The 91,788-nt window shown below is 63.9% G+C and carries 84 protein-coding genes and 1 tRNA gene (1 of these 85 running past the window's edge); 53 read left to right on the forward strand and 32 right to left on the reverse strand.

The features are described from left to right. From flgH to FJ417_RS13765, 21 genes are all read left to right on the forward strand, one after another. A protein-coding gene (gene flgH, locus FJ417_RS13665; RefSeq protein ID WP_140642128.1) for a flagellar basal body L-ring protein FlgH crosses the window boundary here: on the forward strand, nucleotides 1–275 show its final stretch. 430 nt of this gene lie to the left of the window's left edge; 275 of the gene's 705 nt are visible here — the last part of the coding sequence; the start codon falls outside the window, past its left edge; the stop codon is at nucleotides 273–275. 17 nt (nucleotides 276–292) lie between these two features. After that, nucleotides 293–787, forward strand: coding sequence for a flagellar basal body-associated FliL family protein (locus FJ417_RS13670; RefSeq protein ID WP_140783821.1), 495 nt, complete (start codon nucleotides 293–295; stop codon nucleotides 785–787). Further along, nucleotides 784–1,515, forward strand: a complete 732-nt coding sequence (gene fliP, locus FJ417_RS13675; RefSeq protein ID WP_140642132.1) for a flagellar type III secretion system pore protein FliP — start codon at nucleotides 784–786, stop codon at nucleotides 1,513–1,515. Before FJ417_RS13670 ends, fliP begins: the two co-directional genes overlap by 4 nt. A gap of 245 nt (nucleotides 1,516–1,760) precedes the next feature. Continuing rightward, on the forward strand, nucleotides 1,761–2,747 hold the full coding sequence (locus FJ417_RS13680; RefSeq protein ID WP_140642134.1) for a flagellin: 987 nt from the start codon (nucleotides 1,761–1,763) through the stop codon (nucleotides 2,745–2,747). Between the two features lie 263 nt (nucleotides 2,748–3,010). Continuing rightward, nucleotides 3,011–4,081, forward strand: a complete 1,071-nt coding sequence (locus tag FJ417_RS13685; protein WP_140783822.1) for a flagellin — start codon at nucleotides 3,011–3,013, stop codon at nucleotides 4,079–4,081. Between the two features lie 174 nt (nucleotides 4,082–4,255). Beyond that, nucleotides 4,256–5,914 carry a flagellar basal-body MS-ring/collar protein FliF gene (fliF, locus tag FJ417_RS13690; RefSeq protein ID WP_140783823.1) on the forward strand — a complete coding sequence of 553 codons (1,659 nt, stop codon included), beginning with the start codon at nucleotides 4,256–4,258 and terminating at the stop codon, nucleotides 5,912–5,914. Nucleotides 5,915–5,917: 3 nt separating this feature from the next. Beyond that, complete coding sequence (locus FJ417_RS13695) at nucleotides 5,918–6,544, forward strand: hypothetical protein (protein ID WP_140783824.1); 627 nt, start codon at nucleotides 5,918–5,920, stop codon at nucleotides 6,542–6,544. Further along, complete coding sequence (locus tag FJ417_RS13700; protein ID WP_140783825.1) at nucleotides 6,541–7,947, forward strand: MotB family protein; 1,407 nt, start codon at nucleotides 6,541–6,543, stop codon at nucleotides 7,945–7,947. The genes FJ417_RS13695 and FJ417_RS13700 overlap by 4 nt, the downstream gene beginning before the upstream one ends. After that, complete coding sequence (locus FJ417_RS13705) at nucleotides 7,944–9,374, forward strand: chemotaxis protein MotC (protein ID WP_140783826.1); 1,431 nt, start codon at nucleotides 7,944–7,946, stop codon at nucleotides 9,372–9,374. The genes FJ417_RS13700 and FJ417_RS13705 overlap by 4 nt, the downstream gene beginning before the upstream one ends. Continuing rightward, entirely contained in the window at nucleotides 9,371–10,735 is a 1,365-nt protein-coding gene (locus FJ417_RS13710; protein WP_140783827.1) for a flagellar hook-length control protein FliK, read from the forward strand. Before FJ417_RS13705 ends, FJ417_RS13710 begins: the two co-directional genes overlap by 4 nt. Further along, on the forward strand, nucleotides 10,665–11,255 hold the full coding sequence (locus tag FJ417_RS13715) for a lytic transglycosylase domain-containing protein (RefSeq protein WP_140783828.1): 591 nt from the start codon (nucleotides 10,665–10,667) through the stop codon (nucleotides 11,253–11,255). The genes FJ417_RS13710 and FJ417_RS13715 overlap by 71 nt, the downstream gene beginning before the upstream one ends. A 221-nt stretch (nucleotides 11,256–11,476) precedes the next feature. Then, a complete protein-coding gene (locus FJ417_RS13720) occupies nucleotides 11,477–12,145 on the forward strand; it encodes a response regulator transcription factor (protein ID WP_140642148.1) in 669 nt (222 codons plus the stop codon). Between the two features lie 214 nt (nucleotides 12,146–12,359). Beyond that, nucleotides 12,360–13,613, forward strand: a complete 1,254-nt coding sequence (locus tag FJ417_RS13725; protein ID WP_140642151.1) for a flagellar hook protein FlgE — start codon at nucleotides 12,360–12,362, stop codon at nucleotides 13,611–13,613. Between the two features lie 29 nt (nucleotides 13,614–13,642). Then, complete coding sequence (gene flgK / locus FJ417_RS13730; RefSeq protein ID WP_140783829.1) at nucleotides 13,643–15,094, forward strand: flagellar hook-associated protein FlgK; 1,452 nt, start codon at nucleotides 13,643–13,645, stop codon at nucleotides 15,092–15,094. Nucleotides 15,095–15,097: 3 nt separating this feature from the next. Further along, nucleotides 15,098–16,147 carry a flagellar hook-associated family protein gene (locus FJ417_RS13735; protein ID WP_140783830.1) on the forward strand — a complete coding sequence of 350 codons (1,050 nt, stop codon included), beginning with the start codon at nucleotides 15,098–15,100 and terminating at the stop codon, nucleotides 16,145–16,147. A gap of 31 nt (nucleotides 16,148–16,178) precedes the next feature. Continuing rightward, nucleotides 16,179–16,526, forward strand: a complete 348-nt coding sequence (flaF, locus tag FJ417_RS13740) for a flagellar biosynthesis regulator FlaF (RefSeq protein ID WP_140642159.1) — start codon at nucleotides 16,179–16,181, stop codon at nucleotides 16,524–16,526. Next, a complete protein-coding gene (flbT, locus tag FJ417_RS13745) occupies nucleotides 16,523–16,960 on the forward strand; it encodes a flagellar biosynthesis repressor FlbT (protein ID WP_140642161.1) in 438 nt (145 codons plus the stop codon). The genes flaF and flbT overlap by 4 nt, the downstream gene beginning before the upstream one ends. A gap of 1 nt (nucleotide 16,961) precedes the next feature. Then, entirely contained in the window at nucleotides 16,962–17,369 is a 408-nt protein-coding gene (gene flgD / locus FJ417_RS13750; protein WP_027165132.1) for a flagellar hook assembly protein FlgD, read from the forward strand. Between the two features lie 126 nt (nucleotides 17,370–17,495). After that, complete coding sequence (gene fliQ / locus FJ417_RS13755; protein ID WP_095766361.1) at nucleotides 17,496–17,762, forward strand: flagellar biosynthesis protein FliQ; 267 nt, start codon at nucleotides 17,496–17,498, stop codon at nucleotides 17,760–17,762. A gap of 154 nt (nucleotides 17,763–17,916) precedes the next feature. Further along, entirely contained in the window at nucleotides 17,917–19,782 is a 1,866-nt protein-coding gene (gene asnB / locus FJ417_RS13760; protein WP_140783831.1) for an asparagine synthase (glutamine-hydrolyzing), read from the forward strand. A gap of 150 nt (nucleotides 19,783–19,932) precedes the next feature. Continuing rightward, entirely contained in the window at nucleotides 19,933–21,576 is a 1,644-nt protein-coding gene (locus FJ417_RS13765; RefSeq protein WP_140783832.1) for an MFS transporter, read from the forward strand. A 56-nt stretch (nucleotides 21,577–21,632) separates the two neighbouring features. On the opposite strand, the gene FJ417_RS13770 is transcribed toward FJ417_RS13765, so the two are convergent. The 11 genes from FJ417_RS13770 to FJ417_RS13820 form a co-directional block, all read right to left on the reverse strand. Continuing rightward, entirely contained in the window at nucleotides 21,633–22,001 is a 369-nt protein-coding gene (locus FJ417_RS13770; protein ID WP_140706994.1) for a cupin domain-containing protein, read from the reverse strand. A 67-nt stretch (nucleotides 22,002–22,068) separates the two neighbouring features. Continuing rightward, a complete protein-coding gene (locus tag FJ417_RS13775) occupies nucleotides 22,069–23,454 on the reverse strand; it encodes an FAD-binding oxidoreductase (protein ID WP_140783833.1) in 1,386 nt (461 codons plus the stop codon). Nucleotides 23,455–23,536: 82 nt separating this feature from the next. Then, complete coding sequence (locus tag FJ417_RS13780) at nucleotides 23,537–24,649, reverse strand: ABC transporter ATP-binding protein (protein WP_140651578.1); 1,113 nt, start codon at nucleotides 24,647–24,649, stop codon at nucleotides 23,537–23,539. Further along, nucleotides 24,646–25,443: an ABC transporter permease gene (locus tag FJ417_RS13785; protein ID WP_140783834.1), complete on the reverse strand. Its 798-nt coding sequence runs from the start codon at nucleotides 25,441–25,443 to the stop codon at nucleotides 24,646–24,648. Before FJ417_RS13785 ends, FJ417_RS13780 begins: the two co-directional genes overlap by 4 nt. Further along, nucleotides 25,443–26,312 (reverse strand): ABC transporter permease, encoded by an 870-nt coding sequence (locus tag FJ417_RS13790; protein ID WP_140783835.1) that lies wholly within the window; start codon nucleotides 26,310–26,312, stop codon nucleotides 25,443–25,445. Before FJ417_RS13790 ends, FJ417_RS13785 begins: the two co-directional genes overlap by 1 nt. A gap of 19 nt (nucleotides 26,313–26,331) precedes the next feature. Next, entirely contained in the window at nucleotides 26,332–27,405 is a 1,074-nt protein-coding gene (locus tag FJ417_RS13795; RefSeq protein WP_140651575.1) for a PotD/PotF family extracellular solute-binding protein, read from the reverse strand. Nucleotides 27,406–27,442: 37 nt separating this feature from the next. Further along, nucleotides 27,443–28,111, reverse strand: a complete 669-nt coding sequence (locus tag FJ417_RS13800) for an XRE family transcriptional regulator (protein WP_140783836.1) — start codon at nucleotides 28,109–28,111, stop codon at nucleotides 27,443–27,445. 223 nt (nucleotides 28,112–28,334) lie between these two features. Then, nucleotides 28,335–29,132, reverse strand: a complete 798-nt coding sequence (locus FJ417_RS13805; RefSeq protein WP_140783837.1) for a hypothetical protein — start codon at nucleotides 29,130–29,132, stop codon at nucleotides 28,335–28,337. A 105-nt stretch (nucleotides 29,133–29,237) separates the two neighbouring features. After that, nucleotides 29,238–31,019: a chloride channel protein gene (locus FJ417_RS13810; RefSeq protein WP_140783838.1), complete on the reverse strand. Its 1,782-nt coding sequence runs from the start codon at nucleotides 31,017–31,019 to the stop codon at nucleotides 29,238–29,240. 158 nt (nucleotides 31,020–31,177) lie between these two features. Beyond that, complete coding sequence (locus FJ417_RS13815; protein ID WP_140783839.1) at nucleotides 31,178–31,681, reverse strand: cupin domain-containing protein; 504 nt, start codon at nucleotides 31,679–31,681, stop codon at nucleotides 31,178–31,180. 17 nt (nucleotides 31,682–31,698) lie between these two features. After that, nucleotides 31,699–32,427 (reverse strand): NAD(P)-dependent oxidoreductase, encoded by a 729-nt coding sequence (locus FJ417_RS13820; protein WP_140783840.1) that lies wholly within the window; start codon nucleotides 32,425–32,427, stop codon nucleotides 31,699–31,701. Between the two features lie 62 nt (nucleotides 32,428–32,489). On the opposite strand from FJ417_RS13820, the gene FJ417_RS13825 reads away from it, so the two are divergent. Next, nucleotides 32,490–32,963 carry a MarR family transcriptional regulator gene (locus tag FJ417_RS13825; protein WP_140651566.1) on the forward strand — a complete coding sequence of 158 codons (474 nt, stop codon included), beginning with the start codon at nucleotides 32,490–32,492 and terminating at the stop codon, nucleotides 32,961–32,963. 13 nt (nucleotides 32,964–32,976) lie between these two features. On the opposite strand, the gene FJ417_RS13830 is transcribed toward FJ417_RS13825, so the two are convergent. After that, on the reverse strand, nucleotides 32,977–33,276 hold the full coding sequence (locus FJ417_RS13830) for a putative quinol monooxygenase (protein ID WP_140783841.1): 300 nt from the start codon (nucleotides 33,274–33,276) through the stop codon (nucleotides 32,977–32,979). A 121-nt stretch (nucleotides 33,277–33,397) separates the two neighbouring features. Here FJ417_RS13830 and flhA point away from each other — a divergent pair, with 121 nt between their 5' ends. Genes flhA through FJ417_RS13845 form a run of 3 tightly spaced genes read left to right on the forward strand, consistent with a single transcriptional unit; the run spans nucleotide 33,398 to nucleotide 36,620 of the window. Further along, nucleotides 33,398–35,485, forward strand: coding sequence for a flagellar biosynthesis protein FlhA (flhA, locus tag FJ417_RS13835; protein WP_140642193.1), 2,088 nt, complete (start codon nucleotides 33,398–33,400; stop codon nucleotides 35,483–35,485). Continuing rightward, the gene (gene fliR / locus FJ417_RS13840; protein ID WP_140783842.1) at nucleotides 35,482–36,234 is read left to right on the forward strand and encodes a flagellar biosynthetic protein FliR; all 753 of its coding nucleotides are present in this window, start codon (nucleotides 35,482–35,484) and stop codon (nucleotides 36,232–36,234) included. The genes flhA and fliR overlap by 4 nt, the downstream gene beginning before the upstream one ends. Before the next feature lie 2 nt (nucleotides 36,235–36,236). After that, complete coding sequence (locus FJ417_RS13845; protein ID WP_140783843.1) at nucleotides 36,237–36,620, forward strand: hypothetical protein; 384 nt, start codon at nucleotides 36,237–36,239, stop codon at nucleotides 36,618–36,620. Between the two features lie 267 nt (nucleotides 36,621–36,887). Here the strand turns inward: FJ417_RS13845 and FJ417_RS13850 are convergent, their stop codons facing one another. Both FJ417_RS13850 and FJ417_RS13855 read right to left on the reverse strand, forming a co-directional pair. Further along, nucleotides 36,888–38,630 (reverse strand): retron Ec67 family RNA-directed DNA polymerase/endonuclease, encoded by a 1,743-nt coding sequence (locus FJ417_RS13850; RefSeq protein ID WP_140783844.1) that lies wholly within the window; start codon nucleotides 38,628–38,630, stop codon nucleotides 36,888–36,890. Nucleotides 38,631–38,847: 217 nt separating this feature from the next. Then, complete coding sequence (locus FJ417_RS13855; protein ID WP_140783845.1) at nucleotides 38,848–39,066, reverse strand: hypothetical protein; 219 nt, start codon at nucleotides 39,064–39,066, stop codon at nucleotides 38,848–38,850. Nucleotides 39,067–39,102: 36 nt separating this feature from the next. On the opposite strand from FJ417_RS13855, the gene FJ417_RS13860 reads away from it, so the two are divergent. From FJ417_RS13860 to FJ417_RS13880, 5 genes are all read left to right on the forward strand, one after another. Beyond that, nucleotides 39,103–39,828 carry a DUF4145 domain-containing protein gene (locus FJ417_RS13860; protein WP_140783846.1) on the forward strand — a complete coding sequence of 242 codons (726 nt, stop codon included), beginning with the start codon at nucleotides 39,103–39,105 and terminating at the stop codon, nucleotides 39,826–39,828. Between the two features lie 454 nt (nucleotides 39,829–40,282). Then, nucleotides 40,283–40,852, forward strand: a complete 570-nt coding sequence (locus FJ417_RS13865; protein WP_246687453.1) for a rod-binding protein — start codon at nucleotides 40,283–40,285, stop codon at nucleotides 40,850–40,852. Between the two features lie 8 nt (nucleotides 40,853–40,860). Next, nucleotides 40,861–41,280, forward strand: a complete 420-nt coding sequence (locus FJ417_RS13870) for a hypothetical protein (RefSeq protein ID WP_140651557.1) — start codon at nucleotides 40,861–40,863, stop codon at nucleotides 41,278–41,280. 31 nt (nucleotides 41,281–41,311) lie between these two features. Continuing rightward, the gene (locus FJ417_RS13875; protein WP_140651555.1) at nucleotides 41,312–41,842 is read left to right on the forward strand and encodes a hypothetical protein; all 531 of its coding nucleotides are present in this window, start codon (nucleotides 41,312–41,314) and stop codon (nucleotides 41,840–41,842) included. A 192-nt stretch (nucleotides 41,843–42,034) separates the two neighbouring features. Beyond that, the gene (locus tag FJ417_RS13880) at nucleotides 42,035–42,319 is read left to right on the forward strand and encodes an SCP2 sterol-binding domain-containing protein (protein WP_112096391.1); all 285 of its coding nucleotides are present in this window, start codon (nucleotides 42,035–42,037) and stop codon (nucleotides 42,317–42,319) included. A 93-nt stretch (nucleotides 42,320–42,412) separates the two neighbouring features. On the opposite strand, the gene FJ417_RS13885 is transcribed toward FJ417_RS13880, so the two are convergent. Both FJ417_RS13885 and odc2 read right to left on the reverse strand, forming a co-directional pair. Continuing rightward, complete coding sequence (locus FJ417_RS13885) at nucleotides 42,413–42,937, reverse strand: N-acetyltransferase (protein ID WP_246687456.1); 525 nt, start codon at nucleotides 42,935–42,937, stop codon at nucleotides 42,413–42,415. 340 nt (nucleotides 42,938–43,277) lie between these two features. Then, on the reverse strand, nucleotides 43,278–44,411 hold the full coding sequence (odc2, locus tag FJ417_RS13890) for an ornithine/lysine decarboxylase (protein WP_095817118.1): 1,134 nt from the start codon (nucleotides 44,409–44,411) through the stop codon (nucleotides 43,278–43,280). A gap of 539 nt (nucleotides 44,412–44,950) precedes the next feature. Between odc2 and FJ417_RS13895 the strand changes: the two genes are divergently transcribed. The 4 genes from FJ417_RS13895 to FJ417_RS13910 all read left to right on the forward strand — a co-directional run bounded on the left by FJ417_RS13895 (nucleotide 44,951) and on the right by FJ417_RS13910 (nucleotide 49,137). Then, on the forward strand, nucleotides 44,951–46,147 hold the full coding sequence (locus FJ417_RS13895) for an amidase (RefSeq protein ID WP_140783847.1): 1,197 nt from the start codon (nucleotides 44,951–44,953) through the stop codon (nucleotides 46,145–46,147). A 2-nt stretch (nucleotides 46,148–46,149) separates the two neighbouring features. After that, complete coding sequence (locus FJ417_RS13900) at nucleotides 46,150–47,049, forward strand: LysR family transcriptional regulator (protein ID WP_140783848.1); 900 nt, start codon at nucleotides 46,150–46,152, stop codon at nucleotides 47,047–47,049. Between the two features lie 122 nt (nucleotides 47,050–47,171). Then, nucleotides 47,172–47,840 carry a DUF1007 family protein gene (locus FJ417_RS13905; RefSeq protein WP_140783849.1) on the forward strand — a complete coding sequence of 223 codons (669 nt, stop codon included), beginning with the start codon at nucleotides 47,172–47,174 and terminating at the stop codon, nucleotides 47,838–47,840. A 103-nt stretch (nucleotides 47,841–47,943) separates the two neighbouring features. Continuing rightward, nucleotides 47,944–49,137, forward strand: a complete 1,194-nt coding sequence (locus FJ417_RS13910) for a nickel/cobalt transporter (RefSeq protein ID WP_246687454.1) — start codon at nucleotides 47,944–47,946, stop codon at nucleotides 49,135–49,137. Between the two features lie 67 nt (nucleotides 49,138–49,204). On the opposite strand, the gene denD is transcribed toward FJ417_RS13910, so the two are convergent. Genes denD through FJ417_RS13930 form a run of 4 tightly spaced genes read right to left on the reverse strand, consistent with a single transcriptional unit; the run spans nucleotide 49,205 to nucleotide 52,156 of the window. Next, on the reverse strand, nucleotides 49,205–50,179 hold the full coding sequence (gene denD, locus FJ417_RS13915) for a D-erythronate dehydrogenase (protein WP_140783851.1): 975 nt from the start codon (nucleotides 50,177–50,179) through the stop codon (nucleotides 49,205–49,207). Nucleotides 50,180–50,181: 2 nt separating this feature from the next. Further along, a complete protein-coding gene (locus FJ417_RS13920) occupies nucleotides 50,182–50,388 on the reverse strand; it encodes a hypothetical protein (protein WP_140783852.1) in 207 nt (68 codons plus the stop codon). Nucleotides 50,389–50,439: 51 nt separating this feature from the next. Next, nucleotides 50,440–51,441, reverse strand: coding sequence for a cation diffusion facilitator family transporter (locus tag FJ417_RS13925; protein WP_181183212.1), 1,002 nt, complete (start codon nucleotides 51,439–51,441; stop codon nucleotides 50,440–50,442). Nucleotides 51,442–51,469: 28 nt separating this feature from the next. Continuing rightward, the gene (locus tag FJ417_RS13930) at nucleotides 51,470–52,156 is read right to left on the reverse strand and encodes a GNAT family protein (protein WP_140642218.1); all 687 of its coding nucleotides are present in this window, start codon (nucleotides 52,154–52,156) and stop codon (nucleotides 51,470–51,472) included. 82 nt (nucleotides 52,157–52,238) lie between these two features. Here FJ417_RS13930 and FJ417_RS13935 point away from each other — a divergent pair, with 82 nt between their 5' ends. Beyond that, complete coding sequence (locus FJ417_RS13935; RefSeq protein WP_140783854.1) at nucleotides 52,239–53,423, forward strand: pyridoxal phosphate-dependent aminotransferase; 1,185 nt, start codon at nucleotides 52,239–52,241, stop codon at nucleotides 53,421–53,423. 12 nt (nucleotides 53,424–53,435) lie between these two features. On the opposite strand, the gene FJ417_RS13940 is transcribed toward FJ417_RS13935, so the two are convergent. From FJ417_RS13940 to FJ417_RS13950, 3 genes are all read right to left on the reverse strand, one after another. After that, the gene (locus FJ417_RS13940) at nucleotides 53,436–54,197 is read right to left on the reverse strand and encodes an SDR family oxidoreductase (protein WP_140783855.1); all 762 of its coding nucleotides are present in this window, start codon (nucleotides 54,195–54,197) and stop codon (nucleotides 53,436–53,438) included. Between the two features lie 240 nt (nucleotides 54,198–54,437). Then, nucleotides 54,438–55,169, reverse strand: coding sequence for a tellurite resistance TerB family protein (locus FJ417_RS13945; protein WP_140651538.1), 732 nt, complete (start codon nucleotides 55,167–55,169; stop codon nucleotides 54,438–54,440). Between the two features lie 123 nt (nucleotides 55,170–55,292). Beyond that, nucleotides 55,293–56,219, reverse strand: coding sequence for a rhodanese-related sulfurtransferase (locus FJ417_RS13950; protein ID WP_140706953.1), 927 nt, complete (start codon nucleotides 56,217–56,219; stop codon nucleotides 55,293–55,295). 245 nt (nucleotides 56,220–56,464) lie between these two features. Between FJ417_RS13950 and FJ417_RS13955 the strand changes: the two genes are divergently transcribed. Beyond that, the gene (locus FJ417_RS13955) at nucleotides 56,465–57,103 is read left to right on the forward strand and encodes a 2-dehydro-3-deoxy-phosphogluconate aldolase (RefSeq protein WP_140706951.1); all 639 of its coding nucleotides are present in this window, start codon (nucleotides 56,465–56,467) and stop codon (nucleotides 57,101–57,103) included. A 10-nt stretch (nucleotides 57,104–57,113) separates the two neighbouring features. On the opposite strand, the gene FJ417_RS13960 is transcribed toward FJ417_RS13955, so the two are convergent. After that, the gene (locus FJ417_RS13960) at nucleotides 57,114–57,863 is read right to left on the reverse strand and encodes an SDR family oxidoreductase (RefSeq protein ID WP_140706948.1); all 750 of its coding nucleotides are present in this window, start codon (nucleotides 57,861–57,863) and stop codon (nucleotides 57,114–57,116) included. 173 nt (nucleotides 57,864–58,036) lie between these two features. Here FJ417_RS13960 and FJ417_RS13965 point away from each other — a divergent pair, with 173 nt between their 5' ends. Next, a complete protein-coding gene (locus FJ417_RS13965) occupies nucleotides 58,037–58,909 on the forward strand; it encodes an AraC family transcriptional regulator (protein WP_226892127.1) in 873 nt (290 codons plus the stop codon). A 52-nt stretch (nucleotides 58,910–58,961) separates the two neighbouring features. Here FJ417_RS13965 and FJ417_RS33105 read toward each other — a convergent pair whose 3' ends face one another. From FJ417_RS33105 to FJ417_RS13980, 4 genes are all read right to left on the reverse strand, one after another. Beyond that, a complete protein-coding gene (locus FJ417_RS33105; RefSeq protein WP_181167050.1) occupies nucleotides 58,962–59,138 on the reverse strand; it encodes a hypothetical protein in 177 nt (58 codons plus the stop codon). A gap of 125 nt (nucleotides 59,139–59,263) precedes the next feature. Beyond that, nucleotides 59,264–59,337, reverse strand: a tRNA-Gln gene (locus FJ417_RS13970). Between the two features lie 97 nt (nucleotides 59,338–59,434). Then, nucleotides 59,435–61,291, reverse strand: a complete 1,857-nt coding sequence (locus tag FJ417_RS13975; RefSeq protein ID WP_140706944.1) for a DUF882 domain-containing protein — start codon at nucleotides 61,289–61,291, stop codon at nucleotides 59,435–59,437. 378 nt (nucleotides 61,292–61,669) lie between these two features. Next, a complete protein-coding gene (locus tag FJ417_RS13980; protein ID WP_140783856.1) occupies nucleotides 61,670–63,217 on the reverse strand; it encodes a sigma-54 dependent transcriptional regulator in 1,548 nt (515 codons plus the stop codon). A 159-nt stretch (nucleotides 63,218–63,376) separates the two neighbouring features. Here FJ417_RS13980 and FJ417_RS13985 point away from each other — a divergent pair, with 159 nt between their 5' ends. The 11 genes from FJ417_RS13985 to FJ417_RS14035 all read left to right on the forward strand — a co-directional run bounded on the left by FJ417_RS13985 (nucleotide 63,377) and on the right by FJ417_RS14035 (nucleotide 76,404). Then, entirely contained in the window at nucleotides 63,377–65,215 is a 1,839-nt protein-coding gene (locus tag FJ417_RS13985; RefSeq protein WP_181183213.1) for a M3 family oligoendopeptidase, read from the forward strand. 355 nt (nucleotides 65,216–65,570) lie between these two features. Continuing rightward, nucleotides 65,571–66,275 carry a proton-conducting membrane transporter gene (locus FJ417_RS13990; protein WP_140783857.1) on the forward strand — a complete coding sequence of 235 codons (705 nt, stop codon included), beginning with the start codon at nucleotides 65,571–65,573 and terminating at the stop codon, nucleotides 66,273–66,275. A gap of 158 nt (nucleotides 66,276–66,433) precedes the next feature. Next, nucleotides 66,434–67,579 carry an aminodeoxychorismate synthase component I gene (locus FJ417_RS13995; RefSeq protein ID WP_140783858.1) on the forward strand — a complete coding sequence of 382 codons (1,146 nt, stop codon included), beginning with the start codon at nucleotides 66,434–66,436 and terminating at the stop codon, nucleotides 67,577–67,579. Next, nucleotides 67,528–68,190 carry an aminotransferase class IV family protein gene (locus FJ417_RS14000; protein ID WP_140642244.1) on the forward strand — a complete coding sequence of 221 codons (663 nt, stop codon included), beginning with the start codon at nucleotides 67,528–67,530 and terminating at the stop codon, nucleotides 68,188–68,190. The genes FJ417_RS13995 and FJ417_RS14000 overlap by 52 nt, the downstream gene beginning before the upstream one ends. Before the next feature lie 40 nt (nucleotides 68,191–68,230). Then, a complete protein-coding gene (locus tag FJ417_RS14005; RefSeq protein ID WP_140783859.1) occupies nucleotides 68,231–69,166 on the forward strand; it encodes a DUF3445 domain-containing protein in 936 nt (311 codons plus the stop codon). A gap of 131 nt (nucleotides 69,167–69,297) precedes the next feature. Next, nucleotides 69,298–70,743, forward strand: a complete 1,446-nt coding sequence (locus tag FJ417_RS14010; RefSeq protein WP_140783860.1) for a homospermidine synthase — start codon at nucleotides 69,298–69,300, stop codon at nucleotides 70,741–70,743. An 86-nt stretch (nucleotides 70,744–70,829) separates the two neighbouring features. After that, nucleotides 70,830–71,207, forward strand: a complete 378-nt coding sequence (locus FJ417_RS14015) for a hypothetical protein (protein ID WP_140642250.1) — start codon at nucleotides 70,830–70,832, stop codon at nucleotides 71,205–71,207. Nucleotides 71,208–71,397: 190 nt separating this feature from the next. Next, on the forward strand, nucleotides 71,398–73,521 hold the full coding sequence (locus tag FJ417_RS14020) for a 5'-nucleotidase C-terminal domain-containing protein (RefSeq protein WP_140783861.1): 2,124 nt from the start codon (nucleotides 71,398–71,400) through the stop codon (nucleotides 73,519–73,521). 143 nt (nucleotides 73,522–73,664) lie between these two features. Then, on the forward strand, nucleotides 73,665–74,729 hold the full coding sequence (gene hemH, locus FJ417_RS14025; RefSeq protein WP_140783862.1) for a ferrochelatase: 1,065 nt from the start codon (nucleotides 73,665–73,667) through the stop codon (nucleotides 74,727–74,729). A 239-nt stretch (nucleotides 74,730–74,968) separates the two neighbouring features. Then, on the forward strand, nucleotides 74,969–75,919 hold the full coding sequence (locus FJ417_RS14030; protein ID WP_140642256.1) for an SPFH domain-containing protein: 951 nt from the start codon (nucleotides 74,969–74,971) through the stop codon (nucleotides 75,917–75,919). A gap of 20 nt (nucleotides 75,920–75,939) precedes the next feature. Continuing rightward, nucleotides 75,940–76,404, forward strand: a complete 465-nt coding sequence (locus tag FJ417_RS14035) for an NfeD family protein (RefSeq protein ID WP_140651510.1) — start codon at nucleotides 75,940–75,942, stop codon at nucleotides 76,402–76,404. 56 nt (nucleotides 76,405–76,460) lie between these two features. Here the strand turns inward: FJ417_RS14035 and FJ417_RS14040 are convergent, their stop codons facing one another. Beyond that, nucleotides 76,461–77,462, reverse strand: a complete 1,002-nt coding sequence (locus FJ417_RS14040) for a KpsF/GutQ family sugar-phosphate isomerase (protein ID WP_140783863.1) — start codon at nucleotides 77,460–77,462, stop codon at nucleotides 76,461–76,463. Nucleotides 77,463–77,622: 160 nt separating this feature from the next. On the opposite strand from FJ417_RS14040, the gene FJ417_RS14045 reads away from it, so the two are divergent. Next, complete coding sequence (locus FJ417_RS14045) at nucleotides 77,623–79,425, forward strand: outer membrane beta-barrel protein (RefSeq protein ID WP_140783874.1); 1,803 nt, start codon at nucleotides 77,623–77,625, stop codon at nucleotides 79,423–79,425. Between the two features lie 55 nt (nucleotides 79,426–79,480). Here the strand turns inward: FJ417_RS14045 and galU are convergent, their stop codons facing one another. Beyond that, nucleotides 79,481–80,386, reverse strand: a complete 906-nt coding sequence (gene galU, locus FJ417_RS14050; RefSeq protein WP_140783864.1) for a UTP--glucose-1-phosphate uridylyltransferase GalU — start codon at nucleotides 80,384–80,386, stop codon at nucleotides 79,481–79,483. A 240-nt stretch (nucleotides 80,387–80,626) separates the two neighbouring features. On the opposite strand from galU, the gene FJ417_RS14055 reads away from it, so the two are divergent. From FJ417_RS14055 to FJ417_RS14065, 3 genes are all read left to right on the forward strand, one after another. Beyond that, nucleotides 80,627–81,847 carry a lytic murein transglycosylase gene (locus FJ417_RS14055; RefSeq protein WP_140783865.1) on the forward strand — a complete coding sequence of 407 codons (1,221 nt, stop codon included), beginning with the start codon at nucleotides 80,627–80,629 and terminating at the stop codon, nucleotides 81,845–81,847. A gap of 112 nt (nucleotides 81,848–81,959) precedes the next feature. After that, nucleotides 81,960–83,177 (forward strand): DUF459 domain-containing protein, encoded by a 1,218-nt coding sequence (locus tag FJ417_RS14060; protein ID WP_140783866.1) that lies wholly within the window; start codon nucleotides 81,960–81,962, stop codon nucleotides 83,175–83,177. An 87-nt stretch (nucleotides 83,178–83,264) separates the two neighbouring features. Next, a complete protein-coding gene (locus tag FJ417_RS14065) occupies nucleotides 83,265–83,672 on the forward strand; it encodes an MAPEG family protein (RefSeq protein ID WP_140783867.1) in 408 nt (135 codons plus the stop codon). 38 nt (nucleotides 83,673–83,710) lie between these two features. Here FJ417_RS14065 and FJ417_RS14070 read toward each other — a convergent pair whose 3' ends face one another. Both FJ417_RS14070 and gltB read right to left on the reverse strand, forming a co-directional pair. Continuing rightward, the gene (locus tag FJ417_RS14070) at nucleotides 83,711–85,165 is read right to left on the reverse strand and encodes a glutamate synthase subunit beta (protein WP_140642272.1); all 1,455 of its coding nucleotides are present in this window, start codon (nucleotides 85,163–85,165) and stop codon (nucleotides 83,711–83,713) included. 199 nt (nucleotides 85,166–85,364) lie between these two features. Next, the gene (gene gltB / locus FJ417_RS14075) at nucleotides 85,365–90,101 is read right to left on the reverse strand and encodes a glutamate synthase large subunit (protein WP_140783868.1); all 4,737 of its coding nucleotides are present in this window, start codon (nucleotides 90,099–90,101) and stop codon (nucleotides 85,365–85,367) included. 491 nt (nucleotides 90,102–90,592) lie between these two features. Between gltB and FJ417_RS14080 the strand changes: the two genes are divergently transcribed. Further along, nucleotides 90,593–91,642: a low specificity L-threonine aldolase gene (locus tag FJ417_RS14080; protein WP_140783869.1), complete on the forward strand. Its 1,050-nt coding sequence runs from the start codon at nucleotides 90,593–90,595 to the stop codon at nucleotides 91,640–91,642. Nucleotides 91,643–91,788: the final 146 nt, after the last annotated feature.

Consider the following 91,788-nt stretch of genomic DNA (forward strand, 5'->3'; position numbering starts at 1 on the left):
AGGACATCGCCCTCAACGTCGCCGCCGTCGTTACCGAGGTGCTGCCGAACGGCAATCTGATGATCAGGGGCTCGCAGGAGGTCCGCGTCAACTACGAGCTTCGGGTGCTGACCATCGCCGGCATGGTTCGTCCGTCCGACATCGGCGCGGAGAACACCATCCCCTACGAGCGCATCGCCGAGGCGCGCATTTCCTATGGCGGCCGAGGCCGTGTGAGCGAGGTCCAGCAGCCGGCCTATGGCCAGCAGGTCCTCGACCAGGTTCTTCCCTTCTAGGACCGGAGAGCGCTGCCGTGGCCAATGTCGAGCAGGTCCAGCCCAAGAAGGGACCTTCCCTGGTGATCCAGCTCGCCATGCTGTTGGTCATAACGGGCGCGGCGGTCGGCATGGGCTGGCTTTCCGGCGGCTATCTCAAGCAAGGCGAAACGCCGGCACCGGTGCCCGCGGCACCGGAGAACGCCGGCACCGCGGAAAAACCCGCCGAAGCCGGCAAGGCGGCCGCCGGGCCGGCGCTGGTTCAGCTGGCGCCGATCACCACCAATCTCGCCTCGCCGTCGGACGTCTGGATCCGGCTGGAGGCGTCGCTGCTCTACGATGCTCCCCAGCCGCCGGAAATGGCCGAGCAGATCCACCAGGACCTGCTCGCCTATGTGCGCACGCTCAAGCTGCACCAGATCGAAGGCGCCAGCGGCTACCAGCATCTCAAGGCCGATCTCGAAGAGCGCGCGGCGCTGCGCAGCGGCGGTCACGTCAAACAGGTTCTCGTCAGGACGATGCTGCTCGAATGAGAAAGTTCCTCATAGCCACGGCGCTCATCGTCGTCACCACTTCCGTCGCCGCGGCCCAGCAGCTCGATCTTGGCGGCATCGGCAAGGCCGACGGTACGACGGTCGGCTATCTGATCCAGATGTTCGGCCTGCTCACGGTGCTTTCGGTGGCGCCGGGCCTCCTGATTATGGTGACGAGCTTCACCCGCTTCGTCATCGCCTTCTCGATCCTGCGCGCCGGCATCGGCCTGCAATCGACGCCGGCCAACCTGATCCTGATCTCGCTCTCGCTGTTCATGACCTTCTATGTCATGGCGCCGACCTTCGACCAGGCCTGGAACACCGGCGTCAAGCCGCTGATGGACAACCAGATCACGCAGGCCGAGGCGTTCGAGAAGATTTCCGGCCCGTTCCGCGACTTCATGCTGCACAATGTGCGCGACAAGGACTTCGACCTCTTTGCCGACCTCGCCCGAGAGCGCGGCCAGACCGTCTCGCGCGAGAGCGTCGACCTGCGCATCCTGGTGCCGGCCTTCATGATCTCGGAGATCCGCCGCGGCTTCGAGATCGGTTTCCTCATCGTCCTGCCCTTCCTCGTCATCGACCTCATCGTCGCCACCGTCACCATGGCCATGGGCATGATGATGCTGCCGCCGACGGTGGTATCGCTGCCGTTCAAGATCCTGTTCTTCGTGCTGATCGACGGCTGGAACCTTCTGGTCGGCAGCCTGGTGCGATCCTTCACCTGATCGTTCCCGCCGGACCGCGCAAGTGTGCCGCGCCAAGCCTCGACGGCTTGAGGAAAGTGCGCGCAAGCCTTCCAACATTATTTTCGATTAACCGTCCGATTTAGGTCTTTGGTAGCAACTTGCCGCCATAGTCGCCTGCAGATGGCGGGTGATCGGGTTCACAGATCATTGGCATGATGCCGCACCGTCATACCGGACATGCCGGTATGTCAAAAAAATCCGTGTAAAAACAAGGTACGTGTACCATGGCCAGTATCATGACCAACGCCTCGGCGTTGACCGCTCTGCAGAGCTTGAACGCCACCCAGAAGAACCTCGACACCACCCAGGCCCGCATCTCGACGGGCTATCGCGTTTCCCAGGCTTCCGACAACGCCGCTTACTGGTCGATCGCCACCACGATGCGCTCCGACAACCAGGCCATGTCCACTGTTTCGGACGCTCTCGGCCTCGGCGCCTCGAAGGTCGACACCGCCTACACCGGCATGGACAGCGCGATCTCGACCATCAACCAGATCCAGCAGAAGCTCACCGCTTCGTATGGCCAGACCGATGCTTCCAAGGAAAAGACCCAGGTCGAAATCGCCGCTCTTCAGAAGCAGTTGAAGGCCTATGCCGATGGCGCCACCTTCTCCGGCACCAACATGCTGTCGGTATCGACGGCTTCGGGCACGGCGGCGGACGTCAAGATCGTATCGGCCTTCAACCGCGGCGCCACCGGCTCGGTTTCGATCTCGACGATCGACGTCAACGTGGAAAGCATCAAGCTCTATGACGCAGGCGCTGCCCCGACCGCGAAGGGCATCCTCGACACAGAGCGTCTCGGCACCACCGGCGCCGCTGTCGCCGCGGCCTCGGCCCCGACCCTGGGCGCTGCTGCCGCTGCCACCGACACTTATTCGGTCGCCGGCCTGAAGATCTTCTCCGGTACCACCGCTGCAAGCGACACTCAGATCCAGGCGATGATGAACGTCGTCGACGCCGCGCTGAAGGACATGACGAACGCCGCCACCAAGCTCGGCGCCGCCAAGAGCTCGATCGACCTGCAGAAGACCTTCACCTCGAGCCTGATGGACTCCATCGACCGCGGCGTCGGCCAGCTTGTCGATGCCGACATGAACAAGGAATCGACCCGCCTCCAGGCGCTGCAGGTCCAGCAGCAGCTCGGCGTCCAGGCGCTGTCGATCGCCAACGGTTCGTCGCAGTCGATCCTGTCGCTCTTCCGCGGCTGATCGCTCTATACTGACCAGGCTAAAGCATCGGGCCGCGCCAAAAGCGCGGCCCGATTTTCGTTTGCTCAAGGCCCGCGCAACCCTCGTTTCTTAACTTCTCGAAAGCCTACTTTTAACAGGCCATTAACCATATCGCGCTAGATATGGTTAACCAACGACTTACGACAGGTTGTCGAGTCGGCCCGACCGGCACGACCGCAACCGGTGGGCAGGTCGAGACCCGGCCTGTGTGGCATGCCGGCTTTTGAGAAGGAGCGAGTTTCTTGGCGAGCATCATGACGAACGCTGCGGCGTTGACTGCACTTCAAAGCCTCAACGCTACCAACAAATCGCTCGAGCAGACGCAGGCCCGGATCTCGACCGGCTACCGGGTCTCCGAGGCCTCCGATAACGCTGCCTACTGGTCGATCGCCACCACCATGCGCTCCGACAACTCGGCGCTGTCGACCGTGCAGGACGCGCTCGGCCTTGGCGCCTCGAAGGTCGACACCGCCTATACCGGCATGAACAACGTCCTTTCGACGATCGGCCAAATCAAGACCAAGCTTTTGTCGGCCGTCGGCCAGTCGGATGCCAATAAGGCCAAGACGCAGACCGAAATCACCACGCTGCAGGCGCAGATGAAATCCTTCGCCGACGCCGCCACCTTCTCGGGCTCGAATTATCTTTCGGTGACGTCGACGCAGGTCGCGGCCGCCAATGACGGCGTCCAGCCGGACGCCAAGATCGTCTCTTCGTTCAATCGCTCCTCGTCCGGCGCCATCTCTCTCGGCACCATCGACATCGATGTCGAGAGCACCAAGCTGTTCGATTCCGGCCTCGCGACGGCGGTCAAGAACCAGGGCATTCTTGATCGCAAGACTTCGATCTATTCCACCGCCGCGGACCAGTCGGCGTATGACGCCGCCTATGCGGCCTCGATCGCCGGCGGCGCCACCGACATCGCCGCTAACACCGCCGGTCAGGCCGCTGTGACGGGCACGCCCGTCAAGATCGACAACGTCTCCGCCTTCAATCTCGACATCACGGCAACGGGCGTGACCGACGACATCATCACGCAGATGGTCACCAAGATCGACAACGTCATGAGTCAGCTTACTGACGCCGCTACCGTGCTCGGCGCCGCCAAGAGCTCGATCGACCTGCAGAAGACCTTCACCCAGAGCCTGATGGACTCCATCGACCGCGGCGTCGGCCAGCTCGTCGATGCCGACATGAACAAGGAATCGACCCGCCTCCAGGCGCTGCAGGTTCAGCAGCAGCTCGGCATCCAATCCCTGTCGATCGCCAACAGTTCCTCGCAGTCGATCCTGCAGTTGTTCAAGAACGGCTAAGCCGCGGGATTATTCCCACCAGAAAAAGGCCGCGCCCGAGGCGCGGCCTTTTTCGTTGCTCGATAAGACGCCGGTTCGACGCTTTGCGGGCTCTTCGGCGGCACGCCTATCATCCTCGCACAAGCTTCGCGGTCTAGTCTTCCGGCGGACAGTCATGCTGGGAGCGGTTGAATCGTGCCGGAACAGATCCAGAGCGTCATCGCGAATTTGAAGAGCTTCGGCGTCAGGCGTCTGGCGCTTATGGGTGGCATCGCGGCCCTGGTCATGGCCGTTATCGGCATCGCTTCCGTCTATCTCAACCGACCGGCCTATGAGACGCTCTATGTCGGCCTCGAGCGTTCCGACGTCAACCAGATCGGCCTGGTGCTGGCCGACGCCGGCATCGGCTTCGATGTCGGCTCCGACGGCACCTCCGTGCTGGTGCCGGCCGGCACCACCGCGCAGGCGCGCATGCTGCTTGCCGAGAAAGGACTGCCGACCAGCGCCAATGCCGGCTACGAGCTGTTCGACAATGTCGGCTCGCTCGGCCTCACCTCCTTCATGCAGCAGATCACCCGCGTGCGCGCGCTGGAAGGCGAGATCGCGCGCACCATCCAGTCGATTTCCGGCGTCAAGGCGGCGCGCGTCCACATCGTCATGTCCGAGCGCGCCAATTTCCGCCGCGACGAGCAGCAGCCCTCCGCCTCGGTGGTCATCCGCTATGCCGGCAACGATGCCGAGAAGAGCGCCATGTCGATCCGCCACCTCGTCGCCGCGGCTGTTCCCGGCCTCTCGGCCGACAAGGTCACCGTGCTCGATTCCAACGGCAACCTTCTGGCCGCCGGCGACGACCCGTCCAACACGAGCGCCGCGCGTACGCTCGGCGTCGAGCAGACGGTCGAGGCGCAGATCGGCGACAACATCCGCCGCGCGCTCACTCCTTATCTCGGCCCAGATAATTTCCGCGCCAGCGTCAAGGCCGACGTCAACACCGACACGCGCCAAACCGAGGAGACGATCTTCGATCCGAACTCGCGCGTCGAGCGTTCGGTGCAGTCGGTGAAGACCAACGAGGCCAGCAACCAGAAACAGGCCTCGACCCCGACCAGCGTCGAGCAGAACCTGCCCGAGACGCAAACCACCAGCACCGAAGGACCGCAATCCACCTCGCAGAACGACCGCAAGGAGGAGATCACCAACTACGAGATCAACTCCAAGAAGATCGCCACCGTCTCCAACGGCTACACGGTCAACAAGATGTCGATCGCGGTCGTCGTCAACCAGGATCGCCTGAAGACCATCCTCGGCAAGGATGCCACGCCCGACCAGATCGCCAAGCGCGTCGCCGATATCCAGAAGATGGTCGCCTCGGCGACCGGCTTCGACGACAAGCGCGGCGATGTCATCGACGTGTCGGCAGTCGAGTTCATCAACGGCCTCGACGGCGAGCCGATCGATCAGCCCGGCATCCTCGCCTCGATCGGCACCTATACCGGCACGCTGATCAATGCCGGCGCCTTCATCGTTGTCGTTTTCCTGGTGGCCTTCTTCGGCCTGAAGCCGATGGCCGCCGCGCTGACGGCGTCGGCGAAGCCTGCGGCCATTGCCGGCCCGAGCTTCGACGACGTGCAGCGTTCCTTGCCGACACCGGACGCGCCCGTCGCCGCAATCACCGCCGAGATCCCTGCCGGCGCCCTGCCCGGCGCGCGCGCCGGCGCAACCCCGCTCGACGACCTGCGTCAGAAAATCCGGCCGGCGCCGCAGGAGCGGCTGGCCCGCATGGTCGACCTCAACGAGGAGCGGACCGCGCAGATCCTGCGCAAATGGGCTGCCGCCCCGGAAGCCGTGGGTTAGGCCATGGCCTCGGCGCTCTTCGATCTCCTGCCCGATTTTGGTTCGCGGACCCCGCGTGCCAGCCAGCCGCCGTCCGCGCGCGCCGCCGAGCATATGCCCGCCGCAGCGCCGCCGCCGCAGGCCGATATCGGCGCGCTGATCGCCGAGGCGGTTGCCGATGCGGAGGCGTCGCTCGAGGCACGCCTTGCGCTTGCCCATCGGGCCGCGCTTGACGCCGAGCGTCAGGCCAGCGACGATGCGGCGAAAGCTTTCCTTGAGAGCTTCGGCGGCGATCTCGGCGCTGTCGTCGCCACGCGCATCGAGGCCATGGAGCAGCGCGTTGCCGAGCTTGCCGGCGCGACCGTCGCGCGTATCCTCGGCGGCCTTCTCAGCGACGACCTGCAGCAGCGTTCGCTCCTGGCCCTTTCGCGCGTGATCGGCGCCGCGGTCGCCGACGGCGAGGGCGTGCGTATCGGCGTCCGGGGGCCGCTCTCGCTGTTCGAGCCGCTGAAGGCGACGCTTGGATCCCGCGCCGCCAATCTCGACTTCACCGAGGCGTCCGGCTTCGACCTGACCGTCACCATCGACGAAATGGTGTTCGAAACGCGCATCGCCGAGTGGTCGGCGTCCTTGTCGGAGGTCCTGTCATGAGCGCCGTCGACCATGCCGACCCCCGGCACGAGATCATCATCGTCAAGCGCAATCACGACGGTCATGACGACGCTCACCATGGTGGCGTGTGGAAGATCGCCTTCGCCGACTTCATGACGGCGATGATGTGCTTCTTCCTCGTCATGTGGCTGATCAACGCCGCCAACGAGCAGACCAAGGCAGCCGTCGCCAGCTATTTCAATCCGGTCGAGCTGATCGACCGCAATTCCAGCCGCAAGGGCCTTGAAGACCTCGGCGATGGCCCAAGCAAGGTCGGGCTGACCGCGGACAACCCGCAGCAGGGCGCGACCAAGGCGGGCGATAACGGCAAGGGCGGCGCCGGTTCCTCCGAGCGCCGGCAGACCAAGGACGGGGCGCAGGATGCCCAGCTCTCCGATGAGAAGCTGTTCGCCGATCCCTATGCGGTGCTGGCGGAGATCGCCGCCGATACGGGCGTGATGCAGAACGTCAGCGCCAAGGGTGAAGGGGGCGCCCAGACGGCCGGCCCGGCAACCGGTGCCTCCGGCGGCGAATCCTATCGCGATCCGTTCGCGCCGGATTTCTGGTCGCAGCAGGTGGCGGCGCCTGACGCCGAGGCAACCGCCGAGCGCGCCAAGATCGATGGCGATCCGGTCGTCAAGCCTGGCGACAAGGTCGCCACCGTCGCAGTGCCGAAGGTGAAGGCCGTTCCGGCCGCCCCTCCGCTGACGGCCGCGCCGCTGGAACCGCTGGCCGCTCCGGAAGGCACCGACACCAAGGGCGAGCAGAAAGCCGCGCAAAGCAAGGCCGGAAAGCTGTCGAGCGAAGGGAAGAAGAGCGAGAAAGCCGACGCCGGCAAGCGCGAGATTGCGGACACCGACACGAAGGCTGAAGCGGCCAAGGCGGAAAAGACCGAATCCGAGCAGGCCGCCGACAAAGGTGACAAGGCGCCGAGCAAAGCCGCCCTTCAGCAAGCGGCGGATATCAAGAAGGAACTCGCCAAGGCATTCCTGCCGGGCGAAAAGCTCGCCGGCGGCGTCTCGGTCGAGGCCACCGACAAGGGTGTCGTCATTTCGATCACCGACCAGCTCGATTTCGGCATGTTCGAGATCGGCTCGGCCATGCCGCGCCGCGAGCTGGTGCTGGCGATGGAAAAGATCGGCCGCATCATCAACGAGAAGAAGGGCACCATCACCATCAGCGGCCACACCGATGCGCGGCCGTTCCGCAGCGACACTTACGACAACTGGCGGCTGTCCACCGCGCGCGCCCATTCGGCCTACTATATGCTGGTGCGCGGCGGCGTCGACGAAAGCCGCATCACCGAGGTCGCGGGCTTCGCCGACCGGCAACCCAAGATCGCCTCCGATCCGATGGCTGCCGCGAACCGGCGCATCGAAATCCTGATGGCGGCCGGCGGATGAGGGCCAGGACCGTCATCGGCGGCGCGATAGCGCTGCTGCTGTTAGGCGCGGGGTCGTCACCGGCGGCTTTCGCGCAGGATGCGCTGCAGCCCTATCAACTGGTGCGTTCGCTGCAGCTGGTCCAGGATCGCATTGCCGGCGGCGATCACGCCGCGCTGCCGATGCAGGCAAAACTCCTCGAAATGATCGACGCCCGGATGCGCGACGCGAACGCCGAGGATTTCAAGGAGCCGAAGAACTTCCGCGCCTTGCTCGTCTATGGCATGAGCGGCGGCAATCCGGTGACGGTCGCGGCGGCGGCCTCGCGCGCGGTAACCGACCCGCAAAGCCTGGCCATCGCCAAAGGCGTCGTCGCCTATCTGAGCGGGCAGCCGGCCCAGGCGATCGAAATGCTGAAGCCGATCGATCCGATGAGCGTGCCCGCCGATCTCGGCGCCTTCCTGGCGCTGGTCAAGGGCTCGCTGCTTGCAGCCGACGACCCGTCGGCAGCGCTTGCGCTGCTCGACGAAGCACGCCTGCTCAGCCCCGGCACACTGGTCGAGGAGGCTGCGCTTCGCCGCTCCGTGGGCATCGCGGCCGCGCAGGGCGACGCCGCCCGTTTCGCGCTGGCTTCGACCCAGTATGTCGCGTCCTTTCTTTATTCGCCCTACGCCAGCCAGTTCGCCGATGCCTTTGTTTCCGGCGTCATCACGCTGCACATGGCGATCAGCCAGGACAAGATCGCCGACATCACCTCGATGATGGATCCCGAGCGCGAGAAAGTGATCTACCTGCGCATCGCGCGCCGTGCCGCGATCGACGGGATGACGGAGCTCTCGGCTTTCGCCTCGGCCAAGGCCGAACTGGGCCGCAACGGCGACGGCAACCGGGATGATCCGCGCACCCAGCTCTATTCGAGCCTCTCCACCATGACATCGGCCAATGTCGATGAAGTACGCGCCAAGTTGGGCAAGATCGATCGCGGCAAGCTTTCGCAAGGCGACCGCGACCTGCTCGACGCCGCGCAAGCTGTCGCGGGCGAAGTGATGGCGCCGGTGAAAGCGGCCGCAAATGCTGGACCTAAGCCGGCAACCGTTGCAAAAAGTGACGAGGCGAAATCGGCGACGGAGGCCTCGGCCGATCCGGCCAATGCGGACTTGCCGCCGGTGGAAGGAGCGATGCCCGACAAGCCAGCGGTCGCGGCGAGCGATCCGCCGGTCGCGGCAAGCGATCAGGCGAAAGACACGCCTTCGCCGCCCGCTGTCCCGCTACCGGCGCAAGCATCGGCTGGAACGCCGGCATCCACTCCGGCACCGATCGACGCCGCGCCGGTGGTACAGGCATCGGCGCCGACGCCCGATGCGCAAGACCCAATCGATGCGGCGGTGACCAGCACGCGGCGTCAGCTAGACCAGATCGACCAGTTACTCGGAGCAGCCCCCAGATGACCAGCGTCAACCAGACCCTGCCGGGCTTTGCTTCGACCCAGCCCCGGCAGCACTCGACCGGCGGCGAGGACAAGGATCAGAATTTCGGTGACCTGGTGCATGGGCCCGAGAAGACCGACCGGCCACAGGACAAGCACGCGACCGGACCGGTGATGCCGGACGCGCATCCGGCAAGGCGCTCGGCGGCCAATGCCGGCAAACAGGAGCCAGACGAGGGCCCGCAGGAGGGGAAGACCGGCTCGCAGAAAGCAACCACGGGAAAGTCCGGGAAGACCACCGCCCAGGCCGATCAGGCAAAGCCGACGGCGGACAAGGATTCCACGGCGCAAACCGACGAGTCCGCGCCGCTGCAGGATCGCCTGCCATTGCTGATGGCGCTGAGCGACATGAAACATTTCGCGCAATCGTCGGGCACGGGCGGCAAGGGTTCCGCCGACGGTGAAGAGGCCGCGAGCGACGGAGCATCGTTGGAATTGCGGCTGCGCCCAGGCAAGCGCACGGCGGTCGACAGTTCCGCCGAGCCGCGGTCGCGATCCGCTCGTTCGACGGCGGCTGAAGAGCCCGGGCCTGACTTCGGGCAGAAGCCGGTGAAGGCGGACATGGCTCTCGACATATCGGGCCGCAGCGATACCAAGATCTTGCCGAAGCAAGGGAATGAACCGCAGGCCGACAACCCGGTACCGCAAGGTTGGCGGCCGGCTTCCGCCTCCAAGGCCTCGCAGCTATCGCAATCGACCACGCAGCAGACACCGGCCAAGCCGTCTTCTTCCGCCACACGCATGGACGTCGTCAGCCAGCAGAGCTTCCCGGCGCCGGCACAAAACCCGATCGGCCAGACGGCATTGGCGCTGGTTGAGGCGCTTGCCTCCGACAACGGCGTCCAGCAGGCCTTCGCAAGCGCCTCGGCAGGCTCGCAGACGACCAATTCTGTTGCCGTTCCGACACATGTGCTGAAGATCGAGCTCCACCCTTCGGAGCTCGGGTCGGTTACCGCCAGCCTGCGGCTCTCGGGGGAGCAACTTTCGATTGAGATGAAGCCCGCGACACACGAGGCATACCGCCGCCTCACCGCCGACAGCGACGCCATCGTCAAGTCCATGCGCAGCCTCGGTTTCGACGTCGACAAGGTTACCATCCTGCAACCCTCGATAGCAGCGCATGCCGCCAGCCGCGCCGACGCGCCCAGCGCCATGCCGATGTCGACGGGCCGCGACCAGCCTTCGTTCCAGCCTGGGAACTCGGGCGGCAACGGCGCGGGCGGCGGCCGGCAACCGGGAAGGAACGATGGCAATGGCGCACAGGAATTCGGTCGTGCAGCTTCGCCTCTTCGCGAGCGCGCTGACGACGATATGTATATCTAGTTTCGCTGCCGGCACGGCCAGCGCCGCCGCCAATTCCTGCGAGCCGGAGATCCTGCGCGCCGCCGATCGTTACGGCGTGCCTGCCGGGATCCTCTACGCCGTCGGCCTGACCGAGACCGGAAAGAAGGGCAGCCTTCAGCCTAATGCTTTGAATATAGAAGGAAAAGCTGTTTTCCCTCGCAGTCGCGGCGAAGCGCTCGCCGCATTCGAGGACGCGCGTCGCGAGGGCAAGACACTGATCGATCTCGGCTGCATGCAGATCAACCATCGCTATCACGGCGATCATTTCCGCAGTGTCGAGGACATGCTCGACCCGCATCAGAATGTCGATTACGCGGCGCGCTTCCTGGCGAGCCTGCATGCCCGGCACATGAGCTGGTCGATGGCCGTCGCTCGCTACCATGCCGGCCCCGACAACGACCCGGCGCAGAAGGTCTATGTCTGCCGCGTCATCGCCAACATGGTGGCCACCGGCTTCGGCAAATGGACGCCGAATGCCAGCACTTTCTGCAACCAATAGTTGTCAAGCTTCGGATCCAGTCGACCTTCGCCAGCCTATCCGCCGGCGCCAATATTCGTCTGCCAACAGTTGGCGCGAGCACACCCGCACAACCGCTTTTATTACGGCTCCCAAAAAAACTCCCAAGAAAATAGCTACAAGAAATGATGGTTTTTCAGGATTCGTCGAGCCGGGTAGCCCTTTCCGCACGGGGCAAGTGAAATGATTCGGAGGGCGGGCCGATGATCGTGATCGTTGACGAGCGAGAGCTCGTGACAGAGGGCTACTCTTCACTTTTCGATCGCGAGGGCGTGGCCACGGCCGGCTTCGCACCAGGCGAATTCGGCGAGTGGGTGAGTTCCGCCGCCGACACCGATCTCAGATGCGTCAGGGCTTTTCTCATCGGCGACTGCCGCGATGGCGCGATATCGCCGCGCCAGATCCGCGACCGCACCGGAGCGCCGGTGATCGCGCTCAGCGAACATCACTCGCTGGAACATACGCTGCGGCTGTTCGAAAGCGGCGTCGACGACGTCGTCCGCAAGCCAGTGCACATCCGCGAGATCCTCGCCCGCATCACAGCCATCCGCCGCCGCGGCTCCGAAGAGGCCGCCTATACCGAAGTCGGGTCGATGCGTATCTTCATGGACGGCCGCGATCCGGAGATCAACGGCGAGCCGCTGCCGCTGCCGCGGCGCGAGCGGCGCATCCTGGAATATCTGGCCAGCAACCGCGGCCGGCGCGTGACCAAGACCCAGGTCTTCAACGCCATCTACGGCATCTTCGACGAAGAGGTCGAGGAGAACGTGGTGGAGAGTCACATCTCGAAGCTGCGCAAGAAGCTGCGTGAGAAGCTCGGCCACGACCCGATCGATTCCAAGAGATTCCTCGGCTACCGGCTGGTGTTTTGATGGCCGCCCTCAAGCATGATCCCGAACCGAAGGTCAGCGAAAGCAAAAAGTGGGAACCGGTTTTCGGACAAAGGTCATGCTCCAACAAAGAGTTAGAGCGTGATGGCGATTCAACGAAGCGCCATCGCGCTCTAGGCACATCCCGCACCAGCCTCGCGCAAGACACGAGGCATAATTTTATGGCCTCATACCCAGGTACTGCGGAGATCGATCGATGAGCCTCTACGGAATGATGCGGACCGGCGTTTCCGGTATGAACGCGCAGGCCAATCGCCTCTCCGCGGTGGCCGACAACATCGCCAACTCGGACACCACGGGCTACAAGCGCTCTTCGGCCGAGTTCTCTACCCTGATCATGCCCGGCACCGGGGGCGCCTATAATTCCGGTGGCGTGACCACGACGATCCGCTCGGCCGTCGGCACACAAGGCGTCATGACCTACACCACCTCGGTGTCCGACCTTGCCGTCAACGGCGACGGCTTCTTCGTCGTCCAGGATGCCAGCGGCACCCCCTATCTCACCCGCGCCGGCTCCTTCGTTCCGGACGCGCAAGGCCGGTTGGTCAATGCCGCGGGTTACCAGCTCATGGCCTACAGCTACGCCAATGGCGACCCGGCCGCGACCGCCAACGGCTTCGAAGGCCTCGTGCCGGTGCAGATCTCCGACCAGCAGATGACGGCGACGCCGAGCACCGAGGGCCTCTTCTCCGGCAACCTGCCGGCGGGCGCGACGCCACCCTCCGGCCCGCTGCCGTCCACCAATGACCCTAACGCCGAATACACGTCGAAAACCTCGCTGGTTGCCTATGACAATCTCGGCAACAAGAAGCTGCTCGACGTCTACTTCACCAACACCGGCGCCGGCACCTGGCAGGTCTCGGTCTTCGACCAGTCGAAGGCGACCGCGGGCACCTCTTTCCCCTATACGGGCGGCGCGCTGGGATCGGCCAACCTCACCTTCGACACCACGACAGGCAAGCTTACCGGCGCGACGGACAGCGTCTCATTCACGGTACCGGGCGGCTCGACGCTGGACCTCGATCTCTCCCAGCTGACGCAGCTCGGCACCGGCTTCACCGTTGCCGACGCCAAGGTCAACGGCAACGCGCCGAGCTCCATCCAGAAGGTCCAGATCGGCCAGGACGGCATCATCTACGCGCAGTTCGAGGACGGCTCGACCAAAGCGCTTTACAAGATCCCGCTGGCCGACGTTCAGAGCCCCGACAACCTCACCGCAATGCCCGGCAACGTCTATGTGCAGAGCACCGACTCCGGCGCCGTCCACATCGGCTTTGCCAATGAAGGCAAGCTCGGCTCCATCGTCTCCGGAGCGCTTGAAAACTCCAACGTCGATATCGCCGAGGAACTGACCAACATGATTGCGGCGCAGCGCAGCTACACCGCCAATTCCAAGGTCTTCCAGACCGGCTCGGACCTGATGGATGTCCTCGTCAACCTGAAGAGATAAACGACGGGCGCCGCCCGTGAAAGATCAGCATGTCGCTTTCCTCCGCACTAAGCATTGCCCAATCGGCGCTCCTGGCCACGTCCAAGCAGACCAGCGTCGTATCGCGCAATGTGGCCGACGCGTCGAACCCGGACTACACACGCCGCATCGCCGTGGTGACCAGCACGGCGCCCGGCGCCCGGGCGGTGGAAATCCAACGCGCCGCGAATGATCTCCTGTTCCGCCAGAACCTTTCGGCGCTGTCGGCATGGAGCGGCCAGAGCGCGCTTTACAACGGCATGGATCAGCTCGATCTGTCGGTCAACGGGGTCGACAACGCGTCGTCCCCCTCGACGGCAATCGCCAACCTGCAGCAGTCCCTGCAGCTTTACGCCACGACGCCATCGAACCAGAACCTCGGCACCAGCGTCATCGACGCCGCCAAGCAAGTGGTGAATTCTCTCAACAGCGGCACCAAGGCGATCCAGGACTTCCGCACCCAGGCCGACAGCCAGATCGCCACCGCAGTCGACGATCTCAACTCGCTGCTCAGCCAGTTCCAGGACGCCAACAAGGCCGTCATCTCGGGCGCTCGCTCCGGCACCGACGTGTCCGACGCGCTCGATCAGCGCGACGCCATCCTGAAGAAGATATCGGAATACGTTCCGGTCTCTACTTTCACGCGCGGCGACAACGACATGGTCATCACCACCAAGGACGGCACGACGCTGTTCGAGACCGTGCCGCGCTCGGTGACCTTCACGCCGTCGGCCGGTTATACGGCCGGCACGCCCGGCAACACCGTCTATATCGACAACGTGCCCGTATCGGCGGGCACCGGGGACACAACCACCGCCGACGGCAAGATTGCGGGCCTTCTGAAGCTGCGCGACGGCGTCGCCTCGACCATGCAGAGCCAGCTCGACGAGATCGCGCGCGGCCTTGTCACGGCATTTGCCGAGACCTCGTCGTCGCAGCCCAATGCTGCGGGCCTGTTCACATGGTCGGGCGCCCCGGCAATTCCGGCCGCTGGCACCCTGGTCGACGGCCTCGCCGGCACGATCAGCGTCAACGCCGCCTTCGATCCGAGCGCCGGCGGCAATCCCGCGCTGTTGCGCGACGGCGGCGCCAATGGCGCGGCCTATGTCGTCAACACCGGTGGCGCATCCTATTCGGACCTGCTGATCGGCTACGGCAACAAGCTCGATCAGCCGATGGCCTTCGACAGCTCGGCCGGCATCACCGTCAGCTCGGGCGTGTCCGACTACGCGGCCAATGCCATCGGCTGGTTCGAAGGCGTGCGCCAGCAGGCCTCGGCCAATGCCGACAGCAAGCAGGCGCTGGCGGCGCGCACGGCCGAGGCGTTGTCCAACGACACCGGGGTCAATGTCGACCAGGAGATGTCCCTGCTCCTCGACCTCGAGCACACCTATCAAGCCTCGGCGCATATGATGAAGACGGTCAGCGACATGCTGGACTCGCTGATGGCCGCGGTAGGATAATCCATGAAAGCGACAGGCGTTTCCTCAGCTGCCATTTCCAACGCGCTGCGTTACCAGCAGGCGAAGATGCAGGCCGACCTCATCAAGGCGACCAAGGAATCGCAGACCGGCACCGTCGCCGATGTCGGCCTGGCGCTTGGCAGCCGCACGACCCAGGCCGTCACCTTTCAGCGCGACCTCGACCGGCTGAACGGCATCGTCGATTCCAACGCGCTCGTCTCAGCGCGCCTGACATCGACCCAGGATTCGCTCGGCCAGATCGCCGGTGCCGCGCAGAGCTTCTTGTCGGCCCTGACCAGCGGTGTGTCGGGCGACTCCTCGACCAGCATCCTGCAGACCGCCGGCGCCTCGGCGCTGCAGCAGATGACAGGTATTCTGAACACCAGTGTCAACGGCGAATATCTGTTTGCCGGCACCAACACCGACGTCAAGCCGGTCGACGATTTCAACGCCGCCGGCTCGCCGGCCAAGGCTGCGTTCGATGCCGCCTTTTCGAGCTATTTCGGCTTTACCCAGACAGATCCGGCGGCAGCCAACATCACCGCCGCGCAGATGGACGACTTCATCACCACCCAGGTCGAGCCGCAATTCCTGGGCGCCGGCTGGCAGGCCAACTGGTCGAGCGCCACGAACGACCAGATCACCAGCCGCATTTCGCTCAACGAGACCACCCAGACCTCGGTCAGCGCCAACGAGCAAGGCATCCGCAAGCTCGCCATGGCGGCTACCATGGTCAGCAGCATGCTCACCGGCAGCATCAGCGAGGCCGCCCAGAACGCCATCGTCAGCCGCGCGCAGGCGCTGGTCGGCGATGCCATCGGCGGCATCACTCAGATACGGGCCGAGACAGGCATTGCCCAGCAACGCGTGTCCGATGCCAGCGACCGCATGAAGACCCAGGTCGATCTCTTCGAGAAGCATATCGTCGATCTCGAAGGCGTCGATCCGGCCGAAGCCGCGACCCGTGTCGCCGATCTGACGCAGCATATCGAGACCTCCTTCGCCTTGACCGCGCGTCTGCAGCAGCTCAGCCTGCTGAACTATCTGACTTGAACACATAAACCGGAACGCCAGAGCGCCGACGATGTATCAATTCTCCTACGCCGACATCCAGACCGACTCCGTCGCCGATGCCAAGGACCGGGAGCGGCAGTTGCTCACCCGTTCGATCGACATGCTGGCCGCCGCGGCAGCCGTCGGCACCGAGTCGATGGAAGCGGTCGAGGCGCTGCACTTCACCAACCGCATCTGGACCACCTTCGTCCAGGATCTCGGCTCCAGCGACAACGCCCTGCCCAAGGAGCTGCGCGCCAACCTGATCTCCATCGGCCTGTGGCTGCTGCGCGAGACGGAAGACATCCGCCAGGGCCGCACCAACAATTTCGAAGGACTGATCGAGGTCTCCCAGATCATCCGAGACGGCATCCAATGACCAACACGCTGAAGATCTCGCTGAAGCCCAACGAGAAGATCTATGTCAACGGCGCGGTCATCCGCGTCGACCGCAAGGTCACCATAGAGCTGATGAACGACGTGCAGTTCCTGCTCGAAAGCCATGTCATCCAGGCCGACCAGGCGTCGACGCCTCTCAGGCAGCTCTATTTCATCGTGCAGATCATGCTGATCAACCCGGTCGGCGCCTCCGAGGCGCGCGACATGTTCCGCCGCTCGCTGCCGATGCTGATCGCAAGCTTCGACAACCAGGACATCTGCAAGGGCCTGAAGCAGATCGACCGGATGGTCGGCGAGGATGATATCTATGAGGCGCTGAAAGCGATCCGCGCCCTCTATCCGCTCGAGCGCAGGGCGCTCGAAGACAATGACGACATTCCCGAAACGCCGCGCGCATTGGCTGTAGGAGCATAAGATGGCCGTGGACATGACGACAACGATCCCGGTTGGCGCCAACCAGGCCAGCCAGCAGACCTCGAAGACGGCGGTGGATTACCAGTCGTTCCTGAAGCTCCTGATCGCCGAGATGAAGAACCAGGATCCGACCAAGCCGATGGATTCGACGCAGTATGTCGCGCAGCTCGCCACCTTCTCCCAAGTTGAGCAGTCGGTGCAGACCAACACCAAGCTCGACCAGATCATGCAGTCCTCGGCCTTGTCGCAGGCCGACGCGCTGATCGGCCGCTCGATCACCTCGGCCGACGGCAAGACCACCGGCACGGTGGCTTCGGTGACGCTCTCCAGCAGCGGCCTGATCGCGGTGCTGCAGGACGGCACCCAGGTCCCGGTCGGCGCGGGTGTGTCGATCAAGCCGGCCGCCTAAGCAGGTTTTCCGAAAGGGGGGCCGGTTTCGGGATAAAGACATGCTTAAAATCAAAAAAGCTAAAGCAGGTCGCGTGAAACGTTTTTCACGCGACCCGCTTTAGCCGGCTTCGCACAGGGGCAGCCCATGAACGAGGCCGACGCCCTCGATATCGTCCAGTACGCCGTGTGGACGGTGCTTACGGCTTCCGCCCCCGTGGTGCTGGTGGCGATGGTGGTCGGCATCGGCATCGCGCTCATCCAGGCGCTGACCCAGATCCAGGAAATCACGCTTACCTTCGTGCCGAAGATCGTCGCCATCATGCTCGTGGTGGCGCTGACCGGCCCGTTCATCGGCGGCCAGATCTCGGCCTTCACCAACGTCATCTTCGAGCGCATCGAACACGGCTTCTGACGCGAAGCCGCAGCAAGTGTCTGGCGGCCTGTTCGCAAGCCGCGAGATCGCTTGCGGCGGCGTTTCTTGCAGCTAGATTGTAGGCGCGACGGCGTCGGCCGACGTCTCAGGCGATTCAGGAAGCGATGCATCAGGCAAGAACGGCCGGCGGGCCATGTGCGGAATAGCCGGCGTCTGGCGAAAGCGCGATCCGATCGGCAGCGGCGATCGTCGCGACGTCGCGCGCATGATGCAGGCATTGGCGCATCGCGGTCCCGACGATCACGGCAACTGGAATAACGCCCGCCTGGCGCTCGGCCACCGCCGGCTGACCATCATCGATCCATCGCCCGCCGCGCGCGAGCCGATGCTGACCGCGTCCGGCGACGGCGTGCTGTGCTACAATGGCGAGGTCTATAATTTTCGCGCGCTGCGCAAGACGCTGCAGGCGGAAGGCCTGACGTTCCAATCGGTCTCCGACACCGAGGTGGTGCTTCAGGCCCTGCATCACTGGGGTCCGCAAAAAGCGGTGCCGCTGTTCGACGGTATGTTCTCCTTCGCCTATTTCGATGCCCGCGACGGCGCCCTGTGGCTTGCCAGGGACAGGCTGGGCATCAAGCCGATGTCGGTCGCCGAAACCGGCGACCGCGTGCTGTTCGCCTCCGAGGACAAGGCGATCCTCGCCTGCCACGACTTTGCGCGCCGGATCGACACACGCGAGCTGACGTTGCGGCTTGCCTGGCAGAGCCGTGATTCGAGCTACAGCGTTTTCGACGGCATCGAGCGGCTGCCGCCGGCAGGCCTTTGGAGGATCACCGGAGACGGCATCGACAAGCGCCGCTTCTGGCACGTCCTCGACGTCCTCGATACCACGCGCATCGCCGGCGACAGGACGTCCGACGCCGAACATACGGCGACGCTCGAGAGGCTGCTCGAGGAAAGTGTCGAGCTGCATTGCATCGCCGATGCCAGCCTTGCAACCGCCTGCAGCGGTGGCGTCGATTCCGGCCTGATCACCGCGCTTGCCAAGCGCTACAGGCCGGAGCTGCACGGCTACGTCATCGACCAGAAGCTCGGCCACAGCGAAGCGCCGGACGCCGAGCGCACCGGTCGCCATGTCGGCGTCAGCCTGCGCAGGGTGCCTTTTGACAAGGACCGGTTCCTCGAGCTCTGGCCGCCCGCGGTCTGGCACCTTGAAACCGACGGCTGGCATGCCAGCCACGCCGCGTTGCTGGCGCTTGCCGAGCAGTGCCGCGCCGACGGCGTCAAGGTGCTGCTCACCGGCGAGGGTTCCGACGAGCTCTTCGGCGGCTACAAATGGCAAGCATCGACGATCAGGGTCTGGCGCCAATCCTGGCTGCAGCGCCTGTTCCGCTCGAAGGCCAGGCAGGACCGCAAATTCGCCGAATTGCGCCGCGCGCCGTTTCGAAACTCGATCGGTCGCGGCTCGCCGACTGACCGCACCATGGCGCTCAGAGCCCTGTCGCCCGAGCTGAACTTCCTGCAGACAAAGCTGTTCGACAGGCTGGAAGGCGTCGCGCCGGCCAGCGACCGCGCCTTCCTGGCAAGCTGTTTTTACGACCTCTACTCGCATCTGCAGGACCTGCTGCACCGGCACGACCGGTTGAGCATGGCGGCCTCCGTCGAGCTCAGGGTGCCGTTCATCGAGAACCGGCTGATCGACTTCGCCCTTCACCTGCCGCGCAGGCAGAAATACCGCGACGGAACCGGTAAGTGGCTGCTGAAAAAGGCCGCCGAGCGCCATCTGCCGCGCGAAAACATTCGCGCAGCGAAGAACGGCTTCGAGATGAATGCCGCTTTTTCAGCCGGAACGCAGGGCCTGCTGCGCGGCGGTGTGCTGCGCGACGCGATGAAATGGTCTGCTTCCGAATTGGACGACCTGATCGACATGGCGAGAAGCCAGGAGACGTCGCGCCTGCGTCTCGTCGGCATGGAAATGCTGCTCAGGCTTTACATGAATGGCGAGACGGCAGGCGGCCTGACCGAGGCCCTGCATGCCGAGGCGAGAAACGCAAAATAGCCAAAAGTTGGTCCAGACCGGCCAGATGCTTGGTTTAAAGCTTCGCCGACGCATTTTCGCCTTTGCCTTCCTGTTGTTGGGCCGCACTCTTTGGCGAGTCGCCTGCCCTTCCGGGTGCGGTGAGCCTCTACAGCGGACGAAGGCGCCATCATGATCGACGACGAGCCGGAAAGCGAACGCGTCTCCGCGCTGGCGCCGTTCCGGCATGGTATCTTCCGCGCCATCTGGTCGGCCAGCCTGGTGTCGAATTTCGGCGGCCTGATCCAGGGCGTCGGCCCCGCCTGGATGATGACCACGATCGCCACCTCGCCCTACCAGGTGGCGCTGGTCCAGGCCTCGACCACCTTGCCGATCATGCTGTTCGCGCTCGTTGCCGGCGCCATCGCCGACAGCTTCAACCGCCGCAAGGTGATGCTGGTGGCGCAGACCTTCATGCTGGTCGTCTCGGCGCTGCTGACCTTGTTCACCTGGCAAGGCTGGATGACGCCATGGACGCTGCTTGCCTTCACCTTCCTCATCGACAGCGGCACGGCGCTGAACAGCCCGTCATGGCAGGCCTCGGTCGGCGATATGGTGCCGCGCGCCAAGGTGCCGGCGGCCGTCGCGCTCAACTCGCTGGGCTTCAACATCACCCGTAGCGTCGGCCCGGCCATCGGCGGCGTGATCGTCGCCGCAGCGGGTGCGGCGGCCGCCTTCGCCGCCAACGCCGTCAGCTATATCGGCCTGATCGTCGTGCTCGCCCGCTGGAAGCCGGCGCTGCCCGAGCAAACCCTGCCGCGCGAGTCGCTGGGCGCGGCGATGGGCGCCGGCCTGCGCTATGTCGCCATGTCGCCCAACATCGCCAAGGTGCTGGTCCGCGGTCTGGCCTTCGGCTTCAGCGCCGGCGCGGTGCTGGCGCTTCTTCCCCTGGTGGCGCGCGACGTCGTCAAGGGCGACGCGCTGACCTACGGCATCATGCTCGGCGCCTTCGGCATCGGCGCGGTCGGCGGCGCGCTGATCAGCGTGCGGCTCAGGCAGCTGCTGTCGAGCGAGGTGATGGTGCGCATGGCCTTTTGCGGTTTCGCCCTATGCGCCCTCAACGCCGCCGTCAGCCACAATGGCTGGCAGACGTCGGCGGGCCTGCTCATCGGCGGCGCCTGCTGGGTGATCGCTCTCTCGCATTTCAACGTCACGGTGCAGATGTCGACGCCGCGTTGGGTGGTCGGCCGCGTGCTGTCGATCTACCAGACGGCGACCTTTGGCGGCATCGCGCTGGGCAGCTGGATCTGGGGCGTCGTCGCCGACGCGCATGGCGCCGAGACCGCGCTGATCGCGGCGGCGGTCGCCATGCTCGCCGGCAGCGCCATTGGCTTCGCCCTGCCGCTACCGCGGCAGACGGTGCTCAACCTCGATCCGCTCAACCGTTTCAAGGAGCCGATGCTGGCGCTCGATCTCAAGCCGCGCAGCGGCCCCATCGCCATCATGATCGAGTACGTCATTCGCGAAGACGACGTGCCGGAATTCCTCGCGACCATGGCCGAGCGCGGCCGTATCCGCCGCCGCGACGGCGCCCGCAACTGGACCTTGGCCCGCGACCTCGAGAATCCCGGCATCTGGATCGAGCACTACCACACGCCGACCTGGGTCGAGTATATCCGCCACAACCGGCGCGCCACCCATGCCGACGCCGTGGTCGGCGAACGCATCCGCGCGCTGCACAGCGGCGAGAACCCGCCGCGCGTGCGCCGCATGATCGAGCGCCCGACCACCGCGGGAACGACGCTCGTCTCGCCGAAAGGCCCGATCGATCACTGACGGCACGTCGTTCGAAGCACGCTTCCGGCAAACGACGTGCGCCGAAGGGTCAGGGATCAATCGGCGCTCTGGATCATGTAGAGCTTGCGGGTGGTCTCGTGGATGCGCCACTCGCCTTTCCATCCCTGCGGCAGGACGAGAAGGTCGCCCGGCCCCAGCTCGCGCATCTCGCCATCGGCGCGGCTCACCTCGGCGCGGCCGCAGATGATGTGGCAGATCTCCGACGAGTTCGTGCGGTCGGCGGTGAACCGTCCGGGCGTGCATTCCCAGATGCCGATATCGATGGTTCCGTCCGGCGATTGGAAGAACGACCGCGCGGCCTCCAGCTGATCCCCTTCGAAAGAGGTCGGCTTCGGTGAAAAAGCGCCGATGTCGGCCTTGGCGAGGTCGTGGAAAGTCGAAAGATCGATCAAGCTGGTCTCCATGGATCAGGGCAATTCCAGCGGTCTGGAACTGCGCGAAAACGAACGATTGGGCGGACGCCGAACCGCCCTAGTGGCCAGTCAGGCTGTCGGCCAGGGCGGCCAGCTTCGAGGTATGCGAAAGCCCGGCGGCCTCGCGGTTATCGGCGATGCGGTAGAGCTTGTACATCGAATGGACGCCCAGCCAACGGAACGGCTCCGGCTCCCATGGCCGCACCTTGCGGTTGACCCAGGGCAGCCGCGTCAGTTCGGTGCTCTCGCCGAGCACGAGATCGCTCAGCGTGCGCCCCGACAAGTTGGAGCTGGACACGCCGAGCCCGACATAGCCGCCGGCCCAGCCGATGCGCGTCGCGGGATCGAGGCCGACCGTCGTGCACCAGTCGCGCGGCACGCCGAGCACGCCGCACCAGGCATGATCGATGCGGCATCCGGCGGTCTGCGGCAGCAGCGTGGTCAGGATCGTGTGCAACTGGTCGATCGTCGCCTGCTGCGTCTGCCCGTTGACGTCGGTGCGCGACCCGTAGCGGTAGGGCACGCCGCGCCCGCCCATGGTGATGCGACCCTCGCGCGTGCGCTGGGCATAGCAATAGGCATGCGCGGCATTGCCGAGCAACTCGTGCCCCTCCCAGCCGATCTTGCGCCAGAGCTCTTCCGACAGTGGCTCGGTGACGATCTGCGCGCTGTTGAGCGCCAGCCAGGTCCGCTCCTCTCCAGGAATGCAGGCCGTGAACCCTTCCGTAGCGCGGATGACGGTTTCGGCCCGCACCGCACCCCGGTTCGTTGTCACAACGCCCTTGGCGATCGCCGTCACCGTCGTCTTTTCGTAGATCGAAACACCGAGACGCTCGACCGCCGCCGCCAGCCCGCGCACCAGCTTGGCCGGCTGCACGCGCGCCTGGCCGTGGATGACGAAGCCGCCGAGTACATTGTGGATGTTGATGCGCGCGCGGGTCGCAGCCTGGTCTAGCAGTTCGATGCGTTCGGGGTCGGCATCCCAGGAGCGGATCGTCTCGAATTCCTCGCGCACCCGCTCCAGCTGCGCCGGATTGGTGGCAACCGTCAGATTGTCGACGCGACGGATGTCGGCATCGATGCCTTCTTCCGTCGCCACCCGGATCACCTCATCGACACAGCCGGCCATCGCCTTCTGCATGGCGGTGACGCCTTGCCGTGTCGACGTCTTCAGATATTTCTCGCGCGACCAGCCGAAGCCGCCCGACAGCCAGCCGCCATTGCGCCCCGAGGCGCCGAAGCCGGCAAACTCCCGCTCGACGAGCACGACGCGCAGCGATGGCTTCGCCTTCTTCAGATAGTAGGCTGTCCAAAGCCCGGTATAGCCGGCGCCGACGATCGCGACATCGGCCTCGATGTCGCCGGGCAAAGGCGGTCTCGGCGCCGGGGTATGACCCAGATCCGCATACCAGAACGAGATGTCGCCGTTGCGCTTGACTTGCATGGGATGGCTTCCGCTAGAGCAATTCCAGGAAAAGTGTGAAACGGTTTTCCATCCGGGATTGCGTTTGAAACAAAGAGATGGATCAGGTGAGCGTTGTGTCGGCCGTGCTGTCGTCGGGCAGGAGTTTCGCATCGGCGCCGTCGAAGCAAAGCTCGACCTTCTCGCCCAGGCCAAAACTCTCGCCGGCGAGCGGCGAGCGCACGATCGCGGTCGAGCCGTCTGCGAGCTTCACTTCATATTTCGACCCCGAGCCGAGATAGATCGCCTCGGCGATCGTCCCCGACAACCGGTTCGTGCCGGCGGCATCCTGGCCCGATCGGCGGATGGCAAGCTTCTCCGGCCGCAGCAGCATGACCGGATTGGCTTCGCCGGCCAGCCGACGGGGCGCGGTGACCATCTCGCCGGCGACGGTCAGAGCCGTCCCGGTGCCGTCGCTTTTCGCCTCGCCGCGCAACACGGTGGAATCGCCGATGAAGCGGCCGACGAAGAGCGTCGCCGGTTCGTCATAGAGCTGGCGGCCGGTGCCGACCTGCTCGATGCGCCCGCGATTGAAGACGGCGATGCGGTCCGACAGCACCAGGGCCTCTTCCTGGTCGTGCGTGACATAGACGAAGGTGGTGCCGAGCTCGCGATGAATGCGCTTGATCTCGAGCTGCAGCCATTCGCGCAGCTTCTTGTCGAGCGCGCCGAGCGGCTCGTCCATCAGGAGCAGCGGCGGATCGAAGACGATGGCGCGTGCAAGCGCGACGCGCTGCTGCTGGCCGCCGGACAATTCGCTCGGATAGCGATGCGCGAAGTCGCCCATCTTGACCATGTCGAGCGCTCTCGCGACCCGCTTCTTGCGCTCGTCCTGCTTGATGCCGCGCAATGTCAGCGGATAGGCAACGTTGCGGCCGACCGTCATATGTGGGAACAGCGCGTAGTGCTGGAAGACGACGCCGATATTGCGCTTGTGCGCCGGCACGCCGACGACGCTCTTTCCCCCGACCAGAAGCTTGCCGCTGGTCACGTCGGTGAAGCCGGCGACGACGTTGAGCGTCGTCGTCTTGCCCGAGCCGCTCGGCCCCAGCAGCGTCATGAACTCGCCTGGCTCGATCCTGAGCGAGACACCGTCCAGCGCCTTGAAGGACCCGTAGGCCTTGCTGACCATGTCGAGGTCGATCGCGGCGCCGCGATTTTCCGCTCTCGGGTTCATAGGCGTCCCTTCCGTTCGCGGCCAAGGAGGAGCATGCCGCCGCCGATCAGGATCGTGGTGGCGAACAACAGAATGGTGCCGACGGCCGCGACCGTCGGGTCGGCATCGCGCGTGATTGAGGAAAATATCTGCACCGGCAACGTCTTGAGATAGGGGTTGGTGATGAAGAGCGACACCACGATCTCGTCGAAGGACGTGGCGAAGGCGAACAGCAACCCCGACACGATGCCGGGCAGGATCAGCGGCAGCGTCACCGTGCGGAACGTGGTCAGCGCGCCGGCGCCGAGGCTCGCCGCTGCCGTCTCCAGCCGCCTGTCGAACACTTCGAGATTGGCCGAAACCGCGATCAGCACGAAGGGCAGCGCCAGGATCGTATGCGCAAGCACGAAGCCGGTCAGCGTGCCCACGAGCTGCGCATCGAGATAGACGGCATAGATGCCGATGGCCAGAACCACGCCCGGCACGACCATCGGCGTCAGCATCAGCATGCGCAAGAGATTGGCCGGTCGCGCTTTCATGCGGTCGAGGCCGAAGGCGGCGAGCGTGCCGAGCACCGCCGCCAGCACCGCCACCAGCGAGGCGACCTTGAGCGAGTTGAGGAAGCTGGAAGACCAATCCGGGTTGGTGGCGAAATTCAAGTACCACTGCCAGGAAAAGCCCTGCGGCGGAAAGGCAAGCGACTTGTTCTCGTTGAACGACATCGGCACCACGACCAGCGTCGGCGCCACCAGCCATATCGCCACCAGCAGGCAGACAAGCCCGAGGATGACGCGCGTGAGCGGCTTCATCTCCATCAGCGTCGCCCCGCTTCCCGATGCCTCGACCGCATCACCGGCGCCGCAAGCGCGAGCAGCACGAAGGTCGCGACCAGCAGCACCACGCCCATGGCGCCACCGCGTCCCCATTGCAGCAGGCTGAGCACCTGCGTCTGCACCAGCGTCGACAGCATGGTCGAGCGCGGTCCGCCGAGCAGCGCCGGCGTGATGTAGAAGCCCAGCGCCAGGATGAAGACGATGATCGCGCCGGCATAGACGCCTGGCAGCGACAGCGGCAGGTAGACGGTGAAGAACGCGCGCGACGGTCGCGCTCCGAGATTCCGCGCCGCCTGCACCAGCCTGAGATCGATCCCCTTCATCACCGAATAGAGCGGCAGGATCATGAACGGCAGGAGCACCTGCGCCATGCCGATCACCACGCCCGTCTGGGTGCGGATCAGGCGGATGCCGTCGAAACCGGCCGATCTCAGCAGCGAGTTGATGACGCCGGAATCCTGCAGCAGGATCACCCAGGAAAGCGTGCGCACCACGCCGCTCACCCAGAACGGGATCAAGACGCAGAGCACAAGGACAAGCCGCGCGCGTGGCCCGACGGCGGTCATCAGATAGGCGTAAGGGTAAGCGCAGAGCACGCAGACCACAGTCACCCAGGCCGAGATCGTAAAGGTGCGCTGGAGCACCGTCAGATTGACGGGTGCGCCGAAAAACCAGGCATAGTTCTGCAGGCCCCATTGCGGCTCCGACAGGCTGCGCAGCACGATCGTGATCAGCGGATAGCCGATCACTGCGGCCAGCAGCACCAGCGCCGGCAGCGTGAGCGCGAACGGCCGCCATGCCCAGCCCGCCCGTTGCGGGGCGGAAGGCGTCGTCGGTTCGAGCGCGCTCACGGACCTCTCCTTCAGCCGGTCAGTTGCCGGCCATCAACGCCGACCACTTCTCCTGCGCCACCGCGAAGTTCGGGACCCAGAACTTGAAGTTCTGCTTGTAGCCCTGCTTCTGGCGCTCAGGCGTGTTGGTCAGGAAGGCGGCGACGGAGGCGTCGACCTTGGGCTGCGCGTCGCTGTTGATCGGCGTGTAGGACGTCTTCTCCGCCAGGATCTCCTGCGACCGCTTGCCGAGATAGGCGTTGAGCAGCGCGTAAGCGGCATCCGTGTCCTTGACGCCGACCGGGATCGTCATCTGGTCCATCACCACCAGCCAGTCCTGCCATGCGGGCGCATATTTGGCGCCGTTCTTGACAGCGGTCATGGCGCGGCCGGTCCACATCATCAGCATGTCGGCTTCGCCGGACTCCGCCAATTGCTGCGATTCAGCGCCCGTCTTCCAGAAGATGGTGTCGGGACCGAGCTTGCGGACCACGTCGATGGCCTTGTCGATATCGGCCACCGTCATCGCCTTCGGGTCGCCGCCGGCGACCTTGAAGGCCTGTTCCAGCAGCCCGCCCGTTGGGCTGCCGGAGCCGTCGATCCCGCGCACGCCCGGGAACTTTTCCGTGTCGAAGAAGTCGGCCCAGCTCTTGGGCGGATTATCCTTGTACTTCTCCTTGTTGTACATCAGCACGACGCCGTAGTTCATCGCCGGCACCGAGCATTCGCCGACCTGGCCTTCCGGGATTTTCGAGACGTCGAGCTTGGTCAGGTCGAGCTTCTGGAACAGCTTGCCGCAATAGACGTAAGGCGGCAGGTCGTCGGTATCGACGACGTCCCAGGTGACATTGCCGGATTCGACCTGCGCCTGCAGCTTGGCGATCTCGGTCGGACCGTCATTGAGCAGCTTGACGCCGGACTTGTCGACGAACTCCTTCAGCGCCGCCGCCTGTCCGTCCTGGTAGATGCCGCCATAGGAGACGAGCGTCAGGGTCTTGCCTTTCAGCGACCCCTCCTTGACCTCGCCCGCCACGGGCTTGTCCTGCGCAAAGGCGGCGCCGGTCAGAACGCCGAGCGCCAGAACGGCGCCGATGCCATATCTCGATTTCAACATAACGATAACTCTCCCATTCATGCCCGCGTTTGATCAGCTACCTGGCGGCGGGCGGTTTCCAGGTCGTGTATTGGTCGAGCTCGGCGCGCGCCGAGGTCGGCGGCGCGATGATCCACATCACTTCGGCCCGGCCGCTGCCGATGTTCTCCGTGCGATGCGGGGTGGAGGTGGTGTATTCGACGCTGTCGCCCTCCTCGAGGACATGGCTCGCCTCGCCGAGCGACACCTCGACGACGCCGCGCAGGACGATCAACATCTCATGCGCATCGCCATGCGTGTATTGGTCGGAGCCGGTCGAGCCGCCGATCTCGAACTCCCCGACATAGACTTCCATGTCGCTCAGCGGGGGCCGCGACAAGAGCATCTTGCGGCACCCGTCGCTGGGCGGCAGGCTGGGCCGCTCGCTGCGCCGCAGCACGCCGTGGTGATTTTGAGCCGTGCTTTCGGCAAACAGCAGCGCGACGCTGACGCCGAGCGCCGAAGCCATCTGGTTGAGCGATGCCGTGCTGGCGCCGGTCAGGCCGCGCTCGAGCTGGCTGATGAAGCTGGCGCTGGTGCCGGTCGCCTCGGCCAGGTCGCGCAACGAAAGGCGGCGGGCAAGGCGCAGGCTCTTGAGCCGCATGCCGAGCACCTCTTGCGCGGCCGTTGCGACCGAACCGTTCCTGTCCCCGGTTGAAGCCTGGCCCTTATCGGTAGCCTTGGGCATCTCGTTTGTTCTCCACTGCACACTTTGTACAGTGTCACTGTACAAATGGCAAGCAGCAAGAATCCGCCTGCGTCGGCTTGCCGACAAATGTACGGATGAGCGCTGCGCCTGCCCTATGCGAAACGATTCCGCGCCCTGCAATCGCATATGCCCTGGAGGACTCTGGATGTACTTGGTATCTTCAAATTAGGTCAGATAGCCATCCAGCAATCGACTCGCCCAACTAAGATCCAAATACGGCTGGGAATAGTATTTTCAAACTTGGAATGATGGTATTTTGAATAATTTGTCCAATAACATTGTCCCCTAACACAGATAGAAGATAAACAAAAACACCAACTATAAAGTTGTTTATAATATTAACACGTATTGTTTCTGGCTCAAGCAGAGCCTTTACGGATATCACTTCAGCAATAGAACGGTCACGGACATCGAGATCAATATCATTGCTCCCTCTAAGCTGCTCCTCTAAACCCTCCAACCCCGTAAAAAGAGACGTATACTCAGGGGCATTGTGATTGATCGGCACTACTCGATCCGAAGCGGGGGCGATTTGGCCAGATTCTTCCACTGACTTATCTCTGTTACGGCGCATGTACCGACGCAGATCGTCCACAAGCGGATCGAAGAGATGTTCCGTCATCTCATGGAGTACGGCATTTATGTTATTCGAACTGGCGTAAAAATAGTCATGCGCAAATCGCCACCCTGCATCTGCTTCCAGTGACATGTTTCGAAATAGATTCAGTTGCGCTGATAATCGGCTTTCTGTGTCGTCAGGCCACGACATCCTACCTGAACCCACCATACCACTCGGCTCAATCAACACTTCCCGGTTGACACGCTCCATCGGAAACAGGGCTTGAAGCCATTGAAGCCGAGAAAGTAGTGGTTCTGGTGCGTTGTTCAGGGCGCTCAACCAACGGCGCAACGCTGAAGCGAAATCTTGGTATCTGGCCCGACTCGCCAGTCGAGCAAGGTCGTCGTATTCCTCGATAAAGTCATCATAGTCGCCGGCCAAATCCCCCTCCTAGCGCAAGCATATCCCCCGAAATATAAATCCCTCGAATACCGCTAAACAAGTGACACGATAGAGAATACCAGTCGCTACAAAACAAGTTCAGCGCTAGCCCTCGCCGGCCAGGTCGCGGCGCGCCTTGTCGAGCTCTTCGGCGTAGCGGCGCATCAGATGGCTCTCGGTGAGCAGGCCAAGCACGATGCGCTCGTCGAAGTCCTCGACCACCGCCAGTTCTTCGGCCCCGGTGCGCTGGAAGGTCTCGGCGGCGGTCTGGACGTTCATCGACGGCACCAGCACCGCATCCTTGAACTGGGCGAGCGCGCTCACCGGCGTCTCGCCATCGGAGGGATCGCTGTGCAGTTCCGGCACGAGCAGCATGCCGACATACTGGTCGGCATGTTCGACGGCGATGACGCGCTGGCCGGAGCCGAGCGGGATCTCCTTGCGGAATTCGGAGAGCGTGGTCGAGGCGGGAATGGTGCGGACGTCCTTGCGCATCATCGAGCCGACGGTGAGGCTGCGCATCCAGCCGACGTCATGGGCGCTGCGGATCGTCTCGCCGCGCAGATGGAAACGCCAGGTCGAGAAGGAGTAGCCGAAGGTCTCGCGCACCAGGATCGCCGACATGATCGAGGCGGCCAGCACCACGCCGGTGAGGGTCAGGTCGCGCGTCGATTCCAACGCCAGGAACGTCATGGTCAGCGGGCCGCCGACGACGCCGACCGCAAGCGAGGTCATGCCGACGACGGCGGCGACCGCCGGGTCGATGCCGGCGGATGGCGCGGTCAGCGCCATGACGCCGGCGAAGACCTTGCCGAGCAGCGCTCCCAGGAACAGCGAAGCGAAGAACAGGCCGCCGCGGAAGCCCGAGCCGAGCGAGATGGCGGAGGCCGCCAGCTTCATCACGAAGACGCTCGCCACCACCGGCAGCGCATAATTCATGGCGAACTCGCGATGCAGCGCGCCATGGCCGCTGGAGAGCACCTGCGGCGTGACCAGCCCGAGCAGGCCGACGAAGATGCCGCCGATGAACGGCCGGACCGACGCGTCGATCGACAGCCGCACGAAGAGACGCTCGACGATGCTCACCAGATGCATGATGGCGATCGAGGCTGCCCCGCCGAGCAGTCCGAGCAGCAGGAACGGCACATACTCGCTGGCGGTCAAATTCGGCAAACCTGACAGCTCCAGCGGGAACGGCACGCCGCCGAACATTTCCGCCGTCAGCGAGGCGGCGATCGCCGCCGTCATAACCGGCGCCACATTGACGACGGAATAGATGCCGATGACCAGCTCGAAACCGTAGAAGGCCCCGGTCAGCGGCGCGTCGAAGGCGGCGGCAATCGCGCCGGCCGCGCCGCAGCCGACCAGAATGCGGACGTCGTTGCGGCGCAGCCGGAACGCGCGCGCAAGTCGGGAAGCTATGCCGGAGCCGATCTGCGTATAGCCGGCTTCCAATCCCACCGAGGCGCCGAAGCCGCTGGAGATCATCGTTTGCGCCACGATGATGAAAGTGTCGGTGAGCGACATGCGCCCGCCATAGAGCGCATTGGCCTCGATCGGGTCGACCGGAGTGCGGAACTTGCGCTTTCTCAGCCAGATGACGGAAAGGCCGAGCAGCAGGCCGCCGATCGCCGGGAACATCGCCTGCACCGGGTCGGCGAGCGAGAACATCGCCGAAAGACGGCCGCCCGGTTGCACGTCGAACAGCAGCCAATGCATGCCTTGCACCAGCGCGCTCATGCCGGTGACCAGCGCGCCCGCGATAGCGCCGACCATGCCGGCCATCAGCACGATCGCAATGCCGCGCGCCTCGAGCACGGGGATCGAACTGATCAGCACCGCGCGAAGCCGGCGGGCATAGACTTGTGGGTCGTTTCTGGCAGGCAACGGAACGGCTCGCCGGTATGCGAAAGATAAACAACTGCCGTGCCTGATACGCGCGGCGGCCTTGCGTGGCAACCGCAATGCCGACCGCTTGTGGCGCCATTTTGGCGTTGTGCGAATTAGCGTTAAGAACGCTTGCCGCCGCGATAAAGGCGATAGATTTAGTCAGTTAACGGAATGGTCAGCGGGCCGCAGTCGTCCTCCGCGACGAAGATCGCCAGCAGTTCCGCCGGCTCGGTGGCGCTGGCGTTCTCGGCGAAAGAATGGATCGCGCCTGGCGCTTCGAACCAGGTCTGGCCTTGACTGTAAGTAACAGCCGGTCCGCCTTCCATCTGCGAACGCAGCGCTCCCTTGATGACGAAGGCCGTGACGGAACCGGGATGGCGATGTCGCGGCGTATAGGCATTGGGCGGAAACTCGACCAGCGCCGTGGTGATCCAATGCCCAGGCACATTCGGCAGCTTTTCGCAGGAGAGCGGCTTCACCGTGGTGGTCGGACGCGCCGTCGCCCCCTCCCCGGCATCAGCCCCCATCATGTGGACATGCGCGCCCATTCCGTCAGCGACGGTGGATGCCCTGTTGCTCTGGACTACGGCCATGCCAAGCAACCCCGCAGCGATGGCTGCGACGCCGATCAGGCCGCGTGAAGAAACATCTTCGATCATGACGGCAACTCCCTCGCTTACTCGGCCAGGCGAAAGCCGGCGCGCCAGCCGAGCTCGGCGACAGCCTTGTCGGTCGTGATATGACCGTTCGGCTCCGCGACATTGAAGGCGCCCTGCGTTCCCCGCTCGACGGCAAGCAGAGCCGCGTTGGCGGCGGCATCGACATGCACCGCCGGGTCCGAGGCGGCTGCCGCGCCGGTGCCTGGCCCGTAGAGATGACCGTAGCGCAGCACGATGCCGGCGATCGGCGAGGCGCCGAGCACGTGCTTCTCCAGCGCAATGACGCCGCCGACGCTGACGGCCCGGCCGCCCTCCGCGCCACTGTCCAAAGGATCGGTTTCGTCGTGTGGCTCGGGTCCCGGCGCGTAGGCCCAGGCGATGCTTTGCGCGATCAGCCGCTTCGCACCGGCAGCCTTCGCCGCTTCGACGAGGTTGCGGGTTCCTTCATCGCGGATGCGGGCGTTCCGAGCGATTGCCTCGGCCATCTTCGATGGATCGAGCCCGGCCGGAAGGTCCGTGAGCTGGTGGATGACGATCTCCGGCTTTGCCGCCAAGACAGCCGCGCGCAACCCGCTCGCATCGAACACATCAACCACCACCGGATCGGCGCCGAGCGCTCGAATATCTTCTGCTTTTGCCGCTTGACGCGTGGTCGCCGTCACCCCATGCCCGGCCGCCACCAGCTGCGGCACCAGCCGGCGGCCGATCGCGCCCGAGGCGCCCGCAAGAAAAATGCGATGGCCCATCGTATTTCGCTCCTTGCTGCTATAATATCAGAGTACGAACAACATATAAGAGCCCTGACATCATGCGCAAGGGGAACCCATCCATTCCGTCTGCCGGTGAGGGCAAGCGCGGCGAGCAAGGCTATCTGGGCTATCTGCTGCGCCAGGCGGCTGGCGCCTACCGCCTGAAGGTGGAGCGGGCGCTGGATGAATTCGGCGTGACACAGGCGCAGTTCGCGGCCCTCACCATGATCTCGGCCTATCCCGGCCTGTCCAATGCCGATCTGGCCCGGCTCGCGGTGCTGACGCCGCAGACGGTGAGCGTGATTGTCGGCAATCTGGAAAAGGCCGGTTCCCTCCTCCGCAGACCCCATGCCGTCCACGGCCGTATCCAGCATCTCGACCTTTCGGACAGCGGCCGCGCCTTGCTGAAGAAATGCCGTGAGCGGGTTTACAAATTGGAAGGCGAGCTCACCGCCGGCCTCTCCGCCGAGGAGGAACGCGCCGTGCGGCGCTGGCTGGTCGCCGTCGCGACTGCGGATGCGGCACAGCCGTAAATGCCTCCGATGATCAGGTCGGCGCGCCGCCATTCGTTTCGTAAAGCGTGAGCTTGCGGTCGCCGATGCCGAGCTCGGCCCAGCTCGCGCGCCATTCGGCGATATGCGCCGATTTGAAATGCGCTTCGAGCGCTGCGCGGTCGCTCCAGGCCTCCGAGACATGGATGAGCCCGGCATCCAGCACGTCCTGCGCGTAGGAATAGCCGAGGCAGCCCGGTTCGGCACGGCTCGCCAGGATCATGCGTTGCATGGCTGGCTTTGCCTGGTCGAGCCTGTCGGCTGGCAGCCGGATCGTGCCGGTGATCAGGAGCATCTGCCATCCTTTCCCAAGACCGTGGCCAGGTCCCGTAGCCACTCTCCCACCTTCGCGCAAGCTTGGAGAGTTACGGTCAAGGGCCTGCCCTGTGCGTGGCGGCCCTGGATTTGAGGACGATATGGCGATCAGCGAAACACTCCCGTCCGGCCTGGCGGTCAAGAACGGCCGCGACATCTTCTTCGCGCTGGGCATCGTCTTCATCCTGGCGGTGCTGTTCCTGCCGATCCCGGCCTTCCTCATCGATATCGGCCTTGCTTTCTCGATCGCGCTTTCGGTGCTGATCCTGATGGTGGCGCTGTGGATCCAGCGGCCGCTCGACTTCTCGTCCTTCCCGACCGTGCTGCTGATCGCCACCATGCTGCGCCTGTCGCTCAACATCGCCACCACCCGCATGATCCTGTCGCACGGCAACGAGGGCACTCATGCCGCCGGCTACGTCATCTCGGGCTTCTCCAAGCTGGTGATGTCGAGCGACTTCGTCATCGGCCTCATCGTCTTCATGATCCTGATCGTGGTGAACTTCATCGTCATCACCAAGGGCGCCACCCGTATCGCCGAAGTCGGCGCGCGTTTCACTCTCGACGCCATCCCCGGCAAGCAGATGTCGATCGACGCCGACCTTTCCGCCGGCATGATCGACGAGAAGACGGCGCAGCTGCGCCGCCGCGAGCTGGAGGAGGAATCCTCCTTCTTCGGCTCGATGGACGGTGCCTCGAAATTCGTGCGCGGCGACGCCATCGCCGGCCTGATCATCACTGCCATCAATATCGTCGGCGGCATCGCTATCGGCTATCTGCGCCACGGCATGGGTCTTGGCCAGGCGGCCGACGTTTTCATCAAGCTGTCGGTCGGCGACGGCCTCGTCACCCAGATCCCGGCGCTCATCGTCTCGCTCGCCGCCGGTATGCTCGTCTCCAAGGGCGGCACGCGCGGCTCAACCAACCAGGCGGTGTTCGGTCAGCTCGGCGCGCATCCGCGCGCGCTCTACGTCGCGGCCTCGCTGCTGGTCATCCTCGGCCTCATGCCCGGCCTTCCGCTGTTCCCCTTCTTCGCGCTTGCCGGCGGCATGGCCGGCCTCGGCTACATCATCCCGCTGCGCCAGGGGCGCGAGCGCGCCGCCGCCGAAGCCCTGAAGACGCAGGAGAAGGCGAACAAGGTCGAGGAGGAGAAGAACTCGGTCAAGGCCTCGCTGGTCACCGCCGAGATCGAGCTTCTGATCGGCAAGCAGCTTTCGACCAGGCTGATGGTGGCGCATCAGGAACTGGTGTTCCGCATGTCGAAGATGCGCAAGAAATTCGCCCAGCAATATGGCTTCGTGGTGCCGGAGGTGCGCGTCGCCGACGACTTCGCCATCCCGCCGAAGAGCTATCAGATCAAGGTGCACGGCACTGTGGTCGCCGAATACCAGATGCGCGTCGGCGAGATCATGGTGCTGCTCGGCACGCGCGGCGTGCCGGAGATCCCCGGCGAGGAAATCCGCGAGCCGGCCTTCGGCATGCGCGCCTATTCCGTGCTTGAAACCTTCGCCGAGGACCTGAAGCGCGAGAACTTCACCTTCGCCGACAACATGTCGGTGCTGCTCACCCATCTTTCGGAAGTCATCCGCAACAACCTGCCGCAGCTTCTGTCCTACAAGGACATGAAGGCGTTGCTGGAGCGGCTCGATCCGGAATACCGCAAGCTCGCCGACGAGATTTGCACCTCGCATATCTCCTATCCCGGCCTGCAGGCGGTGCTGAAGCTGCTGCTCGCCGAGCGCGTCTCGATCCGCAACCTGCATCTGATCATCGAGGCGATCGCCGAGATCGCGCCGCATGTGCGCCGCACCGAGCAGATCGTCGAGCACGTGCGCATCCGCATGGCGCAGCAGATCTGCGGCGACCTCTCCGAAGGCGGCACGCTCAAGGTGCTGCGCCTCGGCAATCGCTGGGATCTCGCCTTCCATCAGAGCCTCAAGCGCGACGCCAAGGGCGAGGTGCGCGAGTTCGACATCGATCCGCGTCAGCTCGAGGAATTCGGCCAGGACGCCACCAAGGCGATCCGCAAGCATCTCGAGGCCGGCGAGCGCTTCGTGCTCGTCACCGCGCCCGACGCGCGTCCCTATGTGCGCATGATCATCGAGCGGCTGTTCACGACGCTTCCCGTTCTCAGCCATGTCGAGATCGCCAAGGGCGTCGAGATCAAGGTGCTCGGGACCATCTCGTGAACGCGCTCTCGCAAGGCGTCGTCATCGCCGCCTTCCTCGCCTTCTGCCGTATCGGCGCCTGCTTCATGCTGATGCCTGGCTTGTCCAGCGCCCGCGTGCCGGTCCAGATCCGGCTCTTCGTGTCGATCGCCGCCACTGGCGGCCTGCTCGCTTTCCTGTGGGACCGCATCTACCCGTTCGTCGATCCGCGCCCGCAGGTCCTGGCGCCCATGATCGTCTCCGAGTTGCTGGTCGGCGGGCTGATCGGCGCCATGACCAGGCTCTACATGGAGGCACTGCGCTTCATGGGTTCGGCCATCGCCATGCTGATCGGCTATGGCGGCTCGGGCGGACCGGCGATCGAGGAGCCGGAACCGCAGGCGGCGCTCGCCGCCATCATCTCGTTCTCGGCGCTGCTCCTGCTCTTCGTCTTCGACTTCGACCACGAGATCGTCAAGGCGCTCGTCGCCTCCTATCAGGTCGCTCCGGTCAACGTGTTCTTCAACCCGCAGGCGGCGCTGGTCGACGTCACCGATACCGTGTCGGACGCCTTCTTCCTGGTCATTCGGCTCGGCAGCCCTTTCGTCGCCTATGCCATCCTGGTCAATCTGACGATCGGCTTCGTCAACAAGCTGACGCCGCAGATCCCGGTCTATTTCATCTCGCTGCCCTTCGTCATCGCCGGCGGCATGATCATCTTCTATTTCGCCGTCGGCACCTTGCTGTCGCTGTTCGTCGACGGCTTCGTCGACCTCACGCTGGCGAGATAGCCATGACCACGCGAAAGGACCGCCTGAAGAAACTGGTCAAGGTGCAGGAGCAGTTGAAAGTCCTGCACGAAACCCGCCATGCCGGCTTCCTCGCCGCCGCCGTCAAGGCGGAAGCTGAGGCCAGGGACCTGATCGAGCGTTTCGACACCGGCGCCTCGCTGGGCGCTCTCTTTCCGGAAATCTATCATCGCCGCATCACCGGCGCGCTCGAGCGCCAGAAAAAGAACCTGGAAGACGCCCGCCAGGAAGCCGCGTTGATCGCCACCGCGACGGCGCGCACCAATATGGTCGAGCGTGCCTACAAGGACGTGCGCCGCCGCGACGAGCGCGAGCGCTCGGACCGCGAGCGCCTCGATCTCATCACGCAGAAGCGGGCCGAGGAGTAGCTCAGTAATAACCCGAAGGTGACTCACGGACGACACCACGACCGCTTTGCACCTCATGTCAGTCATTGCGGACTGTTATGCAGGTTCCCAAAAGCAGACGTCAAAACTCCGTCGAACTGTCCAAGAGTGTGAAATGGGACTTTCACATTGAGACCACGGCGTTGCGATGCAGCCAATATGTCAGTGGACGTGGACATTTCCTGGACTCGAAGTCCAACACCCACGCATAAACGGCGGAAACCATGCAGCGCCCTTATTCTCAGTCGACTAAGGTCCGCCAGCCGCCACCGCTGCGACCGTAGGCGAGACGATCGTGGTTTTATGGTGATCGATGACTTCCGCGATAGTCGCGAGCAACGGCTTGAAACCACCAAAATCCACAGTTGCCTTGTTCGCAGCGACTACCTTCGTCGCGAACACCTTCTTCCCGTAAAATTTGGTGCCGTCTTTCTCCGCATTGGTCTTATCGAACGTCTTGCCGTCGTAGATCGTTTTTAAAAGCGCAACGTCGAAAAGCCGCTCGATATCGGTATCTTTATTCCCAATCTTAGGGATTGGCACCACGTAGAGATTTGCCCCCATATGGTACCAGGTCTGCGAACCATCCACCTTTTTCCCGGTCTTGGATTCGACAGCAGCGAAGAGCTTTTTCGACCCATCATCGGAATCACCGATTATAATTAGTGGGTGTTGCCCACCACTTTTGAACTTCTTGATGCGGCTTGGGTACGTATTAGCCAGCTTTCCCAGCTCACCGGCCCCGCCGCTCAATTGCTGCAGTGCCGCCGATGTTTTCGTATACTTAAACAACTTGATTTTCAGTTCGCCGGCTGGGTTCGTGAGCGTGGGTGCAAGTGCTTGGATGGCAGATTTGATGTAGATGTTGTCCGTCACTCCCTCGCAGAGGACGACCGGCCGTTCGATGCCATAGAGGTCGACGTAGTCCACGAACCTCTCGAAGAGTTTAGAACTCGCCCAGAGCTTCCCACCTTTCGGCTTTTCCTCTTGATCCTCAGGCACCGCTTTGATGAGCGGGCCTCTACCGCGGACCTGATAAATATAGGCGAGCCGCCCGCGCAGTTTCCGGCGCGGCAGCGGCTGCTTGACACCTGCGACTTTAACGAAGCACTCCCCATCCATGAAAAGGTGATGGCACATGGCAGCGGCTTCTGCATAGTAGTTCGCCGGAACGTTCACCTTCTGATTGACGACGACGCCGGTCACTTCCTGCCGAGAGTAATCCAGTTGCATACGGGTCTTGGCTGGATTGATTTTGAACCCAGCATTTTTTATTACCTTAGCGAGGCTGGTTCCAGCTTCCCACAGATTGATGCTGCTTACATTCCGCCGTCCAATTGCTGACGCAAAAATCTTCTCGCTGGTCGAGAATGTGATGTCGTCTGCGTACCGGGTGTAAGTGCAATTATGCCGATGCGCCAATTCGTTGAGCCGGATATCCATAACGCTAGCTATGAGGTTAGAGATGACTGGCGAGCATGGACTTCCTTGGGGTAACTCGTTGTCATGGCAGGCAATCTGCGCAAGCACAGTTGCGACAGCGGGCTTCAGCTCGAAGTCCTTATGCTTCAGAAAGAAACCGCGCACCCGACCAAAATTGATGGTGGGAAAAAAGTCCTTCAAGTCCACGTTGAACACGTAGCGTTGTTTACGATGGTTCTCCCCATTTGTCATGACGGAGAGCTTCTTCTTAAAGCCGTGCGCGAGAATGCAATTTGTCTTCTTTACCCGCGACTTTTCCAGAACCTGTTCGATTTCGAGCAAGTCCTTCGCGAGCCGCTTTTGGATCGCTTTCAGCGTTTTATGAGGTGCTTTGATCGTCCGGACACCACCTGTCTTTTTAGGGATCGTGAACTCTTCGTATCTGTCGGCCAGTGGCAAATGGTAAAGCGCATAGGAGATGTGGGCTGGCTTCAGACCAAGAATCTTTGCAAGGTCGGTGATGTCCTCCGCTTTCCGATACAGCTCCAGTTTAAGGGATACGACTGTCATGGGGGTGGCTTGCGGATACTCCTAAGCGATTCAGCGTAGTATCGCCCATATCATCATGTTGCTGTCGGCACTCTGCAGGTAGCACTGAGGCCGTCTTGCTTTCACCTGTGAAGATCCCCCACAGAAAAATCTATCCGCAAGCCGCGCCCTGTAGGCACGAGTGCGCGTGATTCTTCAAGTCGCCAGTAAGTAAAACCGGGGGATTACGGCCTGTGCATCACCGCAGCGTGTCGGTCTTCGGCCGCACGCCGGTCATCATGTATTCCACAAACTCCAGGGCGCGGATGAACGTCTTCACGTCCTTCACGTCGTCGTCGTCATCTTCGATCTTGTCGGTCAGTCTGACGCTATCCCGCGCGAGCGCCAGTGGAGCACCTGGGAGCGTCGAGTTCATCCGGCCAAGATTCTGGACTAGGCCGATGTTGCGAATTGCCAAGCAAGCCTTAGTCTCCGTCTGAATTGGGAGGGCAATATGGCATCAACACGTGAGTTGTGGGGGGAGACGTTTTCGAAAGACGAAATCCCCCCTTACCCTTGTCCACTGTGCAACCGAGGCACATTGCATTGTGTGCCGGATTCGTTTCGTCAAAAGATTTCAAGGGATGTTGAAGAGCAGCTGGAAACCCAGTGGATAGATCCACCGGACGCGGTTCACCAGTTCAACCTTTTCCTCCAATGCGGAATAGCCAAGTGCGGCGCCATCGTTTCGGTTCAAGGCGACTCGCAACTTGTAGAACGAGACAATCGCGAGTTCGTAGAAGACCGCTATTTCTACCGCTTAGCCCCGCAAGGTATGTATCCGGCTCCTCCGCTCGCCGCAGTGCCAAAAGACACACCGAAGCTGCTCAAAAAGGAGTTCGAGACGGCGTTTGCGTTGTTCTGGATTGACCTTGGCGCCTGCGCGAACAGGCTTCGCATTATAGTAGAGAAGATTCTGGACCATCAGCGTGTTCCCGCTGCCCGTGACCTCGCCACACGCATCGCATCATTCAAGAATTCCGAGCCTGACCATGCCACCATGTTCGACGCACTGCGATTTGTCGGCAATATCGGAAGCCACGAAGGGAAGGCTTCGCGCGACACGGTGCTGGACTGCTTTGAGCTTCTTCAAGAGGCTATCGGTGAGCTTTTCGACCAGCGGAAATCGAAACTCGCATCGATGAAACAGCGAATAGTCAATGCCAAAGGCAGGGTGTGAGAGTACTACGCGCCAGTGCCGCTTTTCAGAGGATTTCGTCGGCGCTAGTTTATCCAACATTTTGAAGGGTTGGATGGTGGGCGAGGCAGGGATTGAACCTGCGACCCCACCCGTGTCAAAGGCGTGCTCTCTCGTCGGCGGTAGATCACATATGTCGAATGTGCCCGTCGGTGTGAAATACGATTTCACACTGACGAACATGCTCAAGGAATTTTTGGCTTCAGGTTCTGGGACGATAGCGGAACGGCCGCGCCTGACATCATTATACCACAAGCTGCCATTCCGCTTCCTGCTCCAAAGGTGACATCAGAACATCCGCTTGGGGAGCGCCACTCGTGGCTCGAAGCAGACAACCGATCCATACATCCGCATTCCGCCTCCCTTTTCCCGCAAGCCTGCCACAAGCTTGTTCAGTCATTGTGCGGATGACAAAACCGGCAAAGGGCGGACTTTCTTGGCCATTTCCCCACCCAGCGACATCGTCATGGACGTTGCCCGCGCAGCGGAACCGGCCGATGTCGAGGCCGCGCGCGCGACGCTTGCCAGACGAGCGAATGGCGCCTCGGCACCGTTCGCTCTCGATCCATCCGCGACGGTCGATGCCGGCTCCATGCTCTCGCGCGCGGCGGCCGACAAGGCGGAAGCCGCCAATCCGGCGAAGAAGTTCCAGCGCTTCGAGGCGATGGTGCTGACGACCTTCATCCAGAACATGATGCCCAAGGACACCGAGGGCGTTTACGGCAAGGGCCTGGCCGGCGACATGTGGAAGTCGCAGCTGGCCGAAAAGGTGGCCGATGTCATGGCCGCGCATGGCGGCATCGGCATCGCCAAATCGATGCTCGCCGACCATTATCTCGACGGCAAGCACAAGGTGCCGGTTGGTCCTGTTGCCGGGGGGCAGCAGAAAACCGAGATCGACCAGCAGACCCGGCTTTCGACCTCGATGATCGAGCAGCTTGAGCGCAAAGCCGCACGGTCGATGACCGGCGACGACACAACCATAAAAACGGACATCAAGATCTAGGGACCTACATGGCCGACCAAACGGACCTTTCCAACCTTCCCGCACGCACCAACGCAATGGAGGCGCCCGCCGCCGCACGACCCGGCAACCTCGCCGCCATCATCGGCCGCATCGAGGAAGTCGTGGACGAGGAGACCGCCGGCATCCGCAGCGGAACGGCCTATGACCTCAAGGCCTCGAACGCGCGCAAGAGCCGATACCTCTACGAGCTGAACCGCGCCTTGAAGGGCGCCAACGAGATCGAATTCCTCGAGCAGCATCGCGAAGGCCTGCTGCGGCTGCGCCAGAAGCTGGCCAGGAACGAGGCGGCGATCCTCGCCCATCTCAACGCGGTCAACGAGGTCGCCACGCTTCTGAGGAACGCCATCCAGCGCGCCGATGCCGACGGCACCTATTCGGCCGGCGAGTTCGGAATGGCGCGAGCCTGACAAAGATGATCAAGGCGCAAGGACAGACCCGGTGATAAAGTTCATCGCCGCCGCGCTGTGGATCTGCGCCGTGACGCTCGGCGCGGTCTTCTATTCCTTCCAGGCGGCCGGCCAGCGCGGCGCGGCCGAACCGCCGAAGCCGATGCTGGGTGGCCTCGACTACGTCAAGACCGACATGATCTCGGTGCCGTTGCTGCGCGACGGCACGATCGACGGCTATTTCCTCACCAAGCTGGTCTACACGGTGGAGCCGGAACAGATAAAGAAGCTGTCGGTCCCGGCGCAGGCGCTGATGACCGACCAAGTCTATTCCTATCTCTATTCCAACCCGCAGATCGATTTCACCAAGAAGGAATCGATCGATCTCGACGTCTTCCGCAAGTCGATCCGAGACACCATCAACAGCCGGGTCGGCGTCGAGCTGGTGCACGAGGTGTTGATCGACCAGGTCAATTTCCTCTCCAAGGACGATATCCGCGACAACGCGCTTCGCCGCCGCAGGAATGCCGGCGAAACCGCGGCGGCGATGACCAAGCCCTTCCAGGCAGCGCCGGAGCATTGACCGCCTGGCCGCCGTCCGGCGGCGATGGGCATGGCCCAGTTCCCCTACGCGATATGACGCAAGGTGACCGCGTTGACGTTAACGTCAACTCGAAGCTATATGCGCCTGTGGTCGCGCTGGAGCGCGGCGCGTCTACCTCGCCCAGCGGCCAAGCGCCGGTGCGCGTCAACGCAACCAACGAGGAGAACCGCCATGGGCGTTCAGGAGATTGCCGACAAGATCAAGTCGCGCGTGGCAAGCGCCGGCTTCGAGCATTCCGTCAAGTTCGACACTGGCAGCGACGGCGTCATCGTCATCGACGGCGCGACCGTCTCGACCACCGACGCGCCGGCCGACTGCACGATCAAGCTGTCGCTCGACGATCTGGATTCGCTGATTGCCGGCGACCTCAACCCGACCATGGCCTTCATGGCCGGCAAGCTGAAGGTCGAAGGCGACATGACCGTCGCCATGGCGCTCAGCCAGTTGCTCGGCTAACCTTCGCAAAAAGCAAAACGCCGCCCGATGGGCGGCGTTTTCCAGGAAAAGTGCATAGCGGTTTTCCGTCCGGAATTGCGTGAAAACAAAGACTCAAGCGACAAAGCCCGGCACCTGTTCCTTGATCTTGCGGCCGGCGGCCTTGATCGTGCCCGTGGCGCCGTCCAGCGCGCCTTCCTTCAGCTCCCGCGCCAGAAGCCGGTGCCGCTCATAGGGGCCGGGCATGGCAAGCGCTCCGGTGCGGTCGGCCGAGAAGCCGAACCGTCCGTAATAGGGCGCGTCGCCGACGAGCAGGATCGCGCCGTGGCCAAGCCGCGCGGCTTCGGCGGTCGCATGCCGCATAAGCGCCGAGCCGATGCCGCCGCTCTTCAATCCCGGCTCGACCGCGAGCGGGCCGAGCAGAAGCGCCGCCGGACCGCCCTCGCCCAGCCTCACATCCCACAGCCGCACCGTGCCGACGACCGCGCCCGAGGGATCGCGGGCGACAAAGGCCAGGCCTTCCGAGGGTCGGCGGCCGCGCCGCAGCTTCTCGGATGACTTCTTCCTGCGCTTCGGCCCCATGGCGCGGTCGAGCAGCGTTTCGCGCGCCGCGATGTCGCCCGCGCCTTCGCCAAGGATGACGAAGGCAGGCGCCTGGGCGGCCCCCTCGTCCGGCGTGCCGCGCGAGCCAGCCTGTGCCCGGAGGGCCAGGGAGGGTGCCAACGCATGTTCAGGCGAAGTGGAAACCGGTTCGCCGTAAGAAAATACGCCAAGAAGCACTGCCGTCGAGCCATTTTCCCCGGCGGAGAAAAGCTCAGCCGACGGTCCGGACGAGGGGGCAATTTCAGTGGCCGCGAAGGCCGATTTGGTCAGGTATTCCATGTCCGCGATCCTTCACGAGCGGAGATCTGTTCCACAAGCGAGCCCGGGTGGGCGACGGCGCCCACCTGGGATGATCTGAGCGGCCTTTGCGAGCCGCTCAGATCACGTAGGATCGGAGGGGCTCGAAGCCGTTGAAGGCAACCGCCGAGTAGGTGGTCGTGTAGGCTCCGGTGCCTTCGATCAGCACCTCGTCGCCGATGGTCAGCGACAAGGGCAGCGGATAAGGCGTCTTCTCGTACATCACGTCGGCCGAATCGCAGGTCGGGCCGGCGAGCACGCAAGGCGCGGTCTCCGAGCCATCATGGCGGGTGACCAGCGGATAGCGGATCGCCTCGTCCATCGTCTCGGCGAGACCGCCGAACTTGCCGATGTCGAGGAACACCCAGCGCACATTGTCGTTGTCGGCCTTCTTCGAGATCAGCACGACTTCCGACTTGATGACGCCGGCATTGCCGACCATGCCCCGGCCCGGCTCGATGATCGTTTCGGGCAGCGCGTTGCCGAAATGCTTGCGCAGCGCCGAGAAGATCGCCTGGCCATAGGCCTGGGCCACCGGCACGTCCTTCAGGTAACGGGTCGGGAAACCGCCGCCCATGTTGACCATCTTGAGCACGATGCCTTCCTCGGCGAGCGTCGCGAACACCTTCTTGGCGTCGCCCAGCGCGCGATCCCAGGCCGTCAGGTCGGTCTGCTGCGAGCCGACATGGAACGACACGCCATAGGCGTCGAGGCCGAGACCCTTGGCATGGCGCAGCACGTCGACGGCCATCGCCGGCACGCAGCCGAACTTGCGCGACAACGGCCACTCGGCGCCTTCACCGTCGGTCAGCACGCGGCAGAACACGCGCGAGCCGGGGGCGACGCGGGCGATCTTCTCGACCTCCTCGACGCAGTCCACGGCGAACAGGCGGATGCCGAGCTGGTAGGCGCGTGCGATGTCACGCTCCTTCTTGATGGTGTTGCCGAAGGAAATGCGGTCCGCAGGCGCGCCGGCATCCATCGCCATCTCGACCTCGGCAACCGATGCGGTGTCGAAGGACGAGCCCATCGCAGCAAGCAGGCGCAGGATTTCCGGCGCCGGGTTTGCTTTCACCGCATAGTAGATCTTGGAATCGGGCAAGGCCTTCTCGAAAGCGCGGAAATTGTCGCGCACGACATCGAGGTCGACGACGAGGCAGGGGCCGTTCGGACGTCGGGTGGCGAGGAAATCAAGGATGCGCTGGGTGGCCATCGGGGTCTCTCCATAACGCCTTTCGGCGCGCAATAAGGCTGCGGGACGCGGGCTGTCGGCCTCGCGAACACGCGGTGGACAAAGGCGGGACGGAAATCCATGGAACCAGCCGGTGGAGACCCCGGAACCATGAAACGCCGTCTCGCGGCGGTGAACCTTGGCCTTGCCCGGCCTCGGTTCGCTTTGTCTGCCTTGGCTTGGATGGGAAACCCGTCCGCACTGCCGGCAATGAAGGTGTGCCTCTTTAGTAACCCCGGTCTTTGGACAACCGGAAGAGAACCAGAAAGGCCCGCACCGTCGTTGCTTCAAGGTGTCCTCGGTCTTGTGGTTGGCCACTGACCGACTGGAGGGGTTGGCTCCAGTTACCTTACCGATTGCCCTCACCATTCGAGGATCGGCGGACACCCACAGGCACGTGCGACTTTGGGCAAGCGCGATATAGGAGCGAAGGGTTTCACAATCAATAAAAATCGTAAGCGCAGGTTGTAAAATTTCTGGCATCGAACAATGTGTGTCGCACTGTATCCGGAAATCGAACGATGCCAGGAACTCAAGGACCGCTGAACGCCTTCCTCGATCTGCGCCAAATGCCTGTGGCGAATGCGGAATTGGGTCCGCTCGCCGGCCTGCGCCTGGCCGTCAAGGACATCTATGACGTCGCCGGCTACCGCACCGGCTGCGGCAACCCGCAGAGATTCGCGGAGGCGCATGCCGCCTCGCGCACGGCGCAAGCGGTGCAGACGATCCTGGATGCCGGCGCGCGATTCGTCGGCAAGACCCAGACCGACGAGCTGGCCTTCTCGCTGTTCGGCCAGAACGCGCATTTCCCTTACCCGGTCAATCCCGCCGCGCCCGATCGCGTCACCGGCGGCTCCTCCTCCGGCTCGGCGGCCGCGGTTGCCGGCGGCCTGGCGAACATCGCCACCGGCTCCGACACCGGCGGCTCGATCCGCGCGCCGGCGAGCTTCTGCGGCCTGATCGGGCTGCGCACCACCCATGGCCGCATCCCGCTCGACGGCGCGATGAAGCTGGCGTCGAGCTTCGACACCTTCGGCTGGTTCGCCGACGACATCGAAACCTATGAGACGGTCGGCAAGCTTTTGCTCGGCCGCGATCCGCACCAGCACCCACTCAACCGCCCGCTGTCGATCCGCTGGCTGGATGCCTTCGTCATGGGGCCGGTGGAAGCCGCCGAATATGCGCGCATGAAGGCGCTGGCCGCCGGCGTCATCGGCCAGCCCGTGGAGACCGAATACGCCTTTGCCTCGTTCCCCGACGAGCTTTACTGGTGCTTTCGCCGCTTGCAGGCCTTCGAGGCCTGGCACGAGCATGGTCCCTGGATCTCGGCCGGCGGCCGCCTGAGCCCCGGCGTCGAGGAGCGTTTCGGCTTCGGCCGCACCATCGACGTTAGGGCCGCCGCGGCCGAAGCCGCGCGCCGGCTGGCGTTCCGGGCCGAGTTCGGCGCGCTGCTCGGCAATAACGGCTTCCTCGTCCTGCCCACCGTTCCCGGCGCGGCGCCGCTCGCCGCGGGCACGCCGGAACAGTTCCAGGCCTATCGCGAGAGGGCGCTGCATCTTTTGTGCCTTTCCGGTCTTTCGGGCTTTCCGCAGATCACCTTGCCGATCGGCTCCGTCGACGGCGCACCCTTCGGCCTGTCGCTGCTCGGGCCTTCCGGCAGCGACGTTGCCCTGATACGGCTCGGCCGCAAGATTCTCGACGCGGCACGAAAGGTCTGACCATGGATACATTGACGCGCATGCGCGCCTTCATCGACGTGGTCGAGGCGGAAGGTTTTTCGGCCGCGGCGCGCAAGATCGGCCGCTCCAAGGCGCTCTTGTCTAAATATGTGCGCGAGCTGGAGGACGAGCTCGGCGCGCTGCTGCTCAACCGCACCACGCGCCAGTTCTCGCTGACCGAAGCCGGCCACACCTATTATCAGCGTGCCTCCGAAATCGTGCGCGAGGTCGACAACCTGGCCGAGGCGGTGCGCCAATCTTCCGGCGACGTTCGCGGCAGGATCAAGCTGTCGGCCGCCCGCACCTTCGCCGACGCGCCGATCGGTCAGTCGCTGGTCGACTTCGCCAAGCAGCACCCCGACATCGTGCTCGACATCCATCTCGACGACCGCTTCGTCGACCTTGTCGAGGAAGGTTTCGACCTTGCCGTGCGCATCTCGCGGCTGGAGAATTCCTCGCTCATCGCCAGGCGGCTGGCGCCGTTTTCGGTCAGGCTTTGCGCGTCGCCGGAACTGATCGCCAAACATGGCAAGCCGACACGTCCGCAGGATCTCGCCAACATGCCCTGCATCGTCGACACCAACGGCCGCTCGCTGGCCAACTGGCGCTTCAAGGGCGAGGGCGAGGACTCTATCAGCGTCGCTGTTTCAGGCCCGATCGAGGTCAACAGCCCGATCGTGGCGAGAGCCGCCGCGCTCTCCGGTCTGGGTTTCGCCATGCTGCCGGATTTCATCGCTGCTCCCGACGTCGCGTCCGGCAAGCTGGTCACCGCGCTCGACGACCGTATACCGGCCGGCACCGGCATCTTCGCCGTCTACCCGCACCGCCGCTATCTGCCAGCCAAGGTGCGTGTCTTCGTCGATTTCCTGGTGCAGTGGTTCAAGACGCGCGACACCGTCTGATGCATGTCTCCCGGACGCATGCAACGGCACGCGTCGAAAAGAAGCTGAGGCGCGTCCCAATTTCGCCCGCTTTCTGTCAACTCTGGGGCTCGCTCCCGAAATCGATGGAATCGCGGCCCGGAATGCATCTGAAACGGCAAGCAACCATGCTGGCTTCGGTCGTGGCGGCGACATTCGCAGCGGTCGAGCCGGCCGAGGTGCACCCGCATGTCTTCGCCGAGGCCCGCCTCGACGTCATCCTCAGCCAGGATCACCAAAGTGTGACGGCGCTGCGCCACCTTTGGCGCTTCGATGACCTGTTTTCGAGTACAGTGATGATGGAGTTCGACAAGAACTCCGATCTGAAGCTTGACGACAAAGAGCTCAAGGAAGTGGCCGACACCGTCCATTCCTCGCTGGCCGAGTTCAACTACTTCCAGCTCGTCACCCAGGACGGCAAGGACGTGCCAATGGTCCCGCCGCCGCATCTGATGGCGAACTTCGACAACGACCAGCTGATCATCCTGTTCGAGTCGCAGCCGAAGACGCCGATCAAGCTCGCCGGCAAGATCGACATCGGCGTCTACGATCCGACCTTCTATACGGCGATCGACTTCACCGACGACACCAACCTCACCGTCGAAGGCCTGCCCTCGACCTGTACCAAGAAGGTCATCCGGCCGGATCCGGACGAGGCGATCAAGGAAAACCAGAAGACCCTGACGGACGCGTTCTTCAACGATCCGACAGGCACCGACATGAGCAAGATCTTCGCTACCAAGCTCGAATTGGACTGCCCGCCGGAAGGATGATTTGGTGATGAAACCGTCGCTGCGCGCAAGCAGGCTCCGCAAAAGTGCCCCACGGGCTTGCGATCGGAACCTGCGACAAACAAGGGAATCTAAGCGGATATTCGTGGGGCATCCCACGAATATCCGCTTAGCGCTCGGCCTGCTGGCCACCACCCTGGTGATCGCCCATTTGCCCGTCGTCGCGCACGCGCAAAGTTCGCTCGGCATCGGCACCAATGACGGCATGGCGCCAACCACCACGGGGCCGTTCGCCCATATCCTGATGTGGATCAATCTCCAGCAGCAGGGATTCTACCATTCGCTCGCCGCCGCCATGAAGGCGATGCGCCAGGACGGCAGCAAGCTCTGGCTGCTGATCGGCCTGTCCTTCGCCTACGGAATCTTCCATGCCGCCGGCCCCGGCCACGGCAAGGCGGTGATCTCCTCCTATATGATCGCCAACGAAGTCGCGCTCCGGCGCGGCATCCTGCTTTCCTTCGTCTCGGCGCTGCTGCAGGGCCTGACGGCGGTGGTCGTCATGATGCTTGCCTATTTCGTGCTGCGCGGCACCGCGATCTCGATGACCGACGCCGCCTGGTTCCTCGAAATCTCCAGCTTTGCGCTGGTCACCTTGTTCGGCGCCTGGCTGCTGTGGCGCAAGCTCGGTCCGTCGGTGCTGCGCCTGTTTGGCAGAGCGCCCGCCTACAGCCTGTCGGCGGCCCATGCCGGCCATTCGCATGGCGGGCATTCCCATGCGGGGCACGCCCATTCGCATGCGGGCCATTCCCACGCACAGGCGCACGCCGCGCATTCCCGTAGCATGCACGTGCATGACGATCATGATCATCATGACCATTCGCATGCGCACGCCCATGACCACGGCCACCATCACGCCGCGCATGACCACGTCCATCACGACCGCGGCCCGGGCGAAGTCTGCGAGACCTGCGGCCATTCGCATGCGCCGGATCCGGCAATGCTGTCGGGCGACCGCTTCGACTGGCGCACGGCCTGGTCGGCGGTCGCCGCCGTCGGCATCCGCCCCTGCTCCGGCGCGCTGATCGTGCTGAGCTTCGCGCTGCTCAACGGGCTTTGGCTCGGTGGCCTGCTGTCCGTGCTGGCGATGTCGATCGGCACCGCGATCACCGTCTCGGCGCTGGCGACGATCGCCGTGCTGGCCAAGAACTGGGCGGTCTATTTCGCCGGCGACGGACGCATCGGCAACCGCATCCATTCGATCGTCGAGATCGGTGGCGCCGCCTTCATCTTCCTGGCCGGGCTGCTGCTTCTGTCGGCCAGCCTGTCGGGCGGCGTCTGATCAAAAGCAGTGGCCGAAGCTGGGTCGATCTGCGGGTCAGCTCAGCATCACCTGGTATCGACAGACATCAGGCGATCTTCCCGCCCAGCTCATCCTCAATATGCGCGCGAATAATTTCGTCGAAATTCTTCTCGGCGGCAAAGCCCAGTTCCCTCGCCCGCCTGTCTTCGAACCGTGTCGGCCAGCCTTTGACGATCGCCCAGACGATCTCGTCGGGCTGCTCGCGGATCCGCTTCACGACCTCGGCGCCGGCGATGCGCTCAAGCGCCTCGATCTGCTCGCCGACGGTGACGGCGACGCCCGGCATTGTGAGATTGCGGCGCGGTCCGACCTTGTCGCCGTCGAGTTCGGCAGCATGGATGAGGAAATTGACCGCCGAGCGCGGGCTGGCATGGGTGTGCAGCACCGAGCGCGGCACCGGCAGGATTGCCTCCTGGCCAGCGAGCGGCTCGCGGATGATGCCGGAGAAGAAACTCGACGCCGCCTTGTTCGGCTTGCCGGGGCGGACGCAGATCGTCGGTAGCCGGATGCCGATGCCGTCGAAGAAGCCGCGCCGCGTATAGTCGGCAAGCAGCGCTTCGCTCATCTGCTTCTGCGTGCCGTATGAAGTGAGCGGCGTCGGATGGAATTCGTCCGGGATGACCTCCGGGAACGGCGCGCCGAACACGGCGATCGACGAGGTGAAGACAAGGCGCGGCGCGAACGCCGCCAGCCGCACGGCGTCGAACAGCGCGCGCGTGCCGTCGAGATTGACGCGGTAGCCGAGGTCGAAATTGGCCTCCGCCTCGCCCGACACGATGCCGGCCAGATGGAAGATCACATCCGGGCGGGGAGCCACGAGAGCGGCCATGGCGCCGGGCGCGGAAAGATCGCCGGTGTGGATCGAGACATCCACGCCCACGAGCGCCGGCGCCTGCGGCGCCACGATGTCGTGCAGGTCGAGCGCCGTAATTTTTCGCCCGCGCAAGGCGCCGTCCCTGGCCAGGCGCGCGATAAGCTTGCGGCCCACCATGCCGGCGGCGCCCGTGATCAGTATTCTCATCTTCAGAGACCTTTCTTGCGCTGGCTGCGTCCGCGCAGCCACAGGACGACGAACAGTCCGATCATGAAGACCACGGCGATAACGGCCGCCAGCACCGTCGATACCTTGCCAGCGGCCAGCATGATGACCGGCAGGAAATAGGCGGCGAGGCCGAACACAACCAGTATCACCGCCGCAGCGGCCGCAGCGTTGCGGGTGTCACGATCCATCAGCGGGCGTTCTTCATGTCGAGGCTGCTCGGTTTTGTCATCAGGCCGCGGTCAGTGATAGTGCCGGCGATCGCGCGGCGCATCATGTGCGTGGTCGTGATCATGATGATGATCGTGCTCGTCATGGCTGTCCGCGCATTGGCCGAATTCGGGTTCGACGGTGGCATGCTCGATGCCGTGCTTGGCCGCAAGCCGTTTCTTGATGGCGCTCACCGCTAGATGCGCATCGACGCCGTCGTTCAGGCAAGCGTGCAGCGTCGCCATGTTGGAGGTGCCGTCGAGCGACCAGACGTGCATGTGATGCACCTCGCGCACGCCCTTGACCGCGCCTTCGATGTCCCTGGCGATCACGTCGCGGTCGAGCCTGGCCGGCACGCCTTCGAGCAGGACGTGGGCCGCCTCGCGCATCAGCGACCATGCCGTCGACAGGATGAGCAGCGACACCAGCACCGACAGGATCGGATCGATCGGCGTCCAGCCCGTCGCCAGGATGATGATGGCGGCGACGATGGCCGCGGCCGAGCCCAACAGATCGCCCAGCACATGCAGGATGGCGCCACGCATGTTGAGACTGTCGCGATCACCGCCATGCAGTGCGAAGAAGGAGGCGATGTTGACCAGGAGACCTGCCACCGCGACCACCAGCATCGGCCCGCCCAGCACTGGCGCCGGATGCATCAGCCGGCCCCAGGCCTCGTAGACGATCCAAAGCGCGATGACGCAGATGGCGATGCCGTTGGTGTAGGCGACCAGCGTCTTCACCCGGGCGAAGCCATAGGTGAGACGGCCGGTGGCAGGACGCCCGGCGAGATGAAAAGCATACCAGGCAAGGCCGAGCGCGATGGCGTCAGCCAGCATGTGCCCGGCATCGGCGACCAGCGCCAGCGACCCGGTAAGCCAGCCGCCCAGCACCTCGGCGACCATGAAGCAGGCGGTCAAACAGGTAGCGATCAGCACCCGCTTCTTGTCGGTTGAGCCATGCACATGCCCGGCGCCATGGCTGTGGCTATGACCGGCCGGGCCGTGGTCGTGCGAAGCATGGTCATGCGCCATCGCCAAACTCCTGTCTGCCGACCATGATCTACGCGCCGAACTCGGCGCGGAAATCTTCAAGCCGCCGTTTCTGGCTTCCCTGGGCATCGAAATTTGCCGGATCGAGCCAGGCCTCATAGGCTTTTCGCAGTGTCGGCCACTCCTTGTCGATGACCGAATACCACGCCGTATCGCGGTTTTCACCCTTGACCACGAAATGCTGCCGGAAGATGCCCTCGAACTTGAAGCCGAACCGCTCGGCGGCGCGCTTCGACGGCTCGTTGCGGTTGTTGCACTTCCACTCGTAACGGCGATAGCCGAGCTCGTCGAAGACGTATTTCATGAACAGGAACTGCGCTTCGGTCGCCGCCGGCTTGCGCGAGATCAACGGTCCCCAATAGATGTTGCCGATCTCGATGACGCCGTTGTTGGCATCGATGCGCATCAGCGTCTGTCGTCCGGCGACCTCGCCGCTTGCCTTGTCGATGACGGTGAAGAACAGTGGATCCTCAAGCGCCTCGGCCTTGTCGAGCCATGGCTGGAAGGCGGCGCGGCTTTTCGGCGGATAGTCCGGCAGCCATGCGAAGCGCCCATCGATATCGGCGACGGACGAGGTTTCATAGAGGCCATCGCCATGCTTTGCCGCGCTGAACGGCTCAAGGCGCACATAACGGCCTTCGAACACCTTGCGTTCCGGCCGCGGACGCGGCTGCCAATTCTTCAGATCTTCCGACACCGGCCACTCCAATCCGTTGACTTTTACCTGCGGACCGTCACAAAAACGCTCGATCACAGAAAGAACCACAGGGACGGGAAAAATGCTCCACACGATCGCGGCCTTCGACCGTCTCGGCGAGGAAAATGCCTTCGCGGTGCTGGCGAGGGCCACTGCGCTCGCCCATCAGGGACGCGACATCGTCAACCTCGGCATCGGCCAGCCCGACTTCAAGACGCCGCAGCACATCGTCGAGGCGGCGATCAAGGCGCTGCGTGACGGCCACCATGGCTACACGCCTGCCAACGGCCTTTTAGCCACCCGCGAGGCGGTCGTGCGCCGCACGCTGACCACCACCGGCGTCGAGGTGTCGCCCGAGAATGTGATGATCCTGCCGGGCGGCAAGCCGACGATGTTTGCCGCGATTCTGATGTTCGGCGAGGCGGGCGCCGAGATCCTCTACCCCGATCCCGGCTTTCCGATCTACCGCTCGATGATAGAGTTCACCGGCGCCACGCCGGTGCCGGTGCCGATCCGCGAGGAAAACGGCTTTGCCTTCTCGGCGGAAGAGACGCTGGCGCTGATCACGCCGAAGACCAGGCTGCTCATCCTCAACTCGCCCGCCAATCCGACCGGTGGCGTCACTCCGCTGGCCGAGATCGAGAAGCTGGTCAAGGGCCTGGAGAAGCACCCTCAGGTCGCTATCATGTCGGACGAGATCTACGACGTCATGATCTATGACGGCGAGACTCACTGCTCGCTGCTGAACTTCCCCGAAATTCGTGATCGGCTGATCGTGCTCAACGGCTGGTCGAAGACCTGGGCGATGACCGGCTGGCGCATGGGCTGGTCGATCTGGCCGAACGGCGACAAGGGCGCGCATCTCTACGACAAGGTGCGCAAGCTGGCGGTCAACTGCTGGTCCTGCGTCAACGCGCCGAGCCAGTTCGCCGGCATCGCGGCGATCGACGGCCCGCAGGACGATGTCGAGAAGATGATGCGCGCCTTCGACAACCGCAGGAAGATCGTGGTCGAGGGGCTGAACGCGCTCCCCGGCATTTCCTGCATCACGCCGAAGGGCGCCTTCTATGCCTTCCCCAACGTCTCGAAAACCGGCTGGAAGGCCAAGAAGCTCGCTTCGGCGCTGTTGGAGGATGCCGGCGTGGCGTTGATCGGCGGCCCCGATTTCGGCGTTCTCGGCGAAGGCTATATCCGGCTTTCCTATGCCAATTCCGAGGAGAACATCCTGCGCGCGCTGGAACGGATCGAGGCGTTTCTGAAAAAGTGACCCGTCGGGCGTTCACCCGCGTCCGACAAACGGCATCTTCGTCGCCATCACCGTCATGAACAGCACGTTGGCATCGAGCGGCAGGCTCGCCATGTGCAGCACCGCATCGGCCACGCGCTCGACATCCATCACCGCTTCGGCGGCGATCGAGCCATTGGCCTGCGGCACGCCGACCGTCATCGGCTGCGCCATCTCGGTCAGCGCATTGCCGATGTCGATCTGGCCGCAGGCGATGTCGAAAGGCCGGCCGTCGAGTGCCAGCGTCTTGGTGAGCCCGGTGATCGCATGCTTGGTCGCCGTATAGGGCGCGGAGCCGGGGCGCGGCGCATAGGCCGACACCGAGCCGTTGTTGATGATACGGCCCCCCATCGGCTTCTGCCGGCGCATGGCGCCGAAGGCTGCGCGGGCGCATAGGAACGAGCCTGTGAGGTTGACGCCGACGAGGTCGTTCCAGACCTCGACCGGGATTTCGTCGATCGGCGTCGACTTGTAACCCATGCCGGCATTGTTGAAGAGCAGGTCGACGCGGCCGAAGGCCTCGAGCACGGTCTCGAACATGTCGTCCACCTCGTCGGCCTTGCTGATGTCGCAGGCGACGGCCAATGCCTTGGCTTGCGTCTTCCCCGCCTCGGCGATCGCCTCTTCCAGCACTTTCTTGCGGCGGCCGCAGAATACCGTGTTCCAGCCTGCCTTGAGCAGCGCCGTCGCGACGCTCTTGCCGATGCCGGTGCCGGCGCCGGTAACGATGGCGGTCTTCTGTGCTATGGCTGTCATCGTCGTCCTCCCGGTCATGGATGGAAGAACGTGGCATCGCAAATGCCATGGATCATGGCAAGCAGCTGTTGGTGATAAAGAAGAGGTCAGCAAAAAGGGCGGCCATTAGCGACCGCCCCGATCTGAACCGCGCTTGGGAGGAGGAAAAGCCGGTCCGACTGGTTAGAATGATGCGCTTGCTGGGTTAACGAGAAGTTAACGGACGGCAAGGCGTCCCCGAAGGACGTTTACCACGCCGAATCACCACGGTGAATTGGGCGCCGTTCCCGCCGGCACCTTGGCAGCCGAAACCGTCGCTTCGACATGATCGACCAGGGCGTCCGGCAGGCCGAGGCGGCCGGCGAGCAGGTCGAGGTAACCGCGCTCGGCGCGCGTGTCGGGATCGATGGTCAGCCGCGAGGCGGTGTAGAGCTCGAGCTTCTGCGCATCGGTCTTGGCGCCGGCGACCAGCGTGTCGAGATCGAGCGGGCTTTCGAGCTCGGCGAGCAGGAATTTTTCCGCTTCAGCGCCGATGCCGGCGAGCTTGAGCTTGTCGGCGATCTTCCTGCGCTCGTCGTCATCGACATGGCCGTCGGCCTTCGCCGCCGAGATCATCGCCCTGACCAGCGTCAGCGTGAACTCGGCTTCGCCTTGCGGCGCCTGCGAGGGATCGAAGGCGGTATCGGCGGGCGGCGGCAGCAACTCCGGCTCGCCGGACGCCGGCGCCTGGGCCGGCTCCGCGCCGTTCTTGTAGTTCTGGTAGGCCTTGTAGGCGAGGCCGCCGATCGCCGCCAGGCCGCCGAGCTTGATGGCCGCGCCCGTCACCTGCCGGCCGGTGCCGGTGCCGAGCAGCACGGCGGCAAGCGCGCCGGCGGCGAGCGGATTGTCCTTCGCCATTTGCACCGCCTGCCCCGCCTTGTCGCGGACGGTCGATCCGGTGCCGGGAATTTGCGAGCCGAGAAGGTCGTCGAGCAGCTTCTTGGGGTCGAGCATCAGTGCCTCCAGAATTGGCCCGGCCGAAATGCGCGCGGGCACGGTTTCGGACCGGCAAGAGGTAGGCCCCGCACATTGACATTACAATGACGAGGCGAGTTTTACGCGCAAGGGCGTGTGGCTCTAGCTTCCGATATGGCGCTTAGCGCCGCGCGCTTGCGCAAGTTCGACCTGACGGTGGCGTTCGGCGTAGCGCTCGCGATCCGCATCGGATCGCGTTTCGAAGCAATGCGGGCATGAAACGCCGATCGCGTATTTCGGCGACAACCTGTCCCCGACCGTCAGCGGGTGCCGACAGGCGCGGCAGAGTTCGGCTTCGCCCTCCGCGAGACCGTGCGAGACGGACACCCGTTCGTCGAACACGAAACATTCGCCTTGCCAGAGGCTCTCCTCGGCCGGGACGTCTTCCAGATATTTCAGGATGCCGCCCTTGAGATGAAAGACGTTTTTGAGGCCGAGCGACTTCACATAGGCCGTCGCCTTCTCGCAGCGAATGCCGCCGGTGCAGAACATCGCCACCTTGCGGCCCTCGAACTCTCCACGGTGCTGCTCGATCCAGGCCGGGAATTCGCGGAAGCTGGTGGTCCTGGGATCGACCGCGCCCTGGAAAGTGCCGAGCGAAACTTCATAGGCGTTGCGCGTGTCGATCACCAAGGTATCGGCATCGGAAATCAGCGCGTTCCAGTCGGCCGGCGCGACATAGGTGCCTGCGCTCGCCGCCGGATCGATATCCTCGACGCCCATGGTGACGATCTCGCGCTTCAACCGCACCTTCATGCGGTGGAACGGCATTTCGGCGGCGCTGCTGTATTTGACTTCCAGTCCGGCAAGGCCTTCGATGGCCTCGAGGTGACACATCAGCGCGGCGATCGCCTCCTCGCTGCCGGCGATGGTGCCGTTGATGCCTTCATGCGCCAGAAGCAACGTGCCCTTGATGCCGCGCCCGCAACAGAAGGCGGCGAGTGGCGCGCACAGAGCCTCGTGTCCATCGAGCGGCGCGAATTTGTAAAGCGCCGCGACGCGGACCGGATTTTGTGTTGTCGTTGTCATGGCCATGCCATAGAGCAACTCCAGGAAAAGTGCGAAGCGGTTTTCCGTCCGGAATTGCGCAAAATTAAAGATAGAGCGGTTGCCGTTTCCAGGAAACGGCGGTCCGCTCTGGACAGCGCTGAAAGCCGTTTCAAGGCAAAGCAGGAAGGCGGCTAGGTGCGCGGCATCGCGACACGCCGGGCTTCGTGGACTTGAGCGGACCCTTCTGCTAATCGGTTGAAATCGATCGAAATGGAGACCAGCAAATGACCAGCAAGACCGAAAAGCTCCTGTCGCTTCTCAACGGTCAACCGGTCATCCCGGTGCTGAAGATCGCCAATGTCGCGGACGCGGTGCCGCTCGCTCGCGCCCTTTCGCGCGGTGGCCTGCCGGCGATCGAGATCACGCTGCGCACCGCCGACGCGCTGGAAGCGATCCGCCGCGTCGCTGCCGAGGTCGAAGAGGCGATCGTCGGCGCCGGCACCATCCTCGATGCCAAGCAGTTCGATGAAGCAGCCCGCGCCGGCTCGAAATTCATCGTCAGTCCCGGCATCACCAGCCAGCTTCTCGACGCAGCCAAGGGCAGCCCCGTGCCGCTGCTGCCCGGCGCCATCACGCCCGGCGAGATCATGGCCGCGCGTGAAGCCGGCCTGCGCTTCCTGAAATTCTTCCCGGCCGAGCAATCCGGCGGCTTCGCTTCGCTGAAGGCTTTCGCTTCGCCGCTCGCCGACGTGAAATTCTGCCCGACCGGCGGCATAACGGCCAGGAACGCCGCCGACTATCTGAGCCTGCCCAACGTCATCTGCGTCGGCGGCTCCTGGGTGGCGCCCGACGATCTCATCAAGGCCGGCAAGTGGGACGAGATCGAAGCGCTGGCGCGTGAGGCGAGCAAGCTCAAGAAGTAAATCAGCGCCCTCACCAGGGCAGCGCGCCGTTCTCGTCGAAATAGCCGCCCGTCGGCCCGCCCGGCTCCAGCGTCGCCAGCCGCACGATGATCTCGGCCGCCTGCTGCACCGTGCGGCCGCCTCTGTGCGCATTGAGGTCCGTGGCGGTGTAGCCGGGAGCGGCGGCGTTGACCATGATGCCGCGAGGCGCGAGTTCCCGGGCGAAGGACAGCGTGACGGCGTTGAGCGCGGTCTTCGAACTGCCATAGCCCATGACGTTGGGCGACTGGCTGTTGCCGGCCGCGCGCGCCAGTGATCCGAGATAGCTGCTCACCATGACGATCCGTGCAGCGGGCGCCGCCTTGAGCAGCGGCAGGAACGCCTGGGTGACCCGCACCGGACCGAAGACGTTGACGTCATAGGTGGCTTTCATCTCCGCGACACTCTCGCGGCTCGGCGGCCGCTCATAGCGGCCGTCCGGGCCAAGCGCGTCGACATAGCCGGGCGCAATGCCGGCATTGTTGACCAGTACGTCCAGGCCGGGTGCCTGCGCCGCGACTGTCTTGACCGCGGCCGCCACGCCGTCGTCGCTGATGACGTCGAGCGCAAGCCACTCGACATCTAGCCCTTCGCCGCGCAGGATTTCGGCTGCGGCTTGACCGCGCCTGGCGTCGCGGGCACCGAGCCAGACTTTGAACCCAATGGTTGCCAGCCGACGGGCGGTCTCGAGCCCGATACCTTTGTTGGCGCCGGTCACCAGCGCATTCTTTTGCGTCGTCATTCCAGGTCTCCTTCTTGGCGACCTAGATTTGGCGTCAACCGACCTGCTTCGCGCGCCGGATCCTCGCGTCCTCTTGCCTAATCCTCTCAACTGGATGCGCGGCTCCGCGTCACTCGGTTGCGCGGCTTGCATGGATCGGCAATGCTGAAACGATGAACGAAGAGCTTCAGGAATTGATCGCGATCGCCGGCCGACATGCGCGCGGACGGCGGACGAAGACGGCCATTCCGCGCGTCACGATCGGCCGCAGCGAGGTGCCGACGCCGCCGCTGCCCGAGCTTTGCCAGCCGACCACGCTGTTTGTCTTGCAGGGAACCAAAACGGTCCTGATCGGCGACCGCACGCTTGCCTACGGCGCCGGCAGCTATTTCGTCTATGCGGTTGAAACACCCGCGACCAGCCAGTTGCTCGAGGCGAGCGTCGCGCAGCCTTACCTGGCTATCGCCTTCTCGCTCGATACCGAGCTGATTGCCGGCCTGCTCATCGACCACAAGCCGGCGATCGACGGCGATAGCTTCGTGACCAATCAACTCGATGACTTGCTGCTCGACGCATGGCGCCGAATGCTGCGGCTGCTCGACAAACCAGCCGAGATTCCTGTTCTCGCGCCCATGCTCGAACGGGAGATCGCGTTCAGGCTCCTGCAAGGCCCGCAGGGCGAGAAGCTGCGTCAGCTCGCCCGTGCCGATGGCCGCCTTTCGCAAATCCGCCGCGCCACCGCCTGGATCCGCGCGCACTACAACGAACCGATCGATGTGACGCAACTGGCCGAGCTGTCGCATATGAGCAACGCCGCCTTTCATCGCCACTTCAAGGCGGCGACGGCGATGAGCCCGATCCAGTATCAAAAGCAGCTCCGCCTTCTGGAAGCGCGCCATCTGCTGATCGCGCAACCGGGCAGCGCGGCGCATATCGCCTTCACCGTCGGCTACGAAAGCGCCTCCCAGTTCAGCCGCGAATATGCGCGCCAGTTCGGATTGCCGCCCGCGCGCGACGCCGCGCGGCTCCTGGCCAGGGGCGAAGCGGCCACGCTGGAAATTGACTGAGCACTAAAAACCGGCCGGCTTGCGCCGGCCGGGATTAGTCTTGCAAACGCAACTATCTGCAGACCCTGACCTTCTCGACCACCTTGTGGTGGTGGCGCCAATGCGTCACCAGCTTGGTCACGCAATGATGTCGTCCGGTCTTGACGATCACGGTTTCGGCTTGCGAGGGAGCGACGACAGCCGATGCCGCGGCCAGCGCCAGAACTGACGCCAATACAATCTTCTTCATGAATATCCCCAGTTTGGAACGAACCCCTTTTAACCCATCATTGGGCGCGGCGCTCCAACCTCACGGTAAGTTTAGCCTGGCGTGAAGATGCGCATACCGAACGCCGACCGAGGCATTGCCATGTCTGGTTCCCGCTCATGGATTCGAACCACGATACACGCCTTCAAAGGGCGCTGTCCTACCATTAGACGAAGCGGGAAGACCTTCTGGCCTAACAGGCAGCGGCGCATGCCATGAAAGACAAAAGCCGCGCTGACGGGCCAACGCGGCTTTGCGGTGGTCACGCTGACTCGTCGCTATTTCGTTTGGAAGCGCGCGACCGAGAGGAACTTCACCGCGTTGCCGGTGAACCGGCTTGCGTCCGGCACCCCGCCATCCGCCTGGAAGCCGGCCGTATACACTTCGCTCGGCGGCGTATGCACGATGTTGTAGGCATAGCGCGGCGCTGTCGTCGGGTCGGAAACCGAGGCGATGTTGACGCCGCTGCCCAGCGCCCAGCGCGCGGCTTGCGGCGGCGCCGCCACCACCATGGCCTTGGGCCCGGGCTTCAGATCGTGGGCGGACGCCCTGCCTTCCTTGGCCGTCGTCTTCACGCCGGCGCCGATCGCCTTTGCCGGATCGGTCCCGGCCGGGAGCGCGGCGATGGCCTGACGCGGCGAGGCCGCATCGACGCCCGACGGATCGTTGAACGCGGAGCGCGGTTCCGGTTCGGTCAGCGACGCGAGCTGGTATTCGGCGCCGCCGCCATCGGCCCCGACGGTTGCATTGGCCTGTTCGAGAACGGCTTTCACCTCATCCTGCTTGCCGGGCTGCGGCCGTGCCGTCGGCAGCACCGAGAACGCGTCGGTCGCGCTCTTGTCCTGCGAAGCGGTTTCGGCCAGCGCCAGAAGCACATTCTTGTCCTTCGGCGCGAGTTCCGCCGGCGTCGAGCGGTCAGGACGCCAGGTCGGCAGCGGGATGTTGTTGACCGCCACCTGCGCCGGATCGGTGCTCGCGGCCGCCGCGGCGCTGGCTGTGCCGAACGGAACCTTGTCCGGCACGGGCGCCTGGGCCGTCGCAACCGCCTGCTCCGTCGTCGCCGAGGCATCCGCCGTGGCGAACGGCACGTTCTGCGGCGTCTGCTGGCCGACATCGACCTTCGGACGCGGCGCGAAGTCGGGCAGCGGGATTTCCTTGGGCGGCAGGGCGGCGATGATCGTCTCCGGCGTATCCTGCTGCGGCTGCTGCGAATCGTCGGCGCTGTCATCCGCGATCTGCGGGATGTTGGCGCGCTTGGCATCCTTCGGGGCGACAATCGCGATGCCCGGAAGATTGCTGTCGCGTGCCGTGGCGGCGCCGGCGACCTGGACCTGCTTCACGGCTTTCCGCTGAGGCGCCGGGGCACTTTCGTCGGCGTCGTCATCGGCCTCGTCGGCGCCGCCGCCGAACCAGGCAAAAAGGCCGCCGGAGCGCTTGGTCGAGCCGCCCGCGCTGGCCAGTTCGATGTTCGGGGTGCCGGCGCCCTTACGCGCCTGATACGCTGCCACTGCTTGCTCATATCCGGGCAACGGGCGTCCGTCGCTCGGCACATGCAGCGTCTTGCCGTTCGGGAACAGGCTGACCAGTTCCTGGCGGCTGATGCCCGGCCAATGGCGCACGTTGCCGACATCCATATGCACGAATGGCGAGCCGGAAGTCGGGTAATAGCCGACGCCGCCGCCCTGCATCTTGAGGCCGATGTTGCGCAGTTTCTTCAGCGGCACGCCGGGAATGTAGAAATCCATCGCCTTACCCAGCATGTGCTGGCTCTTCTCGGCGACGCCGCGGCTGCGCGAACGCAACAGCGCGTTGGTTGACGGCGAACGATAGCCACAGACCACTTGGATATAGTCGGTCGCGCCGCTTTCGCGATAGGCTTCCCAGACGAGATCGAGCAGCCGCGGATCCATCTTGGTCGGCTCGTTGCGGCGCCAGTCGCGCAGAATGATGTTGATCTTGCGCAGGCCTTCCGGATCGTAGCGGCCATTGCGCTTGTAGACGATCTCGGCCTTCTCGTGCGTGTGCAGGTGATAGAGCTTGAGCGTACGCACTTCGGCCCTGGCGCCCGACGTCACCACAGACAGGAACCCGACGGCCAAAATCACGAACGTCAGCCACCTCGGCCAGACGCTCATGTGAAAATGCCGCCCGTTTTTGCGTCGTTCGATTTTGTTCAAATCAAATGGCCTTGCAGGCTGCCGTTTGTCCCCGGATTTGACCAAACGGATGCGTGGTTTTCACATCCGAATATCGATCCTAATGGTTAATCATCGTTTATTGAAGCCGAAATGCGGTAACACCGTGGCGATATCCCGTCAAAAATTATGCACAGCATTTCGTGGTAAACCGCTGGTTTAGATCAAGAATCCGCCTCGGCCAGAACACGATCTGTTACCGTTAGCGTTAATGCGTGATCCTCGGTAACGCCAACCGCTGAAAACCCTGTGTTTTCACGTCAAAAGCGACAATTTGACTCGGATTTTAGGCAAGCAAGCTGGTTCGAGGCTTGCCTGTCATGAGGCAAGCCGGTCGACGCGGCCGGCTTCGGGGTCAATGCCATATTCCTTCAACTTGCGGTAGAGCGTTGAGCGACCGATGCCCAGCCGGCGGGCGACTTCGCTCATCTGGCCGTTGTAGTGGTCGATCGCAAGCTTGATCATCTCAAGCTCGACATCGGCCAGCGCCCGCACATTGCCGCGCTCGTCAAGCGCGCGAAGCGTCCCGAAACGCGGCTGCGGCCTGGCTGGCGCCTCGCCGTCGGCCAAACCGGCCGCCGTTGCGTCGGCAGCGGTTTCATCCGCTTGCCGGGACGCGTCCGCAATCGTTTCGGCGACTGCGGACGCCGGTTCCGCTTCGAGATTGACCGTGCCTTCCACCTGCGCCCGGATCTGCGGGAACTCCTCCTCGGTCAGCACATCCCCCTCGGCAAGCACCGACGCGCGGAAGACCGCATTTTCCAGCTGGCGGATATTGCCGGGCCAGTCATAGGCCTGCAGCATGGCAAGCGCCGTGGCCGATATGCCGGCAAGGCGGCGGCGCGGATCGGTCGGTGCGACCTTTTCCATGAAATGCCGGACAAGGTGGGGAATGTCGTCGCGGCGGTCGCGCAGTGGCGGCACGAAGATCGGGTAGACGTTCAGCCGGTAGAACAGGTCCTCGCGGAACTTGCCGTCCTTGACCTGCTGCAGGAGGTTCCGGTGCGTGGCCGAGATCAGCCTTATATCGACCTTGACGGTCGAGCGGCCGCCGACCGGGTCGACCTCGCCTTCCTGCACGGCGCGCAGCAGTTTGACCTGGACGTCGAGCGGCAGATCGCCGATCTCGTCGAGGAACAGCGTGCCGGAGTTCGCCTCGACGAATTTGCCGGTGTGCTTGTCGGTGGCGCCGGTGAAGGAACCCTTCTCGTGGCCGAACAGGATCGATTCGACGAGATTGTCAGGGATGGCGCCGCAATTGACGGTGACGAACGGTTTCGAGCGGCGGTCGCCGCTGCCCTGGATGGCGCGCGCCACCAGTTCCTTGCCGACGCCGGATTCGCCCTCGATCAGGATCGGGATGTTGGAGGCCGCCGCTTTCTGCCCAAGGCGTATCACCCGGTCCATTGCCGGGCTGCGCGTGATCATGTCCTTGAAGGTGAGATGGCCGCCGCCGCGCCGCCGCGACGCGCGCTTCATCTCGTCCTCGACGGCTTCCACCTTGAGCGCGTTGGAGATCGCGGTCTGCAGCCTGTCGGGCGACGCCGGCTTGACGACGAAATCAAAGGCGCCGTGCCGCATCGCCGAGACGACGGTCTCGATGCCGCCTTGGGCCGTCTGCACAATGACGGGAATGTTGATGGCGCGCTCGCGCATCGCCTTCAGCACGCCGATGCCGTCGAGGCCAGGCATGACGAGATCGAGAATGACGACGGAGACCTCGCGCGCGTTCGGGCCATCGAGCGCGTCGAGGCCGGCCTCGCCGCTATCCGTGACGATCGCGCTGTGGCCGAACTTGGTCAACGCGGCCTCGACCAACCGGCGCTGCACCGGATCGTCATCGACTATGAGTATGGAACCTGTCATGACTGTTTGAGTTGTCCGCCCGAGAAAATCCCCGTGGATCATCTTGGCACAGGGTTCTAAATAAGGTTTCAAAAAACCCGGTGAACGAATTCCTTAGGATTTGACCGGCTTCTCCTTTCCCTTTGATTCTGGCCCCTTGGTTCAAAAAAGGTATTGTTGATGCGCATGATGTTTGGTCAGCGGCTTGCGGCGGCGTCGTCCGGACAGGGCGCGGCGGAGCTCGGCGACCTGCCGGAGTGGAATCTCGCCGATCTCTATTCCGGCATGGAAGCGCCGGAGTTGAAGCGCGACATCGCCAAGGCGGCCAGCGACGCCATCGCGTTCGAGACCCGCTGGAAGGGTACGCTGGCCGCGGAAGCCGGGCGCGGCGCCGCCGGCCGGCTGGGCGAGGCGCTCAAGACCTATGAGGCGCTCGAGGAACTGATCGGCCGCATCGTTTCGTATGCCGGCCTCGTCTATGCCGGCAACACGGCCGATCCGCAGCGCGCCAAGCTCTATGGCGACGTCCAGGAAAAGATGACGGACGCCAGCGCGCATCTCCTGTTCTTCGCGCTCGAGCTCAACCTGATCGACGATGCGGCGATCGAAAGCGCTTTGGCCGCCGACAAGGCCTTCGGCCACTACCGGCCCTGGGTGCTCGACCTCAGGAAGGACAAACCCTACCAGCTCGAGGACCGCGTCGAGCAGTTGTTCCACGAAAAGTCGGTCACCGGGCGCGGCGCCTGGAACCGCCTGTTCGACGAGACGATGACCGACCTGCGCTTCGACGTCGACGGTGAGGAACTGACACTCGAGCCGGCGCTGAACCGGCTGCAGGATTCGAACGGCGAGGTGCGCCGCCGCGCCTCCGAGGCGCTGGCCGCCACGTTCCGCAAGAACCTGCGCACCTTCACGCTCATCACCAACACTCTAGCCAAGGACAAGGAAATCTCCGACCGCTGGCGCGGCTTCCAGGATATCGCCGACTCGCGCCACCTCGCCAACCGTGTCGAGCGCGATGTGGTCGATGCGCTGGCCGCGGCTGTGCGCGAGGCCTATCCGCGGTTGTCGCATCGCTATTACGCGATGAAGGCGCGCTGGCTCGGCATGGAGGTGATGAACCATTGGGACCGCAACGCGCCCCTGCCGGAAACGCCGCAGGCGGTGATCAGCTGGGACGACGCCAGGGACACCGTGCTCTCCGCGTACCAGCGCTTCTCGCCGGACATGGCCGAAATCGCCCGCGGCTTTTTCGATCGCAGATGGATCGACGCGCCGGTGCGGCCCGGCAAGTCCCCCGGCGCCTTCGCCCACCCGACGGTGCCGTCGGCGCATCCCTACGTGCTGCTCAACTACATGGGCAAGCCGCGCGATGTGATGACGCTGGCGCATGAGCTCGGCCATGGCGTGCACCAGGTGCTGGCCGCCGGCCAGGGCGCGCTGATGGCCTCGACGCCGCTGACGCTGGCCGAAACCGCCTCCGTCTTCGGCGAGATGCTGACCTTCCGCTCGCTGCTCGAGCAGACCGGCGACAAGCGCGAGCGCAAGGCCATGCTCGCCCAGAAGGTCGAGGACATGATCAACACCGTCGTGCGCCAGATCGCCTTCTACGAGTTCGAGCGCAAGGTGCATGCCGAACGCAAGAACGGCGAGCTGACCTCGGACAGGCTCGGTGAATTCTGGCTAGAAGTGCAGGCCGAGAGCCTGGGGCCGGCGATCAAGCTGCGCGAGGGATACGAGGTCTTCTGGACCTATATCCCGCATTTCATCCACTCGCCCTTCTACGTCTATGCCTATGCTTTCGGCGATTGCCTGGTGAATTCGCTCTATGCCGTCTACCAGAATGCCGAGCGCGGATTTCAGGAGAAGTATTTCGAGATGCTGCGCGCCGGCGGCACGAAGCATCACTCCGAGCTTCTTGCGCCCTTCGGCCTCGACGCCACCGATCCCGCATTCTGGCAGATCGGCCTCGGCGTGATCGGTTCGCTGATCGACGAATTGGAAGCGCTCGATAGTTGACGACAACTACGGCGCAGGCATCGGTCGTAATAGTTTAGCCGGGATGCATATTAGCAAGGGTCTATTCTTGCCTAAATAGCTGTTCTTGAATAACTCTCCGGCGCATTTTTCAACTGGCTTTCGACAAGCCATATGATAGCGTCCGGCCTCAAGCTCAGCCGGACGCATCGCGCAGGGCCAGAGATGGCCTGCCGCTACGCCACGGCGAATGCGATGATGCCCATCGGCCCGGACAAGGCCGAACGCCGATGGCTCGATTGAAGCCGGCGGTTCCGCCGACCACGGAACCTTTGACGATCCTTGGCGTGCGCTCGCCTTTCCGGGCCTCGGCCGACAGATCGGACTGGAGAGGGAAATGAGCACTTTCTTCTACATGCTCCTGGCGTTCGTTGTGGGTATCCTGGTTGGCTGGTTCATCTGGGGCCGCCTGCGCGGACAGTTCGACAGCCTGCGCGGAGATCTCGACCGCACGCGAGGCGAGCGCGACAGGCTGCGCGCCGACAGCGATCGGTTGAAGGGCGAGCTCGACGCCTGCGGCCGTGCCCGCGCCGATCTCGAAAGCCGGCTGCGCGACACGCCTTCCGCGAAGGCCGGCGCCGATAAGGCCGCCACGCCGGCGCCGGCAGCGCTGATGACCGCGACATCGGCGGCGGCAAAGGCCGGGCCCACAAAGCCCGCCGCTGCAAAGAAGCCGGCCGCAACGAAGACTGCAGCGACACCGAAGCCGGCGGCCAAAGCCGCCGCGCCGAAGAAGGCGGCAGCACCCGCGGCAAAGAAGGCGGCAGCGCCGCAGGCCGCGACCGGCAAGGCCGACAATCTGCGCCGCCTCATCGGCATCGGCCCGGTCAACGAAAGGCTGCTCAAAGGCCTGGGCGTCACCACCTATGCCGAGATCGCCGCCTGGACCGCCGCCGACGTCAAACGGATCGAGGAAGTGCTCAATTTCGACGGCCGCATCGCGCGCGAAAAATGGATCGAGCAGGCGAAATTGCTGGCCGCCGGCAACGAGGCCGAATTCGCCCACCAGTTCCCGACGGCCGGAACCGCAAGCAACACCTGAGCAACCTGCCTGGTTGGCAGCAAGGCGGCGTCCTTACGGGCGCCGTCTTTGTTTTGGGCCAGCCACCTTTGCGCCGGCGGACGCCGCTCCCTCGATTGCGCCCCGCCGGCCCCCCATATAGAGCGGTCGACGGCGCTTTTTGTACGCATTCGAGGCTTATGTCCCTGCCTGCAGCCCTTTTTCGCAACGACGCGACCGCTCGTCAGCTGGTCTTCGACCGGCCGCGCGAGATCATCGTCGCGCAGGCCGCGGAAGAGTTCATGCCCGCGCTTGAAAGGGCGCAGGCCGCATCGGACGCCGGCAAATGGCTGGCGGGCTATTTCTCCTACGAAGCCGGTTACCTGCTCGAGCCGAAACTGGTGCCGCTGCTGCCCGAAGGCCGCCGCGTGCCGTTGGTCTGCCTCGGCGTCTTCGATGCGCCTGTCGAGCAGGCGGTGCCGCAAATGCAGGCGTCAGCCAGCAACGGCCCGATCTTCGATGCCAGGGCAACATGGTCCGCCGAGGACTATGCCGGCCGCTTCGCGCGCCTTCACAACCACATCCGCAAGGGCGATTGCTACCAGGGCAACCTCACCTTCCCGGTTCATGCGCAATGGTCCGGCGATCCGCTTGCGGCCTTCGACGCGCTGACGGAACGCCAGCCGGTCAAATACGGCGCGCTGGTCTCGCTCGGCGATCCGATCGTCCTGTCGCGCTCGCCCGAATTGTTCTTCGAGATCGATGCCGGCGGCATGATCGAGACACACCCGATGAAGGGCACCGCGCCACGCGGCGCGACCAAGGCCGAGGACGCGCGGCTGAAGGCCTTCCTGCGCAACGACGAGAAGAACCAGGCCGAGAACCGGATGATCGTCGACCTTTTGCGCAACGACATCTCGCTGATCAGCGAAGTCGGCACGCTGGACGTACCGGAACTGTTCCGCATCGAGACCTATCCGACTGTGCACCAGATGGTAAGCCGCGTGCGAGCGCGGCTTTTGCCTGGCATCGGCATCCGCCAGGTCTTCGCCGCGCTCTTCCCCTGCGGCTCGATCACCGGCGCGCCGAAGATCCGCGCCATGGAAATCCTGCACGAGCTGGAAGACGCACCGCGAGAGGTCTATTGCGGCGCCATCGGCTGGATCGCGCCCGGCGGCAGGATGCGGTTTTCGGTGGCGATCCGCACCATCTCGCTCTTTGCCGATGGCGAGGCCGTCTACAATGTCGGCGGCGGCGTCGTCTTCGATTCGACCGCCGAGGAGGAATATCGGGAGTGTCTGTTGAAAGCGCGCTTCGCGACGGGAACGGTGCCGGCTTCGAACTGATCGAGACCATGCGCTGGGAGCCTGGTTCCGGCTTCCTGCGCTTCGAGCGCCATCTTGCTAGGCTTTATGCATCCGCCGCCGAACTCGGCTTCGCCTGCGATCCCGAACGGATCGGCGAAGTGCTGTCGAACACCGTTGGCGGGCACGGAACTGCCTTACGCGTGCGCCTTGCCTTGCAGCGAAATGGCGAAGCGACGGCCGCGGCTCAAGCCTACGAACCGCTGCCGGCGGACAAGGTCTGGCGGCTGCAGTTGGCACGTATCCGTCTCGATTCCGGCGACACGCTGCTGCGCCACAAGACGAGCCGGCGCCAGATTTACACGCAGGCACGCGCCGAATATCTCGCGACCCGCGCCGACGAGGTGCTTTTGGCCAACGAGCGCGGCGAACTCTGCGAGGGCACGATCACCAATCTCTTCGCCGATTTCGGCACCGGCCCGCTCGCCACGCCCCGCCTCGACTGCGGCCTTTTGCCTGGAATATTGCGCGGCCAGCTTCTGGACGAAGGCCGCGCCGTGGAAGCGATATACAGCTTCGACGACCTGAAGGCGGCGAAGGCGATCCTCGTCGGCAATTCGCTGCGCGGGCTGATCCCGGCGCAACTGGGCTGATTGAGCCAGGAGACAGGAACTGGATAGAAGCCAAGCGGACATGACAATTCGCCAGCCGACCCATACGCCCTATGATGGGTCTTCGAAACTCTTCACGATCGGGCTGAAGCCGCTCGAAATCGAGCGCTGGATCGAGGTCGACGAATTCCTTCTCCCGCACCTCGCCGAAAAGCAGCGGCTCTATGCCGATATCCCCGAAAAGGTCTTTGTCGAGGAGGCCGACACCCGCGACGCGCAAAGCGAAGTGCTGGCCCTGCTCAGCCCGCATCTCATCGCGAAACACCCGCGCACCCATTTCGGCGCCGGCTCGGATGTCGAGGTCATTGGCCTCGCAAGCGCGACCGACCGGCTGCCTCCTGCCCTGCGCGAGGCGCCGCTTGCAAGAGCATCCCTGCTCGTCCAGGAAGACCTGATCCTGATGCGCCGCGACGAGCGCGGCTGGCGGCTCGCCGCCGGTTCGCTCTGCTTCCCTTCGTCCTGGTCGCTCCAGGAAAAATTCGGCAAGCCGTTGCAGGAAATCCATGCGCCGGTGCCTGGATTCGGACCCGGCACGCGGCCGGCCGAGCTCATCAACCGGATGTTCGACGGCCTGCAGGGCCAAGCGGTCGAGCGCTTCAACTGGTCGATCCAGGCCGGCGACGCGCTCTACCATCCGCTCTCGAATATCCAGCGCATCGACCGTGCCACCAACCGCCCGACGCGATTCGCGGACGGCGACATCAACGCTCATGCCTTCATGCGCGTCGAGCGTCAGACGCTGCGCAAGCTGCCTGTCTCAAGCGACATCTTGTTCACCATCCGCATCCATCTCGATCCGCTCAAGGTGCTCGATGCCCATCCGGACCGGGCAACGCTGGCTGCATCCTTCGTGGAGCAGCTCCTGGCCCTCGACCAGCAACAACTCGACTACAAGGGCCTGACCGCCGACCGCGACCGGCTGGTTGCGTTCCTCAACGGTATCGCCGGATCAGCTTAACCGCGCCCCCAAACCGGCTTACCCGCGATTGGCGCTTTTCGCTGGTTTATGACAATGATCTGTGGTGTACGGCTTGGCCGTCGGGCGAAAAATGCCCGGTTTTGCGCGTGTTTGAAGGAGTGTGCGAAAAAATGGCGAATGAAAACTGGCCCGTTTACGGTGAAATCACCGGTCCCGTCGTGATGATCGGCTTCGGTTCGATCGGGCGGGGAACGCTGCCGCTGATCGAACGCCATTTCAAGTTCGACAAGTCGCGCATGACGGTCGTCGATCCGCGCGACATCGACCGCAAGCTGCTCGACGAGCGCGGCATCGCCTTCGTCCAGGAAGCGGTGACCGAGAAGAATTACAAGAAGCTGCTGACGCCGCTTCTGACCAATGGCGGCGGCCAGGGCTTTTGCGTCAACCTGTCGGTCGACACCGGCTCGGTGGACCTGATGAAATTGTGCCGCAAGCTCGGCGTGCTCTACATCGACACCGTCGTCGAGCCGTGGCTCGGCTTTTATTTCGACGCCGAGGCCGACAATGCCAGCCGTACCAACTATGCGCTGCGCGAGGCGATGATCCAGGAAAAGCAGGACAAGCCCGGCGGCCCGACGGCGGTCTCCACCTGCGGCGCCAATCCCGGCATGGTCTCGTGGTTGGTCAAGAAGGCGCTGGTCAACCTCGCCACCGATCTCGGTCTCGAGTTTTCGGAGCCCGCGCAGGAAGATCGCGAGGCTTGGGCCAGGCTGATGAAGAAGGCTGGCGTCAAGGGCATCCATATCGCCGAGCGCGACACCCAGCGCACCAAGAAGCCAAAGCCGATGAACGTGTTCTGGAACACCTGGTCCGTCGAAGGCTTCATCTCGGAGGGCCTGCAGCCGGCCGAGCTTGGCTGGGGCACGCATGAAAACTGGATGCCAAAGAATGGCAAGAAGCACAAGCACGGCTCCAAGGCGGCGATCTATCTGGAACAGCCAGGCGCCAACACGCGCGTGCGCAGCTGGTGCCCGACGACGGGCGCGCAATACGGCCTCTTGGTGACGCATAACGAGGCGATCTCGATCGCTGATTTCTTCACCGTGCGCTCGAAGAAGGGCAAGCTTCAATACCGCCCGACTTGCCACTACGCCTACCATCCCTGCAACGACGCCTTGCTGTCGCTGGACGAGATGTTCGGCGCCGCCGGCAAGCCGCAGCCGGTTCACCACGTGCTCGACGAGAACGAGCTGGTCGACGGCGTCGACGAGCTCGGCGTGCTGCTCTACGGCCATGACAAGAACGCCTACTGGTACGGCTCGCAGCTGTCGCTGGCCGAGGCACGCAAGCTCGCCCCCTACCAGAACGCCACCGGCCTGCAGGTCACCTCGGCGGTGCTCGCCGGCATGGTCTGGGCGCTGGAGAATCCGACCGCTGGTATCGTGGAGGCCGACGAGATGAACTACCGGCGTTGCCTCGAAGTGCAGTCGCCTTATCTCGGGCCGGTCAGGGGCTACTACACCGACTGGACGCCGCTGGACAATCGGCCGGGTCTCTTCCCGGAGGACCTGGACAAGGACGATCCGTGGCAGTTCCGCAACATTCTGGTCCGATAGCGCCGGGACTGACCGGAGCCACCGCCTTGCAATCGCCCGGAAATCGGGCGATTGAAGGATGCGGACTGAGGAGAGGATTTTCAAAAATGACCATTGCGCGCAAACTGCTTTCGGCAGGCGCCGCGGCAAGCCTTCTGGCTGCGGCCGCCTGCACCACCACCGGTCCCTCGGACCAGCCTTCGATGGCGGCGGCGCCGAAGGGTGTCGAGGGCAACTGGATCGACGCCAAGGGCACCGGCCTGTCGACCTTCATGGCTGGCAGCTTCACCACCGTCGCCACCGACACTGGCCAGAAGCTGTCGGAAGGCAGCTACACCATGACCGGCGCGACCTCGGTCGAGATCCACGGCACCTCGTTGATCCGCCAGACCCCGGTCAGCTTCAACTGCCTGATGATCTCCACCAGCCAGCTCAACTGCACCAGCGCCAGCGGCCAGAATTTTGTGCTGACGCGCCGGGCTTGAGGTTCGCAAATCTTCGGCTGACAGGGACGGCGGCGCAAGTCGCCGTCCTTTTTTGTGCCGGCAAAACACTTCCTGATTTGTGCTTGCATCGACCGGACCCCGATGTGAACATGGCCCAAGGTTGACTGTTATTTTCCAGTCAAGCGAGGGCGTTAAGCATATTCGAAGTCAGCTTATCCGGGAGACGAAGATGAAGAAGATTGCCGCGATCCTGGCCCTGTCCGCTTCGACGCTCGGCCTGTCGGCTGGCGTATCTTTTGCCGACTACACGCTGAACATCCTGCATTTCAACGATTGGCACAGCCGCATCGAAGGCAACAACAAATACGAGTCGACCTGTTCCGCCGACGAGGAGACCAAGGGCGAATGCATCGGCGGCGCCGGCCGGCTGATCACCGCGATTGCCCAGGAGCGCAAGAAGCTCGAAGGCCAGAACGTGCTGCTGCTCAACGCCGGCGACAACTTCCAGGGATCGCTGTTCTACACCACCTACAAGGGTGCGGTGGAAGAGGAGTTCCTCAATCAGATCAAGCCCGACGCGGTAACGCTCGGCAACCATGAGTTCGACGACGGCGAGACCGCGCTGGTGCCGTTCCTCGACAAGGCGAAATTCCCGATCGTCAGCGCCAATGTCGTGCCCAACGACAAGTCCGGCGCCGCAGGCAAGTTCAAGCCGTCGATCGTCGTCGAGGTCGGCGGCCAGAAGATCGGCATCGTCGGCGCCGTCACCAACGACACGCCGGAACTCGCCTCGCCCGGCCCGAACATCGCCATAACGGACGACGTCAAGGCGATCACCGCCGAAGTCGAGAAACTGAAGGGAGAGGGTGTCAACAAGATCATCGCCGTCACCCATATCGGCTATAGGCGCGAGCGCGACGTCATAGCGAAAATCCCCGGTATCGACGTGGTGGTCGGCGGCCACAGCCACACGCTCCTGTCGAACACCGATCCGAAGGCGGCGGGCCCCTATCCGACGATGGTCGACAACCCCGACGGCTACAAGGTGCCAGTGGTGCAGGCGGCGTCCTATTCGAAATATCTCGGCGAGTTCAAGGTCGTGTTCGACGACAACGGCGTCGTCAAAGAGGCCAGCGGCGACCCGATCTACCTCGACAAGTCGATCACCCCCGATCCGGCCGTGCTGGCCCGCATCAAGGAACTCGGGGCGCCGATCGAGGCGCTGAAGAACAAGGAGGTGGCCGAGACCACCAAGGCGATCGACGGCAGCCGCGAGAATTGCCGCGCGCGGGAATGCGAGATGGGCAATCTCGTCTCCGACGCCATTCTCGACCGCACCAAGGGCCAGGGCGTCGAAATCGTCATCTCGAACGGCGGCGGCCTGCGCGCCTCGATCGACCAGGGCACAGTGACCATGGGCGAGGTGCTGACCGTGCTGCCGTTCCAGAACACGCTGGCGACGTTCAAGATCTCGGGCAAGGACCTGGTCGCGGGCCTCGAAAGCGGCCTCAGCCAGATCGAGGACGGCGCCGGCCGCTTCCCGCAGGTTGCCGGCATCAAATATTCCTTCGACAGATCGGTCGCGCCCAATGCCGGCCGCGTCAAATCGGTCGAGGTGATGGAGAACGGCGCCTGGACGCCGATCAATCCCGACAAGCAGTACCTCGTCGCCACCAACAACTACGTCCGCCAGGGCGGCGACGGTTACAAGGTTTTCGCCGACAAGGCCACGGATGCCTATGACTACGGCCCCGGCCTGGAGCAGGTGATGGCCGACTATCTCAGCGCGCATCAGCCCTACACGCCGAAGCTTGACGGCCGCATCACCGAAATTGCGGCGGCGACCGCGGCGGCCGAGCCGGCAAAACCAGCCGAGACGGCGCCTGCCGCACCGGCGGCAGAACCGGCAAAGCCGGCTGAGGCCGCTCCTGCAGCCACGACCCAGCCGCCGGCAGCCGAAGCAGCAAAATCGGCCGAGACCGCGCCGGCCGCGAGCGAACCGGCAATGCCGGCTTTGCCTTCCAGTTCCAGTGACATCGCCGGCACGCCGCCGAGTGTCTCGACCGAGGCCCCTCCGGCACCGGAAGGGACGAAGCCGGCTGAAACCGCTCCGGCGACGCCTGCTCCCGCCCCAGCCGCCGAGACGGCCAAGCCGGCGGCCGCGGCGCCCGCTGAAACCAAGCCGGCTGAGACCAGCCACACCGTCGCCGCCGGCGACACCTATTGGGACCTGGCCAAGAAAGCCTATGGCGACGCCACCCGGTGGAAGCTTATCTCCGAAGCCAACAAGGATTATAAGCCGCGTCGCCTGCCGCTCGGCGCGACGCTGACCATTCCGCCGGCCGCGAAGTAAGCGGCCACCCCGGAATTCATGGCACCCGCCCGGAAACGGGCGGGTGTTCCTTTTCGGGTGCCAAACGCGATAAAGTGCGGCCAGACGCAGCATTGAAAACCGGCAGGGCATCGCTAGTTTCGCGGCGCTACCGGAGACTGTTCATGACGCTTGCCAGCCCCACCGATGCCAGAACCGCGAAGGTCCCCGGCCCGCCGCTGGCGGGCGCTCCGCCAGCCAGGACGGGCAAGATCGGCATCATGCTGGTCAATCTCGGCACGCCCGACGGCACGGACTTCAAGCCGATGTGGCGCTACCTGCGCGAGTTCCTCTCCGATCCGCGCGTCATCGAGCTCAACAAGGCGATCTGGTATCCGATCCTCTACGGCCTCGTGCTGACCACAAGACCGAAAAAATCCGGCGCCAACTACGCGCGTATCTGGAACCGGGAGATGAACGAGTCGCCGCTGCGCACTTTCACCCGCGCTCAAGGTCAGAAGCTGGCCGCTGCGCTGGCCGACTTGCCCAACGTGACGGTCGACTGGGCAATGCGCTACGGCAACCCCTCGACGGCGAGCGTCGCGCAAAAGCTGGTCGCGCAAGGCTGCGAGCGCATCCTTTCCTTCCCCCTCTACCCGCAATATTCGGCGACGACGACGGCGACCGCGAACGACCAGTTGTTTCGCGCGCTGATGAAGATCCGGCATGCGCCGGCAATCCGCAGCGTACCGCCCTATTACGACGAGCCCGTCTATATCGAGGCGCTCGCCCGCTCGATTGAGAAGCACATCGCAACGCTCGATTTCGAACCTGAGGTGGTGATCACCTCCTATCACGGCATCCCCAAACCCTATTCCGACAAGGGCGATCCGTACGGGGCGCATTGCCTGGAAACGACAAGGCTGCTGCGCGCGCGCCTCGGCTGGGACGAGAACAAGCTCATCACCACCTTCCAGTCGCGTTTCGGCGCGCAGGAATGGCTGCAGCCCTATACCGATGTCACCGTCGAGAAACTGGCCAAGGACGGCGTGAAGTCGATCGCCGTCGTCAATCCCGGCTTTTCCGTCGATTGCATCGAGACGCTGGACGAGATCGGCCGCGAGGCGGCCGAAACCTTCCATCACGCCGGCGGCAAGAACTTCGCCCATATCTCCTGCCTCAACGACAGCGCCGAGGGCATGGCGGTCATCGAAGCGCTGGCGCGGCGCGAGCTTTCCGGCTGGGTGTGACCGGCTTTACCGACTAATGCATGTCGCCCAGAAGTGTGCAGCGGTTCTGGGACAACGACATGCATCAAGGCAAAGACTTAAAGCGTGTCGACTGAATCCGCTTCAGCGCGACGCGCTTTAGCTTGAAACCGGTGCGCAAAAGCCTCCGCTAACCAATATTAGCGATCACCTGATTGTAACGTTGCGGAAACACACTTAAGTGATTCCGTGAAGTCGGTGCCTATTGAGGGAGATACGAAATGGGCTTCAGCGGTTTCGATATTGCCATCGTCGTTCTTGTTTTCCTGGTTATCATCCTTCTTTTCAAAGGCATCAAGACGGTGCCGCAAGGTTACAATTACACGGTGGAACGCTTCGGCCGGTACACCAAGACGCTGACGCCTGGCCTGAACATCATCAACCCCATCTTCGAGCGCGTCGGCGCCAAGATGAACATGATGGAGCAGGTGCTCGATGTGCCGACGCAGGAGATCATCACCCGCGACAACGCCATCGTCGGTGTCGACGGCATCGCCTTCTACCAGATACTCAATGCCGCGCAGGCCGCTTATCAGGTGGCCGGGCTGCAGAACGCCATTCTCAATCTGACCATGACCAACATCCGGACCGTCATGGGCTCGATGGACCTCGACGAATTGCTGTCCAACCGCGACGCCATCAACGAGCGCCTGTTGCGTGTCGTCGACGAGGCGGCGCATCCGTGGGGCATCAAGATCACCCGCGTTGAGATCAAGGACATCAATCCGCCGGCCAATCTCATCGAATCGATGGGCCGCCAGATGACGGCCGAGCGCAACAAGCGCGCCCAGATCCTGGCCGCCGAAGGCCTCAAGCAGTCGCAGATCCTCGAGGCCGAGGGCCGCAGGGAAGCAGCCTTTCGCGACGCCGAGGCGCGCGAGCGCTCGGCCGAAGCGGAGGCCAAGGCGACGCAGGTCGTGTCGGAAGCCATCGCCAAGGGCGACGTCCAGGCGCTCAACTACTTCATCGCCCAGAAATACACCGAGGCGCTGACCAAGATCGGCTCGGCCACGAACAGCAAGATCGTGCTGATGCCGCTGGAGGCCTCATCGCTGATCGGAACGCTCGGCGGCATCGGCGAGATCGCCAAGGAAGTTTTCAGGAGTGAAGGTACGGCTGGGGCGCAGCGGCAGGCAGCACGCCCGCCGCTGGTTCGGCCGAACGAAAACTGAGATCATAGGAGGCTGCTCCCATGTTCGATCGTATCGTTTCCGAACTCGGCCCGTGGAACTGGATGGTTCTGGGCTTCGTGCTCCTGGTGATGGAGATCGTCGCGCCGGGCGTCTTCATGCTGTGGATCGGCATCGCCGCGCTCATCGTCGGCGCGGCGTCGCTGGCGATATGGGACGCCGCTTTCTGGACCTGGCACGTGCAGGTGCTGGCGTTCCTGATCCTGTCGCTGATATCGGCTTTCGTCGGCAAGAAACTGATGGCCGGCCGCCACGACGATGCCGACCAGCCACTGCTCAACCGCCGCGGCGCGCAGATGGTGGGCAAGCTGGCGACGCTGGCCGAGCCGATCAAGGACGGCCGCGGCCGCATCAAGCTCGGCGACACGCTGTGGCGCGTTTCGGGCCCTGACCTGCCCGCGGGCACGCAAGTGCGCGTTGTCGGCGCCGCCGACACCGACCTGGAGCTGACGGTCGAGGCGGCCTGAACCGAGACAGGTATCGGACGGGCTGAGACTAAGGCAATCCCAGGAAAAGTGCGTGGCTAGGCTGCGCCAATGCGCAGCAGGTCGTGGAAATGAACCACGCCCACCGGCATTTTGTCTTTGATCACGACCAGCGCGCCGATATTGTGCTCGTTGAGCATGGCGATCGCCGTGCCCGCCAGCGTCTGCGGATCGATCGTCTTGGGCGTGCGGGTCATGACCTCATCGACGGTCACGTCGGCCAGATTGCGATGCAGATTGCGTGCAACGTCGCCGTCGGTGACGATCCCGACCAGTTTGCCGCTCGCATCGACGATGCAGACGCACCCGACTTTCTTCTGCGACAGCGTCATCACCGCTTCCGGCATCTTGGTGCCGAGCAGGGCGAGCGGAACCTGATCGCCGGTCCGCATGATCTCCGACACCAGGGTCAGGTTGGCGCCAAGCTGCCCGCCGGGGTGCAAGGCTCGGAAGTGATCCGGCGTGAAGCCCCGCGCTTCGAGCAGAGCGATGGCCAACGCGTCGCCCAGCACGAGTTGGAGAAGCGTCGACGTCGTCGGTGCCAACCCGTGCGGACAAGCCTCGGGCACGACCGGCAGCAGCAAAACCACATCGGCCGCACGCGCCAGCGCCGAGCTCTCGCCGGAAGTAATGGCGATCAGCGGGATGGAAAAACGCCTCGAATAGGCGACGATGCCCATCAATTCCTTGCTTTCGCCCGACCACGACATGGCGATGATGGCGTCGTCCTTGGCGATCATGCCGAGATCGCCGTGATTGGCCTCGGCGGGATGGACGAAAAAGGCTGGCGTGCCGGTCGAGGCAAGCGTCGCGGCGATCTTTGCGCCGATATGGCCGCTCTTGCCGACGCCGGTGACGATGACGCGGCCCTCGATCCGCGAGATCAGGTCGATCGCGGCGGCAAAGGGCTCGGTCAGCCCGTTTGCGAGCGCGGCGGCCAGGGCCGCCACGCCGGTCTGCTCCGTCGCCACCGTTCTCAGCGCCGATTCGATCGCGGCCTGCTTGTCCGGCTGCTTTCTCTCTGGGGACCCCGCATGCATGGCGCAAGCGATTAGCGCTTTGCCGCGCCCCTGTCCAACAGAATTGCCGCGGCCTGCCGATCCGGGCGGCTCCAAGGCGGCTGTCTCAACCCTCCGTTAACCATCCGCATTTACGGTTCGGTAAGTATGGCGCAACCGCGCCGCGCAAGCAGTGGTGACGATGTCCGGGGGCCAGTCTGAAACGAAAATCGGTCGAAGGGGCATTGCCGTTGCGGCACTGCTGCTGACGGCAAGCGCGCTTGCCTTGCTGCGTCCCGCGCCGGCATTTTCGCAGGAAACCGAGCTGCGCGGCGAGGTCTCCGAATCGGCCATACTCGCCGACCAGCAGCGCAAGGCCAGGCAGTTGAGGGCACAAGGGTCGCTGGATCAGACCCCGCCGGCGGCCGCGGCTGTCCCGGACACGGCACCGACGACCTACCAGCCGTCGAGCCCAGGCGCCGTTCCCGATGACGATCAGACGGCGGGCGCGACAGACAGCATCTTCGACCAGTCGCAGGCAACAGACGATCCATTGGCCGACACGGAGGCGCCGGCAAAACCCCGCCGGCCCTCGACGGCTGCTCAGCGTGCCCAGGACGCCAAGGCTGACGCCAAGTCGAACACCAAGACCGCCGACAAGAAGAAGACCAAGAAGAAGGCGGGCGAGGCTACCGACGGCACGACCACCGCCGCGACCACCGCCACCGGCGACCAGACTGACGCTGCAGCGACCGAAGACGACGGTGGCAACCGCCGTGCCGTCACCATCGACAGTGTCGACAAGCAGAAGCTCGACCCGGGCCAGGAGCGCACCGCATCCATCGAAGGCCAGAAGGTCAAGCCGGAGGACGATCCCTTCGCCGCTCCCGGTGTCAAGGTCGGCACCTTTGTCTTCCGGCCGACGCTCGAGCAAGGCTTCACCGCCACCTCCAACGCCGATTCCAGCAGCACCGGCAAATCGGCGGTTCTGTCCGAGACCGCGCTGCGTTTCACCGCGACCTCCGACTGGCGCGAGAATTCAGCCTTGATCACCGGCTACGGCCAGTTCCGCAACAGCGTCTCGGGCGAAAAGATCAACGATGCGCAAGGCCGCATCGAAGGCCAGCTCAATGTCGATCTCGACAACGAGCTGCGCGCCATCGCCAAGCTGGGCTACGAAGCCGCACCCGAATCGGCCTCCGCGCCGGATGCTGTCGCCGGCGTCGACCACCAGCCGTTGCGCCAGACGGTGGACGGCAGCCTCGGCATCGAAAAGGATGTCGGCAAGATGCGTTACACGCTGACCGGCGCGGTTTCGCATGACTTCTATGGCGACGCCGAGCTCACCGACGGCACCACACTGTCGCAGAAGGATCAGGACAACACGCTCTACACGGCAACCTTGCGCACCGGCTACCAGATATCGCCAGCGCTGATGCCCTTCACGGAAGTCGAGCTCGGTCGCCGGGTCTACGATCTGCGCCTCGACACCGACGGCTTCGACCGCGCCTCGAAGAGGGTTGGCGCGCGCGCCGGCCTCGCGCTCGATATGGGCGACAAGCTCTCGGGCGAATTTTCCGTCGGCTGGCTGCGCGAAGCGCTAGACGACAACCGCCTCCCGGCAATCGCCGGGCCGTCCATCGACGCCGACCTCAAATGGTCGCCCGAGCGCGGCACCACGATCGGGCTCACCGGAAAGACCGAAGTAGAGACCACCACGACGGCAGGCCAGAGCGGCGATATCCTCTATTCGGGCCGTCTGACCGGCGAGCGCCAGATCCGCGCCAATCTGACGGCGAACTCGGCGCTAGGCCTCGATTGGCGCAATTACACCGGCTCCGACGGCCACGATTTGATCCTGAGCGCCGAGGCCGGGCTGACCTGGTGGCTGAACCGCTATGCCGGGGTCACCACCAGGGTGAGAACGGAGAAGCTGACCAGCAACCTGCCTGGACGCGACTACACGGCCAACAGCGTCTATCTCGGCCTGAAGGTCCAGCGCTGAACGCAGTGACGACCAAGCCTATGTCGAGATTCAGGTCAGGCCGGCCTCACATAGGCTAAGAGGCGGCGCCGCGCCGCTCTACCGGCTGCACCTCGTCCAGCAGCGTGCGGATGACGCCGGCCATGCTTGCGTTCATGTCGCTGCGCCACAGCGCGAAGGCGACATTGGCCTCGACGAAACCTTCCGGCGAGCCGCAGTCGAAGGTGCGCCCCTTGTAGTGATAGCCGTAGAAGGGCTGCTTTTTCTCCAGCTTTAGCATCGCGTCGGTCAGCTGGATCTCGTTGCCGGCGCCGCGTTCCTGGCTTTCCAGGATGCCGAAGATCTCCGGCTGCAGGATGTAGCGGCCGTTGATGAAGAGGTTGGAGGGCGCTGTGCCCTGCTTCGGCTTCTCCACCATGCCGGTGATGCGGAAGCCGTGATGCGTATCCTCGCCGCGGCCGACAATGCCGTATTTATGCGCCTCGGCCGGATCACATTCCTGCACGGCGATGATGTTGTTGCCGGTCTCGCCATAGAGCTCGACCATGTCCTTCATGCAGCTCTTTTCCGACTGCATGATCATGTCCGGCAAAAGCAGCGCGAACGGTTCGTCGCCCACCAGCTCGCGGGCGCACCAGACGGCGTGGCCGAGGCCCATCGGCACCTGCTGGCGCGTGAAGCTGGTCTGTCCCGGCGCTGGCTGGAGCCGCTGCAGTCGGGCGAGCTGGTCGTCCTTGCCGCGCTGGGCCAGCGTGTCATACAGCTCGAACTGGACGTCGAAATGGTCCTCGATGACCGCCTTGTTGCGCCCGGTCACGAAGATGAAATGCTCGATGCCGGCTTCGCGCGCCTCGTCGACCACATATTGGATGACCGGCCGGTCGACGACGGTCAGCATTTCCTTCGGGATGGCCTTGGTGGCTGGAAGAAACCGCGTGCCGAGGCCTGCGACCGGAAAAACTGCCTTGCGAACGCGCTTCATGCTGACACCCCTGCGTTTCAGCCAATTATCCGCTCGGCGACGCGCTCCGCAATCCCCCCGCGCTTTTTCACGCCGGAATCATTTTCACGCCGGAATGTTGGACTACCGAACGGCCAAAGTTGAATGTGAGAGCTAAAAGCCGCGACACCTCTTTTCGTTCCCGGCGGCACCTATGGTAAACTAAATACTAACCCGGTTCGGCGTTGAATGATCCTTCCTGATTTGACGAAGGAGGAAATGATGTCCGTTCGCAACACCGCGAGGCGCCTGACGGCACTGGCGACGGCCGCCGGTCTCACGCTGGCCTTGCTGATGCCCGCCGGACCCGCTTTCGCCGATGCCGGGTTCCGCCAGTGGGTCTCGGGTTTCCGCGCCACCGCGGTGGCGGGCGGCGTTTCGGGCGCTGTTTACGATCAGTCCATGAGAGGCATCGAGCCCGACCCGGTCGTGTTGGAAAAAGCCCGCACCCAGCCGGAATTCACCGCGCCCGCCTGGGACTATTTCGACAACCGCGTGCATGACCAGTCGGTGGCCAACGGCCAGGCGATGGCGAGGAAATGGAGACCGTGGCTCGACCGGATCGAGGCGCGGTTCGGCGTCGACCGCAATGTTCTTCTCGCCATCTGGTCGATGGAATCGAACTATGGCGAGATCCTCAAGCGCGACGACATCATGCGCAACGTCATCCGTTCGCTGGCGACGCTCGCCTATGGCGACCCGAAGCGCTCGAAATATGCCCGTACCCAGCTGATCGCCGCCTTGAAGATCCTACAGACCGGCGACATCGACGAAAGCCATCTGATGGGTTCCTGGGCCGGGGCGATGGGCCAGACCCAGTTCATCCCGACCAGTTATCAGCGCTATGCGGTCGACATGGACGGCAACGGCAAGCGTGACATCTGGAATTCGATCCCCGACGCGCTGGCGACGTCCGCCAATCTGCTCAAGAAGAACGGCTGGCAGGCCGGCAAGACCTGGGGATATGAGGTCTCCATACCAGCCGGCAAATTGCCCGGCGGCGCAAAGACGATCGCCCAATGGCAGGCGCTCGGCGTCGTCCGGGCCAGCGGCAAGCCATTCAAGAACCTGACCGACAAGGCGACGCTGAAAGTGCCGGACGGCAGGGGCGGCCCCGCCTTCCTGATGATCAGGAATTTCTCGGTCATCAAGGCTTACAACAACGCCGACAAATACGCTTTGGCCGTCGGCCTTCTGGCCGACGAGATCGCCGGCGGCAACGGCCTGGTGCAGGACTGGCAGCGGCCTTTCACCAAGCTCAGCTTCGAGGAACGGCAGGAACTGCAGAAGCGGCTTTCAGATCACGGCTATTATGACGGCAACTTCGACGGCAAGATCGGCGATGGCTCGAAAGCCGCCATCATGGCCTATCAGGCCAAGGTCGGCTTGAACCAGGATGGCTATCCGAGCATGGAAGTGCTCAAATGGCTCCGCAAGCAATAGAGCCGTCCGCGCCGCCAGGCATCCTTTCAAATAGGGCAAGGATGCTGTAGCGCTTCGGTTGCGCATGACTTCCCGCGTCTGCCTGGTCATGCGCCAAGGGATGGAGAGGTGTTTGGTGTCGGTCGCGCGTATCTGGCAGGGCATTCGCCGGGCGCCGATCCTGATTCTCGCCCTGGCCGTGCTTGTCGTCACCGCCGCCGGCGCTTTCCACGCACCTGCATTCGCGCAGGAGGAAAGCCGCGGCTGGTCGTTGCGTGACCTTCTGTTCCCGCGCCGCAGCGAACGCGTCGAGCCACCGGTCGAAATCCAGAAATCAAGACCGAAACCGAAGAAGAAATCCAAGCCGCGCCCACCGGCCGAGCCGGAAACGCCGATCGTCGAGAAGACGAACGACGCCCGTGTCGTGCTGGTGGTCGGCGATTTTCTGGCGGGCGGTCTGGCCGAAGGCCTGGACACCGCCTTTGCCGACAATCCCGCCGTCAGGATCGTTGCCCGCAGCAACGGGTCGTCGGGCTTCGTTCGCGACGATTTCTATAACTGGCCGGTCGAGATCAAGTCGCTGATCGAGACCGAGAAGCCGTCGGCCGTGATCGTCATGCTGGGCTCCAACGACCGCCAGCAGATGCGGGTCGGCGAGGTGCGCGAGCAGCCGCGCTCGGAGAACTGGACCAAGGAATACGAGCGCCGCAGCGATGCGTTCGGCAAGGCCATCCAGGACACCAAAGTGCCGTTCCTATGGGTCGGCATGCCGGCTTTCCGCGTGTCGAAGATGAACTCGGACATGCTTGCCTTCAACGACATCTATCGCTCGGCCGCCGAAAAGCATGGCGGCGAATTCGTCGATGTCTGGGACGGCTTCGTCGACGAGAACGGCGCTTTCGTCACCTCCGGCCCGGACATCAACGGCCAGCCGGTTCGCTTGCGTTCCGACGACGGCATCAACGTCACCAAGGCCGGCAAGCGCAAGCTCGCTTTCTACACGGAAAAGCCGTTGGCCAAGATCCTGGGCCTGGCGGCGCCGGGAAGCGTCACGACCGTGTCGGCGCCGGCCGGCGCTCCGGTCGAGGCGCCGAAGCCGGCCGCGGCGCCCGTCATCGTCAACCGCACCGCGCCGATGCTGCTCGGCGACCCGTCGCTCGACGGCGGCACCGAACTTCTGGGCGCCGCGCAGCCGGCCAGGGCCGATCCGAACCTGCCCGGCGAAAAACTGATCATCGAAGGCAAGGCGCCGGCCGCCTCGCCTGGCCGCGCCGACGATTTTTCCTGGCCGCCGAAGCCGCAGCCAGCGACGGCGGCTGTAGAGTCCGACCCGACGCCGGCGACTCCGTGACCGACATTCCTGCGTAGCGGCAATTTCGCGCCAAGCCGAACAATGACATTGTCGGATTTTGGCCGAAGTCAAAGGCGGGGGGCGAATATGTCGGCAACAGGCTATGCCTTGCTTGGGTTCGTGACTTGGACCCTCTTATTGCTCATATGGATGGAAATCCTGCGCACCCATCTTGTGGTGAGCGGCCGCGTCCCCGCGAATGGCTTCGCACCGGACAACGCCGGTTTTTCGCCCTTCTTGCAGCGGCTGGCGCGCGCCCATGCCAATTGCATCGAAGGCCTTCCCATATTCGGAGGTCTCATGGCCCTGGCCATAATGAGCGCGCGCGCCTCGATTACCGATCCGCTCGCATATTGGTTTCTGGGCGCGAGGCTGGTGCAGTCGGCCATTCATTTGACGTCGACAAGTCCGACCGCTGTCAAGGCTCGATTTTCGGCGTTCTTGGTCCAGATGGCCATCGGCCTCTATTGGGCGATAAAGCTGTTGCTTAGCTAGGCTGCGCTTCGCGAAAGGCTGCGGCTCGTTAGCCCAATTTAACGCGGCAGAACCGTCGATCCCATCAGCGTCTCGTCGATCGAGCGCGCCGCCTGGCGACCCTCGCGGATCGCCCACACCACCAGCGACTGGCCGCGGCGCACGTCGCCCGCGGCATAGAGCTTGTCGACACTGGTCCTGTAGTCGCGATCGTTGGCCTCGACATTGTTCGAGCGGCGGCTGTCGGTGACGACCTTTATCTCGCCGTCGAGCTCCTTCATCAGGCTGTCGCCCGCCGGTCCGGCGAAGCCGATGGCGATGAAGGCGAGATCGGCGCGGATGACGAACTCGGTGCCGGCGATCGGCTTGCGCTTGTCGTCGACCTCGCAGCAGCGCACACCGGTCAACTGGCCTTCCTCGCCGATGAACTCGAGCGTCGCCACCTGGAATTCGCGCTCGGCGCCCTCGGCCTGCGAGGACGAGGTGCGCATCTTGGTCGCCCAGTAGGGCCAAACCGCAAGCTTGTCTTCCTTCTCGGGCGGCTGCGGACGGATGTCGAGCTGGGTCACGCGCACCGCGCCCTGGCGGAAGGCGGTGCCGATGCAGTCGGACGCGGTGTCGCCGCCACCGACGACGACGACATGCTGGCCGCCGGCGATGATCGGGTGCGAGGGCCACGCCACCGACTGGATCGGCTCGCCGCCGACACGACGGTTCTGCTGCACCAGATAGGGCATGGCGTCATAGACGCCGCTGAGATCGGCGCCCGGAATACCGGCCGGGCGCGGCGTTTCGGAGCCGCCGCAATAAAGCACGGCGTCGAATTCCCCGAGCAGGTCAGCCACCTTCATGTCGACGCCGACATTGACGCCGCAATGGAAGGTCACCCCCTCGCCCTGCATCTGCTCGATGCGACGGTCGATATAGTGCTTCTCGATCTTGAAGTCCGGTATGCCGTAACGCATCAGCCCGCCGGGACGGCTTTCGCGCTCATAGACATGCACGTCGTGGCCGGCGCGGCCCAGCTGCTGCGCCGCCGCCATGCCGGCCGGGCCGGAGCCAATGACGGCAACCCGCTTACCGGTCTTCCTTTCCGGCGGATAGGGCCGGATGTGGCCGGTCTCATAAGCCTTGTCGGCGATCGCCTGCTCCACCGTCTTGATGGCGACCGGGATGTCCTCGAGGTTCAGCGTGCAGGCTTCCTCGCAAGGCGCCGGGCAGATGCGGCCGGTGAATTCGGGGAAATTGTTGGTCGAATGCAGGTTGCGGATCGCGTTGTCCCAGTCGCCATTGTAGACGAGGTCGTTCCAGTCGGGGATCTGGTTGTGGATCGGACAGCCCGTCGGCCCATGGCAGAACGGAATGCCGCAATCCATGCAGCGCGCGGCCTGTTTCTCGACCTCCTTGTCCGACATCGGCAATGTGAATTCGCGGAAATGCCGGATGCGGTCCGAGGCAGGCTGGTACTTGTGCACCTGCCGGTCGATCTCGAGAAAGCCTGTTACCTTGCCCATAGTCCAGTCCCTGCTGTCCGAAGGCACGCTTTTTGTCGGCGCACCCGTTAACCCCTTAAGGCTGCCCTGGCAACCGCACCTTGTTGGAGCATGACCTTCGCCCGAAAACCGGTTCCCACTTGTCGGGGTCATGCTCTCGGGGTCAGAATTGTTGGCGAGGATGCCGGCCCGAGAGCCATCTCTCCGGCCTGCCCGATGCTTATTCCGCCGCCACGCTCATGCGCATGCGTTCCATCTCGATCAATGCGCGGCGATATTCCACCGGCATGATTTTTCGGAATTTCGGCCGGAAGTTCTGCCAGTCGTCGAGGATCTCGCGGCCGCGCACCGAACCGGTGAAATGCACATGGTTCGAGATCAGCTGGTAGAGCCGTTCCTCATCATGGCTGGTCATATCGCCGGAGACGTCGACGCGGCCCTTGTGGTCGAGGTCGCCGCCGTGGTGAAGCAGTTTCTCCATCAGGTCGTCCTCTTCCGGGACCGGCTCCAGCTCGACCATCGCCATGTTGCAGCGTTCGGCGAAATCGCCCTTCTCGTCCAGCACATAGGCGACGCCGCCCGACATGCCAGCGGCGAAGTTGCGGCCTGTCTTGCCGAGCACGACGACGATGCCGCCGGTCATGTATTCGCAGCCATGGTCGCCGACGCCTTCGACGACGGCGGCCACGCCCGAATTGCGCACCGCGAAGCGCTCGCCGGCGACACCGGCGAAATAGGCCTCGCCTTCGGTGGCGCCATAAAGCACCGTGTTGCCGACAATGATCGAGTCCGCCGCCACGATCTTGGCTTCTTCCGGTGGGCGGATGACGATGCGGCCACCCGACAGGCCCTTGCCGACATAGTCATTGCCGGCCCCGACGAGCTCGAACGAGACGCCGCGCGCCAGGAACGCGCCGAAGGACTGACCGGCGGTGCCGGTGAGCTTCACATGGATCGTGTCTTCACGCAGGCCCTTATGCTTGAAACGCTTGGCGACCTCGCCCGACAGCATCGCGCCGGCCGAACGATCGACATTGCGGATCGGCAGCTCGATGGTGACGGGCTGCTTGGCGTCCAGCGCCGGCTTGGCCAACTCGATCAGCTTGCGGTCGAGTACGTCGTCGATCGGATGCTTCTGCCGCTCGGTCCAGTGCAGCGCCTCATGCGGGGCGTCCGGCTTGAAGAACATCTTCGAGAAGTCTAGCCCGCGCGCCTTCCAGTGCTGGATGACGTCGCGCTTTTCCAGAAGGTCGGTGTCGCCGATGATCTGGTCGAGATGGGTGTAGCCCATTTCGGCAAGCAGCGCCCGCACCTCTTCCGCCACGTAGAAGAAGAAGTTGATGACGTGCTCGGGCGTGCCCTTGAAGCGCTTGCGCAGCACCGGGTCCTGCGTCGCCACGCCGACCGGGCAGGTGTTGAGGTGGCACTTGCGCATCATGATGCAGCCGGCGGCGATCAGCGGCGCGGTCGAGAAGCCGAACTCGTCGGCGCCTAGCAGCGCGCCGATGATGACGTCGCGACCAGTGCGCAACCCGCCATCGACCTGCAGCGCGACGCGCGAACGCAGGCCGTTGAGCACCAGCGTCTGGTGCGTCTCGGCAAGGCCCATTTCCCACGGGCTGCCGGCATGCTTGAGCGAGGTCAGCGGCGAAGCGCCGGTGCCGCCATCATAGCCGGAGATGGTGATGTGATCGGCGCGCGCCTTGGCGACGCCCGCCGCAACCGTGCCGACGCCGACCTCCGACACCAGCTTGACCGAGACATCGGCCGCCGGATTGACGTTCTTCAGATCGTAGATCAGCTGCGCCAGATCCTCGATCGAATAGATGTCGTGATGCGGCGGCGGCGAGATCAGGCCGACGCCGGGCGTTGAGTGCCTGACCTTGGCGATGGTCGCGTCGACCTTGTGCCCTGGCAGTTGGCCGCCCTCGCCGGGCTTGGCGCCCTGCGCGACCTTGATCTGCATGACGTCGGAATTGACCAGATATTCCGCCGTGACGCCGAACCGTCCGGACGCGACCTGCTTGATCGCCGAACGTTCCGGGTTCTTGCCGCCGCCGGGCAGCGGCAGATAGCGGTCGGCCTCTTCGCCGCCCTCTCCGGTGTTCGACTTGCCGCCGATGGCGTTCATGGCGCGCGCCAGCGTGGTGTGCGCCTCGCGTGAAATCGAGCCGAACGACATCGCCCCGGTCGAGAAGCGCTTGACGATCTCGGCCGCCGGCATGACGTCCTCGATCGCGACCTTCTTGCGGCCGGTCTCTTCCGCTGTTCTGAGCTTGAACAGGCCGCGAATGGTCTGGGCGCGCGCGGTTGCGCTGTCGATCTGCGCCGAATAGTCCTTGAACGTGTCCCAGGAGCCTTGCCGCACGGCGTGCTGCAAGGTGGCGACCGCATCGGGCGACCACATATGCGCCTCGCCGCGCATGCGGAACATGTATTCGCCGCCGACCTCTAGGTTGTTGCGCAGCACCGGATCGCTGCCGAAGCCATCGCTGTGGCGGCTGAGCGTCTCGGTGGCGATCTCGTCCAGGCCGACGCCTTCGATCAGCGTCGCGGTGCCGGTGAAATACTTCTCGACGAAATCGGACTTCAGCCCGATGGCGTCGAAGATCTGCGCACCGCAATAGGACTGGTAGGTCGAGATGCCCATCTTGGACATCACCTTGAGGATGCCCTTGCCGATCGACTTGATGTAGCGCGAGACCACCTCGTACTCGTCGACCTCTTCCGGCAGCTCGCCGCGCTTGTGCATGTCGAGCAGCGTGTCGAAGGCAAGATACGGGTTGATCGCCTCGGCGCCGTAACCAGCCAGGCAGCAGAAGTGATGCACTTCGCGCGGCTCGCCGGATTCCACAACCAGCCCGACCGAGGTGCGCAGGCCCTTGCGGATCAGGTGATGGTGCACGGCCGCCGTCGCCAGCAGCGACGGAATGGCGATGCGGTCCGGCCCGACCTGGCGGTCGGACAGGATGATGATGTTGTAGCCGCCGGCGACCGCCGCCTCGGCCCGTTCGCAGAGCCGGTCGATGGCGCCCTGCATGCCGGCAGCGCCCTCGTTCGAGCCGTAGGTGATGTCGATCGTCTTGGTATCGAAACGGTCTTCGGTGTGGCCGATGGAACGGATCTTCTCCAGATCGCCATTGGTCAGGATCGGCTGTCGCACTTCAAGCCGCTTGCGGCGCGACGTGCCGACCAGGTCGAAGATGTTCGGCCGCGGGCCGATGAACGACACCAGGCTCATCACCAACTCCTCGCGGATCGGGTCGATCGGCGGGTTGGTGACCTGGGCGAAGTTCTGCTTGAAATAGGTGTAGAGCAGCTTCGACTTGTCCGACATCGCCGAAATCGGCGTGTCGGTGCCCATCGAACCCACCGCTTCCTGGCCGGTGGTGGCCATCGGCGCCATCAGAAGCTTGGTGTCTTCCTGCGTGTAGCCGAAGGACTGCTGGCGATCGAGCAGGCTGACATCCTTGCGCAACGCGCGCGGTTCGACCGGCTTCAGGTCTTCGAGAATGAGCTGCGTGTTGGCGAGCCAGGTCTTGTAGGGGTGCCTGGTCGCGATCTCAGACTTGATCTCCTCATCGGAGACGATGCGGCCCTTGGCGAGATCGATGAGCAGCATGCGGCCCGGCTGCAGCCGCCACTTCTGCACGATCTTTTCCTCCGGCACCGGCAGCACGCCGGCCTCCGACGCCATGATGACGCGGTCGTCATCGGTGACGATGTAGCGCGCCGGACGCAGGCCGTTGCGGTCGAGCGTGGCGCCGATCTGGCGGCCGTCGGTGAAGACCACCGCCGCCGGTCCGTCCCACGGCTCCATGAGCGCCGCGTGGTATTCGTAGAAAGCCTTGCGGTCTGCATCCATGAGCTTGTTGCCGGCCCAGGCTTCCGGGATCAGCATCATCATGGCGTGGCTGAGCGAATAGCCGCCCTGGAACAGGAATTCGAGGGCGTTGTCGAAGCACGCCGTGTCGGACTGGCCGTCATAGGAGATCGGCCACAACTTCGAGATGTTGTTGCCGAACAGTTCGGAATCGACCGAGGCCTGACGCGCCGCCATCCAGTTGTTGTTGCCGCGCACCGTGTTGATCTCGCCATTATGCGCGACCATGCGGTAGGGATGCGCCAGCTTCCACGACGGGAACGTGTTGGTCGAGAAACGCTGATGGACGAGGATCAGCGCGGTTTCGAAGCGCGGATCGGTGAGATCCTTGTAATAGGCGCCGACCTGGTAGGCCAGGAACATGCCCTTGTAGACGATGGTGCGCGCCGACAGCGACACGCAATAGGCGCCGATGTCCTTGTTGTCGTTCTCGGCATAGATGCGGCCCGAAATCACCTTGCGCAGCAGATAGAGCCTGGCCTCATACTCCTCGTCGTCGGTAATGTCGGACGTGCGGCCGATGAACACCTGCCGATGGAACGGCTCGGATGCCACGATATCGGGCGCCTTCGACAGCGACGAATTGTCGACCGGGACGTCACGGAAGCCGATGAGCGGCAGCCCTTCCGACTGCGCCGATTCGGCGATGACTTCTTCGATATGGGCGCGCAGTGCCGCGTCCTGGGGCATGAACCAATGGCCGACGCCGTATTGGCCGGCCGGCGGCAGTTCGACGCCCTTGGCGGCCATTTCATCGCGGAAGAAGCTGTCCGGAATCTGCACCAGCACGCCGGCGCCGTCGCCGACCAGCGGATCGGCACCGACGGCGCCGCGATGGGTGAGGTTTTCCAGCATCGCCAGACCGTCCTCGACGATCTGGTGCGACTTCAACCCCTTCATATTGGCGATGAAACCGACGCCGCAGGCGTCATGCTCGTTGCGCGGATCGTAAAGGCCCTGCGCGGCCATGCCGTTGGCAGTTCGCAGCTCTTTGGTCAGGACGGTATTTTTAACGGCTGTCGCTTTCGTCTGCGCGGCCCGGCCGTTGATCGCAGGTGGCGTCAGTTCCGTCATCGTCCTATCCTCCGTTCTCCACCTTGGCCCCGACCGTTTCAGGGCGCTGGTTTGCCTTGGGAAGCATGATGCTTCCCCTTCATCCTGCGGCACGTCTCGCGAAATCCACCGAACCAAACGGCTATGCGCCCGGTTCGCATCCGGTATCGTACAGGTCAGAGCCGGGCCGTCTACCCGCCGCTCGCGACAATGGCCGGAATGGCAGCGATCATACGCCAGTCCAGCCTGTTTTGTGCGACAAAATAAGACAGCACTACTGTCCTAAATTTTTTATGCCAGAAATCAGGCGGCCGCACAAGACCGATTCACAAAAAACTTGGCCGCGCCGCGACACAAAATTTCGTGACAAGCGCAGGAAACGCAAGCTTTGATCCGGGTCCTTTGGCCTCGATTTGCTGGCTTCACCGCTTTGCCGATGATTGGCCCTTGCGCTTCGACTGCCGAAGCGGTCAAGTCCCGCCGCTTTTGCCAATCACGATATGGACCTTTCGATGTTCTTTGCATCCGACAACTGGGCGGGCGTCCACCCCGACATTTCGGCCAACCTGTCGCGCCATGCCGCCGGCACCGCTGTCGCTTACGGCGACGGCGACCTGGACCGCGCCGTCTATCGCCGCTTCAACGATATCTTCGAACGCGAGGTGCAGGTCTTCTTCGTCGCGACCGGCACGGCGGCCAACGCGCTTTCGATGGCTGCGTTGAACCGCATCGGCGGCATCGCGCTCTGCCATTCCGAAGCGCACATGAATGTCGACGAGTTCGGCGCGATGGGTTTCTACACCGGCGGCGCGCGCATGGCGCCGGTGCCGGGACCGCTGGGACGCATGAACCCGGAGGCTCTCGACCGCGCGATAAGGCGCTATTCGCAGGATCTGGCGCCAGCCGGTCAGCCGATGGCGATCACCGTCACCCAGGCGACCGAGGTCGGCACGGTCTACAGCGTCGACGACGTCAAGGCGATCGCCGAGGTCAGCCGCCGCCACAAGCTGCCGCTTCACATGGACGGCGCGCGCTTCGCCAATGCGATTGCCGCGACGGGCGTCAGCCCGGCCGAGATGACCTCGAAGAGCGGCGTCGACCTCATCTCCTTCGGCGGCACCAAGAACGGCTGCTGGATGGCGGACGCGGTCGTGGTCCTCAATCCGGACGTCGGCAAGGATTTGCGTCTGCTGCGCCAGCGCGCCGGACAGACCTTCTCCAAGGCCCGCTTCATCTCGGCCCAGTTCGAGGCCTATTTCACCGACGATCTGTGGTTGAGGATGGCCGGGCATGCCAATGCGATGGCTGCACACCTGGCCGAGACGATCGAGGATGCGCCGGCCGGCAAGCTCGCCTGGCTGCCGCAGGCCAATGAGGTCTTCGCCATACTCGGTCGGGCCACGGCGGAAAAGCTGCAGGCGGCCGGCGCCAAATTCTATGAATGGGGCGTGCCGCAGGGTTTCGATGGCCACCTCGGCGACAATGAAGCGATCTACCGCTTCGTCGCCAGCTTCGCCACCACGACGCAAGAGATCGATCGCCTCGGCCAACTGCTGGCTTGAGCTTGTATTAGGCCGTAGTGACGATTTAAGGAATTGGGATTCCCACAGGCCGGCAAATCAGATTCAACACTGATTTTTGGGGATCAGTGATGAACTGCGACGCGCTTCGGGACGACCAGTGGGACCGGATCAAGGGCTTTGTTCCG

The organism is Mesorhizobium sp. B3-1-7, assembly GCF_006439385.1.
Lineage (GTDB): Bacteria > Pseudomonadota > Alphaproteobacteria > Rhizobiales > Rhizobiaceae > Mesorhizobium.

What these genes read in the sequence shown, in the direction of transcription:
- asnB (WP_140783831.1), top strand. Translation starts at nt 17,917, where the DNA reads ATGTGCGGAATAGCCGGCGTCTGGCGAAAGCGCGATCCGATCGGCAGC.
- FJ417_RS13860 (WP_140783846.1), top strand. Translation starts at nt 39,103, where the DNA reads ATGGCATCAACACGTGAGTTGTGGGGGGAGACGTTTTCGAAAGACGAA.
- flbT (WP_140642161.1), top strand. Translation starts at nt 16,523, where the DNA reads ATGACCAACACGCTGAAGATCTCGCTGAAGCCCAACGAGAAGATCTAT.
- odc2 (WP_095817118.1), bottom strand. Translation starts at nt 44,411, where the DNA reads ATGGCCACCCAGCGCATCCTTGATTTCCTCGCCACCCGACGTCCGAAC.
- FJ417_RS13800 (WP_140783836.1), bottom strand. Translation starts at nt 28,111, where the DNA reads ATGCCCAAGGCTACCGATAAGGGCCAGGCTTCAACCGGGGACAGGAAC.
- FJ417_RS13980 (WP_140783856.1), bottom strand. Translation starts at nt 63,217, where the DNA reads ATGACAGGTTCCATACTCATAGTCGATGACGATCCGGTGCAGCGCCGG.
- FJ417_RS13830 (WP_140783841.1), bottom strand. Translation starts at nt 33,276, where the DNA reads ATGCTCCTGATCACCGGCACGATCCGGCTGCCAGCCGACAGGCTCGAC.
- FJ417_RS13700 (WP_140783825.1), top strand. Translation starts at nt 6,541, where the DNA reads ATGAGCGCCGTCGACCATGCCGACCCCCGGCACGAGATCATCATCGTC.
- FJ417_RS14080 (WP_140783869.1), top strand. Translation starts at nt 90,593, where the DNA reads ATGTTCTTTGCATCCGACAACTGGGCGGGCGTCCACCCCGACATTTCG.
- FJ417_RS13780 (WP_140651578.1), bottom strand. Translation starts at nt 24,649, where the DNA reads ATGAACCCGAGAGCGGAAAATCGCGGCGCCGCGATCGACCTCGACATG.
- FJ417_RS13815 (WP_140783839.1), bottom strand. Translation starts at nt 31,681, where the DNA reads ATGATCGAAGATGTTTCTTCACGCGGCCTGATCGGCGTCGCAGCCATC.
- FJ417_RS13795 (WP_140651575.1), bottom strand. Translation starts at nt 27,405, where the DNA reads ATGTTGAAATCGAGATATGGCATCGGCGCCGTTCTGGCGCTCGGCGTT.
- FJ417_RS14035 (WP_140651510.1), top strand. Translation starts at nt 75,940, where the DNA reads ATGTTCGATCGTATCGTTTCCGAACTCGGCCCGTGGAACTGGATGGTT.
- flgK (WP_140783829.1), top strand. Translation starts at nt 13,643, where the DNA reads ATGTCGCTTTCCTCCGCACTAAGCATTGCCCAATCGGCGCTCCTGGCC.
- FJ417_RS13945 (WP_140651538.1), bottom strand. Translation starts at nt 55,169, where the DNA reads ATGCTCGACCCCAAGAAGCTGCTCGACGACCTTCTCGGCTCGCAAATT.
- FJ417_RS13895 (WP_140783847.1), top strand. Translation starts at nt 44,951, where the DNA reads ATGCCAGGAACTCAAGGACCGCTGAACGCCTTCCTCGATCTGCGCCAA.
- FJ417_RS13845 (WP_140783843.1), top strand. Translation starts at nt 36,237, where the DNA reads ATGACCACGCGAAAGGACCGCCTGAAGAAACTGGTCAAGGTGCAGGAG.
- FJ417_RS13920 (WP_140783852.1), bottom strand. Translation starts at nt 50,388, where the DNA reads ATGGATCGTGACACCCGCAACGCTGCGGCCGCTGCGGCGGTGATACTG.
- FJ417_RS13975 (WP_140706944.1), bottom strand. Translation starts at nt 61,291, where the DNA reads ATGAGCGTCTGGCCGAGGTGGCTGACGTTCGTGATTTTGGCCGTCGGG.
- FJ417_RS13720 (WP_140642148.1), top strand. Translation starts at nt 11,477, where the DNA reads ATGATCGTGATCGTTGACGAGCGAGAGCTCGTGACAGAGGGCTACTCT.
- FJ417_RS13785 (WP_140783834.1), bottom strand. Translation starts at nt 25,443, where the DNA reads ATGGAGATGAAGCCGCTCACGCGCGTCATCCTCGGGCTTGTCTGCCTG.
- FJ417_RS14030 (WP_140642256.1), top strand. Translation starts at nt 74,969, where the DNA reads ATGGGCTTCAGCGGTTTCGATATTGCCATCGTCGTTCTTGTTTTCCTG.
- FJ417_RS14065 (WP_140783867.1), top strand. Translation starts at nt 83,265, where the DNA reads ATGTCGGCAACAGGCTATGCCTTGCTTGGGTTCGTGACTTGGACCCTC.
- FJ417_RS13960 (WP_140706948.1), bottom strand. Translation starts at nt 57,863, where the DNA reads ATGACGACGCAAAAGAATGCGCTGGTGACCGGCGCCAACAAAGGTATC.
- fliP (WP_140642132.1), top strand. Translation starts at nt 784, where the DNA reads ATGAGAAAGTTCCTCATAGCCACGGCGCTCATCGTCGTCACCACTTCC.
- FJ417_RS14055 (WP_140783865.1), top strand. Translation starts at nt 80,627, where the DNA reads ATGTCCGTTCGCAACACCGCGAGGCGCCTGACGGCACTGGCGACGGCC.
- FJ417_RS13775 (WP_140783833.1), bottom strand. Translation starts at nt 23,454, where the DNA reads ATGCAAGTCAAGCGCAACGGCGACATCTCGTTCTGGTATGCGGATCTG.
- galU (WP_140783864.1), bottom strand. Translation starts at nt 80,386, where the DNA reads ATGAAGCGCGTTCGCAAGGCAGTTTTTCCGGTCGCAGGCCTCGGCACG.
- denD (WP_140783851.1), bottom strand. Translation starts at nt 50,179, where the DNA reads ATGAGAATACTGATCACGGGCGCCGCCGGCATGGTGGGCCGCAAGCTT.
- FJ417_RS13680 (WP_140642134.1), top strand. Translation starts at nt 1,761, where the DNA reads ATGGCCAGTATCATGACCAACGCCTCGGCGTTGACCGCTCTGCAGAGC.
- FJ417_RS14010 (WP_140783860.1), top strand. Translation starts at nt 69,298, where the DNA reads ATGGCGAATGAAAACTGGCCCGTTTACGGTGAAATCACCGGTCCCGTC.
- FJ417_RS13905 (WP_140783849.1), top strand. Translation starts at nt 47,172, where the DNA reads ATGCATCTGAAACGGCAAGCAACCATGCTGGCTTCGGTCGTGGCGGCG.
- FJ417_RS14015 (WP_140642250.1), top strand. Translation starts at nt 70,830, where the DNA reads ATGACCATTGCGCGCAAACTGCTTTCGGCAGGCGCCGCGGCAAGCCTT.
- FJ417_RS33105 (WP_181167050.1), bottom strand. Translation starts at nt 59,138, where the DNA reads ATGAAGAAGATTGTATTGGCGTCAGTTCTGGCGCTGGCCGCGGCATCG.
- flgD (WP_027165132.1), top strand. Translation starts at nt 16,962, where the DNA reads ATGGCCGTGGACATGACGACAACGATCCCGGTTGGCGCCAACCAGGCC.
- FJ417_RS14040 (WP_140783863.1), bottom strand. Translation starts at nt 77,462, where the DNA reads ATGCATGCGGGGTCCCCAGAGAGAAAGCAGCCGGACAAGCAGGCCGCG.
- hemH (WP_140783862.1), top strand. Translation starts at nt 73,665, where the DNA reads ATGACGCTTGCCAGCCCCACCGATGCCAGAACCGCGAAGGTCCCCGGC.
- FJ417_RS13820 (WP_140783840.1), bottom strand. Translation starts at nt 32,427, where the DNA reads ATGGGCCATCGCATTTTTCTTGCGGGCGCCTCGGGCGCGATCGGCCGC.
- FJ417_RS13925 (WP_181183212.1), bottom strand. Translation starts at nt 51,441, where the DNA reads ATGGCGCATGACCATGCTTCGCACGACCACGGCCCGGCCGGTCATAGC.
- FJ417_RS14070 (WP_140642272.1), bottom strand. Translation starts at nt 85,165, where the DNA reads ATGGGCAAGGTAACAGGCTTTCTCGAGATCGACCGGCAGGTGCACAAG.
- FJ417_RS13900 (WP_140783848.1), top strand. Translation starts at nt 46,150, where the DNA reads ATGGATACATTGACGCGCATGCGCGCCTTCATCGACGTGGTCGAGGCG.
- FJ417_RS13985 (WP_181183213.1), top strand. Translation starts at nt 63,377, where the DNA reads ATGCGCATGATGTTTGGTCAGCGGCTTGCGGCGGCGTCGTCCGGACAG.
- FJ417_RS13950 (WP_140706953.1), bottom strand. Translation starts at nt 56,219, where the DNA reads ATGACAACGACAACACAAAATCCGGTCCGCGTCGCGGCGCTTTACAAA.
- FJ417_RS13940 (WP_140783855.1), bottom strand. Translation starts at nt 54,197, where the DNA reads ATGACAGCCATAGCACAGAAGACCGCCATCGTTACCGGCGCCGGCACC.
- FJ417_RS14045 (WP_140783874.1), top strand. Translation starts at nt 77,623, where the DNA reads ATGTCCGGGGGCCAGTCTGAAACGAAAATCGGTCGAAGGGGCATTGCC.
- flaF (WP_140642159.1), top strand. Translation starts at nt 16,179, where the DNA reads ATGTATCAATTCTCCTACGCCGACATCCAGACCGACTCCGTCGCCGAT.
- FJ417_RS13825 (WP_140651566.1), top strand. Translation starts at nt 32,490, where the DNA reads ATGCGCAAGGGGAACCCATCCATTCCGTCTGCCGGTGAGGGCAAGCGC.
- flhA (WP_140642193.1), top strand. Translation starts at nt 33,398, where the DNA reads ATGGCGATCAGCGAAACACTCCCGTCCGGCCTGGCGGTCAAGAACGGC.
- FJ417_RS13990 (WP_140783857.1), top strand. Translation starts at nt 65,571, where the DNA reads ATGAGCACTTTCTTCTACATGCTCCTGGCGTTCGTTGTGGGTATCCTG.
- FJ417_RS14020 (WP_140783861.1), top strand. Translation starts at nt 71,398, where the DNA reads ATGAAGAAGATTGCCGCGATCCTGGCCCTGTCCGCTTCGACGCTCGGC.
- FJ417_RS13735 (WP_140783830.1), top strand. Translation starts at nt 15,098, where the DNA reads ATGAAAGCGACAGGCGTTTCCTCAGCTGCCATTTCCAACGCGCTGCGT.
- FJ417_RS13870 (WP_140651557.1), top strand. Translation starts at nt 40,861, where the DNA reads ATGGCCGACCAAACGGACCTTTCCAACCTTCCCGCACGCACCAACGCA.
- FJ417_RS13955 (WP_140706951.1), top strand. Translation starts at nt 56,465, where the DNA reads ATGACCAGCAAGACCGAAAAGCTCCTGTCGCTTCTCAACGGTCAACCG.
- FJ417_RS13715 (WP_140783828.1), top strand. Translation starts at nt 10,665, where the DNA reads ATGGCGCACAGGAATTCGGTCGTGCAGCTTCGCCTCTTCGCGAGCGCG.
- FJ417_RS13935 (WP_140783854.1), top strand. Translation starts at nt 52,239, where the DNA reads ATGCTCCACACGATCGCGGCCTTCGACCGTCTCGGCGAGGAAAATGCC.
- FJ417_RS13765 (WP_140783832.1), top strand. Translation starts at nt 19,933, where the DNA reads ATGATCGACGACGAGCCGGAAAGCGAACGCGTCTCCGCGCTGGCGCCG.
- FJ417_RS13705 (WP_140783826.1), top strand. Translation starts at nt 7,944, where the DNA reads ATGAGGGCCAGGACCGTCATCGGCGGCGCGATAGCGCTGCTGCTGTTA.
- FJ417_RS13710 (WP_140783827.1), top strand. Translation starts at nt 9,371, where the DNA reads ATGACCAGCGTCAACCAGACCCTGCCGGGCTTTGCTTCGACCCAGCCC.
- FJ417_RS13880 (WP_112096391.1), top strand. Translation starts at nt 42,035, where the DNA reads ATGGGCGTTCAGGAGATTGCCGACAAGATCAAGTCGCGCGTGGCAAGC.
- fliQ (WP_095766361.1), top strand. Translation starts at nt 17,496, where the DNA reads ATGAACGAGGCCGACGCCCTCGATATCGTCCAGTACGCCGTGTGGACG.
- FJ417_RS13995 (WP_140783858.1), top strand. Translation starts at nt 66,434, where the DNA reads ATGTCCCTGCCTGCAGCCCTTTTTCGCAACGACGCGACCGCTCGTCAG.
- FJ417_RS13695 (WP_140783824.1), top strand. Translation starts at nt 5,918, where the DNA reads ATGGCCTCGGCGCTCTTCGATCTCCTGCCCGATTTTGGTTCGCGGACC.
- FJ417_RS13850 (WP_140783844.1), bottom strand. Translation starts at nt 38,630, where the DNA reads ATGACAGTCGTATCCCTTAAACTGGAGCTGTATCGGAAAGCGGAGGAC.
- FJ417_RS13770 (WP_140706994.1), bottom strand. Translation starts at nt 22,001, where the DNA reads ATGGAGACCAGCTTGATCGATCTTTCGACTTTCCACGACCTCGCCAAG.
- gltB (WP_140783868.1), bottom strand. Translation starts at nt 90,101, where the DNA reads ATGACGGAACTGACGCCACCTGCGATCAACGGCCGGGCCGCGCAGACG.
- FJ417_RS14005 (WP_140783859.1), top strand. Translation starts at nt 68,231, where the DNA reads ATGACAATTCGCCAGCCGACCCATACGCCCTATGATGGGTCTTCGAAA.
- FJ417_RS13725 (WP_140642151.1), top strand. Translation starts at nt 12,360, where the DNA reads ATGAGCCTCTACGGAATGATGCGGACCGGCGTTTCCGGTATGAACGCG.